Annotated in this window: 100 protein-coding genes (1 of these 100 running past the window's edge); 66 read left to right on the top strand and 34 right to left on the bottom strand. The window is 59.0% G+C overall.

Annotated elements, in window-relative coordinates; all coding sequences use genetic code 11:
* From KUV39_RS13185 to KUV39_RS13160, 6 genes are all read left to right on the top strand, one after another.
* Positions 1-1,121: the 3' portion of a CCA tRNA nucleotidyltransferase gene (locus KUV39_RS13185; protein WP_222459983.1), read on the top strand. It extends 31 nt beyond the left edge of the window; the window shows 1,121 of its 1,152 coding nt (coding positions 32-1,152); its start codon lies off the left edge, out of view; it ends in the stop codon at positions 1,119-1,121.
* Positions 1,122-1,341: 220 nt separating this feature from the next.
* Positions 1,342-3,180: an ABC transporter ATP-binding protein gene (locus KUV39_RS13180; RefSeq protein ID WP_222459982.1), complete on the top strand. Its 1,839-nt coding sequence runs from the start codon at positions 1,342-1,344 to the stop codon at positions 3,178-3,180.
* Positions 3,177-5,033, top strand: a complete 1,857-nt coding sequence (locus KUV39_RS13175) for an ABC transporter ATP-binding protein (protein WP_222459981.1) — start codon at positions 3,177-3,179, stop codon at positions 5,031-5,033. The genes KUV39_RS13180 and KUV39_RS13175 overlap by 4 nt, the downstream gene beginning before the upstream one ends.
* Positions 5,034-5,111: 78 nt before the next feature.
* Entirely contained in the window at positions 5,112-6,359 is a 1,248-nt protein-coding gene (locus KUV39_RS13170) for a class I SAM-dependent RNA methyltransferase (RefSeq protein ID WP_222459980.1), read from the top strand.
* Positions 6,349-7,173: an ion transporter gene (locus tag KUV39_RS13165; RefSeq protein ID WP_173644439.1), complete on the top strand. Its 825-nt coding sequence runs from the start codon at positions 6,349-6,351 to the stop codon at positions 7,171-7,173. The genes KUV39_RS13170 and KUV39_RS13165 overlap by 11 nt, the downstream gene beginning before the upstream one ends.
* Positions 7,174-7,238: 65 nt before the next feature.
* Entirely contained in the window at positions 7,239-7,766 is a 528-nt protein-coding gene (locus KUV39_RS13160; RefSeq protein ID WP_008561128.1) for a L,D-transpeptidase family protein, read from the top strand.
* A 96-nt stretch (positions 7,767-7,862) separates the two neighbouring features.
* On the opposite strand, the gene dalA is transcribed toward KUV39_RS13160, so the two are convergent.
* Positions 7,863-8,357, bottom strand: coding sequence for a divisome-associated lipoprotein DalA (dalA, locus tag KUV39_RS13155; RefSeq protein ID WP_008563206.1), 495 nt, complete (start codon positions 8,355-8,357; stop codon positions 7,863-7,865).
* Between the two features lie 167 nt (positions 8,358-8,524).
* Between dalA and KUV39_RS13150 the strand changes: the two genes are divergently transcribed.
* Together KUV39_RS13150 and KUV39_RS13145 are read left to right on the top strand one after the other, a co-directional pair.
* Entirely contained in the window at positions 8,525-9,154 is a 630-nt protein-coding gene (locus KUV39_RS13150; RefSeq protein WP_008561186.1) for a L,D-transpeptidase, read from the top strand.
* Positions 9,155-9,294: 140 nt separating this feature from the next.
* Complete coding sequence (locus KUV39_RS13145; RefSeq protein ID WP_008562038.1) at positions 9,295-9,477, top strand: hypothetical protein; 183 nt, start codon at positions 9,295-9,297, stop codon at positions 9,475-9,477.
* 129 nt (positions 9,478-9,606) lie between these two features.
* On the opposite strand, the gene KUV39_RS13140 is transcribed toward KUV39_RS13145, so the two are convergent.
* The 3 genes from KUV39_RS13140 to KUV39_RS13130 form a co-directional block, all read right to left on the bottom strand.
* Entirely contained in the window at positions 9,607-12,621 is a 3,015-nt protein-coding gene (locus KUV39_RS13140; RefSeq protein WP_222459979.1) for an aminotransferase class III-fold pyridoxal phosphate-dependent enzyme, read from the bottom strand.
* A gap of 68 nt (positions 12,622-12,689) precedes the next feature.
* Positions 12,690-13,751, bottom strand: a complete 1,062-nt coding sequence (hemH, locus tag KUV39_RS13135) for a ferrochelatase (RefSeq protein ID WP_222459978.1) — start codon at positions 13,749-13,751, stop codon at positions 12,690-12,692.
* A gap of 128 nt (positions 13,752-13,879) precedes the next feature.
* Positions 13,880-14,710, bottom strand: coding sequence for a methyltransferase domain-containing protein (locus KUV39_RS13130; protein ID WP_222459977.1), 831 nt, complete (start codon positions 14,708-14,710; stop codon positions 13,880-13,882).
* A 14-nt stretch (positions 14,711-14,724) separates the two neighbouring features.
* On the opposite strand from KUV39_RS13130, the gene KUV39_RS13125 reads away from it, so the two are divergent.
* From KUV39_RS13125 to KUV39_RS13110, 4 genes are all read left to right on the top strand, one after another.
* A complete protein-coding gene (locus KUV39_RS13125; RefSeq protein ID WP_222459976.1) occupies positions 14,725-15,453 on the top strand; it encodes a double zinc ribbon domain-containing protein in 729 nt (242 codons plus the stop codon).
* 85 nt (positions 15,454-15,538) lie between these two features.
* Positions 15,539-15,796 (top strand): glutaredoxin 3, encoded by a 258-nt coding sequence (gene grxC / locus KUV39_RS13120; protein WP_008562263.1) that lies wholly within the window; start codon positions 15,539-15,541, stop codon positions 15,794-15,796.
* 67 nt (positions 15,797-15,863) lie between these two features.
* Complete coding sequence (locus KUV39_RS13115) at positions 15,864-16,694, top strand: carbon-nitrogen hydrolase family protein (RefSeq protein ID WP_222459975.1); 831 nt, start codon at positions 15,864-15,866, stop codon at positions 16,692-16,694.
* Complete coding sequence (locus tag KUV39_RS13110; protein WP_008559576.1) at positions 16,694-17,137, top strand: MarR family winged helix-turn-helix transcriptional regulator; 444 nt, start codon at positions 16,694-16,696, stop codon at positions 17,135-17,137. The genes KUV39_RS13115 and KUV39_RS13110 overlap by 1 nt, the downstream gene beginning before the upstream one ends.
* A gap of 271 nt (positions 17,138-17,408) precedes the next feature.
* On the opposite strand, the gene ubiG is transcribed toward KUV39_RS13110, so the two are convergent.
* Positions 17,409-18,155 carry a bifunctional 2-polyprenyl-6-hydroxyphenol methylase/3-demethylubiquinol 3-O-methyltransferase UbiG gene (ubiG, locus tag KUV39_RS13105; RefSeq protein ID WP_222459974.1) on the bottom strand — a complete coding sequence of 249 codons (747 nt, stop codon included), beginning with the start codon at positions 18,153-18,155 and terminating at the stop codon, positions 17,409-17,411.
* Between the two features lie 49 nt (positions 18,156-18,204).
* On the opposite strand from ubiG, the gene pip reads away from it, so the two are divergent.
* The 6 genes from pip (at position 18,205) to infB (ending at position 25,558) form a co-directional block, all read left to right on the top strand.
* On the top strand, positions 18,205-19,185 hold the full coding sequence (pip, locus tag KUV39_RS13100; RefSeq protein WP_008560198.1) for a prolyl aminopeptidase: 981 nt from the start codon (positions 18,205-18,207) through the stop codon (positions 19,183-19,185).
* A complete protein-coding gene (locus KUV39_RS13095; protein ID WP_222459973.1) occupies positions 19,182-20,027 on the top strand; it encodes an ABC transporter substrate-binding protein in 846 nt (281 codons plus the stop codon). Before pip ends, KUV39_RS13095 begins: the two co-directional genes overlap by 4 nt.
* A gap of 179 nt (positions 20,028-20,206) precedes the next feature.
* Entirely contained in the window at positions 20,207-20,797 is a 591-nt protein-coding gene (rimP, locus tag KUV39_RS13090; protein WP_008560455.1) for a ribosome maturation factor RimP, read from the top strand.
* Positions 20,797-22,422, top strand: a complete 1,626-nt coding sequence (nusA, locus tag KUV39_RS13085) for a transcription termination factor NusA (protein ID WP_008559924.1) — start codon at positions 20,797-20,799, stop codon at positions 22,420-22,422. Before rimP ends, nusA begins: the two co-directional genes overlap by 1 nt.
* A gap of 26 nt (positions 22,423-22,448) precedes the next feature.
* Positions 22,449-23,069: an RNA-binding protein gene (locus KUV39_RS13080; RefSeq protein ID WP_008560928.1), complete on the top strand. Its 621-nt coding sequence runs from the start codon at positions 22,449-22,451 to the stop codon at positions 23,067-23,069.
* Positions 23,070-23,077: 8 nt separating this feature from the next.
* Positions 23,078-25,558, top strand: coding sequence for a translation initiation factor IF-2 (gene infB, locus KUV39_RS13075; protein ID WP_008562159.1), 2,481 nt, complete (start codon positions 23,078-23,080; stop codon positions 25,556-25,558).
* Positions 25,559-25,970: 412 nt separating this feature from the next.
* Here infB and mutT read toward each other — a convergent pair whose 3' ends face one another.
* The 3 genes from mutT to KUV39_RS13060 are packed head-to-tail and all read right to left on the bottom strand — an operon-like array spanning position 25,971 to position 28,453.
* Positions 25,971-26,369, bottom strand: a complete 399-nt coding sequence (mutT, locus tag KUV39_RS13070; protein ID WP_008559295.1) for an 8-oxo-dGTP diphosphatase MutT — start codon at positions 26,367-26,369, stop codon at positions 25,971-25,973.
* Entirely contained in the window at positions 26,366-27,598 is a 1,233-nt protein-coding gene (gene argJ, locus KUV39_RS13065) for a bifunctional glutamate N-acetyltransferase/amino-acid acetyltransferase ArgJ (RefSeq protein WP_222459972.1), read from the bottom strand. The genes mutT and argJ overlap by 4 nt, the downstream gene beginning before the upstream one ends.
* Before the next feature lie 3 nt (positions 27,599-27,601).
* Positions 27,602-28,453, bottom strand: a complete 852-nt coding sequence (locus KUV39_RS13060) for a foldase protein PrsA (RefSeq protein WP_008561890.1) — start codon at positions 28,451-28,453, stop codon at positions 27,602-27,604.
* A 176-nt stretch (positions 28,454-28,629) separates the two neighbouring features.
* On the opposite strand from KUV39_RS13060, the gene secA reads away from it, so the two are divergent.
* From secA to KUV39_RS13045, 3 genes are all read left to right on the top strand, one after another.
* Positions 28,630-31,329: a preprotein translocase subunit SecA gene (gene secA / locus KUV39_RS13055; protein WP_046211485.1), complete on the top strand. Its 2,700-nt coding sequence runs from the start codon at positions 28,630-28,632 to the stop codon at positions 31,327-31,329.
* 138 nt (positions 31,330-31,467) lie between these two features.
* The gene (locus tag KUV39_RS13050) at positions 31,468-32,355 is read left to right on the top strand and encodes a hypothetical protein (protein WP_168577897.1); all 888 of its coding nucleotides are present in this window, start codon (positions 31,468-31,470) and stop codon (positions 32,353-32,355) included.
* 24 nt (positions 32,356-32,379) lie between these two features.
* A complete protein-coding gene (locus KUV39_RS13045) occupies positions 32,380-33,936 on the top strand; it encodes a substrate-binding domain-containing protein (RefSeq protein WP_222459971.1) in 1,557 nt (518 codons plus the stop codon).
* Position 33,937: 1 nt separating this feature from the next.
* Here KUV39_RS13045 and radC read toward each other — a convergent pair whose 3' ends face one another.
* The 3 genes from radC to dnaK form a co-directional block, all read right to left on the bottom strand.
* The gene (gene radC / locus KUV39_RS13040; protein WP_222459970.1) at positions 33,938-34,693 is read right to left on the bottom strand and encodes a RadC family protein; all 756 of its coding nucleotides are present in this window, start codon (positions 34,691-34,693) and stop codon (positions 33,938-33,940) included.
* A gap of 130 nt (positions 34,694-34,823) precedes the next feature.
* Entirely contained in the window at positions 34,824-35,981 is a 1,158-nt protein-coding gene (gene dnaJ, locus KUV39_RS13035) for a molecular chaperone DnaJ (RefSeq protein ID WP_008561697.1), read from the bottom strand.
* A gap of 75 nt (positions 35,982-36,056) precedes the next feature.
* The gene (gene dnaK / locus KUV39_RS13030) at positions 36,057-37,976 is read right to left on the bottom strand and encodes a molecular chaperone DnaK (RefSeq protein WP_008563286.1); all 1,920 of its coding nucleotides are present in this window, start codon (positions 37,974-37,976) and stop codon (positions 36,057-36,059) included.
* Between the two features lie 211 nt (positions 37,977-38,187).
* Between dnaK and KUV39_RS13025 the strand changes: the two genes are divergently transcribed.
* Positions 38,188-38,790, top strand: a complete 603-nt coding sequence (locus KUV39_RS13025) for an alpha-ketoglutarate-dependent dioxygenase AlkB family protein (RefSeq protein ID WP_008561028.1) — start codon at positions 38,188-38,190, stop codon at positions 38,788-38,790.
* Positions 38,791-38,800: 10 nt separating this feature from the next.
* On the opposite strand, the gene KUV39_RS13020 is transcribed toward KUV39_RS13025, so the two are convergent.
* Positions 38,801-39,622: an ABC transporter permease gene (locus KUV39_RS13020; RefSeq protein WP_222459969.1), complete on the bottom strand. Its 822-nt coding sequence runs from the start codon at positions 39,620-39,622 to the stop codon at positions 38,801-38,803.
* A gap of 145 nt (positions 39,623-39,767) precedes the next feature.
* On the opposite strand from KUV39_RS13020, the gene cysQ reads away from it, so the two are divergent.
* The 5 genes from cysQ to KUV39_RS12995 all read left to right on the top strand — a co-directional run bounded on the left by cysQ (position 39,768) and on the right by KUV39_RS12995 (position 44,579).
* Entirely contained in the window at positions 39,768-40,565 is a 798-nt protein-coding gene (gene cysQ, locus KUV39_RS13015; RefSeq protein WP_222459968.1) for a 3'(2'),5'-bisphosphate nucleotidase CysQ, read from the top strand.
* Entirely contained in the window at positions 40,565-41,365 is an 801-nt protein-coding gene (locus KUV39_RS13010; RefSeq protein ID WP_050674320.1) for a 3-deoxy-manno-octulosonate cytidylyltransferase family protein, read from the top strand. The genes cysQ and KUV39_RS13010 overlap by 1 nt, the downstream gene beginning before the upstream one ends.
* Positions 41,366-41,550: 185 nt before the next feature.
* Positions 41,551-42,444, top strand: a complete 894-nt coding sequence (galU, locus tag KUV39_RS13005; protein ID WP_046211492.1) for a UTP--glucose-1-phosphate uridylyltransferase GalU — start codon at positions 41,551-41,553, stop codon at positions 42,442-42,444.
* 91 nt (positions 42,445-42,535) lie between these two features.
* The gene (galE, locus tag KUV39_RS13000) at positions 42,536-43,519 is read left to right on the top strand and encodes a UDP-glucose 4-epimerase GalE (RefSeq protein WP_050674321.1); all 984 of its coding nucleotides are present in this window, start codon (positions 42,536-42,538) and stop codon (positions 43,517-43,519) included.
* A 1-nt stretch (position 43,520) separates the two neighbouring features.
* Positions 43,521-44,579 carry a glycosyltransferase family 2 protein gene (locus KUV39_RS12995; protein WP_222459967.1) on the top strand — a complete coding sequence of 353 codons (1,059 nt, stop codon included), beginning with the start codon at positions 43,521-43,523 and terminating at the stop codon, positions 44,577-44,579.
* 45 nt (positions 44,580-44,624) lie between these two features.
* On the opposite strand, the gene KUV39_RS12990 is transcribed toward KUV39_RS12995, so the two are convergent.
* The 4 genes from KUV39_RS12990 to KUV39_RS12975 form a co-directional block, all read right to left on the bottom strand.
* On the bottom strand, positions 44,625-45,440 hold the full coding sequence (locus tag KUV39_RS12990) for an ABC transporter permease (RefSeq protein WP_168577891.1): 816 nt from the start codon (positions 45,438-45,440) through the stop codon (positions 44,625-44,627).
* Positions 45,437-46,318 (bottom strand): ABC transporter permease subunit, encoded by an 882-nt coding sequence (locus KUV39_RS12985; RefSeq protein WP_008559599.1) that lies wholly within the window; start codon positions 46,316-46,318, stop codon positions 45,437-45,439. The genes KUV39_RS12990 and KUV39_RS12985 overlap by 4 nt, the downstream gene beginning before the upstream one ends.
* The gene (locus KUV39_RS12980; RefSeq protein ID WP_046211496.1) at positions 46,318-47,445 is read right to left on the bottom strand and encodes an ABC transporter ATP-binding protein; all 1,128 of its coding nucleotides are present in this window, start codon (positions 47,443-47,445) and stop codon (positions 46,318-46,320) included. Before KUV39_RS12980 ends, KUV39_RS12985 begins: the two co-directional genes overlap by 1 nt.
* A 129-nt stretch (positions 47,446-47,574) precedes the next feature.
* Positions 47,575-48,660 (bottom strand): polyamine ABC transporter substrate-binding protein, encoded by a 1,086-nt coding sequence (locus tag KUV39_RS12975; RefSeq protein WP_222459966.1) that lies wholly within the window; start codon positions 48,658-48,660, stop codon positions 47,575-47,577.
* Between the two features lie 141 nt (positions 48,661-48,801).
* Between KUV39_RS12975 and KUV39_RS12970 the strand changes: the two genes are divergently transcribed.
* From KUV39_RS12970 to KUV39_RS12945, 6 genes are all read left to right on the top strand, one after another.
* On the top strand, positions 48,802-49,488 hold the full coding sequence (locus KUV39_RS12970) for a GntR family transcriptional regulator (RefSeq protein ID WP_222459965.1): 687 nt from the start codon (positions 48,802-48,804) through the stop codon (positions 49,486-49,488).
* A 63-nt stretch (positions 49,489-49,551) separates the two neighbouring features.
* The gene (locus KUV39_RS12965) at positions 49,552-50,946 is read left to right on the top strand and encodes an aspartate aminotransferase family protein (RefSeq protein WP_008563194.1); all 1,395 of its coding nucleotides are present in this window, start codon (positions 49,552-49,554) and stop codon (positions 50,944-50,946) included.
* Positions 50,947-51,293: 347 nt separating this feature from the next.
* Complete coding sequence (locus KUV39_RS12960) at positions 51,294-52,394, top strand: ABC transporter ATP-binding protein (RefSeq protein ID WP_037302628.1); 1,101 nt, start codon at positions 51,294-51,296, stop codon at positions 52,392-52,394.
* A gap of 101 nt (positions 52,395-52,495) precedes the next feature.
* Entirely contained in the window at positions 52,496-53,602 is a 1,107-nt protein-coding gene (locus KUV39_RS12955) for an extracellular solute-binding protein (protein WP_008562528.1), read from the top strand.
* A 102-nt stretch (positions 53,603-53,704) separates the two neighbouring features.
* Entirely contained in the window at positions 53,705-55,330 is a 1,626-nt protein-coding gene (locus KUV39_RS12950) for an ABC transporter permease (RefSeq protein ID WP_222459964.1), read from the top strand.
* Between the two features lie 5 nt (positions 55,331-55,335).
* Complete coding sequence (locus tag KUV39_RS12945) at positions 55,336-56,511, top strand: ABC transporter permease (protein ID WP_008561900.1); 1,176 nt, start codon at positions 55,336-55,338, stop codon at positions 56,509-56,511.
* Positions 56,512-56,578: 67 nt separating this feature from the next.
* On the opposite strand, the gene KUV39_RS12940 is transcribed toward KUV39_RS12945, so the two are convergent.
* On the bottom strand, positions 56,579-57,754 hold the full coding sequence (locus KUV39_RS12940; RefSeq protein WP_046211500.1) for an acetyl-CoA C-acyltransferase family protein: 1,176 nt from the start codon (positions 57,752-57,754) through the stop codon (positions 56,579-56,581).
* Between the two features lie 128 nt (positions 57,755-57,882).
* Here KUV39_RS12940 and KUV39_RS12935 point away from each other — a divergent pair, with 128 nt between their 5' ends.
* The 3 genes from KUV39_RS12935 to tdh all read left to right on the top strand — a co-directional run bounded on the left by KUV39_RS12935 (position 57,883) and on the right by tdh (position 60,801).
* Entirely contained in the window at positions 57,883-58,449 is a 567-nt protein-coding gene (locus tag KUV39_RS12935; protein ID WP_008562074.1) for a helix-turn-helix domain-containing protein, read from the top strand.
* Between the two features lie 121 nt (positions 58,450-58,570).
* Positions 58,571-59,758, top strand: a complete 1,188-nt coding sequence (locus KUV39_RS12930; RefSeq protein ID WP_222459963.1) for a glycine C-acetyltransferase — start codon at positions 58,571-58,573, stop codon at positions 59,756-59,758.
* A gap of 14 nt (positions 59,759-59,772) precedes the next feature.
* Complete coding sequence (gene tdh, locus KUV39_RS12925; protein WP_037303025.1) at positions 59,773-60,801, top strand: L-threonine 3-dehydrogenase; 1,029 nt, start codon at positions 59,773-59,775, stop codon at positions 60,799-60,801.
* A 133-nt stretch (positions 60,802-60,934) separates the two neighbouring features.
* Here the strand turns inward: tdh and KUV39_RS12920 are convergent, their stop codons facing one another.
* From KUV39_RS12920 to KUV39_RS12910, 3 genes are all read right to left on the bottom strand, one after another.
* Positions 60,935-61,663 (bottom strand): metallophosphoesterase family protein, encoded by a 729-nt coding sequence (locus KUV39_RS12920; RefSeq protein WP_222459962.1) that lies wholly within the window; start codon positions 61,661-61,663, stop codon positions 60,935-60,937.
* Positions 61,664-61,762: 99 nt separating this feature from the next.
* Complete coding sequence (serA, locus tag KUV39_RS12915; protein WP_008563274.1) at positions 61,763-63,358, bottom strand: phosphoglycerate dehydrogenase; 1,596 nt, start codon at positions 63,356-63,358, stop codon at positions 61,763-61,765.
* A 104-nt stretch (positions 63,359-63,462) separates the two neighbouring features.
* Positions 63,463-64,608 carry a phosphoserine transaminase gene (locus KUV39_RS12910; protein WP_222459961.1) on the bottom strand — a complete coding sequence of 382 codons (1,146 nt, stop codon included), beginning with the start codon at positions 64,606-64,608 and terminating at the stop codon, positions 63,463-63,465.
* A 303-nt stretch (positions 64,609-64,911) separates the two neighbouring features.
* Here KUV39_RS12910 and serB point away from each other — a divergent pair, with 303 nt between their 5' ends.
* The 3 genes from serB (at position 64,912) to KUV39_RS12895 (ending at position 66,956) form a co-directional block, all read left to right on the top strand.
* Positions 64,912-65,787, top strand: a complete 876-nt coding sequence (gene serB, locus KUV39_RS12905; RefSeq protein ID WP_050674374.1) for a phosphoserine phosphatase SerB — start codon at positions 64,912-64,914, stop codon at positions 65,785-65,787.
* 4 nt (positions 65,788-65,791) lie between these two features.
* On the top strand, positions 65,792-66,550 hold the full coding sequence (locus tag KUV39_RS12900) for a TSUP family transporter (RefSeq protein ID WP_008560642.1): 759 nt from the start codon (positions 65,792-65,794) through the stop codon (positions 66,548-66,550).
* Between the two features lie 91 nt (positions 66,551-66,641).
* Positions 66,642-66,956 carry a YciI family protein gene (locus tag KUV39_RS12895; RefSeq protein WP_008558850.1) on the top strand — a complete coding sequence of 105 codons (315 nt, stop codon included), beginning with the start codon at positions 66,642-66,644 and terminating at the stop codon, positions 66,954-66,956.
* 90 nt (positions 66,957-67,046) lie between these two features.
* Here the strand turns inward: KUV39_RS12895 and KUV39_RS12890 are convergent, their stop codons facing one another.
* Positions 67,047-68,045, bottom strand: coding sequence for an asparaginase (locus KUV39_RS12890; RefSeq protein ID WP_222459960.1), 999 nt, complete (start codon positions 68,043-68,045; stop codon positions 67,047-67,049).
* 170 nt (positions 68,046-68,215) lie between these two features.
* On the opposite strand from KUV39_RS12890, the gene KUV39_RS12885 reads away from it, so the two are divergent.
* Together KUV39_RS12885 and rlmN are read left to right on the top strand one after the other, a co-directional pair.
* Entirely contained in the window at positions 68,216-68,746 is a 531-nt protein-coding gene (locus KUV39_RS12885; protein ID WP_008559150.1) for an invasion associated locus B family protein, read from the top strand.
* Between the two features lie 190 nt (positions 68,747-68,936).
* Positions 68,937-70,127 (top strand): dual-specificity RNA methyltransferase RlmN, encoded by a 1,191-nt coding sequence (rlmN, locus tag KUV39_RS12880; RefSeq protein WP_046211507.1) that lies wholly within the window; start codon positions 68,937-68,939, stop codon positions 70,125-70,127.
* A gap of 33 nt (positions 70,128-70,160) precedes the next feature.
* On the opposite strand, the gene KUV39_RS12875 is transcribed toward rlmN, so the two are convergent.
* Positions 70,161-71,399, bottom strand: a complete 1,239-nt coding sequence (locus KUV39_RS12875; RefSeq protein WP_222459959.1) for a M10 family metallopeptidase C-terminal domain-containing protein — start codon at positions 71,397-71,399, stop codon at positions 70,161-70,163.
* A gap of 390 nt (positions 71,400-71,789) precedes the next feature.
* Here KUV39_RS12875 and KUV39_RS12870 point away from each other — a divergent pair, with 390 nt between their 5' ends.
* Positions 71,790-71,999: a hypothetical protein gene (locus KUV39_RS12870; RefSeq protein ID WP_008561548.1), complete on the top strand. Its 210-nt coding sequence runs from the start codon at positions 71,790-71,792 to the stop codon at positions 71,997-71,999.
* 90 nt (positions 72,000-72,089) lie between these two features.
* Here the strand turns inward: KUV39_RS12870 and KUV39_RS12865 are convergent, their stop codons facing one another.
* Positions 72,090-72,938, bottom strand: coding sequence for an LOG family protein (locus KUV39_RS12865; protein ID WP_008562750.1), 849 nt, complete (start codon positions 72,936-72,938; stop codon positions 72,090-72,092).
* 196 nt (positions 72,939-73,134) lie between these two features.
* On the opposite strand from KUV39_RS12865, the gene KUV39_RS12860 reads away from it, so the two are divergent.
* The 3 genes from KUV39_RS12860 to dapD all read left to right on the top strand — a co-directional run bounded on the left by KUV39_RS12860 (position 73,135) and on the right by dapD (position 75,666).
* Complete coding sequence (locus KUV39_RS12860; protein WP_168577882.1) at positions 73,135-74,073, top strand: threonine/serine dehydratase; 939 nt, start codon at positions 73,135-73,137, stop codon at positions 74,071-74,073.
* A 54-nt stretch (positions 74,074-74,127) separates the two neighbouring features.
* Positions 74,128-74,727: a GntR family transcriptional regulator gene (locus KUV39_RS12855; protein WP_008561154.1), complete on the top strand. Its 600-nt coding sequence runs from the start codon at positions 74,128-74,130 to the stop codon at positions 74,725-74,727.
* Positions 74,728-74,838: 111 nt separating this feature from the next.
* Entirely contained in the window at positions 74,839-75,666 is an 828-nt protein-coding gene (dapD, locus tag KUV39_RS12850; protein ID WP_008562399.1) for a 2,3,4,5-tetrahydropyridine-2,6-dicarboxylate N-succinyltransferase, read from the top strand.
* A 189-nt stretch (positions 75,667-75,855) separates the two neighbouring features.
* On the opposite strand, the gene hutU is transcribed toward dapD, so the two are convergent.
* Genes hutU through hutI form a run of 4 tightly spaced genes read right to left on the bottom strand, consistent with a single transcriptional unit; the run spans position 75,856 to position 81,048 of the window.
* Positions 75,856-77,535, bottom strand: a complete 1,680-nt coding sequence (gene hutU / locus KUV39_RS12845) for a urocanate hydratase (RefSeq protein ID WP_222459958.1) — start codon at positions 77,533-77,535, stop codon at positions 75,856-75,858.
* Positions 77,532-78,317: an N-formylglutamate deformylase gene (hutG, locus tag KUV39_RS12840; protein WP_222459957.1), complete on the bottom strand. Its 786-nt coding sequence runs from the start codon at positions 78,315-78,317 to the stop codon at positions 77,532-77,534. The genes hutU and hutG overlap by 4 nt, the downstream gene beginning before the upstream one ends.
* A complete protein-coding gene (hutH, locus tag KUV39_RS12835; RefSeq protein ID WP_222459956.1) occupies positions 78,314-79,837 on the bottom strand; it encodes a histidine ammonia-lyase in 1,524 nt (507 codons plus the stop codon). The genes hutG and hutH overlap by 4 nt, the downstream gene beginning before the upstream one ends.
* Complete coding sequence (gene hutI, locus KUV39_RS12830) at positions 79,834-81,048, bottom strand: imidazolonepropionase (protein ID WP_222459955.1); 1,215 nt, start codon at positions 81,046-81,048, stop codon at positions 79,834-79,836. The genes hutH and hutI overlap by 4 nt, the downstream gene beginning before the upstream one ends.
* Before the next feature lie 75 nt (positions 81,049-81,123).
* Here hutI and KUV39_RS12825 point away from each other — a divergent pair, with 75 nt between their 5' ends.
* Together KUV39_RS12825 and KUV39_RS12820 are read left to right on the top strand one after the other, a co-directional pair.
* Entirely contained in the window at positions 81,124-82,491 is a 1,368-nt protein-coding gene (locus KUV39_RS12825; protein ID WP_222459954.1) for a formimidoylglutamate deiminase, read from the top strand.
* Positions 82,492-82,535: 44 nt separating this feature from the next.
* Positions 82,536-83,237 (top strand): UTRA domain-containing protein, encoded by a 702-nt coding sequence (locus KUV39_RS12820; RefSeq protein ID WP_222459953.1) that lies wholly within the window; start codon positions 82,536-82,538, stop codon positions 83,235-83,237.
* A 21-nt stretch (positions 83,238-83,258) separates the two neighbouring features.
* Here the strand turns inward: KUV39_RS12820 and KUV39_RS12815 are convergent, their stop codons facing one another.
* Complete coding sequence (locus tag KUV39_RS12815) at positions 83,259-84,833, bottom strand: choice-of-anchor L domain-containing protein (protein WP_222459952.1); 1,575 nt, start codon at positions 84,831-84,833, stop codon at positions 83,259-83,261.
* A gap of 205 nt (positions 84,834-85,038) precedes the next feature.
* Here KUV39_RS12815 and KUV39_RS12810 point away from each other — a divergent pair, with 205 nt between their 5' ends.
* Positions 85,039-85,395 (top strand): hypothetical protein, encoded by a 357-nt coding sequence (locus KUV39_RS12810; protein WP_046211542.1) that lies wholly within the window; start codon positions 85,039-85,041, stop codon positions 85,393-85,395.
* A gap of 29 nt (positions 85,396-85,424) precedes the next feature.
* On the opposite strand, the gene KUV39_RS12805 is transcribed toward KUV39_RS12810, so the two are convergent.
* The 3 genes from KUV39_RS12805 to KUV39_RS12795 all read right to left on the bottom strand — a co-directional run bounded on the left by KUV39_RS12805 (position 85,425) and on the right by KUV39_RS12795 (position 89,263).
* Positions 85,425-86,480 (bottom strand): transporter substrate-binding domain-containing protein, encoded by a 1,056-nt coding sequence (locus tag KUV39_RS12805; RefSeq protein WP_008559462.1) that lies wholly within the window; start codon positions 86,478-86,480, stop codon positions 85,425-85,427.
* A 76-nt stretch (positions 86,481-86,556) separates the two neighbouring features.
* The gene (locus KUV39_RS12800; RefSeq protein ID WP_222459951.1) at positions 86,557-87,678 is read right to left on the bottom strand and encodes a Hint domain-containing protein; all 1,122 of its coding nucleotides are present in this window, start codon (positions 87,676-87,678) and stop codon (positions 86,557-86,559) included.
* 7 nt (positions 87,679-87,685) lie between these two features.
* Entirely contained in the window at positions 87,686-89,263 is a 1,578-nt protein-coding gene (locus KUV39_RS12795) for a Hint domain-containing protein (RefSeq protein WP_046211517.1), read from the bottom strand.
* Between the two features lie 339 nt (positions 89,264-89,602).
* Here KUV39_RS12795 and dapE point away from each other — a divergent pair, with 339 nt between their 5' ends.
* From dapE to KUV39_RS12780, 3 genes are all read left to right on the top strand, one after another.
* On the top strand, positions 89,603-90,772 hold the full coding sequence (gene dapE, locus KUV39_RS12790; RefSeq protein ID WP_222459950.1) for a succinyl-diaminopimelate desuccinylase: 1,170 nt from the start codon (positions 89,603-89,605) through the stop codon (positions 90,770-90,772).
* A 105-nt stretch (positions 90,773-90,877) separates the two neighbouring features.
* On the top strand, positions 90,878-93,145 hold the full coding sequence (gene rnr / locus KUV39_RS12785) for a ribonuclease R (protein ID WP_008558840.1): 2,268 nt from the start codon (positions 90,878-90,880) through the stop codon (positions 93,143-93,145).
* Between the two features lie 177 nt (positions 93,146-93,322).
* Positions 93,323-94,654 (top strand): lytic murein transglycosylase, encoded by a 1,332-nt coding sequence (locus KUV39_RS12780; RefSeq protein WP_244998363.1) that lies wholly within the window; start codon positions 93,323-93,325, stop codon positions 94,652-94,654.
* Positions 94,655-94,660: 6 nt separating this feature from the next.
* Here KUV39_RS12780 and ubiB read toward each other — a convergent pair whose 3' ends face one another.
* On the bottom strand, positions 94,661-96,196 hold the full coding sequence (ubiB, locus tag KUV39_RS12775) for a 2-polyprenylphenol 6-hydroxylase (protein WP_050674342.1): 1,536 nt from the start codon (positions 96,194-96,196) through the stop codon (positions 94,661-94,663).
* 3 nt (positions 96,197-96,199) lie between these two features.
* Entirely contained in the window at positions 96,200-96,952 is a 753-nt protein-coding gene (gene ubiE / locus KUV39_RS12770; protein WP_046211522.1) for a bifunctional demethylmenaquinone methyltransferase/2-methoxy-6-polyprenyl-1,4-benzoquinol methylase UbiE, read from the bottom strand.
* A 106-nt stretch (positions 96,953-97,058) separates the two neighbouring features.
* Between ubiE and mutM the strand changes: the two genes are divergently transcribed.
* The 7 genes from mutM to KUV39_RS12735 all read left to right on the top strand — a co-directional run bounded on the left by mutM (position 97,059) and on the right by KUV39_RS12735 (position 104,587).
* The gene (mutM, locus tag KUV39_RS12765; RefSeq protein WP_008559549.1) at positions 97,059-97,910 is read left to right on the top strand and encodes a bifunctional DNA-formamidopyrimidine glycosylase/DNA-(apurinic or apyrimidinic site) lyase; all 852 of its coding nucleotides are present in this window, start codon (positions 97,059-97,061) and stop codon (positions 97,908-97,910) included.
* A 64-nt stretch (positions 97,911-97,974) separates the two neighbouring features.
* Complete coding sequence (locus KUV39_RS12760; protein WP_008561096.1) at positions 97,975-98,751, top strand: enoyl-CoA hydratase; 777 nt, start codon at positions 97,975-97,977, stop codon at positions 98,749-98,751.
* 293 nt (positions 98,752-99,044) lie between these two features.
* Complete coding sequence (gene rpsT, locus KUV39_RS12755) at positions 99,045-99,308, top strand: 30S ribosomal protein S20 (protein WP_008560069.1); 264 nt, start codon at positions 99,045-99,047, stop codon at positions 99,306-99,308.
* Positions 99,309-99,903: 595 nt separating this feature from the next.
* Positions 99,904-101,322 (top strand): chromosomal replication initiator protein DnaA, encoded by a 1,419-nt coding sequence (gene dnaA, locus KUV39_RS12750; protein ID WP_222459948.1) that lies wholly within the window; start codon positions 99,904-99,906, stop codon positions 101,320-101,322.
* Positions 101,323-101,654: 332 nt separating this feature from the next.
* Positions 101,655-102,776: a DNA polymerase III subunit beta gene (gene dnaN / locus KUV39_RS12745; RefSeq protein WP_222459947.1), complete on the top strand. Its 1,122-nt coding sequence runs from the start codon at positions 101,655-101,657 to the stop codon at positions 102,774-102,776.
* A gap of 96 nt (positions 102,777-102,872) precedes the next feature.
* A complete protein-coding gene (gene recF, locus KUV39_RS12740; RefSeq protein WP_222459946.1) occupies positions 102,873-103,970 on the top strand; it encodes a DNA replication/repair protein RecF in 1,098 nt (365 codons plus the stop codon).
* Positions 103,967-104,587 (top strand): LysE family translocator, encoded by a 621-nt coding sequence (locus tag KUV39_RS12735; protein WP_008561648.1) that lies wholly within the window; start codon positions 103,967-103,969, stop codon positions 104,585-104,587. Before recF ends, KUV39_RS12735 begins: the two co-directional genes overlap by 4 nt.
* 6 nt (positions 104,588-104,593) lie before the next feature.
* On the opposite strand, the gene KUV39_RS12730 is transcribed toward KUV39_RS12735, so the two are convergent.
* The gene (locus KUV39_RS12730; protein WP_222459945.1) at positions 104,594-105,190 is read right to left on the bottom strand and encodes a TetR/AcrR family transcriptional regulator; all 597 of its coding nucleotides are present in this window, start codon (positions 105,188-105,190) and stop codon (positions 104,594-104,596) included.
* 100 nt (positions 105,191-105,290) lie between these two features.
* Here KUV39_RS12730 and KUV39_RS12725 point away from each other — a divergent pair, with 100 nt between their 5' ends.
* The 8 genes from KUV39_RS12725 to KUV39_RS12690 all read left to right on the top strand — a co-directional run bounded on the left by KUV39_RS12725 (position 105,291) and on the right by KUV39_RS12690 (position 114,767).
* On the top strand, positions 105,291-105,893 hold the full coding sequence (locus KUV39_RS12725) for an NAD(P)H-dependent oxidoreductase (protein ID WP_046211527.1): 603 nt from the start codon (positions 105,291-105,293) through the stop codon (positions 105,891-105,893).
* Between the two features lie 85 nt (positions 105,894-105,978).
* The gene (gene gyrB / locus KUV39_RS12720) at positions 105,979-108,396 is read left to right on the top strand and encodes a DNA topoisomerase (ATP-hydrolyzing) subunit B (protein ID WP_222459944.1); all 2,418 of its coding nucleotides are present in this window, start codon (positions 105,979-105,981) and stop codon (positions 108,394-108,396) included.
* A gap of 301 nt (positions 108,397-108,697) precedes the next feature.
* A complete protein-coding gene (locus KUV39_RS12715) occupies positions 108,698-110,074 on the top strand; it encodes an NAD-dependent succinate-semialdehyde dehydrogenase (RefSeq protein ID WP_222459943.1) in 1,377 nt (458 codons plus the stop codon).
* Positions 110,071-110,685, top strand: coding sequence for a glutathione S-transferase family protein (locus tag KUV39_RS12710; RefSeq protein WP_222459942.1), 615 nt, complete (start codon positions 110,071-110,073; stop codon positions 110,683-110,685). The genes KUV39_RS12715 and KUV39_RS12710 overlap by 4 nt, the downstream gene beginning before the upstream one ends.
* Before the next feature lie 20 nt (positions 110,686-110,705).
* Positions 110,706-111,308, top strand: coding sequence for an SDR family oxidoreductase (locus KUV39_RS12705; protein WP_222459941.1), 603 nt, complete (start codon positions 110,706-110,708; stop codon positions 111,306-111,308).
* A gap of 396 nt (positions 111,309-111,704) precedes the next feature.
* On the top strand, positions 111,705-112,502 hold the full coding sequence (locus KUV39_RS12700) for a hypothetical protein (protein WP_222459940.1): 798 nt from the start codon (positions 111,705-111,707) through the stop codon (positions 112,500-112,502).
* A gap of 150 nt (positions 112,503-112,652) precedes the next feature.
* Positions 112,653-113,732 (top strand): transporter substrate-binding domain-containing protein, encoded by a 1,080-nt coding sequence (locus KUV39_RS12695; RefSeq protein ID WP_046211532.1) that lies wholly within the window; start codon positions 112,653-112,655, stop codon positions 113,730-113,732.
* A gap of 9 nt (positions 113,733-113,741) precedes the next feature.
* Entirely contained in the window at positions 113,742-114,767 is a 1,026-nt protein-coding gene (locus KUV39_RS12690; RefSeq protein WP_222459939.1) for a LysM peptidoglycan-binding domain-containing protein, read from the top strand.
* Positions 114,768-115,343: the final 576 nt, after the last annotated feature.

The following is a 115,343-nucleotide window of genomic DNA, read 5'->3' as shown; positions in this document are numbered from 1 at the left end:
ATCCGGACACGCAGCACGTCTGCAAGGTGCTGAAAGACGGCGGCGCGGATGTGTATTTCGTTGGCGGCTGTGTGCGAAACGCGCTGTTGGGGGCGGGGGCCTCCGACCTCGACTTGTGTACCAACATGCGGCCAGAGCAGGTGATTGATCTGGCAGAGGCCGCAGGTATCCGGGCCATTCCGACTGGCATTGATCATGGCACTGTGACGCTCGTGCATAAATCAGTGCCCTATGAAATCACGACCTTTCGGCGGGATGTCGCAACGGATGGTCGCCGGGCGGTCGTTGCCTTTTCCGATTGCATCAAGGAAGACGCCGCGCGCCGGGATTTCACCATGAATGCGCTCTATGCGCGCCCAGATGGCGAGGTGGTTGACCCTCTCGACGGGTTGCCGGACCTCATGGCGCGCCGGGTCAGATTTATTGGCACTGCGGAAAATCGGATCCGTGAGGATTACTTGCGTTCGCTTCGGTATTTCCGGTTTCATGCCTGGTACGGCAATGCTGATCTGGGGTTTGACCCTGATGCCCTGTCGGCGATTGCGGGCAACCTTGACGGTATTCCGTCCCTTTCTCGAGAGCGGGTAGGCCAGGAATTGGTCAAACTCCTTGCCGCGCCGGATCCAGCGCCTGCGATTGCCGTGATGCGGCAGATTGGGTTGCTGTCCGTGATTCTGCCGGGAAGTGATGACCGGGCGCTTGCACCGCTCATCCATCTTGAGGCAGGGATGCCCTCGGAGCCGATGCGCAGGCTGGCGGCACTGGGTGGCGAAGATCCGCGCGATGCGCTGAGGCTAAGCAAGGCGCAGGCCAATATGGTCCAGTTGCTGCGGACAGAGGCGACAGGACCGACCGCACCGGCAGCGCTTGCCTATATGTATGATCAGTCAGTTGCCCGTAATGCCATGCTGCTGCGGTCGGCTTTGTTAGAGATGCCGCTTTCCCCCATGTTAGAGACTGAACTGAACGCGGGCGCGCAGGCGGTTTTTCCGCTGACAGCACAGGATCTGATGCCCGATCTGCGGGGCCCCGCGTTGGGGGTGGCGCTGAAACGGCTGAAATCCGATTGGATCGCTTCGGGCTTTTCTCTGGACAAAGACACCCTTCTCAAACGCCTTTAATCCTCTGCCGGGCGTGTGGTGTTCAACCTTGGGGGAATTTAATCCGTGACATGCGGAGCAATCTTTCCTACCTCTATGGGACCAACACGGGAGGAATACTCATGTATCACGGGATCTGGCACGGCTGACGTCCACCCCTGTCCGACGCAGTCGGTAGGCCATTTCGATGGCCTAGTTTTGCATGACTATTCCAAAGGCTCAGTTTTATTGGAGCACCCGTATGTTTCGCTTTTTCGAAAACCTCGTTGACCCCTATTGTGACTACCCGGAGACCAACGTTCCCCCACGGCGTCTTTGGCCGTTCCTGAAGGACTATGCGCAGCCCTTCAAAAAGGTCTTTGTCGTGACGGCAATCCTGTCCTTGATTGTTGCTGCGATCGAGATTGGCCTGATCCACTACATGGGGCGTGTGGTTGATCTTTTGTCGGGGGAACCGGCGCAAGTCTGGCAGGTTCATGGGACAGAGCTGATATTGCTCGCCGTTTTCATCCTGACCCTGCGCCCGCTTATTCAGCTGCTGGACGTATTGTTGCTGAACAATACGATTTTGCCGAATTTCGGCACGTTGATCCGCTGGCGGTCGCACAAACATGTGTTGCGCCAATCGGTCGGGTGGTTTGAAAATGATTTTGCCGGACGCATTGCCAATCGCATCATGCAGACCCCGCCGGCAGCAGGGGAAGTGGTATTTCAGGTGTTCGACGCGATCACCTTTGCACTGGCCTACATCATCGGAGCCGCAATCCTGCTGTGGTACGCTGACCCGCTGCTGATGCTGCCGCTGGTGATCTGGTTCGCGCTTTACGCGCTTTTGATCCGTTGGACGGTTCGCCGCGTCGGCCCTGCCAGTCAGGCCGCGTCGGATGCACGGTCGACCGTGACAGGGCGCGTGGTCGACAGTTATTCGAATATTCATTCGGTCAAGATGTTTGCCCACCATGATACCGAATTGACCTACGCCCGAGAGGCCATCGAGAAAACCCGCCGCACCTTTCAGACAGAGATGCGGATCTACACCATCATGGATGCCACCTTGGTGAGCCTGAACGGGCTGCTGATTGTTAGCACCGTGGGGTGGGGTATTTTTCTTTGGATGCAGGGCCTTGCCTCTGTTGGGGTGATTGCGGCTGCGTCTGCTTTGACGTTGCGGCTGAACGGGATGAGCGGTTGGATCATGTGGGCGCTGACCACCTTCTTTCGGCAGTTGGGCGTTGTTGCCGAAGGGATGGAAACCATCGCGCAGCCGATCGATCTCGTCGATGACCCCGATGCCACCGATCTGCAGCTTAGCAAGGGGAGCCTGGAGCTGCGGGAGCTGTCGCATCACTATGGGCGCGGCAGTGGTGGTTTGGACCAGATCAACCTGACCATCCAACCGGGTGAGAAGATCGGCCTGATCGGCCGCTCTGGCGCGGGAAAGTCGACCTTGGTCAAGCTGCTGCTGCGGTTCTACGATCCTGAGCGCGGCCAGATCCTGATCGATGGTCAGGATATCGCTCATGTCACGCAGGACAGTCTGCGGCGGCACATCGGGATGGTGCAGCAAGAGAGCTCTTTGTTGCATCGCTCCGTGCGGGACAACCTCCTGTATGGGCGCCCCGATGCCAGCGAGGCAGAGATGGTCGAGGCCGCGCAGAAGGCCCGTGCGCATGACTTTATTCTCGATCTGCAGGATCCGCAGGGGCGCACTGGCTATGACGCGCACGTCGGTGAGCGTGGGGTGAAATTGTCGGGGGGGCAGCGTCAGCGTGTTACCCTCGCGCGGGTGATCCTGAAGGACGCCCCCATCCTTATTCTGGACGAGGCGACCTCTGCCCTGGATTCCGAGGTGGAGGCCGAAATTCAAGAGACTCTATATGGCATGATGCAGGGCAAGACGGTGATCGCGATTGCGCACCGGCTGTCCACGATTGCCCAAATGGACCGTATTCTGGTGTTGGATCAGGGACGGATTGTCGAAGAGGGAACCCATGACGTGCTTTTGCGGTCAGAGGGCCTATATGCCCAATTCTGGGCGCGCCAATCCGGTGGGTTCCTGAATGTCGAGGCAGCAGAATGAAATTTGGCAATCTAATTGATGCGTTCCAACCGGCCAAGGGCCCCCCGCCGGATCGGCTGGGGGGCTTTTTGCGGTGGTGTCTGTCCGGGGCTTGGCCAATGCTTGCCCTTGCTGCACTGTTTTCCGCGCTAGCGGGCGCGATGGAGGCAGGCACAGCTTATATTCTGGGTATGGTGATCGACACAGCGATTGCCAGCGGACCTGACAGCTTCTTTTCGACGGCCAACCTGCTGGCGATTGTCGGCGCACTGGGCTTTTTTCTGGTCCTGCGGCCAATCCTTTTCGGCCTGTCGGCTGCGTCCAACGCAATCATCGTCCAGCCCAATGTGAACCCCCTTGTTCTGTCGCGGCTCAATCGCTGGACCATGGGGCAGTCGGTGCGCTTTTTCGATGACGATTTTGCAGGTCGCATTGCCCAAAAACAGATGCAAACCGCCAATGCCGTGACCTCTGTTTCTGTCGAAGTCATCAATGTCGTCGCGTTTGCTCTTGCTTCCTTGGCGGGGGCGCTTGCCCTTTTGGGTGCAATTGACTGGCGCATCACGGTATTGTTCGCGGGCTGGCTCGTCGGGTATTTCGCGACGATCCGTTGGTTTCTGCCGCGGGTGCGTGAACGTTCGGCCAAGCGAGCCGGGGCACGGGCCATGGTGTCAGGGCAGGTTGTCGATACCATCACCAATATCAAGACTGTGAAGCTCTTTGCTCATGCCGAGTTCGAGGAAAGCACAGCCCAGGATGCGATGGCTGATTTCCGCGAGAAGGCGCTGCACTTTGGCTATCTGTCTGCCAGCTTTCGGTTCTGCCTGATGACCCTTGCTGGCCTGCTGCCTGTGCTGCTCATCGGTGCGACACTGTTTTTGTGGCGCGACGGGCTCGCAAGCGAGGGCGATATCGTTGCAGCTGGTGCTGTTTCGATCCGGATTGCGCAGATGACTGGCTGGGTGAGCTTTACCCTGATGGCGATCTACTCAAATGTCGGAGAGATCGAAAACGGCATGAAAACCCTGACCCGACCCGATCGGGTTGAGGATGAAACCGAAGCAACCGAGCTGAATGTCACCGACGGCGCGATTGAGTTTCGCAACGTGGGCTTTGCCTACGGGCGCGATGTGGGAGGGGTTCAGAATGTCACCCTGTCGATCAAAGCTGGCGAAAAGCTGGGTATTGTCGGGGCGTCTGGCGCTGGTAAATCGACCCTCGTTTCGCTCTTGCTGCGGCTCTATGACGGGGAAAATGGTCAAATTCTGATTGATGGGCAGGACATTTCTGGCGTGACACAGAATTCCCTGCGCAGCCAAATCGGCATGGTCACGCAGGAAACGGCGATGTTCAATCGTTCTGCCCGCGACAACATCCTGTACGGTCGCCCGGATGCGAGCGAAGCGGACATGATTGCAGCTGCGCAAAAAGCCGAGGCGCATGATTTCATTCAGGATCTGCAGGACGGGCAGGAGCGCACGGGCTATGACGCCTACCTGGGAGAGCGCGGTGTCAAACTGTCTGGTGGGCAGCGTCAAAGGATCGCTTTGGCACGGGCAATCCTAAAAGACGCGCCGATCCTCGTTCTGGACGAGGCGACTTCGGCATTGGATTCCGAGGTCGAGGCCTCGATTCAGACGGCTCTTGAACGGGTGATGGAGGGTAAAACCGTCCTTGCGATTGCGCACCGCCTGTCGACGCTGAGCGAAATGGACCGGATCATCGTGATGGAGCATGGCAGGATCGTTGAGATGGGTAGCCACGAGGCGCTGCTGGCGCAAGGTGGGCTTTATGCGCAGTTCTGGTCGCGCCAGTCAGGTGGATTTATCCGCACCGATGGAGAGAGCCGAGCCGCACAGGATGCCGCAGAATAGGCGCAGCCCTGCGGTGATGTGATCGCCAGCCTGCGCATTTTCCTTTTGCCTGACACGGTGGCGGGGTATTCAGCGCCCATGACACATGAAGCCAGACTTACAGCCACAATTCAGCGTCTCGGGCACCAGGGCGACGGGATCGCCGATGGGCCCCTCTTTGCCCCGCGGACCCTGCCGGGAGAGACCGTCAGCGGTATCCGTGACGGCAACCAGCTGACAGATATCCGGATCGAAACCCCGTCAGAGGCGCGGGTTCAGGCGCCGTGCAGACACTACAAATCCTGTGGCGGCTGTCAGTTGCAACATGCGGCAGATGATTTTGTGGCCAATTGGAAGGTTGGTATCGTTCAATCCGCCTTGTCCGCGCAGGGGCTGACGGCTGATTTCCGGCCAATCCACACCTCGCCCCCTCAGTCCCGGCGCCGGGCGACCCTGTCGGTGCGGCGGACGAAAAAGGGCGCGATGGCAGGCTTTCATGGTCGCGCCTCTGACGTGATCACCCAGATCCCTGACTGCCAGCTCCTGTCTCCAGAGCTGATCGCCGCTATTCCAGTGGCAGAGGAACTGGCAATGGTCGGTGCAAGCCGCAAGACGCCATTGTCCGTGACCGTCACCCTGTCTGAGGTCGGACTGGATGTTCTGGTGGCAAATGGTAAACCGCTTGATGGTCAGTTGCGGATCGATCTGGCCCGGATCGTTGATGCCCACGGTCTGGCGCGGCTCAGCTGGGAAGATGAGCTGATCGGAATGGAGCAGCCACCAACCCAACCCTTCGGTCCTGCCCATGTCTGCCCACCGCCGGGGGCGTTTCTTCAGGCCACCCGCGACGGTGAGGCAGCCCTGTTGGCTGCGGTCGAAGAAGCCGTGGGACGGGCAAAGCGCGTTGTCGATTTGTTTGCTGGCTGCGGCACCTTCAGCCTGCCTTTGGCCCGCAATGCAGAAGTCCACGCCGTCGAGGGAGAGCGCCCGATGCTGGCGGCGCTGGATCTTGGATGGCGACAGGCGAAAGGGCTGAAAAAGGTCACGACCGAAACACGGGATCTGTTTCGCAATCCCCTGCTGCCGGTCGATTTGAACCCCTTTGGGGAAGAGTATGACGCGGCTGTCATTGACCCGCCACGGGCAGGGGCAGAAGCACAATCTGATCAGCTGGTGGCTGCAAAAACACCAAGCATTGCCTATGTGTCCTGCAATCCTGTGACCTTTGCCCGCGATGCCAAGATTTTGGTGGATGGCGGATATCAACTGAATTGGGTTCAGGTTGTCGATCAATTCCGCTGGTCTTCGCACACCGAGCTTGCGGCCAGCTTTACTTATGTGGGGTGAACCCGTGACGAGCGTAACAAAACTCAGCCTGATTGAACGGCTGGGCCAAATTCTGGCCAGCGACCGATTCGGAAATTTCATCACCACAGTGATCCTGATTAATGCGGTGACGCTTGGGATGGAAACATCCGAGGCCGTCATGTCGCGTGCCGGATCCGTTGTGCTGCTCATTGATCAGCTGTGTCTGGCTATTTTTGTCGTAGAGCTTTTGGCAAAGCTTTTGGTTCAGCGGCATCGCTTCTTTCTGCGCGGCTGGAACGTCTTTGACTTTGTGATCGTCAGTATCGCTTTCCTGCCAGGCGCACAGGGCGTGTCTGTCCTGCGGGCGCTGCGCATTCTGCGGGTTTTGCGCGTGATCTCGGTCGCGCCACGCCTGCGCCGAGTGGTCGAGGGCTTTATCACGGCCCTGCCGGGGATGGGGTCTGTGTTCCTGCTGATGGCGATCATCTTCTACATCGGCTCGGTCATCGCAACGAAGCTGTTCGCCGCGAGCTTCCCTGAGTGGTTCGGAAATCTGGCGCTCAGCGCGTATTCCCTGTTCCAGATCATGACGCTGGAAAGCTGGTCGATGGGCATCGTTCGCCCGGTGATGGAGGTGTATCCCTACGCCTGGGCCTTTTTTGTGCCGTTCATCATGGTGACCACCTTTGCGGTGGTGAACCTGTTGGTGGGTCTTATCGTGAACTCGATGCAGGACGCCCACAGCGAGGAAGAGGGCGAGCGTACAGATGCCTATCGGGATCAGGTTCTGGCCCGTCTTGAGGCTATTGAGCAGCAGATCTCCCGCCTTGAGCCCCCACACGAGAAGAAGTGATTTTGATTGACGGGCCAACCGTTGTAATCGGGATATGAGGCAAAACAGGCAGAGACCGAACAAAAATGGACAGAAGAGCATTCGGCCTGGGCATCGCCGCGACCCTGGGGGTTGCTGGCTGTAGCTCCAGCACCGGGCCAGTAAACAAGTTTCTCGCGTACAATGGTCCCGAGGTCACATCGATCGTGGTCAACAAAGGGGCGCGCAAGGTTTATCTGATGCACGATCAGGACATCCTGCGCGAATACAAGATGGATCTGGGCTTTGCTCCCGCTGGCCACAAGGCTGTGGAAGGCGACGGTAAAACCCCGGAAGGCACGTATTTCATCGACCGGCGCAACCCCAATAGCGCCTACCACCTGTCTATCGGCATCTCGTATCCGAATGCCGAGGACCGGGCAAAGGCCGCCGCGATGGGCAAGAAACCTGGTGGAGAGATCTTCATTCACGGTGAACCGAACAGCGCCAAGGCCCGCAAGCGTGCAGCGCGCGTCGATGATTGGACGGCCGGCTGTATCGCAGTCAAGAACCACGAGATCGAAGAGATCTATGCCATGGTTGCGGATGGGACACCGATTTTCCTTTATCCATAATTCCGGATGCAGGATCGTCGCATTCCGCAAATGTGCAAAACAAAGGCCCGGTCACATGCTGTGATCGGGCCTTTGTCTTTTGAATATCAGCTGGGTTTAGCTGCCCATGATGAGCGTCCACCAGATTTTCCCATTGGGTTCCTGAAACCAGGAAAAGCCCATGTTGGCGGCTTTCGGGTCCAGAATGACTGCGCGGGTGGATGGGTCTTCCATCCAGGCGGTCAGCGTCTGCAGTTCGGATTCATAGGTCTCCGAAATGGTCTCGCCGATCACGTCACCCACAAAACCGGCACGAGCAACACGGTCGAGCGGCGAGGAGCCGTCAGAGCCGAAATGCCAGGGACGGTTCTGGACAGACATATCGCGCGAATGGGTCGCTGCAGCGGCGGTAAGTTGGGCGTTCAGCTGCACCTGCTGGGTGCCGGCAGCCTGACGCAGCGCATTGACGGAATCGAGCATACGCAGCTGTACCTTGTCCGCATTGCGGATCCGGTAAACCTGGCCGGCGCTGGTGTTGCCATCCGGAGCAGGCGCACAAGCCGCGACAAAGGACATAAGCCCGGCAACGAGGATCAGAAATACACGCGTCATATTACACCTTGCTTCATTGACTGCTGGCTCCCTTAGCGCGCCTGTGACATTGGCGCAAACCCGTCGAGGTGGAATCAGCGGTTCAGGACGGGTTTGATTTGCGACTGAGGCATTCGCGCCATAAGATACGGGTCTACGAATGAATATCTCCGCAGTTTGGAAAAGTCATGACCCGCAGTCCTTTTAGTTCCTTTACAAGACGGCAGTTTCTTGCCGGTTCTGCCTCCCTCGCGGGGGCAGGTGTTACCTCTGCGGCCTGGGCCCAGGAAGTTGACGAGGTAGCCGACGAGGCATACGACCCCCTGCGTCCGCCGCCTGAGCCAGAACCACCGGTTAAACGCAATATCTCGGCATTTCGTTCCAAGAAATGGCAGCCTTATTTCGACAATTTGCGCAAGGGCGCGATTCTTGTCGACATCGACAGCCGCGCGCTTCACTACTGGTCCGAAGATGGGAATGATTACCGACTTTTCCCCTCTTCCGTTCCGCTGTCCGACGATCTGACCCGGCGTGGTCGAACACAGATCATCCGCAAGGTCGACGGGCCCGGCTGGGCGCCGACGCCCAACATGCTCAAGCGCAACCCGGAATGGCCCGCTTACATTCCGCCCGGACCGGATAACCCCTTGGGAACACACGCTTTGTACCTAAGCTGGAAGTACTATCGCATTCATGGAACCCACGATACGCGCAAGATTGGCCGCAAGTCTTCCAACGGATGTATCGGTCTTTACAACGAGCATATTGCCGAGTTGTTTGCGTTAACAAAAGTGGGCACTCAGGTGTTGCTAATTTGACGACATGACGGCGCAGCCGGAGGCAGAACATCCACAAGTAATTGCAATCTCGGTTTTTTGCTGCTTAGACAATACCACGAGGTAAGTCTTGGGCGCGTGGTTCAGGTGGACTGATCCGCGCAACTTTTTTGGAGGTTAACATGAAAAAACTCGTTATCGCTGCTGCTCTGACTGCTGCTGCTTCCACCGCAACCGCGGGCAACCTGTCTGAGCCGGTTGTTGAGCCGGTTGTTGTTGTTGAGCAGGCAGAAAGCTCCTCCAGCGGCATCCTGCTGCCGCTGCTGCTGCTGGTTGTTGTCGGCGCGGCTGTTGCAAGCAACTAATTGCTCGCATCAGAAAGCAAAGAAAGGCGGTGGATTTCCACCGCCTTTTTTCGTGTTCAGGGCATCCACCAGGACGCACTGTGAGGATTGAAAATACCCCGGACGTTTCCATCCGGGGCTGTCATCTGCCTAGTCGCAGTGAACCTCTGCCAGAATGCTGTCCATCGTCTCGAGGATCATCTGAATATCCTCTGCATCAATCGTCAGGGGCGGGCGAATTTTGAGGATGTTGTCCTTTGGTCCCTCGCTGCCGATCAGGATGCGGTGGTCGCGCATCCGATTCTTGAGATAAGAACAGATCGCTGTTGCCTCGGAGCCATCCGGGTTGATCAGTTCCACGCCGATAAACAACCCCATCCCTCTGACGTCACCAATCGAGGGATAGCGGCCTTGCAGATTCTTCAGACCTCTCAACAGTTCGTTGCCGCGCAGGCGCGCGTTTTCCTGCAGGCCTTCGTCGTCAACAATGTTCAGAACTTCTGTGCCGATCCGGCAGGACAGATTTGATCCGCCAAAAGTCGAAAAGAACTCTGGCCCATGGGCAAAACTCTCAGCGATGTCGCGCGTTGTGACCAGCACACCCAGGGGGTGGCCGTTGCCGATGGGTTTGCCCATCACAACAATGTCCGGAGAGGCCTCTTGGTGTTCAAATCCAAAGTAGTAGTCCCCGAGACGTCCGAGACCTGTCTGGACCTCATCCGCAATGCAGACCCCACCGGCCTTGCGGATTTTTTCATAAACGGCGGCCAGATACCCCTTTGGCGGAATGATCTGCCCACCCACGGAGGGGAATGTCTCGGCGATGAAACCAGCAATCCCGTGGCCTGCCTGACGGAGCTTTGCGATCGCGGCGTCTACAAGATTTGCATAGTTCTGGGCCCGTTCAGGATCATCACGGCCGAAGCTGCCGCGATAGTCATCTGCGACCTCGACCAGCTCAACCCAGTCTGACGGCCCCACACCCCCCTTGGCGTTGAACTTATAGGCAGAGACATCGATCACGCCCGTGGTGTTGCCATGATAGCCGTGGTCTGGCGTTACCATCCCCTTGGCGCCGGTATGGGCGCGCGCCAGTCTCAGCGCCAGCTCGTTCGCTTCGGTTCCTGAGTTCACGAAAAAGCAGACTTCCAGATGCTCGGGCATTTTTGAAAGGACTTTTTCGGCAAAGGCAGTTTGCGCCGGATGCAGGTAGCGGGTGTTGGAGTTCATGCGCTTCAGCTGATCCGCAGCAACGGCCTGAATGCGCGGATGGGCGTGTCCGACATGAGGGACGTTATTGTAGGCATCCAGATAGGGCCGCCCCCATTCGTCGAACAGGTGATGTTTCCACCCCCGCAAGAGCATAACCGGGTCTTGGTATGTGAGGCTGAGGTTGCCCCCAAAATGTGCCTTGCGCGCGGCCAGAACTGTCGTTTTGTCTGTCGGTTGGTAGCCGGTTTTCTCTGCTGACAGGTTCAGCAGCGGCGCCGGATTTGGGCATAGGGCATTCCAAAGAACCAGATCATCAGGATCTGCGACCCCTGGCCAGTCCGCTTCGATCCCGTCGGTGGACAGGGCGATCTGGAAATGGACATGCGGAGCCCAGCCACCGTTCTGATAGGCATTTCCCAGCTGGCAAAATGCCTGTCCCCGCGCGATCTTGTCCCCTGCCGTGAGCCGCGTGACACATTCCGGATCAAGGTGGCCGTACAGGGTGTAGAATGGATCGCCGTCATCTGTGAGGTGTTTGAGGATGATAACACCCCCGTAATCGAGATGATTGGCGCGGTCTTCGACAATCAGCACCTCGCCATCCAGCGGCGCATGGAGCGCCTGACCGGCGGGCGCAAACACATCTACCGCGAGGTGTACGGTCCGCCGGTCACTGGCCTTGTATGCGCCTTTGCGAAAGGCGGGCGCGGTATAGATCAGGCGGGGCTCGTTATAGTAGCCGAGCCACCACTCAGATCCGTCTTTCCCCGCAAACTCTGCGCCGACCTGCGCGGCTTCTTCCAGCGGCATGTCGAACGGGTTCTGTGGCCAAGTGGAGTTTTCCACTGACAAGGAACCCATCGGCACGTCGCTCAGGTCGCGGTTCATGATGGGGGCAAAACTGCCGGAATGCTTCTCTAAATAGGCCAATACACGGTCAGCGCCATCGACCACAGGCAGTCCGCAGGTTGCCCGCAGTCGGCCCGCAATCAGGGCAGGATGCTCTGCCGGCTGGTCAAGAAAACGCCAAGCCGGTGCTTGCGAGATCGTGACGTAAGGATCGTCAGGATTATCTGCAGCCATCAGGGTTGAGTTCACAACGCTGACCGCAAGACGCATCCGCAAGAGCGGCCATAGCAGGTCCAGCTCTGCCGCGGTGAGCGGATTGACGGCATGGTAGCCGGCCACCAACGACGTTAGGGCCTGTTGTGGTTTTGGGTGATCCAGAACCATATAGGCCGCCGCAATTGCCAGATCGCAGATCCGCGGCGCGGCGCACATGTCGCCAAAGTCGATCAGCCCGCTGATATGTTGCGGCGCGCCCAGCTCTCCTGCCACGAGGATGTTGTAGTCGTTGGCATCGTTGTGAATCGCTTGGCGGGGCAGGGCCTCCAGCTTTGGCTTGAGCCTGGCAAAATCGGCGCAGATGTCCTCAACCAGCTGCCGGCGGGTAGGGTCGCTGATGCAACCGCTTTCGGCCGCAACCCAATCTGCAGCCATCAGGTCCCATTTGAAATCACGGTGCAGTGCCGGGTGGTCGAAATCTTTCAAGGCTCGGGTCACGCCGGCCAGCACGGCGCCCACCTCGGTAACAAGGGCGGCGGTCTTGGGGTGACTCTTGGCATAGCACCGCCCAGGAAGCCCGGTCTGGAGCCATACCAGTCGGTCATTGCCTGCTTCGGCAGCAAGGCTCAGGCAGGATGCGCCGTTTTGGGCCGGTATGACACGGGGCAGTGGCAGATCAGGAGCCGATCGTGCGATCTGGGCAAGGGCGCCAATCTGCACATCAACCAGATCATAATCGCAACCAGGGCGCATGGCCTTGAGGACATAGATCTGCCCATCTTCTGCCTGTGCCAGGAAATTCAGATCGTATTCGCCATCCAGACGGGTCAGCGCCGCCTTGATGCCCCATGTGTCCAAAAGGGCCTTGGCCCAATGCGCAGTGCTCATCAAATTCTCCCCGGTTCCGGCTTAGTCCGGCTTCCAATATTGGATCCTATTTGGACCGGGGAGGAATTTTAGTCCAGCCACCCTTTCAAATTGCGCTCGATGACACCGGCAAGTGCGTCGATATGTTCGGGATCGTCGTTGAGGCAGGGGATGTAGAGGAATTCCTCACCGCCCGCCTCTTCAAAGCTCTCGCGGATCTCTTCGTTGATCTCTTCCAGCGTTTCGATGCAATCCGCGGAAAACGCAGGTGCGATGACCGCAATGCTCTTTTTGCCTTCGTGGGCAAGGGTTGCAACGTGATCGACAGTATAGGGCTTCAGCCATTCTTCGGGGCCGAAAACGGACTGGAAGGTGGTGGTGATTTCGGTATCCGCCCAACCCAGACGCTCCTTCAGAAGGCGCGTCGTTTTCTGACACTGGCAGTGATACGGATCGCCCTGCATCAGGTAGCGTTTCGGCATTCCGTGATAGGAGACAACCAGGATGTCAGGTTTCTTTTCCGCCGCTGCATAAGCTTTCTCCACGGATCGGGCGAGTGCGTCGATATAGGCGGGATCGTCAAAATAGGGGGCGACGGTGCGGGATGCGGGTTGCCATGGCTCGTCCATCAGTGCCCGAAAGAACTGATCGTTGGCAGTGGCCGAGGTCGCGCCGGCATATTGTGGATAAAGCGGCAGAAACAGGATCTTCTGACATCCTGCGTCAATCATTGCCCGAACCTTGGATTTGGTGGATGGGTTGCCGTAGCGCATGCAGAAATCAACCATCACCTCGCCGCCATAGCGGGCTTGCAGTTTCTCTGCCATGGCCGCTGTCTGGTCTTTCGTGATCGTCATCAGGGGGCTTTCGCCCTTGTCGTGGTTCCAGATCGATTTGTAGGCCGCACCGGATGTAAAGGGCCGCTTGGTGAGAATGATCAGCTGCAGCAGTGGCTGCCATTTCCAGGATGCGTAGTCGATCACACGCTTGTCTGACAGAAACTCGTTCAGATAGCGGCGCATGGGCCAATAGCTGTAGTCATCGGGCGTGCCGAGATTGGCCAGCAGCACGCCGACCTTGGCCGGAGCGATCTTGGGGTGATCGGCCGGGGCATGGGCGGGGCAAGTGGCGGGGGCAGTGGCATCCAGCATCTATCAGGTCCTGTACGATAATCGGTCAGCGGGTCATCAGATCCGCACTAGCAATAAGCCTTTACGACGGGCTTGGCCAATCGGATCATTTCACCAGAACCATAGGATAGTCCTATGGCGTGGTGCGTCTACTTGGGCAGCTTGGTTTCCGGAACTTTTAGCGCATCTGCCAGACGGGCCTTGGCAGATCCGGGACGCAGGGGTTTTTGCTGGGAGTCGGAGGGCGACCACCCGGTTAGGCAGATCAGCTCGAAGGTCGCAGGAAGGCGACCATCCGGATCGACAAAAGTGTCGCGATAGATCGTCTCGGCTTCCTGAAAAAGACGACGCGGTGCAAGGGTTCTGCGTCTCTGGGCCATGGCGTTGGTTTCACCCATCCCCCGCAGTTCGCGCATCAGATGCGGCAGATCGCGGTACTTGGCAGTCAGCGGCACGACATCGGCCACCGGCAGCGCAAATCCCGCTCGCTGCAACAATGCGCCCAGGTCGCGCACCTCTCCCATGGGGGCGATACGGGGCGACAGGCCGCCGCTGATCCGGGTTTCCGCCGTGGCGAGGGCGCTGCGCAGTTCGTGCAGTGTCTGACCTCCGAACATCAACACCAGAAGCAACCCGTCTTCGCTCAGGGCGCGGTGGCACTGAATCAGCTGGCCAACCGGGTCATTGGCCCAATGCAGACACATGGCATGGACGACCAGATCATGGGCCCCCACCTCCAGATCCAGAACATCTGTATCTGGGATGTGCTTTGCGTTTGGCAGACAGCTGTCCCAGACCTCCGCAAAAGGCGCAACAACAGCGGGTCGGGTAAAGGATCTGTTAACCAAGGAAAGCCGATCCTCGATTTCGTCCCGGGCAATTTCATGCAGGAACAGGGAATCGGGCGTCAGGCGGGAACGTTGGGCCGCAAGGGCGCGACGGTCAAACAGCTGCGGGCGGGGCGTCTGGGCTTGGGTCATGAGGGCTATTTAGGATGTTGGCGGGGGGGATACAAACAGCAGTTTCGCTGATCTACCCGCCCAGATGCCTGGCATGTGGCGATTGGGTCGAAAGCGATTTTGGTCTCTGTGGTCCTTGTTGGCGGGATACGCCTTTTGTCGGCGGGTTATGCTGTGATGGTTGCGGACTTCCAATGATGGGAGAGGACGATGGGTTCGCGATGGCCTGTGATGACTGTCTGGCCCATCCACGCCCTTGGGTGCAGGGGCGGGCTGCCCTCCTTTATGAAGGCACGGCGCGAAGGCTGATCCTGGGCCTGAAACATGGCGACCGGACGGATATCGTTGCGCCTGCTGCTGGCTGGCTTGCCAAGGCGACAGCGGTATTGGCTGTTGATGAGCCAATCATTGCGCCAGTCCCGTTGCATTGGAGCCGCTATTTGCGGCGGCGCTACAATCAGTCCGCCTTGCTGGCGCAGGCGTTGGCGGCACGACTGGGGCGGCGTTGTTGCCCTGATCTTCTGCTGCGGTCGCGCAGGACGCCTTCGTTGGAAGGCAAGAGCAGAGCCCAACGCCAGGCCATCCTCGACGGCAGCATTCGGGTCAATCCGAAACACTGCCCGCTGATCCAAAATCGGTCTGTGGTGGTTGTTGATGACGTGATGACCAGCGGTGCGACACTGGCTGCCTGTACCATGGCCTGCCTTGCGGCAGGGGCAGATGTGGTTCGGGTTGCGGTGCTGGCTCGTGTCACGCGGACGTGATTGCGATGAAACCGGGCTGGCAATTTGTCGCAAGACTACCCAAGTTCAGGGCTGAAACGCATTTCAGACCTTATGGAGACCCCGAATGAAACCCGTAGAAATCTACACATCGCCGCTTTGCGGCTTTTGCCACGCCGCCAAACGCCTTCTGAAACAGAAGGGGGTTGAGTTTTCCGAGGTGGACGTTCTGGCCAATCCTGGCCGTAAGGCAGAGATGATCGAGCGGGCGAATGGCGGGCGCACCGTTCCGCAGATCTTTATCGGGGACACCCATGTCGGTGGTTGCGACGATCTTTACGCATTGGATCGTTCGGGCAAGCTGGATCCGCTTCTGGCGGCCTGATAGGGTTCGCCAAGACCCGACTGGTCGGGGCGTTGTGCCCCGATCCAGCAGCCAAAGGACCATTCTCATGCGCGCGGCTTTGCTCCAAATCACCTCCACTGATCAGCCGCCGGAAAACCTGCGCATAGTGACCAGGATGATTGAAGAGGCGGTCGCGGGAGGCGCAGGTTTTGTCCTGACCCCAGAAGTGACGAACTGCCTTTCTTCCAGTCGCAAACATCAACATGCCGTTCTGCATCACGAGGACGAAGACCCGACACTTGCCGCCCTGCGCGAGGAGGCGGCGCGCCATGGTATCTGGCTTCTGATCGGATCACTTGGTGTCAAAACCCATGACGAGGACGAGCGGTTTGCCAATCGCCAGATCCTGATTGATCCGCAGGGAGAGATCGTCGCGCGCTACGACAAGATCCACATGTTCGACGTGGATGTCACGCCAGAAGAAACATATAGAGAATCTGATGGTTATCGGCCGGGCACCCGCGCGGTGGTGGCGGATACGCCATTCGCCAAAATCGGTATGACCATATGTTATGACGTGCGCTTTCCCTATCTGCATCGCAGGCTTGCCAAGGCAGGCGCGCAGGTTCTGGTCGCGCCAGCAGCGTTTTCGCATGTGACCGGCGCCGCGCATTGGCACGCTCTGCTGCAGGCCCGCGCGATCGAAACGGGGTGCTATGTTCTTGCGCCGGCCCAAACCGGGGTTCATCCGGCATCCGTTGGCAAATCGCGGCAGACCTACGGCCATAGTCTGGTTGTCGCGCCCTGGGGCGAGATCCTGTCCGATGCTGGTACCGATGTCGGGGTAAGCTACGTTGATCTTGACTTTGAAAAAGTGTCACAAGCGCGCAGGCAGGTTCCCTCCCTGTCCCACGACCGAGAATTCGACGGCCCCTGATGGATGAAAACAACTCTCTTGCGGTTTCGCTGTTCAGCGAGATCCTAATGGCAGACCAGCTGGCACGGACCCGGCTTGGTCAGGCGTTGCCAAAGGGGATGGAACTGTCTCATTTTTCGGTTCTCAATCATCTGGCGCGCACCGGGACTGAACGCACGCCAGCCCAGCTGGCCAAGGCGTTTCACGTGACACGTGGTGCGATGACAAACACGCTAAGCAAGCTGGAGACCGCAGGGTATGTGCATATTCGCCCTGACTGGGATGATGCGCGCCGCAAGATGGTAGCGATCAGCCCTGCTGGGCGACAGGCGCGGGATGCGGCATTGGCGAGCATTGTGCCGATGATTTCCGAAGTGGTGAACGAATTGGGCGCTGATCGGGTCAAATCCGCGCTCCCCATCCTGCGGGAGTTCCGCATCAAACTGGGCAGCAACGACACCTGATCGGGGTCCCTCGCAGAAACACTCTCTGAAAATGGAAAGGACGCCTGCAAGCAGACGTCCTTTAGCCCCCCGTCAGGCTGGTCCGTGAGTGGTACTCTTACCGACAGGCAGACCCGGAACAAGGGCCTTGTGCATTCACTCGGTGACAGATCAAATAGCTTGACCTTGATACAGACTTAACACGCCACCCGAACCATCCCAACGGTGCAGAAGGATGAACTCCTATCCTTTCGTATAGGGCAGAGAGATTCGAACAGGTTTATCGGTGGTATCAAGCCGGTTTTGTGCTTGCAGTGACGTAATTTACGCTGAGATCACGATCAGAGAGAGACCAGCTCCAGAAAATCGGGTTGAACACAAATCCCTTGCGGTCGACGGGGGACAGGCCCGCCTTGGACAAAAGGTCGAACAACTCGTCCGGCGTGATGAACTTGGACCATTCATGGGTGCCGCGCGGCAGCCAGCGCATCACAACCTCAGCGCCAAAGATCGCCATTGCGTAGCTTTTGGGATTCCGGTTGATGGTCGAGCAGATCTGCAACCCGCCTGGTTTCAGCAACTGCTGTGTCGCGGTCAGATAGCTGAGCGGATCAGCGACATGCTCAACCACTTCCATGTTCAGAACGACGTCAAATTGCTCTCCTGCTTCGGCAAGAGCCTCTGCAGTTGTGTGGCGATAATCGATGCTCAGGCCGGATTGTTCCGCGTGGATCTGTGCGACCGGGATGTTGCCCGCCGCCGCATCCGCGCCAACGACATCCGCGCCGAGCCGGGCCATAGGCTCGCTCAGCAGGCCGCCGCCACATCCGATGTCCAGCAAGCGCAGACCCGCAAATGGGGCGTCTGAAGACAGGTCGCGGTCGAACTCCCCCGCAATTTGCTGCGTGATGTAGTCAAGGCGACAGGGGTTCAGCATATGCAGCGGCTTGAACTTTCCGGTCGGATCCCACCATTCCGCGGCCATGGCTTCGAATTTTGCGATCTCGGACGGATCTACCGTGGATTGAGGCGCTTGCATTCCTGTCTCCGTGTGTTCTTTTATCAGTCAGGACTAAGTTAGGTCAGTAATGGACAAATACCCGTATCAAAAGCGCGCAGTGCAGTATTTGTACCCGCCCATCGAACCATTCGATCAGCGTATGATCGATGTCGGGCAGGGGCACCATATCTATATGGAGCAAAGCGGCAATCCCGATGGCATTCCCGTGGTGGTTTGTCACGGCGGGCCGGGCGGTGGGTCCAGCCCGGCGATGCGGCGATACTTTGATCCACAGTTCTACCGGATCATCCTGTTTGATCAGCGCGGTTGTGGCCGGTCACGGCCCCATGCCTCCTGCGAGGACAACACAACCTGGCACCTGATCGCGGATATGGAGATGATCCGCAGGCTTCTTGGTATTTCCAGCTGGATGGTTTTTGGCGGCAGTTGGGGGGCAACCCTGTCTCTATTGTATGCACAGGCCCATCCGGATCGGGTGCAGCACCTGATCCTGCGTGGCGTGTTCCTGATGACCAAGGCTGAACTTGACTGGTTCTACGGCGGGGGTGCTGGGCGGTTCTGGCCAGAGACATGGGCCCGGTTCGTGTCGCTGATCCCGGATGGTGAGCGAGGTGATCTGATCGCCGCCTACAACAAACGCCTGTTTTCTGGCGATATGGCCGAAGAAATCCGGTTTGGACGGGCCTGGTCTGCGTGGGAAAATGCGCTGGCCTCCATTCATTCCAACGGGATGTCCGGTGAAAGCCCGGGGGACTATGCACGCGCATTTGCGCGGCTCGAAAACCACTATTTCATCAACAATGGCTTTCTCGACTACGATGGCCAGATCTTTGCCAATATGGGACGTATCTCTCATATCCCGGGGGTTATCGTGCAGGGCCGCTACGATATGATTTGCCCACCAACTTCTGCCTGGCGGCTAAAGGAGCTTTGGCCGAATGCGGAGTTGAAGATGGTGCGCAATGCGGGTCATGCTCTGTCAGAGCCGGGAATCAGTGCGGAACTTGTCCGTGCAATGGACCTGATCGTTGAGGAGCATGCCACATGACGCGGATCGACAGACGCGCGCTGTTTACATCGGGTGCTGCCGCAGCTTTGCTGGCGGCGACCGGTGCAGCGATTGCAGACACGCCGCGGCAGGGTGGCATCCTGCGCCTTGCGGTTCCCCGCGACGGAGATCTGATGGATCAGGTCGCCCGCGGGGCAGTGTTTGATACGCTGACAGAAATTGGCCCGGATGGTTTGCTTCGTGGGGAACTCGCCCGTCAATGGAGCAGCAGTCAGGACGCGCGCCGTTGGCTGTTTGATCTGCGCGATGACGTGCAGTTCCACAACGGTCAGGCGCTGGGCGTCGGCGATGTGGTCACAGCTCTTGAGGCGATGGTGATGCCGCAAGGCGGAACATCCCTGATAGAGGCGACATCGGACACTCAGGTTCAGATCGAGTTGCGCGCATCCAATCCACACCTCCCTTATTTGCTGGCTGATCCGGCCTTTGCCATCGCGCTGGGTGGTGATGTTACCAAAGATCTGACGACAGCCATCGGCACCGGTTGCTATCGGGTGGAACGCGCGCGCACCGGGCGGGATTTTCGCGCAACGCGGGTCATGGATCACTACAAAAACGGCCAGGCGGGATGGGTCGATGTGGTGGAGCTGATCGTGATCCCGGATGCCGCAGTTCGAGCCGAGGCGCTGCGCGACGGATATGTGGATGTTGCTGCATTGCCTGCACCGGATGGCCTGACAGCGCGGGGCAGTTTCCACTATCACCCGTCAGCGACGGACATGGCGCTTGCGGCCCGGCTGGATGTGGGCATGCCGCGTACGATTGGCAGCCGCTCTCCCTTGGATGATGGGCGCATTGCGGAACGTTGGTGGCGGACCTGAATTTCAGGGTTGATGCGCCGTCAGGCCGCACGCCTGCCAACAACGCTTGCAGTTTGGGCCGATCCGGCGTATAGCCTTGGCCAACAGCGGCGCGTCGGGCCTGGCCCCAAGCTCCACCGGAAAGTTCAACGGGCCGCGCGCCCGTTTTTTTGTGTTCGAATCACAGATGTGGAATTCGTATGACCAATGACCTGATAGCCAAGGCAGCCATCGATCGCAGGCTCGCCGAGATCATCACCCCGGTGATTGAAGATCTCGGCTTTGAGCTGGTGCGCATTCGGCTGATGTCTGGCAAGACAACCACCCTGCAGATCATGGCTGACAAGCCGGACGGCGGGATTGAGGTTGATGATTGCGCCGAAATCTCCAATGCCGTGAGCGCGACACTGGACGTTGAGGACCCGATTCTTGATGCCTATGCGCTGGAGGTGTCCAGCCCCGGTATTGACCGACCTCTGACCCGGCTGAAAGATTTCGACATGTTCGAAGGCTATGAGGCCAAGATCGAGACGACCGAACTGATCGACGGTCGCCGCCGCTTTAAGGGCGAGCTGGCAGGCGTCGAAGAAGATGAGGTTCTGATCAACATCGAAGAACACGGAGAGACCGTCACCATCGGGCTCAAGTTCGATTGGCTGAGCGATGCAAAGCTCGTTCTGACCGATGATCTCATCAAGGAAATGCTCCGTCAGCGAAAAGCTGCTGGCACTCTTAACGAAGACGAATTCGACGAAATCGAGGCCGAAGGGTCCGAAGAGGAGAAAAAGTAATGGCTATCACATCAGCAAACCAGCTGGAGCTGCTGCAGACCGCAGAAGCCGTGGCGCGCGAAAAGATGATCGACCCGTCGTTGGTCGTCGATGCGATGGAAGAAAGCCTGGCCCGTGCCGCCAAGAGCCGCTACGGCAGCGAGATGGACATCCGCGTGTCCATCGACCGCAAGACCGGCCGTGCGACCTTTACCCGCGTGCGCACCGTGGTCGAAGATGATGCGCTGGAAAACTACCAGGCGGAAATGACCGTAGAGCAGGCCAAGCAATATATGGCCGATCCCTCTGTTGGTGATGTTTTCGTAGAGGAAGTCCCGCCGGTCGAGATGGGCCGTATCGCTGCCCAGTCCGCCAAGCAGGTGATCCTGCAGAAGGTGCGCGAAGCTGAGCGTGACCGCCAGTACGAAGAGTTCAAGGACCGTGCCGGCACCATCATCAATGGTCTGGTCAAGCGCGAAGAATATGGCAACGTGATCGTTGATGTGGGCGCTGGCGAAGCGATCCTGCGCCGCAACGAGAAAATCGGCCGCGAAAGCTATCGCCCGAATGATCGTATCCGCTGCTTTATCAAGGACGTACGTCGCGAACCGCGTGGCCCGCAGATCTTCCTGTCGCGCACAGCGCCTGAGTTCATGGCCGAGCTCTTCAAAATGGAAGTTCCCGAAATCTATGACGGCGTGATTGAAATCAAAGCCGTCGCCCGTGATCCCGGCTCGCGCGCCAAAATCGCTGTTATCAGCTATGATGGTTCCATCGATCCGGTTGGCGCCTGTGTTGGTATGCGCGGTTCGCGCGTGCAGGCCGTCGTCAACGAACTGCAGGGTGAAAAGATCGACATCATCCCGTGGAACGAAGATCAGCCGACCTTCCTTGTGAACGCCCTTCAGCCTGCCGAAGTGTCCAAAGTTGTTCTGGACGAAGAAGCGGGCAAGATCGAAGTTGTGGTTCCCGAAGAGCAGCTGTCGCTGGCGATCGGTCGTCGTGGTCAGAACGTCCGCCTGGCATCGCAGCTCACCAACCTCGACATCGATATCATGACCGAGGAAGAAGAATCCGCACGCCGCCAGAAGGAATTCGAGGCCCGCACCCAGCTGTTCATGGAAACACTGGATCTGGACGAGTTCTTTGCGCAGCTGCTGGTTTCCGAAGGCTTCACCAACCTCGAAGAGGTTGCCTATGTCGAGCTGGACGAACTTCTGGTCATCGATGGTGTTGACGAAGGCACCGCACAAGAGCTGCAGGCGCGCGCTGCTGACTACCTCGAAGCGCAGGCCAAAGCGGCGATTGACGCGGCTCGCGCACTGGGAGTTGAGGACAGCCTGATTGACTTTGACGGTCTGACACCCCAAATGATTGAGGCGTTGGCCAAGGATGGCATCAAGACGCTGGAAGATTTCGCAACCTGCGCTGACTGGGAACTGGCCGGTGGCTGGACGTCCAACAAAGGCGAGCGCGTCAAGGACGACGGTATCCTGGAGCCCTTTGACGTGTCTTTGGAAGATGCGCAGAACCTCGTTATGACCGCACGCGTCCTGCTGGGCTGGGTCGACCCCGCTGAGCTGGAAGCAGAGGCCGAAGACGACGCCGACATCGAAGATAACGGCGAAGCGGAGGCCGAGGCCTGATTTCAGGCCTCGCGGAGAGGACGACAATGGCACGCGGTGGCATCGACAAAGACCGGTCTGACGGGCCGGAGAGAAAATGTCTGGCAACAGGCGAGGTTCAGCCCAAACAGGGGCTGATCCGTTTTGTCGTTGGACCCGATGGTCAGGTTGTCCCTGACGTCTTGGGGAAACTTCCCGGACGCGGCGTATATGTGACCGCGTCCCGCTCTGCGATTGCAACGGCGGTGAAGAAAAAGCTCTTCGCTCGCGGTTTCAAGGCGCAGGTGTCCGTGCCGGAAGGCATGGAAGACGAAATCGAAGGTCAGGTGCTGCGGCGCCTGGTCGAGCTGATCAGCCTGGCGCGCAAGTCAGGCGATGCAGTGGCCGGTTATGAAAAGGTCAAGGACTGGCTGGCCAAAGAACACGCCCGTGTGCTGATCCAGGCGATAGATGGATCGGGGCGCGGTAAATCAAAACTGAGCACGCCGCACCGTGGGAAATTCATCGGATGCCTCACTGCGGATGAGCTGGGCATGGCATTTGGACGCCAAACTGTGATACATGCGGCGCTGGCCTCTGGTGGACTCGGCAAACGTGTTGTAGAGGAAGCGCAACGACTACAAGGTTTGCGCGAAATGGTGGGCGGCAAGGGCCGCACGGAAGGATAAAGAGCTTTATGAGCGATAGTGACGGCAAAAAGACGTTGGGTCTTCGTGGTGGGTCCCGGCCCGGGAATGTGAAACAGAGCTTCAGCCACGGTCGGACCAAGAATGTCGTGGTGGAAACCAAGCGCAAGCGCGTTGTGGTCCCCAAGCCGACTGCGGCCAAGGGGGGCTCCGGTGCGACGCCGTCCGGGGACGCATCGCGTCGGCCGGCTGGTATCAGTGATGCGGAAATGGCGCGCCGCCTGAAGGCGCTGCAGGCCGCCAAGGCACGCGAGGCCGAAGAGGCCGCACAGCGCGAAGCCGAGGAAAAGGCCCGCGCCGAAGAGCGTGAGCGCCGCCGCGCGGAACAGGAAGCCAAGGAACGCGAACAGCGCGAAGCTGAAGAACGCGCCCGTCAGAAGGCTGAAGACGAAGAGCGCAAGCGCGTTGAAGCAGAAGCCGCAGCCAAACGTGCTGCAGCAGATGCCGAAAAGAAAAAGACCGAAGCCGCGTCCCGTCCGTCGGCTGCACCGACTTCGCAGGCACGTAAGGGCGACCGCGACCGCGATGATCGCCAGAACCGTGGCGGCAAGGGCCGCAACGACGGTGGCGGCCGCCGCTCCGGCAAGCTGACTCTCGGCCAGGCAACTGGTGGTGAAGGTGGTCGTCAGCGGTCCATGGCGTCCATGAAGCGCAAGCAGGAACGTGCCCGTCAGAAAGCAATGGGTGGTTCTGTCGAGCGTGAAAAGGTCATTCGTGACGTTCAGCTGCCCGAAGCCATTCTGGTTTCTGAACTTGCCAACCGTATGGCAGAGCGCGTTTCCGACGTTGTGAAATCGCTGATGCAGATGGGCATGATGGTCACGCAGAACCAGACCATTGACGCTGACACTGCTGAGCTGATCATCGAAGAATTCGGCCACAAGGTCACTCGTGTTTCCGACTCTGACGTCGAAGACGTGATCAAGGAAGTCGAAGACAAGGACGAAGATCTGCAGCCGCGTCCGCCGGTCATTACCATCATGGGTCACGTCGACCACGGTAAGACCTCTATTCTGGATGCGATCCGCAACGCCCGCGTTGTGGCAGGTGAAGCCGGTGGCATCACCCAGCACATCGGTGCGTATCAGGTGAAAACCGAAAGCGGCACTGTCTTGAGCTTCCTGGATACTCCGGGTCACGCGGCCTTTACCTCCATGCGTTCGCGTGGTGCACAGGTCACGGACATCGTTGTTCTGGTTGTCGCGGCAGATGATGCGGTGATGCCGCAGACCGTTGAAGCGATCAACCACGCCAAGGCTGCCAACGTTCCGATGATCGTTGCGATCAACAAGATGGACAAACCGGCTGCCGATCCGATGAAGGTGCGCACCGACCTGCTGCAGCACGAAGTCATCGTGGAAGCCATGTCTGGTGAAGTTCAGGACGTCGAAGTTTCTGCACACACCGGTCAAGGTCTGGAAGAACTGCTGGAAGCCATCGCGCTGCAGGCCGAAATTCTGGAACTGAAAGCAAACCCTGATCGCGCCGCACAAGGTGCTGTGATCGAGGCTCAGCTGGATGTGGGTCGTGGCCCGGTTGCGACGGTTCTGGTTCAGAACGGTACTCTGCGTCAGGGCGATATCTTTGTTGTGGGTGAGCAGTACGGTAAGGTCCGTGCGCTGATCAACGACAAGGGCGAGCGCGTCAAGGAAGCCGGTCCGTCCGTTCCTGTCGAGGTTCTGGGCCTCAACGGCACACCCGAAGCGGGCGACGTTCTGAACGTGACCGAGACCGAAGCGCAGGCGCGCGAGATTGCGGAATACCGTGAGCAAGCCGCCAAGGACAAGCGCGCCGCGGCTGGTGCTGCCACCACGCTGGAACAGCTGATGCAGAAGGCCAAGGAAGACGAAAACGTCTCCGAGCTGCCGATCCTGGTCAAAGCTGACGTGCAGGGTTCTGCCGAGGCGATCGTTCAGGCGATGGAAAAGATCGGCAACAACGAAGTGCGCGTTCGCGTTCTGCACTCTGGCGTTGGTGCGATCACCGAGACCGATATTGGTCTGGCCGAAGCGTCTGGTGCGCCGGTCATGGGCTTCAACGTCCGTGCCAACACATCTGCGCGTAACTCTGCCAACCAGAAGGGTGTGGAGATCCGCTACTACTCGGTCATCTATGACCTGGTTGACGACGTGAAAGCAGCGGCCTCCGGTCTGCTGTCCGCCGAGATCCGCGAGAACTTCATCGGCTACGCTGAAATCAAGGACGTCTTCAAAGTGTCCAACGTTGGCAAGGTTGCGGGCTGTCTCGTTACCGAAGGTGTGGCACGCCGCTCTGCCGGTGTTCGCCTGCTGCGCGACAACGTCGTGATCCACGAAGGTACGCTGAAGACCCTCAAGCGCTTCAAGGACGAAGTGGCAGAGGTTCAGTCCGGTCAGGAATGCGGTATGGCGTTCGAGAACTACGATGATGTCCGCAAGGGCGACGTGATCGAGATCTTTGAGCGTGAGGAAGTCACCCGCACCCTCGACTGATCACTGTGATCCCATGATACAGAAAAACCCCGGTCCGCGCGGCCGGGGTTTTTTCTTTGGGCTGGGCTCATTTATGGGGCCGTCTTTTCCTGTGTCAGGTCAGGCCGCCTGTTGGGCGCCTGTGCTGACCGGTGTGCCCAGATGAATTTTCTGACCCACGCGAACGGCGACCCGGCCATCTGGAAGAGTGCGAACATATGTCCCTTGGATCAGGATGAACGCGCCTTGTCTGATCGTGCATAGCTTCATCGTTACCATCTCTCGTTACTTCACAGCCGGTGGTGTTGACGCCGATTGTGGTTCAGAATTCAGGGAATTGGTTAATGAAGTGTATATGGTGCAACTTTGGCACCAGACAAGCCACCCCGCCGCACCGTTACAGCGGGCGGAGTGGAATGGAGAGCTGACGAGATTACAGCCAGTCGCGCAGGATCGGAATCAGGGGAATATCAGCTGCGGGCATAGGGTAATCCCGCAGATCCTGCGCCCGGACCCATTTCAAGGTTTGACCTTCGCGGGCTTGCGGAATGCCTTCCCATTTGCGGCATGCAAACATCGGCATCAGCAGGTGAAAATCTTCATAGCTGTGGCTCGCAAATGTCAGCGGCGCGAGGCAGGATTCCCAGGTGTTAATGCCGAGCTCTTCTTCCAGCTCGCGGATCAGGGCCGCCTCTGGCGTTTCACCCGGTTCAACCTTGCCGCCCGGAAACTCCCACAAACCGGCCATCGACTTGCCTTCCGGACGCTGCGCCAACAGCACGCGTCCTTCGACATCGATCAGGGCGACAGCTGAAACAAGCACCATCTTCATGACCGGTAGTCCGCGTTGATGGTGATGTACTGATGGGTCAGATCGCAGGTCCAGACAGTTGCCGTGCCGTCGCCAAGGCCAAGATCGACCTTGATGGTGATCTCTTGCTTCTTCATCTCTGCTGCGCCGAGCTCTTCCTTGTAGGAAGGGGCAACCCAGCCCTTTTCGGCGACCAAAACATCGCCGAAGGAAATCGACAGGAGATCGCGATCAGCAGCGGCACCAGATTTTCCGATGGCCATCACGACGCGGCCCCAATTTGGATCTTCGCCCGCGATGGCGGTCTTGACCAGCGGAGAGTTTGCGATGGCTAGGCCGTGCACCTTGGCGTCGGTGTCGCTTGCTGCGCCGGATATTTGGATTTCGACAAATTTGGTCGCGCCTTCACCGTCCCGGACAACTTGGTGAGACAGATCCAGCATGACCTCCTCCAGCGCCGCGGCAAAGGCCGTGTTGCCGGTTGCGTCCACACCTGATGCCCCCGTTGCACAGAGCATCAGACTGTCAGAGGTCGAGGTGTCGCTATCCACCGTGATGCAGTTGAACGTCCGGTCGCAGATCTCGGACAGCATTTCCTGCAAGTTCGATCGTGCCACTTTTGCATCGGTGAAAATGTAGACCAGCATGGTCGCCATATCAGGCGCAACCATTCCAGACCCCTTTGCAATGCCCGCAATAGAGACTGTTTTGCCGTCGATCTCGACCTCTGCCTTGGCCCCCTTGGGGAAGGTGTCGGTGGTCATGATCGCTTCTGCCGCGCCGGCGATTGCGTCCGCGCTCAGCCCGCTGTTCAGAGCGTCGATCTTTGCGATGATGCGGTCGTGGGGTAGGGGTTCACCAATCACACCGGTAGAGGCGGTAAACACCCGATCTGCGGTGATCCCTGTCGCCGCTGCTACGGCGCTGGTGATTTCAGCGACAGAGGTTTGGCCGTGATGCCCGGTAAAGGCATTGGAATTGCCCGAGTTCACGAGGATTGCCGCACCAGTGTCCGAGGCTGCATCTGTCGCCGCGGCGAGCTTGTCCTGGCAATCCCGCACAGGGGCCGAACGGGTGGCAGAGCGGGTAAACACACCGGCAATGGTGGTGCCGGGATCCATCACCGCCAGCATCACGTCGGTCCGGTCTTTGTACTTCACGCCAGCAGCAGCCGAAGCAAAGCGCAGACCGTCAATCTGCGGCAGTTGCGGGAATTCGGCTGGGGCGAGAGGGGAACGAGGAAGCGCCATGAGTTAGTTCCTTACCAGATCGAGATCTTTCAGGATCGCAGGATCCAGATCTTCGATTTCGGGGCGTTCAATTTCTGCTTCGGTGGTGAGGGTGCGCACGCTTTCTTCGACCGCTTCCTCGCGGATTTGGGCGGCCAGTTGGTCACGGATTTCTGCAAACTCCGGTGCGGCAGACTTGCGGCGTTCATTGAGCTTGATCACGTGCCATCCAAATTGGGTCTGCACAGGAGCCGAGATTTCGCCTGCGCTCAGCGCGATGACGGCTTCCTCGAACTCGGGCACCATACGGCCCTTGGTGAACCAGCCGAGTTCGCCACCGTTCGGGCCGGACGGGCCAGTGGAGCGTTCACGTGCGGTTGTCGCGAAATCGGCGCCTTCTTCCAGCTCAGCGCGGATTTCTTCGGCGTCTTCTTCGCTCTCCACGAGAATGTGAGATGCGTTGAACTCATCCCCGCCATTGCCGTCGGAATATTGTTCCTCATAGGCGGCACGGACCTCTTCCTCTGTTGCTGCGTTTTCCATGACCTTTTCGATCACATCAGCCGCCAGAAGAGAGCGGCTTTCGTTCTCCAGGGAAAGCTCAACGTATTTGGGGACCTCACCGTTCAGCTGTTGTTTCAACGCTGTTTGCTGGATCAGCTGGTCCAGAATGGCATCAAACAGCACATCGTCGGGCAACTGCTGATACTGCTGGGGCAGGGTGGCGCGGGCGATGATCATGTGACCGATGGTGATTTCTTCACCATTTACGGTTGCAACGATCGTGTCGGCATGAGGGGCTGCAGTTGCCTGCAGAGGCAGTGTCAAAGCAGTGGCCAGAGCCAGCCCCGACAAAAAAGTGAGACCTTTGCGCATTGAATTCTTCCTATTAGCTGGCCGCAGGAGGGCGCGGCGTTGACACTGTATTTGCGGGCCCTTACATCCCATGAGGCCTTTGGCAGGACCGCTGTTCCATCATTGTTTATGGGTTGCGGGCGGGGCGGGCAAGCCTGCCGACGCCAGGGGCCAGTGATAGGACGGTTGGAGAAGACATGCTGGGTATCGGAACACTCGCCAAAAAGGTTTTCGGCACGCCGAATGACCGCAAGATCAAGGCGACACGGCCGCTGATCGCACAGATCAACGCGCTGGAGCCCGAGTTCGAGAAGCTCAGCGATGAAGGGCTGATTGAAAAGACCGAGGAGCTGCGCAAGCGCGCCCTTGACGGCACCAGTCTTGACGACCTCCTGCCAGAAGCCTTTGCCAACGTGCGCGAAGCCGCCAAACGGGCGCTGGGTCTGCGGGCGTTCGACACCCAGTTGATGGGCGGCGTTTTCCTGCATCAGGGCAATATCTCAGAGATGAAGACCGGTGAGGGCAAGACCCTTGTTGCGACCTTCCCGGCGTATCTCAACGCGCTGACGGGCAAAGGTGTGCACGTGGTGACGGTGAACGAATACCTGGCCAAGCGCGACAGCGAGTGGATGGGCAAGGTGTTTGCGCAGCTGGGGATGACCACCGGTGTCATTTGGTCCGGTCAGCCGGATGCAGAAAAGATGGCCGCTTATCAGAGCGACGTCACCTATGCGACGAACAACGAACTGGGCTTTGACTATCTGCGCGACAACATGAAGCCGTCGTTGGACCAGGTGTTCCAGAAGCAGCACAACTTTGCGATCGTGGATGAGGTCGACTCTATCCTGATCGACGAGGCGCGTACGCCGCTGATCATTTCTGGCCCTGCCGAAGACCGGTCCGATCTCTATGTGACCATCGACAAACTGATCCCGTCGCTGAGCGAAGAACACTACGAGATCGATGAAAAGACCCGCGGTGTGACCTTCACCGAAGAGGGCAACGAATTCCTTGAACAGCAACTGATCGCTCATGATCTTCTGGAAGAGGGCGCATCCCTTTACGATCCGGAAAGCACCACAGTCGTTCACCACGTGAACCAGGCGCTGCGGGCGCACAAGCTGTTCCAGCGCGACAAAGATTATATCGTCCGCGATGGCGACGTTGTGCTGATCGACGAATTTACCGGCCGTATGATGGCGGGCCGTCGTTTGTCCGAAGGCCTGCATCAGGCGATCGAAGCCAAGGAAGAGGTAAAGATCCAGCCGGAAAACACCACGCTGGCTTCGGTGACCTTCCAGAACTACTTCCGCCTTTATGACAAGCTGTCGGGCATGACCGGCACCGCGATGACCGAAGCAGAGGAATTTGCTGAAATCTACGGTCTTGGCGTTGTCGAAGTTCCGACAAACCGCCCCATCGCCCGGAAAGACGAGGACGATCAGGTCTATCGTACCGCGATGGAAAAATACCAGGCGATGATCAATGAGACCAAGAAGGCTCATGAAAAGGGTCAGCCGGTTCTCCTTGGCACCACCTCGATCGAGAAATCCGAACTCCTGAGCCAGCTTCTTGAGAAGGAAGGCATCAAGCACAATGTGCTGAACGCCCGCCATCACGAGCAGGAAGCACAGATCGTTGCAGATGCCGGGCGTCTTGGCGCAGTCACCATCGCAACCAACATGGCGGGCCGTGGCACCGACATCAAACTGGGCGGCAACGTTGAGTTCAAAGTGCTCGAAGCGATCGCTCAGGAACCTGATGGCGACCACGCAGCCATCCGGGCCCGCATCGAAGAGGCGCATGCCGCTGACGAAGAAGCCGTGAAACAGGCAGGTGGTCTGTTCGTCATGGCGTCTGAGCGGCACGAAAGCCGTCGCATCGACAACCAGCTGCGCGGTCGTTCCGGTCGTCAGGGTGATCCGGGCCGCACCGTTTTCTACCTCAGCCTTGAGGATGATCTGATGCGGATCTTCGGCTCTGAGCGGCTCGACAAACTGCTGTCGACCCTTGGCATGAAGGAAGGCGAGGCGATCATCCACCCCTGGGTGAACAAGTCGCTGGAACGTGCACAGGCGAAGGTCGAAGGTCGAAACTTTGACATGCGCAAGAACGTGCTGAAGTTCGACGATGTGATGAATGACCAGCGCAAGGTGATCTTTAATCAGCGCCGCGAAATCATGGCGGCTGAAGATCTGTCCGAAATCGTCGCTGACATGCGTCACGAGGTGATCGACGATTTGCTTGATGTCCACATGCCTGCAAAGACCTATGCAGATCAGTGGGACAGCGAAGGTCTGCAACAGCAGGTTCGCGAGAAATTGGGAATGGACTTGCCTGTTGTCGAATGGACCGCCGAGGAAGGTGTCGACGACGAACAGATCCGCGAGCGGCTGGTCGATGCCTCTGATGCGATGATGGCAGAAAAGGCCGAGGCCTTTGGCCCCGAAACCATGCGCAACATCGAAAAGCAGGTGCTGCTGCAAACCATCGACAGCAAATGGCGCGAGCATCTTCTGACACTGGAACATCTGCGTTCGGTCGTGGGGTTCCGTGGGTACGCGCAGCGTGACCCGTTGAACGAATACAAAAACGAGAGCTTCCAGCTGTTTGAAAACATGCTCGACTCGCTGCGCGAGACAGTGACTCAGCAGCTCGCTCTGGTGCGTCCGATCAGCGAGGAAGAGCAGCGCCAAATGCTGATGCAGATGGCTGCGCAGCAGGCGGAGATGCAGAAAGCTGCGGCTGGTGCAACTGCTGCTGCCGCACCTGTCGAGGAACCTGCTCCCGGCTTTGTGGAGGACGATCCATCGACCTGGGGGAACCCGTCGCGCAACGACAAATGCCCCTGCGGTTCTGGCAAAAAGTTCAAGCATTGCCACGGAAGCCACGCATAAGCTGCGGATTTCATAGATGAGCCTGACCAAAACGGTGAAAAATGCACGGTTTTGCCAGATTCTCAGCAAGGGGCGGCCATCAATTGGCCGCCTTTTTGCGTCAGGTTTCATTAACCTTTTCTGGGTGAGGAGCCTGAGATGATCAACAAACGCACGGCAATGATGGGCGCAGCTACCCTGTGCAGCGCGCTTGCGATTGGTCTTTTCATGCAAAAGACCGCAGAGCACCCCCAGCGCGGCGCATCTGCGTCAGCCGCTGTTTCTGTGGCAGCTGATGATGCCCCCCTGGAGATCGAAGCGATCAGCCTGACGGCCGCAACGCCGGATACAACCGTTCCCGAGCCCGCGCGCCAGGATCCGGCTGCGCCCTGCGATATGTCCGTCGAAGCGATCGCAACGCCAATGGCGGAAGTGCGGTTGACGGTCCTGTCACTGTGCCGCCCCGAAGAGCGGCTGACGATTCACCACAACGGAATGATGTTCTCCACCCGGCTTGATGCGACGGGCGCGCTGACAGTGCAGGTTCCTGCGTTGTCTGAAACAGCGGTCTTTATCGTCGAGCCGCAAAATGGACGAGGGGCGGTTGCCACAGCGTCGGTGCCTGACTTGGATCTGGTGAACCGCGTCGTATTGCAGTGGGGCGGCAACAGCGGATTTGAGCTGCACGCACGCGAATTTGGTGCCGCTTACGGGTCGGCAGGCCACGTTTGGCGCGGGTCTGATCTCACGTCGGGGCGTGGGTCAGTTGTGCAGCTTGGGGATGAAAATCAACTCGCCCCGCGACTTGCCGAGGTCTACAGCGTGCCGCGGCTCGGTGGTTCCAAGACGGGTGCAATTGATCTGACGGTTGAGACCGAAGTGACGGCGATCAATTGTGGGCGTGATATCTCGGCGCAGACGCTTGAGCTGCGTGATGGGACGTTGCGAACCCGTGACCTGACGCTGGCGATGCCGGATTGTGCGGCGACTGGCGATTTTCTTGTGTTGAATAATCTGCTGGAAACCCTGAAAATCGCGGGAAATTAATCTGCGGCTTTTTCAGGACTAATCATGGCTTTGTTTCGTGTGGCGATCTGCGCCGCACTTCTTCTTGTCACCGGAACCTTGGCGCTCCGGGCGCAGGATGTGACACTCTCCTCTCCCGATGGCACTGTCGAAATCACCGGAAATATCCTGGGGTTTGACGGGGAGTACTACCGTGTCGATACCAAGTTCGGAGAGCTGACTGTCGACGGGTCTGGCGTGACTTGTGAGGGGCCGGGATGCCCGAGTCTGTCCGACTACGTGGCAGAGGTGGCTTTGTCCGGCTCTTCAACAATGGCCGAGGTTCTGTTGCCGGCCCTGATCGAAGGCTTTGCCTTGCGCAATGGGTTCCAGACCCGTCGTGATTCTCTGCCGGACGAGAACTTTGATTACGTTCTGCTGCGCGAGAACGGCCGGACCGCCGCACGTTTCAGCTTTTTCGTGAGCAATACGGATGAGGGTTTTGCCGATCTTCTCGCAAATGAGGCCGATATCGTCATGGCCCTGCGAGAAATACGCCCCGAAGAGCGCGCTCGTGCGCGGGACGCGGGCATGGGGGATATGACAGGCCCGCAACGAAGCCGTGTTCTGGCGCTGGATGCCCTTGTTCCAGTCGTTGCGCCCTCCAACCCTGTTCAATCGATTTCGGTTCAGGATTTGGCGCAGGTCCTGACCGGAGAGTTGGACAATTGGACCAGTCTTGGTGGGCCGGATGCGCCGATCTCGTTGCATTTGCCTGTGGCCGGATCAGGGTTGGCGCAGGCGATTGACGATGGGCTTGCTGAACCCGATGTTGAACGTCTGGGCAACCGTCTTCGCCGCCACGACCGCGGCAGCACGTTGGTGCGTGTTGTCGCCACTGATCCCTTTGCCATTGGATTGGCCAGCTTTGCAGAGACATCGACAGCGCGTGTCCTGACGCTTCAGGGGGCTTGCGGGTTTTCCCTGCGCGCCAATCGCCGCTCAATCAAGACGGAAGACTATCCGCTGACTGCGCCGATGTTTCTTTACCTGCCATCGCGCCGTCTGCCAAAAGTGGCGCGGGATTTCCTGTCTTATGTCCGCGGGCCCGGGGCGCAGATCGTGATTCGCAGGGCGGGTTTTGTCGATCAGGCGCCAGAGCGGATTTCGATGAATGCACAAGGTGACCGTCTGGCCAATGCGATTGCAGCAGCGGGAACCGAGGTTCCGCTGGAAGAGCTGCAACGCTTGGTCAACCGATTGGCAGGGCTGCAACGCCTGACCACCTCTTTCCGGTTTGAACCGGGATCCACCCGTCCCGACGCACAGTCTCGCAGCAATATCCAGCAGTTGGCGCGTGCGTTGGAGGCTGGTGCCTATGATGCGAGAGAGCTTTTGTTCGTGGGGTTTTCCGACGGGGATGGTGGTGCCGCAGCCAATCAAAGCATCGCCATGAAGCGGGCAGAAGCCGTGCGCGATGCTGTAATTGCGGCGGCGGAGACTGCCAATATCGACCGGACAGAGATCGCAGTTGAAGCTTTTGGAGAAGCTCTGCCGATGGCCTGTGATGATCAGCGCTGGGGCCGACAGGTTAATCGCCGGGTCGAGGTCTGGGTCCGCTAGCTCAGAGGTATCCGGAAGAGCGAAAGCTCAGCTCGCTGGATTTCCCGATGATGAGATGATCATGCAGCGTGATCCCCAAGGCATCCAGCGCCTGCAGGATACGGTCGGTCATTGCAATGTCGCTTGCCGAGGGGCTTGGATCTCCTGATGGATGGTTGTGCACCAGAATGAGCGCGGAAGCGTTGAGCTCCAGCGCCCGTTTCGCGATCTCGCGGGGGTAGACAGGCACGTGGTCGACCGTCCCCTTTGCCTGTTCTTCATCCGCGATGAGGCAGTTTTTGCGGTCCAGAAACAAAACCCGAAACTGTTCGGTCTCGCGATGAGCCATCACCGTATGGCAATAGTCCAGCAAGGCGTCCCAAGATGACAGAACATGGCGTTGCATCACCTTGGCACGGGCCATCCGATGGGCGGCGGCCTCCAGCACCTTGAGATCGGTAATGACCGCCTCTCCGATACCAGGAATTTGCGCCAGCCGCTCTGGTGGGGCGGTGATGACCCTGTTGAAGTCACCGAACCGATCCAACAATATCCGGGCAATGGGTTTGACGTCCCGGCGCGGGATGGAGCGGAACAGGATCAGTTCCAAGAGTTCATAGTCCGGAACCGCAGTTGCCCCACCATCCATGAAGCGTTGCCGGAGACGGGCGCGATGATCGCGGATGTAAGAGGGTTGTTTTCCCCGCTCACCTGCCTTCGCTGAGCTTTGGGAGAACAGCGGCAGCGAAATCTCCTCAAATGCGGGACCTTTTGCCATGATCCATGCTCCGCCATCATGGTTGACAGAAAATTAATCGACGCGCGGCTCTGCTTGTTCAGCGCGTAAAACCCACAAAAAAAGCGCCCCGATCTGGGGCGCTTTCTCGTTTCTGTCGATCTGTGCAGGATCAGCCTTTCATCCCGTCCCAGAAGCTTTTGACCGAAGAAAAGAAGCTTCGACTTTCCGGGTTGGTGTTGTCCTCTGACAGCTCCTCGAATTCGCGCAAGATTTCTTTCTGGCGCGATGTAAGGTTGACGGGCGTCTCTACGGCCAGCTCGATGAACATGTCGCCGGTTGCGCCGCCGCGCAGGGCTGGCATGCCCTTGCCACGCAGACGCATCTGGCGGCCTGACTGGCTGCCCTCGGGGATTTGAACGCGACCGCGCCCACCGTCGATTGTCGGCACCTCGATGGCTCCGCCCAGTGCAGCTTTGGCCATCGACACAGGCACACGGCAGTAGAGGTTGTTGCCGTCACGCTCAAACAGGTCGTGCGCCGCCACTTCCACAAAGATGTAGAGATCACCCGGAGGACCGCCGCGCATGCCTGCTTCGCCTTCGCCTGCGAGACGAATGCGGGTGCCGGTTTCCACACCTGCCGGGATGTTCACAGAAAGAGACCGCTCTTTCTCAACGCGGCCGTGGCCCTGGCAGGATTTACATGGGTTCTTGATGATCTGGCCGAGACCAGAACACGTCGGACAGGTGCGTTCGACGGTAAAGAAGCCCTGCTGCGCGCGCACCTTGCCCATGCCAGAGCAGGTAGGGCAGGTCGTCGGCTCTACGCCACCCTCTGCACCGGTGCCCTCACAGGAGCCACAGGCCACTGCGGTGGGCACGTTGATGGTTTTGTGGAGGCCCGAGAATGCCTCTTCCAGGTTGATCCGCAGGTTGTATCGCAGATCAGACCCGCGCGCGGCGCGTTGACGGCCACCAGCCCCGCCGCGACCGCCCATGAAGTCGCCGAACAGGTCGTCGAATACATCGGAGAAGGCCGAGGAGAAATCTCCACCGCCAAAGCCCTGACCGCCACCCGGACGTTGCCCCCCGCCCATGCCGTTTTCAAACGCGGCATGACCGTAGCGGTCGTAGGCTGCTTTCTTCTCTGGGTCTTTCAGGACGTCGTAGGCCTCATTGGCCTCTTTAAACTGCGCCTCTGCGTCCGGATTGTCGGAGTTCCGGTCGGGGTGCAGTTCTTTGGCCTTCTTGCGAAAGCCCTTTTTGATTTCGTCGGCGGACGCCCCTTTGGCCACCCCGAGAATGTCGTAATAATCACGTTTGGACATCGGAATACCCCTCTTGCCGCAACGAAAGCGGGCCGGCCCGGAGTACGGACCGGCCCGCTTTGGCCAAATCAGACCTTAACGCTTGTTGTCGTCCAGGTCTTCGAATTCGGCATCGACAATGTCATCGTCACCGGGGCCCGCCGAGTCGTCAGCAGCAGCAGGTTCATCTGCGGCTTCTTCCTGGCTTGCCTTGTAGATCGCCTCACCCAGCTTCATGGCTGCTTCGGTCACGTTCTGAACACCGGCTTTGATCTTCTCGGCGTTGGACTTCTCGTTTTCGAGATCGTCTTTCAGCGCTGCGATCGCCAGTTCGATTGCCTCGATGGTGGTCGGGTCAACCTTGTCGCCATGCTCTTCCATCGATTTCTCGGTGGAGTGGATCAGGCTTTCGGCCTGGTTCTTGGCTTCGATCAGCTCGCGACGTTCCTTGTCCGCCTCGGCGTTGTCCTCGGCGTCCTTGACCATCTTTTCGATGTCCTCGTCGGACAGACCGCCAGATGCCTGGATGGTGATGTTCTGTTCTTTGCCAGTCGCCTTGTCCTTGGCGCCAACGGACACGATGCCGTTTGCGTCAATGTCGAAGGTCACTTCGATCTGCGGCATGCCGCGCGGTGCGGGCGGGATGTCTTCAAGGTTGAACTGGCCGAGCATCTTGTTGTCTGCGGCCATCTCACGCTCGCCCTGGAACACACGAATGGTCACGGCGTTCTGGTTGTCTTCCGCGGTCGAGAACACCTGCGACTTCTTGGTCGGGATGGTGGTGTTGCGGTCGATCAGACGGGTGAAGACACCGCCCAGAGTTTCGATGCCGAGGGACAGCGGGGTAACGTCCAGAAGAACCACGTCCTTCACGTCGCCCTGCAGAACGCCGGCCTGAATGGCCGCGCCCATGGCAACAACCTCATCCGGGTTCACACCCTTGTGCGGCTCTTTACCGAAGAATTTGGTGACCTCTTCGATGACTTTCGGCATGCGGGTCATACCGCCAACCAGAACGACTTCGTCCACGTCGGATGCGGAGAGGCCAGCGTCTTTCAGAGCGGCAGCGCAAGGCTTCAGCGAGTTCTTGATCAGATCACCCACCAGGCTTTCCAGCTTGGCACGGGTCAGTTTCATGACCATGTGCAGCGGCTGGCCAGAGGACGGGTCCATCGAGATGAACGGCTGGTTGATCTCGGTCTGGCTGGAGGAGGACAGCTCGATCTTGGCTTTCTCGGCAGCTTCTTTCAGACGCTGCAGGGCCATCTTGTCTTTGGTCAGATCGACGCCGTGCTCTTTTTTGAACTCGTCCGCCAGGTAGGAGACGATGCGCATGTCAAAGTCTTCGCCACCCAGGAAGGTGTCACCGTTGGTGGATTTCACCTCAAACAGGCCATCGTCGATTTCCAGAATGGTCACGTCGAAGGTACCGCCGCCAAGGTCATAGACCGCGATGGTTTGGGTGTTTTCCTTGTCCAGACCGTAGGCCAGAGCAGCCGCGGTCGGTTCGTTGATGATGCGTAGCACTTCCAGACCGGCGATTTTACCGGCGTCTTTGGTCGCCTGACGCTGAGCGTCGTTGAAGTAGGCAGGCACGGTGATAACGGCCTGGGTTACTTCTTCGCCGAGATAGGATTCGGCGGTCTCTTTCATTTTGCCCAGGATGAACGCGGAGATCTGCGACGGGGAGTACTTCTCACCCTTCGCTTCGACCCATGCGTCACCATTGCCGCCATTCACCACGGCGAAGGGCAGGTTTTTCTTGTCTTTGGCCAGGTCCGCGTCGTCGAACCGGCGGCCGATCAGGCGCTTTACACCGAAGACGGTGTTGTCGGGGTTGGTGACAGCCTGGCGTTTTGCCGGCTGACCTACCAGACGCTCTTCGTCGGTGAAGGCCACGATGGAGGGGGTGGTACGTGCGCCCTCGGCGTTTTCGATAACGCGGGGCTGCGAGCCGTCCATGATGGCAACACAGGAGTTTGTGGTGCCGAGGTCGATGCCGATAACTTTGCTCATTTTCGATCCCTTATTTTCTATCAAGGCGATTACCCGAGGCCTGAACCCATTTTGGCATTCGGGCCCCGATTCATTTGCGGTTCGGTCTGCACTTCACCGCTTCCCGGCGTATATAGGGAGCAGAAAAGGCCCCTGCAACCGCCTGATCGCGTCCTGTTTCGCGAATTGCTGCGCTTTTTGGCAGGGGATTGGTTAAGAACGGACTAAAGCCATGACCAAGCTGCGGTTGCGCGGGTTTGAACTGCAAAAGCCCTATCTGGACGGCGCTGCACAGCAACAGCTGATTGAATGCCTGCGTCCGGTTCTGCGCGCTGCGCCATTGTTCTCGCCTGAAGTGCCGGGGGGTGGAAAGATGTCGGTCCGGATGACCTCCGCAGGGGCGTTTGGCTGGATCAGTGACCAAGACGGCTACCGCTACGAAGACCGTCACCCTTCAGGAAGGACCTGGCCCGAGATCCCGCAGGAGATCCTGAAAATCTGGTCTGACGTGACCGGACTGGAGCGTGAACCGGATTGCTGTCTCATCAACTATTACGGAGAAGGCGCACGGATGGGGCTGCATCAGGACAAAGATGAAGCCGATTTTTCCTTTCCGGTTGTGTCGATCTCTCTTGGTGATGACGGGCTATTGCGGATCGGTAATCAAAGCCGGGGTGGCAAGACCGATACGGTTTGGCTCAACTCAGGTGACGTGGTGCTGATGGGCGGTGAGGCGCGGCTCACCTACCATGGGGTCGATCGGATCCGGTTCAAATCTTCCCGGCTGTTGCCGAAAGGGGGACGCATCAATCTGACCTTGCGGGTGGTCACGTGAAGGCAGGCTATCAGCGTTTTGCATTCCAGCTGATCGAGGCACGGCGACGGGTGTAGAATTCACCCATCAGGCCAAGCATGATAAGCACCAGGGCAACCCATGCGGCATATTCCCAGTTGCTGTAGTGGGGGTTGTAGTTGATGAACACGAACCCCCGTGCCTGATCGATGCAGTGAAACAGGGGATTCCAGTCAAACATGGCCAGCATGAAGCTGGGCAATGTATTGGCCAGAAACATCTTGCCCGATGCGATCATGTTGGCGCGCTGGTAGATCGTCGAGATGATGCCGACAACGCCGGGTGCCCAGGGTTTCATCACCAGCAGCACAAGGCCCACGGCAGCGCCCGTGATCCAGGACAACAGCACCATGCCAAAGGCCGCGATAGGTTGTTCTATCTCGATCGGGGTAAAGGCCACATGGTAAACAAACAGGATAATCACGAGCGACATGATCTGAATGTAAAGCGATCCAAGCGCCGCAGAGAGAATCGCCACGATGGTATTCATCGGCGCATGTTGCATCATCGGGCTGCTTGGCCCCTCGGCGCCGGCGACGGCGCCCACCGCCTTGGCGTGGGTGAGGAACAAGAAAATGCCAGACATCACGTAGAGCAGAAAATCACCCCGGATGGCCGAGCCGCGCATGCCGAGAATCGCAAACATCGCATAGAAAACCAGCACGAACATCACAGCCTGCATCAGGTTCAGACCCAAGGCGATAAAGGCGTTGTTGTGTTTTGATCGCACGCTGCGCCCAACCGAATGGTAGACGACCTCGCTCATCGCGAGAAAGCCGCCGAACCGGGATCTGTGAAGGCGCTGTTGGAACATGTTTGCTGCTTTGCCGGGCCTGCTTCGGTGAAACTCTGCTTACTGATCTTATCGTTATCACGGAAATCTTGCTGTTCCGTTGTCGCCCGATCATAAGGGGGGCAACAGCTGTAATCAACTAAACCCATATGGGGGGAGATCTTTCGTGACCTATGATGACCTTATTCCGGTGATGCGCCGCCTGGCGATCGAAGCCGGTGCCAAGATCATGGAGATCTACAACTCGGACGAGTTCGAGGTTAAGGTCAAATCCGACGAAAGCCCCGTCACAGAAGCCGATGAGGCCGCAGACGCCCTGATCTCTGCAGGTCTGCGCGCGGCATTTCCCGATGTCATGCTGGTGACCGAAGAGCAGGCTGACTCTCACAGCACGTCTGGGGACACTTTCCTGATTGTTGACCCGCTGGACGGCACCAAGGAATTCATCCACCGTCGGGGCGATTTTACCGTCAATATCGCGCTGGTGGAAAAAGGTGTGCCGACCCGTGGGGTGGTCTATGCACCTGCGCGCGAGCGGATGTTCTTTACCCTCGCGGATGGCTCGGCGGTTGAGGAAACAGGCGCGTTTGATCCGGATACCATTGGCGAGACCAAGGCGATCCGCGTGGCAGACAGCGACAACAGCGCCCTGATGGTGGTTGCGTCAAAGTCCCATCGGGATCAGGCAACGGATGATTACATCAACAAATATGCCGTGAAAGACAGCAAGAGCGCGGGATCGTCGCTCAAGTTCTGTCTGGTCGCCACCGGTGAGGCAGATCTCTACCCACGGGTTGGCCGCACGATGGAGTGGGACACAGCTGCCGGTCATGCCGTTCTTGGCGGTGCAGGCGGCAAAGTCGTGCGTTTTGACGACCACAGCCCGCTCAGCTATGGCAAAGACGGCTATGCCAACCCGTTCTTCATCGCCTATGCCCCCGGTGTGGAGTTGAAAAAAGCCTGATGTCTGTCCTGATCGTTATTCCCGCCCGCTACGCTTCGACCCGGTATCCAGGCAAACCGCTTGTTTCGCTGACCGGCGCTGATGGTGACAGTCTGACGCTGATCGAACGATCCTGGCGTGCGGCGATGGCTGTCACTGGTGTCGACCGTGTTGTCGTTGCGACGGATGACGACCGGATCCGCACCGCAGCGGAAGGGTTCGGCGCTGAGGTGGTCATGACCTCTGAAAGCTGCGCGAACGGTACAGAACGCTGTGCAGAGGCCCTGGCGAACCTGGGGGGCGGCTATGATATCGTGGTCAACCTGCAGGGGGATGCCCCGTTGACGCCGCATTGGTTTGTCGAAGATCTGGTCAGTGGTCTGCGAGGCGCCCCGGACAAGGGGCTGGCCACGCCGGTTCTGCGCTGTGAGGGCGCGATGCTGAACAGCCTTCTTGCTGACCGCAAAGCAGGCCGGGTTGGGGGAACGACGGCAGTCTTTGGTCGCGACAACAATGCGCTGTATTTTTCCAAGGAGGTGGTTCCATTCACCTCAGCGACGTATGGCGATGACGAGCCGACACCTGTGTTTCACCATGTGGGCGTCTATGCCTATCGCCCTGACGCGCTGGCAGCTTATCCCGGCTGGCCGGTTGGCCCATTGGAAACGCTGGAAGGTCTGGAGCAGCTTCGTTTCCTGGAAAACGGCCGCAAGATTCTCTGCGTGGAAGTCGAAGCGAAAGGGCGGGAGTTCTGGGAGCTGAACAACCCCGAAGATGTCCCGGTGATTGAGGCGATGATGCGGAAGATGGGCCACAAATAAGCCAAAAGCCGCAATTAATATACAAAAGAGCAGCGTTAGAACCAAACGAACCATGTCCGAGGCGTTGACGACACGCGGGTATATTCGGTTGACTGATCTCAACACAGATTTGTCACGGTAGTTGGTTCTAAAGGGCGGCGGTTTCGATCGCGCAGCCTAAAAACAGATAAAGAGAGTGGTGCACTATGCGTAGAAAAGTAACGAAGGCGATTTTTCCTGTAGCGGGCCTTGGCACGCGGTTTCTCCCCGCGACGAAATCGGTCCCCAAGGAAATCATGACGCTGGTTGACCGTCCGCTGGTGCAATACGCGATCGACGAGGCCCGCGAGGCCGGTATCAAGGAGTTCATCTTTGTCACGTCCCGTGGCAAGGGTGCGCTGGAGGATTACTTTGACCACTCGCCGATCCTGGAGCAGGAGCTGCGTCGCAAAGGCAAGGATGATCTGCTTGAGATCCTGAAAGGCACGAACATGGATTCGGGCGCGATTGCCTATATCCGTCAGCATCAGGCGCTTGGTCTGGGGCACGCTGTCTGGTGTGCGCGACGCCTGATCGCAAACGAGCCCTTCGCCGTGATCCTGCCGGATGACGTCATTGCGGCTGAAACGCCCTGCCTGAAACAGATGGTCGAAGCCTACGAGGAAACGGGTGGCAACATGGTCGCCGCGATGGAAGTCCCACCCGAGAAGACGTCCTCTTATGGTGTGCTTGATGTCAAAGAGGACATGGGTTCTGTGGTTTCCGTGAACGGTATGGTCGAAAAGCCCAATGCGGACGAGGCGCCCTCCAATCTGGCTGTTATCGGTCGCTACATTCTGGCGCCATCGGTGCTGCGCAATCTGAACAAGAAAAAGCAGGGCGCGGGTGGAGAGATCCAGCTGACGGATGCAATTGCCGAGGACATCGCTGCGGATGTGCCGGTTTACGGTTACCGTTTCCGCGGTCAGCGGTTTGACTGTGGCTCCAAGGCTGGCTTCCTTCAGGCGACGGTTGCCTTTGCCCTTGCACGGGACGAGCTGCGGGACGATCTGATGAACTACATCACGGAGATCGCGCAGGTTAGCAAAGCCGCGCAGTAATCAGGTCTTCGCGCTGCGGCGCTGCTGATGTAGAAACGTGATGAACAGGCCGGGCAGATGTGTCCGGCCTTTTGAGCAGGAAGAGATAGTTTTGACACATATTTTGGTAACTGGCGGTGCGGGTTATATCGGCTCCCATGCCTGCAAGGCTCTGCGCGCGGCTGGCTTTGTCCCGGTCACATACGACAACCTCGTCACCGGTTGGGAGGATGCGGTCAAATTCGGCCCCTTCGAGAAGGGCGATTTGAATGATCGTGCGCGTCTGGACGAAGTTTTTGCGACTTACCAACCAGTTGCCGTCATGCATTTTGCTGCGCTCAGTCAGGTGGGCGAGGCAATGAGCGAGCCGGGTCGTTACTGGTCGAACAACGTCGGTGGATCCCTGACACTGATCGAAGCCGCAGTCGCGGCGGGCTGCCTTGATTTCGTGTTCTCTTCGACCTGCGCGACCTACGGTGAACATGACAATGTCGTGCTGGATGAAAGCACACCGCAACACCCGCTGAACGCATATGGCGCGTCCAAGCGCGCGGTTGAGGATATCCTGCGCGATTTTGGGGCCTCTCACGGGCTGCGTTCGGTGATCTTCCGCTATTTCAACGTTGCGGGCGCCGATCCTGAAGCAGAGGTTGGCGAGTTCCACCGCCCTGAAACCCACCTTGTTCCGTTGGTGCTGGATGCAATTGATGGAAAACGCGATGCGCTGACGATCTTTGGCACGGACTATGATACGCCGGACGGTACATGTGTGCGGGACTATGTACATGTCTGTGATCTGGTTGATGCGCATGTTCTGGGGCTCAAGTGGTTGCAGGACGGCAAAGACAGTCAAGTGTTCAATCTGGGGACGGGCACAGGGTTTTCCGTGCGCGAAGTGATGGACAAGGCCGCAGAAGTGACCGGCAAGCCTGTTCCTCATACCGTTGGCCCACGCCGTGGCGGGGATTGCACCAAACTGGTTTCCGGTTCTGTTCGTGCGGCGACAATCCTTGGCTGGACACCTTCGCGTTCCGATCTGGAGACCATGATTGCGGACGCATGGCGCTGGCATAAGGCCGGCAACTACGAGCGCTAGGATGGTCGGGCCGTCGCCTGTACGGTCTCATGTCTCTGGTCTGCCGCCGATTTCCTTGGTGGCGGCCTACCGGCTGCGCTGGCAGCGGCGGCGGTTGCTGTGGGGGTCATTTCGTGCGCGGCGCGACTTGCGGCAGGTCGTTGACAGAACCCACGACCTGCAGCCCGAGGCGATCCTTGCAATCACCGTGTTGCGCAACGAAATCACCCGGCTGCCCCATTTCTTGTCTTTCTACCGCGCGTTGGGGATCGATCATTTCCTGATGGTCGACAACAACAGCGATGATGGCAGCGCCGAGTTCTTGGCTGCGCAGTCTGATGTCTCTCTCTGGCAGACCGGGGCGAGCTATCGCGCGTCACGGTTCGGGCTGGATTGGGCGGGCTGGCTACAGATACGCTTTGGTCATGGCCGCTGGTGTCTCAGTGTTGATGCTGACGAACTTCTGGTGTTTCCCGGAGACACAGAGCATGGGCTGCGTGGATTGACCCGCCTTCTTGATCAGCAGGGCAAGCAGGGGTTTGGCGCATTGATGCTGGATCTATTTCCCAAAGGGGCGCTCGCGGGCGTCGCCCATGACCCGGCTGATGACCCGCGCCATACATTGCCATGGTTCGATCCCGGCCCCTATCGAGCAAAGCGGCAGAGGCCACGCGGGAATCTCTGGGTTCAGGGTGGGATACGTGAGCGGGTGTTTTTTGCCCAAGATCCGCGCCGGTCGCCCACGCTGAACAAGGTGCCATTGATCAAGTGGAACCGGCGGTTTGCCTACACCAACTCGACCCATGCGGCGCTGCCACGACGCCTGAACAGCCTGTATGACGGGCCGGGTGGGGCAATGGCATCCGGGGCTCTTCTGCACACAAAATTCCTGCCCGAAGTGGTGCATAAATCCCGGATTGAAAAACTGCGCCGCGAGCATTTTCACCAGCCTGAGCTGTTTGATGAATACTATGACAAGATCGTCACCTCTCCGGTTCTCTGGCACGAAGGGGCGGTTCGCTATGACGGGCCGGAGCAGCTGGAGCGTTTGGGCCTGATACGATCACCTGAGTGGATATGAAAAGGAGCGCCTGATCAGGCGCTCCTTTGGCTCGAATTCACTGTGCTACGAACGTTCAGCGTTCTGTTCATCCCGGCGTTGACGCACCATTTGGCGCTTTGTCACCAAGGAGGCTGTCACGACCCCAACAGTCACGATCGCGATCATAATTGTCGAAAGTGCGTTGATCTCGGGGCTGACGCCCAGACGTACTGCCGAAAAGATCTTGATCGGGAGAGTGGTCGCCGATGGGCCGGCGGTAAACGATGCAATCACGAGATCGTCCAAAGACAGGGTAAAGGCCAAAAGCCAGCCCGATATTACTGCCGGGGCAATGATTGGGAGGGTCACAAGGCGAAACGCTTCTGCCTGCGAACAGCCAAGATCAAGCGCGGCCTCCTCCAGGGAGCGATCAAATGTAATCAGTCGGGAGGAAACAACCACTGAGACATAACACATCGCAAATGTGGTATGCGCTAGCACAATGGTCATCACGCCACGATCCAGTCCGATGCCGATGAACAACAAGAGCAGCGACAGGCCGGTGATCACCTCGGGCATCACCAGCGGTGCGTAGATCATGCCGGAAAACAGGGTGCGGCCCAGGAAACGGCCGCCGCGAACCAGAACATAGGCCGCCATGGTGCCAAGGACGGTGGCGAGGGTAGAGGACAGCACCGCCACCTTCAGTGTGACCCATGCAGCCTGCAAAAAGGACTCGTTCTGAAGAAGCTCGCCATACCATTTGGCAGAAAAGCCACCCCAGACCGTGACCAACTTGCTTTCGTTGAAGCTGAAGATGATCAGGATCACCATGGGGATATAGAGGAACGCAAAGCCCAGCGTCAGTGATACGGTGTTGAACCAGCTCAATCTGTTCATTGTTCCGCCTCCTGCTGCTTTTGCTGGTTCCGCTGGAACAGAACGATGGGGACGATCAACAGCAGCAGCAGGACCACCGCCACCGCAGAGGCCACCGGCCAGTCACGGTTGGAGAAGAACTCTTCCCACAGCACTTTGCCGATCATCAGCGTGTCAGAGCCGCCAAGCAGTGAAGGAATGACAAATTCACCCAATGTCGGAATGAAGACGAGGAAACACCCTGCGATGATCCCCGCGCGCGACAGCGGGATGGTAACCAGCCAAAAGGCTTGCAGCCGCGAACATCCCAGATCTTCTGCCGCTTCGATCAGCGAGCCATCCAACCGTTCCAGCGCCGAATAGATAGGCAGGATCATAAATGGCAAATAGGTGTAGACGATGCCGATATAGACTGCCGTATTCGTATTCAGAATGGTCAGTGGGCTGTCGATCAGGCCGGTCCAGATCAGGAACTGGTTCAGCAGCCCCTCGTTCGACAGGATACCCATCCAGGCGTAGACGCGGATCAGGAAGGATGTCCAAAACGGCAGGATCACCAGCATCATTAGCGTTGGGCGCCATTCCTCAGGCGCACGCGCCATGCCGTAGGCCATCGGATAGCCAACCAAGAGCGTCAGGAACGTGGAAATGACGGCGATCCGCAGAGAGCTGAGATAGGCTTTCCAGTATAGATCATCCTCTGTCAGCCAGACGAAGTTCTCAAAGTCGAGCTCTGCCAGAAATGCGCCGATCCCTTCGACCCAGTCAAACTGAGGGAAGTAGGGAGGACGGGCAATTGCCGCGTCCGACAGCGCGATTTTGAACACGATGGCAAATGGCACCAAAAACAGCGCCAACAGCCAAAGATAGGGAATTGCGATAAGGACGAAGCGGCGCATCATTCAGCCAGCAGAACACCGGCGGTGGCTGTCCAAGACAGCCAGACCGGGTCTTCCCAGGTAAAGGCGCGGCGGGCGATACGACGGGTGTTTGCGGTCTGCGCTTTGATCACCGCACCGGTAGGCAACTCTACGTGATAGGTAGAGATGTTGCCCAGATACGCGATGTCCAGAACGCGCCCCTGCACCGCATTGTCGGCATCAGCGGGTTTGTCTGCGCTGATGGTGACTTTCTCGGGGCGGATTGCCAGATGACAGGTCTGTCCGTCAGAAAAGCTGTTCTGGCTTTTGACATTCAGCGGCTCGGCGCCCTCTTTCCAGGCGATGTCGTATTGATCGGGGCCGGTCGGTTTTGCCGTACCTTCTATGATGTTCACGTCACCGATGAAATCCGCCACATATACTGAGTTCGGGTTTTCATAGATCCGATCCGGGGTCGCGACCTGGACCAGTTTGCCGTTGTCCATCACCGCAACACGCGAGGCGACGGTCATCGCCTCTTCCTGGTCGTGGGTTACGATCACAAAGGTCGTTCCGGTCTTTTCTTGGATGTCCATCAGCTCAAACTGGGTATCCTGACGCAGCTTCTTGTCGAGCGCGCCAAGGGGTTCATCCAGGAGCAGGAGTTTTGGTGCTTTAGCCAGTGATCTGGCAAGTGCGACACGCTGGCGTTGCCCACCTGAAATCTGGTGCGGTTTGCGGCGGGCGAATTTCTCAAGCCGTGTCAGGCGCAGCATTTCCTGCACCCGTTCTTCGATGTCATGTTTCGGTTTGTTTTCCCGCTTGAGACCAAAGGCAATATTGTCCCAGATGCTAAGGTGGGGAAACAGCGCGTAGGACTGGAACATCATGTTGACCAGCCGCTTGTTCGGCGGGACGGGGGCGATGTCCTGACCTGAGAGATAGATCTTTCCGTCGGTTGGGGTCTCGAACCCCGCCAACATCCGCATCATGGTGGTTTTGCCACAGCCAGACGGGCCCAGAAGCGCAAAGAACTCCCGTTCGTAAATGCCGAGAGTGAGATCATCAATCGCGGTGAATTCACCAAAGCGCTTGGTCACATTCTGGAATTGGATCAGAGGCTTGGCCTCTGGATCGTTCCAGGGTTCGAATACGGGAATGGTCAAGATTGGCCCCCACGTCTGGTCTTGTGGTTGGGAGGAAACGGGCACAGTGCGTCAGCCGGGTGCCGCGCTCCCGCAAAGCGGAGGATGGGGCAGTCTGCAAGACCGCCCCAAACTATCTGCTGATCCGGATCAGGTGCCGGATTTCACCTTGGTCCACATCCGGGTTGCCTTGCGCTGTACCTTCGGCGGGTAGGCTTCCTTGATATAGAGGTTCTGCAGGGTCTCTTCGTTCGGGTAGATCGCCGGATCGCCGATCACATCCTCTTCGAGGAACTCCTGGCTCGCCTTGTTTCCGTTGGCGTAATAGACGTAGTTCGATGCCGCCGCCATGTTCTGCGCTTCCATGATGAAGTTCAGGAACTTATGAGCCGCTTCAGGGTTCGGGGCGTCCACAGGGATCGCCATCTGGTCAAACCACATCAACGCGCCTTCTTTGGGGGCGTTGTAGACGATTTCAACGCCATTGTCGGCTTCGGCGGCGCGGTCACGGGCCTGCAGGATGTCGCCGGACCAGCCAAAGGCCACACAGATGTCGCCGTTTGCCAATGCGTTGATGTACTCGGACGAGTGGAATTTCTTCACGTGCGGGCGCACGGCGGTCAGCACTGGCTCGGCCTTTGCCACCACGTCTGCGTCCATGCTGTTGGGGTCTTCGCCGATGTATTTCAGCGCCGCCGGAATCATCTCATCCGGGGCGTCCAGGAAATAGACACCACATTCTGCCAACTTGGCCATGTTGTCCGGGTTGAATACCAGATCAAGAGAGTCGATCGGGGCGTCGTCCCCCAACACTTCCTTGACCTTGGCGAGGTTGGCGCCGATGCCCGTGGTGCCCCACATGTAGTTGATGGAATAGACGTTGTCCGGGTCATAGCGGGCGGTGCGGTCTTCGATCACGTCCCACATGTTGGCTGCGTTGCTCAGCTTGGATTTGTCCAGCGGCTGGAATGCGCCTGCCTGGATCTGCCGGGCCAGGAAGGACCCGGTCGGTACAACGACGTCATAGCCGGAGCCACCAGCCAGCATTTTCGTTTCCAGCAGTTCGTTGCTGTCGAACACGTCATAGATCAGCTCGATGCCGGTTTCTTCTTCGAACTTGGTCAGCAGGTCTTCGTCGATGTAGTCGGACCAGTTGTAAACGCGGACCTCTTCTGCGACGGCGGCCGCACTGCTGAGCGCCACGATGGCGGTCAATGTCATCGTCTTCAGTGTCATAAATGTCTCCCTGTGCGTGCCGGTTTCCGTGCCCGGCTGATAAGGATTTGATCAAGTTTTGCCTCATTCGGCAATACTGTTTATGTTTTCACCTAGGGAAACTTGGTGCAAGCTGCCCAAAATTTAGGAGGATTTCCGAAGGTGAACCCGACCCAGACAGACGCATCCAGCGACGCTCAGCCCGGTGCGAAATTGCCGGCGCATGAAACCGTCTACCAGACCTTGCGCGGCCAAATTCTATTTGGCGAACTGGCGCCGGGTCAGGCCGTTACGATCCAGGGGCTGGTGGAGTCGCTGGGCGCGGGCATGACACCTGTCCGCGAGGCAATCCGCAGATTGATCTCTGATGGGGCATTGGTGTTCCAGGGAAATCGCCGCGTTTCGGTTCCGCTGTTGCGGGACAGCGATCTGGATGAGCTGATTTATGCAAGAAAAACAATCGAATGTCAGCTTGCCCGCCTTGCAACAAGCAAGGTGAGCGCTGAAGATATCGCTGAGTTGGAAGCCATTGATGCCGCGCTGGACAAGGCGATCTCTTCTGGTGACGTGGCAGGCTATCTGGTGCAGAACTATCGGTTCCACACCCGCCTCTATTCCCATGCTGATGCCCCTATCCTCAGCGACCTTGCTGATCGGCTATGGTTGCGGTTCGGTCCCTCCTTGCGCGTGGTGTGCGGACGCCTTGGCACACAGAGCTTCCCTGACCGCCACAAGGACATCATCGAAGCGCTGACTCGCAAGGACGCGGAATTGGCGGCGCTCGCGATGGAGCGAGACGTGGCTCAGGGCATGGAACAGGTCAGTCAGGGGTTGGATCAGGGAAGCTGATTCGATTGACATGGTGAAATTTGATCATATTCTGGGCGCAATCTGTTTCTCAGGAGTCGTCACATGACTGCGATCACCAATCACCTGCCCACGGCAGAGCTTCAGGCCCTCGACGCGGCCCACCACATGCATCCGTTCACTGCCAATGGTGAACTGGCTGAAAAGGGCGCGCGCGTCATCACACGGGCCAGCGGCGTCACCCTTACTGACAGCGAGGGCCATGAAATTCTGGATGCGATGGCGGGCCTTTGGTGCGTCAACATCGGCTATGGTCGCGATGAGCTGGCAGATGTCGCCGCGCGCCAGATGCGGGAGCTGCCTTATTACAATACGTTCTTCCAGACGACCCACGCACCGGCAATCGCCTTGGCGGCAAAGATTGCCGAACTGGCGCCTGAAGGGTTGAACCATGTTTTCTTTGCGGGCTCCGGTTCGGAAGCGAATGATACCAACATTCGAATGGTTCGGCATTACTGGGCCTTGAAGGACAAGCCATCCAAATCGATTATCATCAGCCGCAAGAACGCCTATCACGGCTCCTCCGTCGGCAGCGGCAGCCTTGGTGGTATGAGTGCGATGCACGAACAGGGCGGAATGCCGATCCCGGATATCCACCATATCAATCAGCCAAACTGGTGGGCTGAAGCCGGCGATATGAGCCCGGAAGATTTTGGTCTGGCGCGTGCACAGGAGCTGGAACAGGCAATTCTGGAGCTGGGCGAAGACCGTGTCGCGGCCTTTATCGCAGAGCCGGTCCAGGGGGCAGGGGGCGTTATTGTGCCGCCGACGACCTACTGGCCTGAGATCCAGCGTATCTGTGACAAGTATGAGATCCTCCTGATCGCGGACGAAGTGATCTGTGGGTTTGGCCGGACCGGCAACTGGTTCGGCAGCCAGACCATGGGGATCCGTCCGGATATCATGACCATCGCCAAGGGTCTGTCGTCGGGCTATGCCCCGATCGGCGGTTCTATTGTCAGCGACGAAGTTGCTGCGGTGATCGGCTCGGGTGAATTCAACCACGGCTATACCTACTCCGGTCATCCGGTGGCCTCTGCCGTGGCGCTGGAAAACCTGCGTATTCTGGAGGAAGAGAATATCGTCGGTCACGTCCGTGATGTCGCTGCGCCCTATCTCAAGGAAAAATGGGAGGCGCTGACAGATCACCCCCTGGTTGGTGAAGCAAAGATTGTTGGAATGATGGGATCGATTGCCCTGACCCCCAACAAAGCCGCACGCGCGGCCTTTGCATCTGATGCAGGTACGGTCGGCTATATCTGCCGTGAGCGGTGCTTTGCGAACAACCTGGTCATGCGCCACGTCGGTGATCGGATGATCATCTCTCCTCCGCTGGTCATCACGCCTGACGAGATCGACACTCTTATTGAGCGCGCCCGCAAGTCGCTTGATGAGTGTTATGAGATCCTCAAGGAAAAGGACATGCTGCAAAGCGCCTGATTCTCAGGACACCAGTTTCCATAAAACGCTAGCCTATCGGGCTGGCGTTTCTCGTTCGGCGGGGCAGTGGGATGTGGCGCCCCAGGAATGCAGCTGCAGCGTTTCCGATAACATTCGGCTGATTTCTTAAATGGCCATTTTAGATAAAAAATTGATCTGAAAAGTAGCGTAATTTAAGTCGCTTTCTTTCGGCCTCATGTCGCAATTTGGCCCGTTGGCGGGTTTTTCGGCCCTAAGGTAAATCCAACAAGGATCTGGACGATCCGGTTGCACATCACTTGTCGGGTGTGCTTACATCAAAGCAGAAGTGCAGAGCTAATCTGCCGAAGCAAACCAGGGAGCCTCCATTGGCTGATGCGTCAAATACGAACGCGTTCGTTGAATTCGAACGCGTGCAGAAGAGCTACGATGGCGAGAATCTCGTTGTCAAAGATCTCAACCTCACCATGCCGAAAGGCGAATTTCTGACAATGTTGGGCCCGTCCGGTTCGGGCAAAACAACCTGCCTCATGATGCTGGCCGGTTTTGAGACAGCCACCCACGGTGACATCCGGCTTGATGGCGTCTCGATCAACAACATCCCTCCTCACAAGCGCGGCATCGGGATGGTTTTCCAGAATTACGCGCTGTTCCCCCACATGACCATTGCAGAGAACCTCAGCTTCCCGCTGGAAGTTCGCAACATGGGCAAATCCGAACGCGAGCAGAAAGTGAAGCGCGCGTTGGATATGGTAGAGATGGGTGCATTCGGTGGCCGTCGCCCTGCGCAATTGTCTGGTGGTCAGCAACAGCGTGTCGCCTTGGCGCGTGCTCTCGTGTTTGAACCGGAACTGGTTCTCATGGATGAACCTCTTGGCGCGCTGGACAAGCAGCTGCGTGAAAAGATGCAGTTTGAAATCACCCGCCTTGCGCACGATCTGGGGATCACCACGGTTTACGTGACCCACGACCAGACCGAAGCCCTGACGATGTCCGACCGTGTCGCGGTATTTGATGACGGCCGCATCCAACAGCTGGCGCCGCCAGATCAGCTCTATGAAGAGCCCGCAAACAGCTTTGTTGCGCAGTTCATCGGCGAGAACAACACGCTGGAAGGCACTGTCAAAGAGATCAACAATGGCATCGCATTGGTTCAGCTGGATGATGGCGAGCTGATCGACTGCAAGCCGATCAACGTTTCCAAACCCGGTGAGCGTACCCGTGTTTCGATCCGTCCAGAGCGTGTCGAATATAACAAAGAACGCATGCAGGAAGGCGCACATACGCTGAAAGCGGAAGTGCTGGAGTTCATCTACATGGGTGACATCTTCCGCACCCGTCTGCGCGTGGCCGGCAATGATGAGTTCATCATCAAGACCCGGAACGCACCAGACCAGACCCGTCTGACACCCGGTCAGCAGATCGAGATCGGCTGGTTGCCTGAAGATTGCCGCGCGCTTGACGCCTGAGGCCTGCTCGGCTGACGCAACGCGCGACGAAACCCCCGGCGCAGAATGACCGGGGGACTACGATCCGAAGAATTACAAATTCAACAAGGAGTAGAGTGTCTATGAAACTCACCAAACTGACTGCTCTGGCAGCCACCACGGCTCTGTGTGCGCCGATGGCAATGGCCGCCGACATGGCAAACGAAATGACTATTGTTTCCTGGGGCGGTGCCTATCAGGAAAGCCAGCTCAAGGCCTATGTTGAGCCCTATCTGGAAATGCACCCCGATCTGAAAGTGATCTGGGACGAGAGCTCGGCTGAAGCGACCGCAAAAATGCGCGCGATGACCGAAGCAGGCAACGTAACCTGGGATCTGGTGGATGCCGTTGCGTCTGACGCAATGCGTATGTGCGATGAAGGTCTGATCGCTGAAATCGACCACGACGAAGTTCTGGCTGCTGCGCCTGATGGCACGTCGGCAAGCGACGACTTCGGCGACCTGCTGGTCAGCGACTGCTTCGTGCCGCAGATCGTTTACTCGACCACCTTTGGTTACCGCATGGATCTGGTTGGCGACACCCCGCCGTCCACAATCTGTGACGTGTTTGACACCGCGAAATATCCGGGCAAGCGCGCGCTGCAGAAGCGTCCGATCGACAACATGGAATGGGCTCTGTACTGCGACGGCGTCGCCAAGGACGAAATCTATGACGTTCTGGGCACCGACGAGGGCGTAGAGCGCGCATTGGCAAAGCTGGACACCATCAAGGATCAGGTTGTCTGGTGGACTGCTGGCGCAGAAACCCCGCAGCTGCTGGCTGACGGCGAAGTTGTGATGGGTTCGACCTTCAACGGTCGTCTGTTCTCTGCAATCGCAGAGCAGAACCAGCCGATCGACATGCTGTGGGACATGCAGTCCTTTGACCTGGACGGTTGGGTTGTTCCGGCTGACCTGCCTGAAGACCGCAAAGCGCGCGTCATGGACTTCCTGAAGTTCGCGACCGACACTCAGCGTCTGGCAGATCAGGCAAAGTTCATCTCCTACGGTCCGGCCCGCGCCTCTTCTGCGCCGCTGGTTGGCAAGCACGCCATCCTGGGCATCGACATGGCACCGCATATGCCGACCGACCCGGCCAACTCTGGCAACGTTCACGTCTATGACTACGAGTGGTGGGCGGACAACCGTGATGATCTGGATGCAAAATTCCAGGCATGGCTGGCCAAGTAATCCGTCCCTGATCTGACGGAACGATAAATGGGAGGGGGCCGACGGCCTGCGCCACGGCCCTCTCTCCACCAACAAAAAAGTATTCCGACGGGGGCTCCTACAATGAGCGATACCACCCACACCGGACCGGTCCTGGCCGCCGATGGCACACCGCTCAAGCGGAGCCTGGCCCGAGCTCTCCGGATGCAGAAGATCCGCGCCCTCATGCTGATCGCGCCCCTTCTGCTCTTTGTTCTCCTGACATTCATTCTCCCGATTGCTGATATGCTGTTCCGCTCGGTCGAGAATAAGATTGTCTCCGATACACTGCCAGAAACCGTGGTTGCGGTGCAGGATTGGGATGCCGACAGCGGCGTTACCCCTCCCGCGCCTGTGTTCGAGGCGCTTGCCTATGACCTCGTCGTGGCGGCCGAACGCAAGGAACACACACGTGTCGGTTCGCGCCTGAACTACGAGAACCCGGGCATTTCGTCCTTGTTCCGCAAGGCCGGCCGCCGCGCCGACGACATCGGCAAGGTCTACATCAAACAGTTCGAAAAGCTGGATCCGGCCTGGAAAGAGCCCGCGACCTTTGTGTCGATCTTTGCTGATCCTGCGTGGGTGTCCTCTCGCAGCGATGATGCAGAGCCGCTTTTCGAGGTATCCGAAACCGCAGCGGCGGCGCTGCCCAAGGCAAGCACCGCCTACACCCGCTGGGCACGGACCATTCAGCAAGAAGACAATGACAGCCCGACCAAGGAAGATCCCTGGGCGCCTGTCTATCTGGCGCTTCACAACGATCTTGCGGCCAACCCTCAGGCTCCTTCGGCCTTTGGTGGTGATGCCCAAGCCGCACTGCAGGCTGTGTCCTCCGCGATTGCAGCGGGCGAGGTCGAAACGACCACGGCCTACGATGACTTTGTCAAGATCGACGAAGATTGGGCCGATCCGGAAGTCTGGCGCACGCTCAAGACCTACTCGGGCGCTTACACGAACGGCTACTTCCTGAATGCGGCCGACTTCCAAAAAGGCTCTGATGGTGCTGAGCTGCGTCCGGAATCCGAACGGATCTATGGCACTCTGTTCCTGCGGACGCTGCTCATGTCGCTGGCCATCACGGTGAGCTGCATTGTGCTCGGCTATCCGGTGGCGTGGATTTTGGCGAACCTGCCGTCACGTACCGCCAACCTCTTGATGATCCTGGTTCTGCTGCCGTTCTGGACGTCGCTTTTGGTGCGGACATCCGCATGGAAGGTCATGCTGCAGCAGCAGGGCGTTATTAACGACACGCTGGTCTGGCTGGGTTTGGTTGCCGATGATGCGCGCCTTGTGATGATCAACAACCAGTTCGGCACCATTGTGGCGATGACCCACATTCTGCTGCCGTTCATGATCCTGCCGATGTATTCGGTGATGCAAACCATCAACCCATCCTATCTGCGTGCTGCCAAATCCCTTGGCGCCACCAACTGGACAGCCTTCTGGCGGGTTTACTTCCCGCAGTCGGTTCCGGGAATTGGTGCGGGTTCGATCCTCGTGTTCATTCTGGCGATTGGCTACTACATCACGCCGGAACTGGTGGGCGGCACCAAAGGTGTCTTCATTTCCAACCGGATCGCGTTCCACATCTCGCAGTCGCTCAACTGGGGTCTCGCTGCGGCACTTGGCAGTATCCTGCTGGTCGTCGTTCTCGCGCTCTACTGGGCCTATGACAAGATTGTCGGCATCGACAACGTGAAACTGGGATAAGACACATGGCTTTGACACCTGTTGAAAACCAAACCCCCGGTTTCGTGGCGCTTGTCACAGCCGCTGCCGGGGCCTTTTTCGGACTTTTCGTCGGTACGGCGCAGGGTTCGGGACTTCTGGGCATCGTGATTGGTGCCGTGCTCGTCGGCGGTCTGGGGTTTGCCCTCGCCGGGATGCGGGATCAGGAGCGGATGCTCCGCTGGGTTCTGACGGCAGCCTTTGCAGTTGCAGGCTTTGTGCTGGGCGGGCTGCCGGCCGCAATCATCGGGCTTTTGTTCGGTGCTTTTGTTGGCTGGTTCATCTTCTGGCTCTCGACATCGCGCTACCGCATGCACCTGGCGCCGTACCTCACACCGGGTCAGGTGCTGTGGCACTATGCGTTCCGTGTGATCTGTGGCGCGGTGTTCGTTTTCCTGATTACGCCGATCCTCGTGGTGATGCCGCTGTCCTTCAACGCGCAGGACTTCTTTACCTTCACTCCGGAGATGTTGCGGTTTGATCCCGAAGGCTACTCGCTGAAGCATTATCGCGACTTCTTCACCAACGACGACTGGCAGCAGGCGATGTGGAACTCCATCAAGATCGCGCCAATGGCGACGCTCTTGTCGGTGGGCTTTGGTACGTTGGCCGCAATCGGTCTCAGCCAGCCGCATGTTCCGTTTCGCCGGGCGATCATGGCGATCCTGATTTCGCCGATGATCGTGCCGCTGATTATCTCAGCCGCTGGCATGTACTTCTTCTACAGCCGTATTGGTCTGCAGGGGACATACATTGGCGTGGTTCTGGCGCACGCAGCCCTTGGTATCCCGTTCGTGATCATCACCGTGACAGCCACGCTGGTTGGTTTCGACCGGTCCCTGACACGAGCCGCTGCAAACATGGGAGCCGGTCCTGTGACCACGTTCTTCCGTGTGCAGATGCCGCTGATCCTGCCTGGGGTCATCTCTGGTGGTTTGTTTGCTTTCATCACCTCCTTTGACGAGGTTGTGGTTGTGCTCTTCGTCGGCTCGGCCGGTCAAAAGACGCTGCCCTGGCAGATGTTTACTGGCCTGCGCGAACAAATTTCGCCAACCATTCTGGCGGTCGCGACCATTCTTGTGGTGGTCTCCATCGGTCTGCTGACAGTGGTGGAAATGCTGCGCCGCAGATCAGAGCGTCTGCGCGGAATGAGCCCCAGCTAACCAGCGGATCACTCACAAAAAAAGGCCCCGGTGAAAACCGGGGCCTTTTGCGTTTCAAGGGGTTGGATCAGAGACGTTCGATGGCAAGGGCAATGCCCTGACCGCCACCGATGCACATGGTGATCAGCCCTTTGGAACCACCAATTCGCTCCAGCTCATACAGGGCCTTGAGCGTGATGATCGCACCGGTCGCACCGACAGGATGGCCAAGGGCGATCGCCCCGCCGTTCGGGTTCACCTTTGCAGGATCCAGCCCCAGTTCTTTGTTCACCGCAAGCGCCTGCGCCGCGAAGGCCTCGTTGGATTCGATCACATCGAAATCGGATACTGACAGCCCGGTTTTCTGCAGCAGGTTCTGAACCGCTGGCACCGGACCAATGCCCATCACCTCGGGGCGCACGCCGGCATGGGCATAACCGAGAACCCGTGCCTTGGGCTTTAGTCCGGCCTTTTCTGCAGCATTCGCTGTCGCGAGCACCAAAGCGGCAGCGCCATCATTGATGCCGCTGGCGTTGCCGGCTGTAACGCGGCCATCCTTTTGGAACACAGGTTTCAGCCCGCTGAGGGTATCCAATGTGCTGGCCTTGGGGTGTTCATCGACTTCAAACGCCACCATGTCGCGCTTTACCTTCACCTCGACCGGGGTGATCTGGCTGGCGAAATATCCGGCCTCGATCGCCGCTGCCGCGCGGGTCTGGCTGGCCAGTGCGAATTCGTCCATCTGCGCGCGGGTGATGTCATGCTCATCCGCGACGTTTTCCGCCGTGACACCCATGTGCCCGGTTCCAAATGGGCAGTTCAGCGCACCCAGCATCATGTCGAGGGCCCGCGCATCGCCCATTTTCTGACCCCAGCGTGCGCTCGGCACGATGAAGGGGCTGCGCGACATGTTCTCGGCGCCACCCGTCAGGGCAAATTCCGCATCGCCCAGCATCAGCGACTGGATGCCCGAGACAATCGCCTGAGCTCCGGACCCGCACAGCCGATTCACGTTCATCGCTGGCGTGCCATTGGGGATGCCGGCCTGCATGGCCGCCACACGGCTCAGATACATGTCGCGGGGTTCCGTGTTGATCACATGGCCAAAGACCACATTGCCGATCTGGTCAGGCTCGACGCCAGACCGCTCCATTGCGGCCTTGGATGCCACGGTTGCCAAGTCAATTGGGGTGGTGCCTGCCAGCGATCCACCAAAGGTGCCGATGGCAGTACGGGCGCCATCCAGGATCACGATATCGGTCATGGTCTCTCTCCTCATAGGTTTGGCGCAGATTATGCAGATGCAGCATCGCCTGTCCTGCGGAACGTACCGTCAAAACAAAACCTCTCCCTTGTTTGACAAACTGTCCGCAAAGGCGCAGTGATTCCGCCATGACGGAAAATGTAGACGATATCCTGACCCTGTTGCCTGCCCGCCTGAAAGAGGCGCGCCGGGCTCAAGGCCTCAGCCTTGAGGCTGTGGCGAACCTCTCCGGCGTGAGCCGGTCCATGGTCAGCCAGATTGAGCGCGGGGAAAGCTCCCCCACGATTGCGACGCTTTGGAACCTCACCCGAGCCCTGCAGGTTGATTTCGCGGGTTTGCTGGACAGCAACGAGGCCCAGGACCGGATCGAAGTGCTGCGCGACAGCGATGTGCCCTCAATCGAAAACATGGGGGAGGGCTGTCTGATCCGAATCCTGTCGCCGCCGGAAGACGCCGGTGGGCATGAGGTCTATGACATTCGCCTCAAAGACGGCGGTGCGTTGAACAGTCAGCCGCATGGGCGCGGGACGGTGGAGCATCTGACCATTCTGGAGGGCTGCGTTTCCCTGTCGTCAGGCGGCGCAAGGGAGCAACTGCAGGCAGGGGATACCGCCCGCTATGCAGCTGATGTTCCGCACGCCATTGAGGCAAAGAGCGGTCCTGCACGGGTGTTTCTGATCGTCAAGAACGCCTGAAGGTCAGATCAAAAGACGAGTTTCCGATTTCACGGATTTATGTCCGTTATCGTGAAATCCCCTATTTCGGAAAATAATCCGTTATGGTAGAACTCCGACTCGAACGAGAAGGAGTTCCCGCATGTCTACCGATTTTCTGACCGACATCTCCAAGACCCTGGAAGAGATCAAAGCCGATGGTCTCTACAAGCGGGAACGAATGATCACCTCCCCGCAGGGGGGTGAGATCCGGGTTGGCGATGCTGAGGTCATCAATCTGTGCGCCAACAATTATCTCGGTTTGGCGGATCATCCCGACCTTATCGCGGCAGCACGCGGTGTCATGGATGACAAGGGTTTTGGCATGGCCTCCGTCCGCTTCATCTGCGGCACCCAGGACATTCACCGCGAGCTGGAGCAGCGGCTGGCGAAGTTCCTGGGCAAGGATGACGCAATCCTGTTCGCCGCCTGTTTCGACGCCAATGGCGGTCTGTTCGAACCGCTGTTGGGGCCGGAGGATGCGATCATCTCTGACAGCCTGAACCATGCGTCGATCATCGATGGCATCCGGCTGTGCAAGGCCAAGCGCTACCGCTACCTGAACAGCGACATGAACGATCTGGAAGCCTGGCTGAAGCAGGCCCGCGAGGACGGCGCGCGGCATATCATGATTGCCACCGACGGTGTCTTCTCGATGGACGGATATCTGGCGAAACTGCCAGAAATCCGGGCGCTGGCCGACAAATACGATGCGGTGGTGATGGTGGATGACTGCCACGCCACCGGTTTCATGGGCGCGACAGGCGCCGGCACGCCAGAGCATTTCGGGGTGGACGTTGATATTGTCACCGGGACATTGGGCAAAGCACTTGGGGGGGGCATCGGCGGTTATATCGCCGGGCCGCAGCCAGTGATCGACCTGCTGCGGCAGCGGGCGCGGCCCTATCTGTTCTCCAATTCGCTGCCGCCATCCATTGTTGCTGCCGGACTGGAGGCGATCCGGTTGGTGGAGGAAGGCGACGGCCTGCGGGCGCAGCTGTTCGAGAATGCGCGCTATTGGCGGGCGGGGCTGGAAAAACTTGGCTTTGACCTCTTGCCGGGAGAGCATCCGATCATCCCGGTGATGCTGGGCGAGGCGCAGCTGGCGCAGGATATGGCGGCACGGCTGTTTGACGAAGGCGTCTATGTCTCCGGCTTCTTCTTCCCCGTCGTGCCGCGCGGCCAGGCGCGCATCCGGACGCAGATGAATGCGGCACTGACGCGGGAGGAACTGGACCGTGCGCTGGCCGCCTTTGGCAAGGTCGGCAAGGAACTGAGGATTGTGTCATGAGCCGACCCAACACGATGAAGGCGCTGGAAAAGAGCCATCCGCAGGAGGGTCTGTGGATGGTGCAGGCGCCGGTGCCGGAGATCGGCCCCGACGAGGTTCTGATCAAGGTGAAGAAGACCGGAATTTGCGGCACCGATATTCACATCTGGAACTGGGACGAATGGGCATCGCACACCGTGCCGGTGCCGATGATCACCGGCCATGAGTTCGCGGGCGAGATTGTCGAAATCGGGCGGGATGTTACAGATCTGGCGGTGGGTCAGCGCTGCTCTGGTGAGGGGCATCTGATCAAGACCGACTCGCGCCAGAGCCGGGCTGGCAAGTTCCACCTGGACCCCGGCACCCGCGGCATCGGGGTGAACGAGCAGGGCGCCTTTGCCCAGTATCTGAAACTGCCGGCCTTCAACGTGGTGCCGCTGCCGGATGACATTCCGGACGAAATCGGCGCCATTCTCGACCCGCTGGGCAATGCGGTGCATACGGCGTTGAGTTTCGACCTGCTGGGGGAGGACGTGCTGATCACCGGTGCAGGCCCGATCGGCATCATGGCGGCAGCGGTGGCGAAACATGCCGGCGCGCGGCATGTGGTGATCACCGATATCAACCCTGACCGATTGGCGCTGGCGGAACATGTGGTGCCGGCGGTGCGCGCGGTGAACGTGGCGCAGGAAGACCTGCAGGACGTGGTGCGCGAGTTGGGCCTGAAACAGGGGTTCGACGTCGGGCTGGAGATGTCCGGATCGCAGGCTGCGCTAGATCAGATGGTGGAGGCACTGGTGATGGGCGGCAAGATTGCCCTGTTGGGCATTCCACCGGGCAAGTCGCCGGTCGACTGGTCGCGCATCGTGTTCAAGGCGATCACCATCAAGGGCGTTTACGGCCGCGAGATGTTTGAAACCTGGTACAAGATGATCGCGATGCTACAGAACGGTCTGGATGTAAGCCGGGTGATCACCCACCGCTTTGGCGTTGATGATTTTGCCGACGGCTTTGCGGCGATGAAATCCGGGTCCAGCGGCAAGGTGGTGCTGGACTGGACGTAAGGCTGCGTTGAGGGGGCTTTGCCCCCTCGCGCCCTTGGCTGGGCTTCGCCCGTTCGGGTCTGAAATGATTCCCCGGATCATTTCCGGGACGCCCCTCACCCCCAGAGTATTTGTTGAAAGATGAAGGTGCCCGTCAGGGGGCCAACCTGCGCCTACCGGTTTCATCAAGGAGCCAGCTTTTGTTTTCGTCAAAGACGGCAACGCTGAGGGGTTTTCCGTAGCCTGCGCCGGTGTCGAGGTTGACCCGATTGCCGTAGTGTGTTGCCCGGTCGACAGGTGTGTGCCCATGCACGATGAGTTTCGGGTGGGGTGCTGCGTGATTGTGAAAGGCCTGACGGATCCAGACCAGATCATTTTCCGATTGCTTTGCAAGGGGCACATCAGGGCGAATGCCTGCATGTACAAACGCGATATCCGCTGTTTCATGCATCGGATCTAGTGCGCGCAGAAAGGCGACATGCTGTTCAGGCACCGCGCCAAGGGCCTCTGCATGCAGATCCTCCAGTCGTGTTTTGTCGGTGAAGGTCAGCCCGTAGCTCTCCAGTGTTTCGCGCCCGCCCAGCCGGTCATGCAGCCAATGATAGCCCACCAGAAGATGCGGGTCATGGCGGGGTGTATCCTCCATGAACCAAGAAAACATGCGGTCATGATTGCCGAGCAAAGTGACCCAGTTGCGCCCCTCCGCCTGACCGCGGATCAGAAGGTCAATCACGGCCCGGCTGTTTGCACCGCGGTCGATGTAGTCGCCAAGAAAAACCACCTTTGCATCCTGTCCGCCGTCTGCGGTGATGTGGTCAAGGGCTTGTTCCAGCATCTCCAGCTGGCCGTGAATGTCACCGATTGCATAGGTTGGGGCGGTCATGGTGGGCTCCTGCAAATGGTAAAATGGAAGGCTGAAATGAAATACGCCGCCCTTATATCGGGGCGGCGTATCTGAGGGAACGTTTATCAGACTTTCAGATCAGACCACGTCAAACGCCAAGGGTTTGATCTGGGTGAAGAGACCGGTCTCTGCGAGTTTGGCCCGTGCCTCTGCCGGGACAGGTTCATCTACGTAGAGAAGCGCGATTGCTTCGCCACCGGCGTCAGAGCGTCCAAGGGTAAAGTTCGCGATATTCACGTCGTTGTCGCCCATTGTCTTACCCAGAGCGCCAATGATCCCCGGCACGTCTTCGTTTGTGGTGTAGAGCATGTGCGCACCTACTTCGGCATCGATGTTGATGCCCTTGATCTGGATAAAGCGCGGCTTGCCGTCAGAGAAAACGGTCCCCGCGACAGAACGTTCGCGCTTGGCGGTGACGACAGTCACCTTGATATAGCCATCAAAGGTGCCGGATTTGTCCTGGTTTGTGGTCGAGATCTGGATGCCACGTTCTTTGGCCACCACGGGCGCAGAGACCATGTTCACATCCGGGTTCACGTTTTTCATGATGCCCGCGATCACCGCGCAGTTCAGGGCGTCCAGGTTCATGCCGGACACGACACCGTCATAAAGCACATTGATGGCGACGATCGGCTCGTCCGACATCTGACCAGCAAAAGAGCCAAGATGATCAGCCAGCTTGATCCACGGTCCCATGACCTTGGCCTCTTCGGCGGTGACGGACGGCATGTTCAATGCGTTTTCAACCGCGCCATCGAGCAGGTAGTTCGACATTTGCTCGGCCACCTGCAGAGCGACATTTTCCTGTGCTTCGGTTGTTGCCGCGCCAAGATGCGGTGTGCAGACGACGTTGGGCAGGCCGAACAGCGGGTTTTCCTTGGCAGGTTCAACCGAGAACACGTCAAAGGCGGCACCTGCAACATGGCCGGAAGTCAGCAGTTCTGCCAGGGCGGCCTCATCCACCAGACCACCGCGGGCACAGTTGATGATGCGCACGCCCTTCTTGGTTTTTTCCAGGTTTTCCTTGGACAGGATGTTGCGGGTCTGGTCGGTCAGCGGCACATGCAGCGTGATGAAATCCGCCCGCGCGAGCAGCTCTTCCAGCTCAACCTTTTCGACGCCCATCTTGTCGGCTTTTTCGGTGCTGAGGAAGGGATCATAGGCGACAACCTTCATCTTGAGACCACGGGCCCGGTCGCAGACGATGCCACCGATGTTGCCGGCACCGATAACGCCGAGCGTCTTGTTGGTCAGCTCAACCCCCATGAACTTGGATTTTTCCCATTTGCCTGCATGAGTGGAGACCGAGGCCTCTGGCAGCTGTCGGGCAACCGCGAACATCATGGCGATCGCGTGTTCGGCGGTGGTGATCATGTTGCCGAAGGGTGTGTTCATGACGATCACACCTTTTTTGGAGGCCGCTTCCTTGTCGACATTGTCGGTGCCGATGCCGGCACGACCCACCACCTTGAGGTTGGTGGCGGCTTCGAGGATCTTTTCGGTTACCTTGGTGGCAGAGCGAATGGCAAGGCCATCATATTGGCCGATGATCTCTGCCAGCTTGTCCTTGTCTTTGCCCACGTCGGGAAGGAAATCCACATCGATGCCGCGGTCGCGGAAAATCTGGACGGCGGTTTCCGAGAGTTTGTCGGAGACGAGTACTTTGGGAGCCATTGGTTTGGTCCTTTATCTGCGGGGGCCGCTTGCGGCCTGAATTCGGAGAGAGCAGCCCGACCCAAGGCGGGCTACTGGTCTGTCAGATGTCGGCGGCGCGGGGGTCAGGCTTGTGCCGCGATTTCGGCCTCAAAGGCCCATTCGAGCCAGGGCAGCATTACCTCGATATCCGAGGTTTCAACCGTGCCGCCGCACCAGACGCGCAGCCCTGCGGGGGCGTCACGATAGGCGCCGATGTCCAGAGCGATCTCTTCCGCTTCCAGGCGCTTGGCGACCGCCTTGGCAAAGGCCGCCCCATCTTGAATACGCTCGTCGGTGAATTTCAGGCAGACGGACGTATTGGAGCGGGTTGCAGGATCCTGCGCCAGATTGACAATCCACGGACGGTTGGCGCAGAAATTGAAAATCGCCTGCGCATTTGCGTCAGCGCGTGCTTTCAGCCCGTCAAGCCCACCAACAGACCGGGCCCAATCCAGCGCCAGCAAATAGTCTTCGACTGCCAGCATGGACGGTGTGTTGATTGTTGCACCTTTGAAGATGCCATCAATCAGCTTGCCACCCTTGGTCAGGCGAAAAATCTTGGGCAGGGGCCATGCAGGTGTGTAGCTTTCCAGTCGTTCCACGGCGCGCGGCGACAGGATGATCATGCCGTGTGCGGCCTCGCCTCCCAGAACCTTCTGCCAGGAGAAGGTGGTCACATCCAGCTTGTCCCAAGGCAGGTCCTGAGCAAATGCAGCGGATGTCGCATCGCAGATGGTGAGCCCCGCCCGGTCGTCAGCGATCCAATCGCCGTTTGGCACCCGCACCCCGGAAGTGGTGCCGTTCCAGGTGAAGACAACATCGTTGTGGAAATCGACCGAAGCCAGATCGACCAGCTCTCCGTAGTCGGCGGTTTTCACAACCGCGTCGATCTTTAGCTGTTTGACCACATCGGTGACCCAGCCTGCGCCAAAACTTTCCCAGGCGAGCATCTCGGTGCCGCGCGCTCCAAGCAGGTTCCACATCGCCATTTCAACAGCGCCGGTGTCAGAGGCGGGCACGATCCCGATTTTGTAATCTGCCGGAACGCCTAGGATCTCACGGGTGCCTTCAATCGCGGCAAGCAGTTTTTCCTTGCCGACAGCGGCACGGTGGCTGCGACCCAAGGGGGCGCCTGCGAGTTTGGTCAGATCATATGCGGGGGGTTTGGCGCAGGGGCCAGAAGAAAAACGCGGGTTGGCCGGCCGCGTTGCCGGTTGTTCAATAGCCATGAATGCTACCCTTCCAGATAAGCGCCTCTCGTTGGGGAGAGGTGTCCCACAGACAGGGCTACTGGCTGAACTCGCGTCGAACAATATGAAAAATGGCAGATTGCGGCCATTCTTCCATCAATAGCGACGCATTTTGACGCCTTTCGGAAACAGATGCCTTCTGCGGGTGCAGCATGGCGCAATTGGCGGACCAGTGGCTGGGCCATTCGGCGGTTTCGGGCGAGGAGAGATGAATCAGGGGCTTGGCGGGGTCGGGGAGAGGGGCGTATGACTGGCGCAACCCATATGACCGGAGCCTCTTTCATGTTTGTTGCTACGCTGCTGTGCGATCCGACCTCTCCGACCCTTGCGCCTGCTTTGGTCGAATCCCTGCGCAATGCCTGGGGTGGGGGTGATGCGCAGTGGCTTGCACCGGATGAGGCTGCCGAGTTCACGCTGGAGCATCGCCCGGATAATCAATGGGATGTCTGGGCGGATCTGCAGCAGATGGGGGTCGATCTGATCGTCCAACCCGCCGCCGGGCGCCGTAAAAAGATGCTGTTGGCGGATATGGATAGCACGATGATCCAGCAGGAATGTATTGACGAACTTGCCGAAGAGGCAGGCGTAGGTGCACGGGTCAAGGACATCACCGCCCGCGCCATGAACGGAGAGCTGGATTTCGAAGGTGCGCTGACCGAACGCGTCGCTCTCTTGAAAGGGCTGCCGGAAAGCGTGATCGACGAGGTGCTGGAAAACCGCATCACACTGATGCCAGGGGGCAAGGCACTTCTCGCCACCATGAAGGCAGATGGCGCCTATGCTGCGCTTGTTTCTGGCGGGTTCACGGCCTTCACGGCAAAGGTTGCTGCGGAACTGGGGTTTGATGAGAACCGGGCCAACACTCTCATGGTTGAGGATGGCAAGCTGACCGGAGAGGCCGCGCGCCCGATTCTGGGCCGGGCTGCAAAGGTCGAAGCCCTGGAACAGATTACAGCGCGCCTTGGGTTGTCAGAGGCGGATGTGATGGCGGTTGGTGACGGGGCCAATGATCTGGGCATGTTGGGGCGTGCGGGTGCGGGTGTCGCCCTACACGCCAAACCATCGGTTGCGGCTGAATGTGATATTCGTATCAACCACGGCGACCTGAGCGCGCTTCTGTTTATCCAGGGCTACGCACGGTCCGAATTCAAAGGCTAAATTTATGTTCGAAGTCGGTTTCGACATCCTGCTGCTGTTGATGGCGGCAGGGTTTGCTGCGGGGTTTATCGATGCTGTGGCCGGGGGCGGGGGCTTGATCACTGTCCCGGTTTTGCTGCTGGCAGGTGCCAATCCCATTACCGCGCTTGCAACCAACAAGATCCAAGGTCTGTTCGGGGCTGCCACCGCTGCGCTCAGTTATGCGCGGGGCGGACATGTGAACCTGCGCGAGCAGGCGGGGTCTGCGTTGATTGCTGGGATTGCCTCTGTTGCGGGGGCGTTGCTGGTGTCTGTGCTGCCGACCGATTGGATCCGCCTTATCTTGCCCGTCCTTCTGATCGGGATCGCGGTGTTCTTTGCCACCAAGAAGGGGCTTGATGACAGTGATCGCGCTCGTCGGGTGTCGCCGTTCGTATTTGCTGCGACCATCGTGCCGCTATGCGGGGCCTATGATGGGCTCTTGGGGCCGGGAGCGGGCAGTTTTTACATGCTCGGTTTTGTATCTTTGGCGGGCTATGGTATTCTGCGGGCAACTGCTCACACCAAGTTGCTGAATTTCGCGTCCAATGCGGGCGCGCTATTGGCATTTGCATTCGTCGCTACCCCTTGGTGGGCGGTTGGTTTGGCAATGGGAGTGGCACAGATTGCCGGAGCGCGCGCCGGTGCTGGAATGGCGCAGAAACAGGGTGCGCGACTGATCAAACCACTGCTGGTTCTAACGTCAGTGGTGCTTGCTCTGCGTTTGTTGTGGGACATGCTCTGACAGGCGTTGGCGGGTCACAGCTAGGGGCGTGTGCCGATCTTTCCGGCGTTTGGTTGACCGTGCTGAACCAAATCCCAAGGAGGAAAGACCGATGCCACAGTTCATTTTCGCCTACCATGGCGGCAAGACACCTGAAACCGAAGCAGAGGCCAGCAAGGTCATGGCGGCGTGGTCAAGCTGGATGGAGGGGCTGGGGCAGGCGCTTGTGGTGCCTGGCGCGCCGGTTGGTCTGTCGCGGACGGTCCACCATGGCGGAGTAGACGACAATGGTGGCGCCAATCCCCTGTCAGGCTATTCGATTGTTGAAGCTCCGGACCAGCAGGCCGCATGTGACATGGCCAAGGATTGCCCAATGGTCGTCATGGGCGATGGCAGCGTCGAGGTTGCGGAAATCATAGAAATGTAGGCCCGACAGTCTGAACCGGTTGATCCGAAACAGATGCGCCCTGAACGGAGGCAATCCGTTCAGGGCGGCATTTCAGGTGTTTCACCTAATTCAGAACAGCAGCTCAGCTGCCGGGCGGATTTCTCCGCAGTTGACGTTTCGCCGGTTCATCAGCGGTGCATAGCGATACTTGCGCGTCATTGGGTGTTCTGGATCAAGCACACCAAGACCAACAAGAATGCTTGCGATCGCGCATTCGCTCGCACGGGTTGCACCATCCGTGATTTTCAGTGCCACGCCCAATTTCTGTTCCGGCAGAATCGCAATGAAAACGGCTTCGGCGCCTGTCTTGATCGCGACTTTCCCGCCCATGGCCCGCATCAGATTGGTACAGGCTCGTGTCTCCCCTGCAACCAGCTCGGGGTGAGCGGTCATCGCAGCGACCAGCTGTTGTGCTGCGTCAGCATCGCGATCGGATCGATCCGCAGCAGAGGCAAACCATGCCATTGCGCGGGCCAGACCTTTGACAGTGGTTGCAAAATTCGGGGCAGAGCAGCCATCGATGCCATACCCCGGGCTGGCCTCATCCGTTACCTGTTCAAAGGCAGTGCGGCAGGCCTGCTGCACCGGGTGGTCCATGTCGATATATTCCGGGCCAGCGCCAAGATGCTGGTTTAGCGTCAGAAAGCCTGCATGTTTGCCGGAACAGTTGTTGTGGACCTGACAGGGGCTGCTGTCTGTCTTGATCAGGGCGTTGCGGGCAGGGATATCATCAGGCAGTTGCGGGCCGCAGCGAAAGTCACTGTCACTGAGCGCCAGCTGATCCAGCCATTTGTTCACCCGGCTTGTGTGGATTTCTGCGCCATTGTGCGATGCACAGGCCAGCGCCAGCTGCTCAGAGGTCAGGCCGTATTTTGCTGCCGCACCAGAGGTGATCAGCGGCAGCGCCTGAATCATTTTGGCAGAGCTGCGCGGATAGATCACGGCGTTCGGATCCCCCCAGCTGCGTTCGATCTCGCCCTTCGCGTTGCACACCACGGCGTGTCCGAGATGCAGGCTTTCCAGAAGGGGACCGCGCCAGACTTCGGTCATGGGTACGGGGTTGGTCATCACAAACGCCTTTCCTGTTGGCAATTTCCCGCCAAAACGGGCTTTCACCCGTGGCGATAGTTACGTTAGTGTGTATGAGTACACAAGCGAGGGGAACGGGACCAGACGGCGAATGCAACGCCGCATGACCCTTGCTAGTTTGAGGTAAGACAGTCTTGGAGTCGGGACAAATGACATCAAAACTCGTCCGCAGCATCGCGGGCCTGTGTCTGGCCGCAATGGCCACCAGCGCAACCGCACAGCAGGCAGAAACTGACAATCGCGTCGCCAGCAATGTCGACTGGAGTGTGTTCCAGGGCGAGAGCCCGAAAGAATGCTGGGGTGTTTCTGCCCCCAAGGAAACTGTCAACACGCGTGATGGGCGGGTCAAAGCCGTGCGCCGTGGCAAGATCCAGCTGTTTGTCTTCTTCCGTCCCGACAGCGGCAAGAGTGGCCAGATCACCTTTACCGGTGGCTATCCGTTCGCACCCGGCTCTACCGTGAACATGGCTGTCGGCGATTCCGAATTTGAACTGTTCACCGAAGGTGAATGGGCTTGGCCTGCTACCGCCTCTGATGACGCCAAGATCATTACGGCGATGAAACGTGGCGCCCAGGCTGTTTTGATTGGCCGCTCCGCCCGTGGCACCCAGACGAAGGATACGTTCTCTCTTCTCGGCTTTACAGCTGCCGTTGAAGAGGCCGAGAAGCGCTGCTTCTGATCCAGACCTTTTTGTCCGCTCTCAGAAACCCCGGCTGGTGTCGGGGTTTTTTGTTTTTGCCCCCGACACTCCGCTGGTCCGCGCTGGGCGCGGGGCAGCTATGCGCTGTTTTTTGCAGGATTCCTTTTGATCTCGGGCTAAATTCCTATATAGAGCCGCATCCACCGCCACAGCCACGAGTTTCGTTGCCATGACCGTCAAAGCGCCGATCACCCAGGATGTCATGACCCTGCCCCGCAAACTGCCCGAGGGCGGCAAGATCAATCTTGTCGGTCTGACCCGTGAGCAGATGCGCGATGTGCTGATTGAAAATGGCACTCCTGAAAAGCAGGCAAAGATGCGTGTGGGCCAGATCTGGCAATGGATCTACCAATGGGGCAAACGCGACTTTGAGGAGATGACCAATCTCGCCAAGGGGTATCGTGCACAATTGGCAGAAACCTTCGAAATTGCAGTGCCAGAGGTGGTCAGCAAACAGGTTTCGACGGATGGCACACGTAAATACCTCGTGCGGATCGCGGGCGGCCACGAAGTTGAGGTGGTCTATATCCCGGAGGATGACCGCGGCACGCTGTGTGTGTCATCCCAGGTTGGCTGCACTCTGACATGTTCTTTCTGTCACACCGGCACCCAGAAGCTGGTTCGCAACCTCACACCCGGCGAAATCATCGGGCAGGTTATGATGGCACGTGATGATCTGGAGGAATGGCCCACCCCCGGTGCACCAAAGGACGAGACGCGGCTTTTGTCCAACATCGTCCTGATGGGGATGGGAGAGCCGCTATACAACTTTGAAAACGTCCGAGACGCGATGAAGATTGCGATGGACCCGGAAGGTATCTCTCTGAGCCGCCGCCGGATTACCCTGTCGACCTCTGGCGTTGTGCCGGAAATCGCGCGAACGGCGCAGGAAATCGGATGCCTGCTGGCAATCTCCTTCCATGCGACCACAAATGAGGTGCGCGACGTTCTGGTGCCAATCAACAAACGCTGGAACATCGACGAGCTGCTGCAGGCGCTCGCGGATTATCCCAAGGCATCGAATTCCGAACGGATCACTTTCGAATACGTGATGCTGGATGGTGTGAATGACAGCGATGAGGATGCGCACCGTCTCATCGATCACATCAAGCGGTATAAAATCCCCGCCAAGATCAATTTGATTCCGTTCAATGAATGGCCCGGCAGCCCGTATAAGCGGTCTTCAAACAACCGCATCCGGGCGTTTGCGAACATCATCTACCAGGCGGGTTATGCGTCTCCGATCCGCAAGACGCGAGGTGATGATATCATGGCGGCATGTGGACAGCTGAAATCTGCAACCGAGCGCGCGCGCAAGAGCCGCAAACAAATCGAGGCCGAGGCGGGACTGAACCCCTGACCCCCGGCCTCGCTGGGCAGGTCCCCGGCTGCCTCAACTGAAAATGAAATCCGATCCTGTAAGGGGGTCGGTGTATCCGGCCAGAATCAGCTCAAAGAAGTCCGTGTATTGGATGGTTGTGCTGTTTGCCCCGACCGTGATCGTGAGCTGACTGATATCTGTCAGCCACAGCCCCGACAGGTCTATGACATCCGCACCGCGACCAAAATCGGTGATATGGTCAGTTTCGCCCATATCCGCGTGGTCAAACACAAAGGTGTCGGCGCCAAAACCGCCATTCAGCGTGTCAGCGCCATCGCCACCGACCAGTGTGTCCCTTCCATTGCCCCCGAACAGCCGGTCGCGGCCAGCGCCGCCCTCCAACCGATCGTATCCACGCTGCCCGTACATCGTGTCGTTGTCCGGTCCGCCGGAATGACCATCGTCGGTCAGCCCGCCGATCAAGACGTCATAGCCTTGTCCGCCGATCAGCCGGTCATCTCCGAGCCCGCCAACCAGCGTATCGCGCCCGCCTGAGCCGCGCAGGATGTCGTCTGCTTCTCGTCCCTGAATGTGGTCATGCCCACCGCGGCCGTTAAGTGTGGTGGATTGATCTGTTCCCATCATCTGGTCGCCATCGGCACTGCCGCGAATGATGATCCGGCTGCTTCCGCCGCCGACAATTTCCCAGCCATCAAAGCTGTCGGATGTGCCGTAGAGGTGCTGCATCGCCTGAATGTCAAAGGTTCCCAGTTCGGTCACGTAGTCGGGCCCGTGATTGTATGTCATCACCGTCAGGTCTGGTCGGTCCCAGGTCGGTTCCAGTGTCAGGCTGCCATCATGTGAATGCTGCAAGCCAAGAGCGTGGCCCAGCTCGTGCATCATCACGATATGGCCGTAGGTTCCAGGCGTCAGATCTGTTTCGCCAGATGTCAGCGCACCGGATCCGGTATAGCCGGACCCGGAATAGGCAATGTTGGCATAGCCATCTGCGCTGCCCCCATCAAAGCCGTAGATATTGATCATCGAAGGGCCATCCACCTCGACAAAGCGCACGCCCGCGATGGCTTCGTACTGAGCAAACACAGCCTGTGCCCGCGCTTGTTGGGTCGCATCAAAGGACCAGTAGCCCGTCGCGCCAACCGGATCCTGAGTAACGTCAGGCAGATTTCCCGGAAGGGTAAAGCTGTAGGTGATAACGGCCTGTGTGCCGACCGCGAACGGTGAGTTCCAGCGGAAGTGGTCACCTTCCAAATAATACAGCAGTGCTGTGTAGTCTGTGATTCTGGGCATCGTCCCGCTCCACTCTCGGTTGAGGTATACTCTCGTCAATGAATGTGGCCATGATGGGTCGAATTTTGGGGGATTCTGGGCGCGGCAAGGCAGGGGTCGCAGCCGTGTCGATATTCAGGGCATGAGAATCAAGCGGTTAGAATGGTGACGTCGGTTTCGCAGGTGGATCAAGGCTGTGTCCGATCCAAAGGAGGAGCCGCATCAATCGCCTGTCCAGACCAGATTTCGCACCCCTCAAGCAAGGAATCAGCCTGTGTTGCCCTCTGCTGTTAGGGGGCTGGCTGGTCTGCGGCATTGCGCGCCCAGAAATTTCCTCAATTGCGGTACATTTCTGCCATTCGCGGCCGACAGTTTCCAAATCGTAGACAGTCAGTGAAAGGGAAAAAGACCATGGCACGTCACACTCCGGCCGCTGCGCCGATCGAACCGCAAGTTCTGGATCTTGTGCGCGAAGAACGCATCAAGGCCTTGAGCGCACGGGAATGGAAATTTCGCCTGCGCGGCTATGGCTATGCAATCAAGGACGTAGAGGGCGAGCAGGTTCTGACACGCCTGCCACAGGGCCAGCCGCTTGGGGTGCTTCCACCCGAATTTGCCTGAACGCATCAGGCCTCAGAACGACCAAGGCCCGCCTGATCCGTGATGGAACCAGGCAGGCCCTGAAGATGTCCTGTCAGAACGATGTCTGACTCAGCAGTCGCGGCCAGGCAGCTTGTCACGGGCGGGTGCAGGCTCCCAGTTGTCGATGATATGCAGCGCTTCCTCGGCGGTTTCGACAAAGCGGAACAGATCAAGATCCTCATCCGAGATCGTGCCGGCGTCGGCCAGCGCATCCCAATTGATGATTTTTTCCCAAAAAGCACGACCAAATAGCAGGAAGGGGACACGCTCCATCCGGCCAGTTTGAATCAGGGTCAGGCTTTCAAACATCTCATCCAGTGTCCCGAAGCCGCCCGGAAAGATCGTGATGGCACGGGCGCGCATCAGGAAATGCATTTTGCGGATCGCGAAGTAGTGAAAGTTGAAGCACAGGTCAGGCGTGACATATTCATTCGGCGCCTGCTCATGCGGCAAAACGATATTCAGCCCGATCGAAGCCCCGCCGGCATCAATTGCCCCCCGGTTTCCGGCCTCCATCACACCAGGGCCGCCGCCCGTGACGATCACATCTGTCTTGCCCCCGTTGGCCATTGATTTTTCCGTCATGAGGCGGGCGAATTTGCGGGCCTCGTCGTAGAAATGGGACAGATCACGCAGGGTTTGTGTGCGGGCCTTTTCCTTGTCCGCCGGCGCAGGAATACGGGCGCCTCCAAACATGACGATTGTGCTCTCGATGCCATGCTCATCCAGCATCATCTGCGGCTTCAGCAGCTCCAATTGCAGGCGGACTGGCCGCAGCTCATCCCGGCACAGGAAATCATCGTCAGCAAACGCCAGCCGATAGGCCGGGGCTTCGGTCTGCGGGGTCGAAGGGACGTGCTCTGCGCGGTCGCGGTCGGAATGTGCATCCCGCAAACGGCTGTGGCGATCATCAGTCATGGCAAACCTATTCTTCTGTATAATAAACCGGAAGTTCAGTAGTAGCTGTTCGACAGGCATGGCGCCAGAGCCGATCCCGTGTCACAACCGATGGTGAAGAAACGTCATCAGGCTGATCATTTTTGGGCCGTGACGTCTGCCTTGTACCAATGGGACGGACCATTACGCTTGGCGCGCAGGAAAGAAGGATTTGATTATGCATTGGACACAGGATATCGGCGCCGCAGAGACCCGTATCCGGGGCTATGTGCAGCGCACCCCAGTGCTGGACACAACCGCATTCGGCCTGGAACACCCCATCGCGCTGAAGCTTGAGCACATGCAGCACACCGGTAGTTTCAAGGCGCGTGGAGCTTTCAATACCTTGCTTGGTGGATCTGTTCCTGACGCGGGCATCGTTGCCGCATCAGGGGGCAATCATGGCGCGGCAGTTGCTTTTGCGGCGCAAAAACTGGGGTTTCGGGCGCGCGTCTACGTGCCGGAAATGGCTGGGCCTTCGAAGATCGCGCTCATCCGGGACAGCGGTGCAGATCTAGAGGTCGTGCCAGGTGCCTATGCGAATGCGCTGGAGAAGGCAAAGGCCTACGAGGCAGAAACTGGGGCGATGCAGGTCCATGCGTATGATGCCCCCGCAACCGTGATCGGACAGGGCACGTGTTTTGCCGAATGGGATGCGCAGGGGCTTGAGGCGGATACGATCCTCATCGCCGTCGGTGGCGGCGGACTGATTGCCGGCGCAATGGCCTGGTATGGCGGGTCAAAGAAGATCATCGCAGTCGAACCGCAAACCAGCCGCGCCCTCAATGCGGCTATTGATGCAGGCGGACCCGTCGATGTTGACGTCTCTGGCGTTGCCGCCAATGCCCTGGGGGCGCGTCGGATTGGATCGATCTGTTACGATCTCGCCAGCTCCGGTGCCGTCAATCTGTCTTCGCTCACCGTGAGCGATGCGGCAATCGTGGAGGCGCAGCGCCGTCTATGGCAGGACCGCCGTATTCTGGTTGAACCTGCGGGGGCAACGGCGCTGGCAGCCCTGACAAGTGGGGCTTACGTTCCCGAGCCGGGTGAACATGTCGCGGTTCTGCTCTGTGGCGGCAATATAGCGCCAAATCCTGTGGATGGCGCAGATGGCTGATATCGGACATCAGGTAGCCAGCCCGTTGCTGCGGGTTGGCAACAAGGTCGGCAAATGAACGCGACAATCTCTGATCGGATCTACCACGCTCTGAGCGAGCGGATCGTCAGGGGTGAGCTTCCTGCGGGGGAAAAGCTCCGCCAGGACCATATCGCACGTGAGTTCAACACCAGCCATGTTCCTGTCCGCGAAGCGCTGTTGCGGCTTGAGGCACATGGCCTGGCCCTGTCTATTCCTCGGCGTGGGACCCGTGTCACGGCGCTTGACCCTGCCGAAATCCGCGAAGTGATCGAAATGCGGGTGTCGCTAGAGCTTCTGGCTCTGCAAAATGCCTTTGCCCATTTCACACCCGAGGACATCACGGCGGCTGATACCGCACGTCTGGCCTGTGATGCCGCAACCGACATGACCGATTGGGAGCAGAAAAACCGCGCGTTTCATCGGATCATTCTGACGCCCTGTCAAATGCCACGTCTGCTGGCGACAATTGACGATCTGCACATTGCCTCGGCCCGACATCTGTTTGCCAATTGGAAACAGCGCTGGACCCAGCGGGTGGACACGGATCATGCCCTGGTGGTGCAGGCGATGCGTCGGCGCGATGTCACAACCGCCTGCGATATTCTGCGCCGACACCTGCGCCGCGTCCGATAGGGGCGCTGCTGCCGTGTGGATTGACGCAATACGCACATGACCCCGGCGCAAAATGCGGTTATGTAACCGCGACAAGTTGATCTAGCCACTCTCACCCCGGAGATACCACATATGTCCAACGCTCAGCTGGAAACCGCAATCGAGGCCGCCTGGGAGGCCCGTGATACCATCACCCCCGCCACCACAGGTGAGCAGCGCGACGCCATCGAAGAGACCCTGAACGCCTTGGACTCCGGCAAACTGCGTGTCGCCGAAAAGCTGGAAAGCGGCGATTGGCATGTGAACCAATGGGCCAAGAAGGCCGTGCTGCTGGGCTTCCGCATCAAGGACATGGAAGAACAGTCCGGTGGCCCGCAGGGCTCTGGTTGGTGGGACAAGGTCGACAGCAAATTCAAAGGCTGGGGCGACAGCCAGTGGAAAGATGCCGGTTTCCGCGCGGTGCCGAACTGCGTGGTTCGCAAATCCGCCTATATTGCTCCTGGCGTGGTTCTGATGCCGTCCTTCGTGAACCTTGGCGCCTATGTCGATGAAGGCACCATGGTCGACACCTGGGCCACCGTCGGCTCCTGTGCTCAGATCGGCAAAAACGTGCACCTGTCCGGCGGCGTTGGCATCGGCGGCGTGCTGGAGCCGATGCAGGCAGGCCCGACCATCATCGAGGACAACTGCTTCATCGGTGCGCGTTCTGAAGTGGTCGAAGGCTGCATCGTGCGTGAAGGTTCGGTTCTGGGCATGGGGGTCTTTATCGGCAAGTCCACCAAGATCGTTGATCGTGAAACCGGTGAAGTGATGTACGGCGAAGTGCCGCCCTATTCTGTTGTCGTCGCAGGCTCGATGCCCTCGAAGAATGGCATCAACCTCTACTGCGCGGTCATCGTGAAGCGTGTGGATGAAAAGACCCGCTCGAAAACCGGGATCAACGAGCTGCTGCGCGACTGATTTTCAGAACAAGTCTGCCACAGAAGCGCGCCCTGTCAAAACGGGGCGCGTTTTCTTTTAACGACCGGGGCTTTGCCCCGGACCCCAGAGTATTTTTGGAAAGATGACAGGCGATCCGCCTATCACGTTTCCCCAAGTACTCCGGGGTGAGGCCGTGAGGCCGAGGGGCAGAGCCCCTATGCCCCTTGCCTAGAGAATACCGGGCAGGTTCAGCCCGTGCTCGCGCGCGCAATCCTTGGCGATGTCGTACCCCGCATCCGCGTGGCGCATGACGCCGGTGGCCGGGTCGTTCCACAGCACGCGGCCGATGCGGCGGTCGGCGTCCTCGGTACCGTCGCAGCAGATCACCACGCCGGAATGCTGCGAGAAGCCCATGCCAACGCCGCCGCCGTGGTGCAGCGACACCCAGGTCGCGCCGGAGGCGGTGTTCAGCAGCGCGTTCAGCAGCGGCCAGTCGGAGACAGCGTCAGAGCCGTCCATCATCGCCTCAGTCTCGCGGTTGGGGGACGCCACTGAGCCCGAGTCCAGATGGTCACGGCCAATCACCACTGGTGCGGACAATTCGCCATTACGGACCATCTCGTTGAACGCGAGGCCCGCCTTGTGGCGGTCACCCAGGCCGATCCAGCAGATACGTGCGGGCAGGCCCTGAAACGCAATGCGCTCCTGCGCCATGTCCAGCCAGCGGTGCAGATGCTCATTCTCGGGCAACAGCTCCTTCATCTTGGCGTCTGTTTTGCGGATGTCCTCTGGATCGCCCGAGAGCGCACACCAGCGGAACGGGCCGATGCCCTTGCAGAACAGTGGGCGGATATAGGCGGGCACAAAGCCAGGGAAGTCGAATGCGTTCTCCAGCCCTTCCTCCAGCGCCATCTGGCGGATGTTGTTGCCGTAATCGACGGTGGGAACACCCATCGCGTGGAAGTCGCACATCGCCTTGACCTGCACCTTCATGGAGGCGCGGGCGGCCTTTTCCACCGCTTTAGGATCTGTTTCGCGCATTTCCTTCCACTGCGCCATGCTCCAGCCCTGCGGCAGGTAGCCGTTGACCGGGTCGTGGGCAGAGGTTTGGTCGGTCACGATATCAGGCTTCACGCTGCCCGCCTTGGCGCGTTCAACCAGCTCCGCAAAGATATCCGCTGCATTGCCCAGAAGGCCCACGGACTTCGCCTCACCCGCGGCGGTCCAGCGCGCGATCATCTCCAGCGCCTCGTCCAGAGTTTCGGCCTTCTCGTCCAGGTATTTGGTGCGCAGGCGGAAGTCGATCGAATCCGGGTTGCACTCCACCGCCAGGCAGCAGGCACCGGCAAATACGGCTGCCAGCGGCTGGGCGCCACCCATGCCGCCGAGGCCGCCGGTCAGGATCCACTTACCCTTGAGGTCACCGCCGTAATGCTGGCGGCCGGCCTCGGCAAAGGTCTCATAGGTGCCCTGCACGATGCCCTGCGTGCCGATATAAATCCAGGAGCCGGCCGTCATCTGGCCGTACATCATCAGGCCCTTCTTATCGAGCTCGTTGAAGTGGTCCCAATTGGCCCAATGCGGCACCAGGTTGGAGTTGGCGATCAGCACCCGCGGCGCGTCCTTGTGGGTCTGAAACACGCCGACCGGCTTGCCGGACTGCACCATCAGGGTCTGGTCGTCGTCCAGGTTCTTCAGGGTCTCGACGATCAGGTCGAAATCCTTCCAGGTACGCGCGGCGCGGCCGATACCACCATACACCACCAGCTCATGCGGGTTTTCGGCGACGTCTGGATGCAGGTTGTTCATCATCATCCGCATCGGCGCCTCGGTGACCCAATGCTTGGCGGTGATTTCCGGGCCAGTGGGCGGGAAGATGTCGCGGGTGTTCTTGCGGGGATCGCTCATGCCGAGGGCCTCCAGTTTTTGAGATCAGTCAAGATTTTGGTGAGATGGGCGCGCAGCTGTTCCGCGCGCTCCGGCAGATAGGTCCAGGGGGGGCTTTCCTGGCAGTAAGTGGCCTGCGCCAGCTCCATCTGGATGGCATGCAGGCCGTCTGCGGGCCAGCCATAGTGGCGGGTGGTCCAGCCGCCCTTGAAACGGCCGTTGAGGACTGAGCTATAGCCCTCCGCCGCCTCGCAATGGGCCACGGTCAGGGCCGCAATGGACGGATCGCAGGTTTCGCCCATGTTGGTGCCGACGTTGAAGTCCGGCAGGCGGCCGTCGAACAGGAAGGGGATATCGCCGCGGATCGAGTGGCAGTCATAGAGGATGGCAAAGCCGTGGATCGCCTTCACCCGCTTCAGCTCCGCCGCCAGCGCGGCGTGGTAAGGCGCGTGATAGGCGTCGCGGCGGCGGGTGATTTCGGCCACGTCCGGTTCCTTGCCCTCCTGCCAGATCGGGAGGCCGTCGAAATCGGTCATGGGCACCAAAGTGGTGGTGTTTTGCCCGGGATAGAGACTGATTCCGGCGGGATCGCGGTTCACATCGATAACGTAGCGGTGGATGGGGGTGCGGACCGTTGTGACGTCCTCCACCAGCCCCGCGTAAAGGTCGTGGATATGCCAGTCGGTGTCCGCCAGCGCCCTGCCCGTCTCGTTCAGGCACTCCCAGATTTCCGGGGGCACGTCGGTGCCGGTGTGGGGCAGCCCCAGCACCAGCGGCGAGGTTCCTTGGCTGACTTCGATCATGCGGCCACCTCCACGCCCGCGGCGGCAGCCACGCGGCCCGCGCGGACCATCGCACTGGCGGTTTCAATGTCGGGCGCCAGATAGCGGTCCTCGGCCAGCGAGGGGATTTCCTCGCGCAGCATCGCCAGCACGTCCTGCAAGCGGGCTGAGGTCTTGAGCGGCGCACGCGCCTCCACCCCTTGCGCGGCACAGAGCATCTCGACGCCCAGGATCACCGACAGGTTCGCATTCATCTTGGTGAGCCGCAGCGCGCCGTGTGCGGCCATCGAAACGTGGTCCTCCTGGTTGGCGGACGTGGGCGTCGAGTCGGTTACGCAGGGGTTGGCCAGATGCTTGTTCTCGCTCATCAGCGCGGCGGTGGTCACCTCTGCAATCATGAAGCCGGAGTTGAGACCCGGATCAGGCGTCAGGAACGGCGGCAGGTCGTGGCTGAGCGTGGGATCCACCATCAATGCGATGCGGCGCTGGCCGATGGCGCCAATTTCAGCGATGGCTAGCGCGATCTGATCGGCGGCAAAGCCCACGTATTCAGCGTGAAAATTACCGCCAGAAACGATCTGATTGCGCTCAACCAGCACCAGCGGGTTGTCGGTGACGGCGTTGGCCTCGATCTCCAGCGTTTTGGCGGCCATCCGCAGCACGTCGAGCGCCGCACCCACCACCTGCGGCTGGCAGCGGATGCAATAGGGATCCTGCACCCGGGTGTCGCCCTCGCGGTGGCTCTCGCGGATTTCCGAGCCATCCATGATAGCGCGCATCTCGCGGGCCACGTCGATCTGGCCGGCATGGCCGCGCAGAGAGTGGATATCCGCCACCAGCGGCGCAGTAGATCCCATGATGGCGTCGGTGGTGAGCGAGGCAATCGCCATCGACGCCTCGGCCATGCGCCAGGCGTCAAACAGCCCGGCCAGGGCGCAGGCGGTCGAGAACTGGGTGCCGTTGATCAGCCCCAGCCCTTCCTTGGGGCCCAGGACAATAGGCTCTAGCCCGGCCTTTTTCAGGGCTTCCCCGCTCGACATTCGGGTGCCTTCAAAGGTGGCTTCTCCCGCTCCGATCATCGCCGCTGCCATATGCGCCAGCGGCGCGAGGTCGCCAGAGGCCCCAACCGAGCCCTGCGACGGGATCACCGGAATGACGCCACGCTCCAGCATCTGCTCGATCTGCTCGATCACCAGCCAGCGGACCCCTGATGCGCCGCGACCCATCGACAGCAGTTTCAGCGTCATCATCAGTCGGGTCTTGTCCTCCGGCAGCGCTTCACCCACGCCGCAGCAATGGCTGAGGATCAGGTTGCGCTGCAGGGTGGCGGTGTCTTCCGGTGCGATTTTGGTCGACGCGAGTTTGCCGAACCCGGTGTTGATGCCGTAAACGGCTGCCTCACCAGCGGCGGCCTCGGCCACCATCCGGGCTGCGGCCTCTACCGGTTCGCGGGCAGATGCGTCCAGTTTGGCCGGGGTCAGGTTGCGGTAGATATCTTCCAGCGTAGCAAGCGTTACTGTGCCGGGGATCATCTTGATCATTGGTTGCCCTCATAGATACGGGTGTAAAGCGGGTTAAAGCCGATGCGGTAGGCCAGTTCGCCGGGCGTTTCGACATCCCAGACCGCCAGATCGGCGCGCATGCCGGCGGCGATCTGGCCACGGTCTGCCAGCCCCAGTGCGCGGGCGGCGTTGTTTGTGACGCCTGCCAGAGCCTCCTCCGGCGTCATGCGGAACAGGGTGCAGCCCATGTTCATCGTCAGCAGCAGCGAAGTCATTGGAGAGGAGCCGGGGTTGCAGTCGGTCGCCAACGCCATCGGCACGCCGTGCGCGCGGAAATGTCCAATCGGCGGCATCTGGGTTTCGCGGATTGTGTAGAATGCACCGGGCAGGATCACGGCAACGGAGCCTGCCGCAGCCATCGCCTTGGCGTCGTCCTCTGTCGCATATTCCACGTGATCGACTGACAATGCACCGTACTGCGCCGCCAATGCGGTGCCGCCCTGGTGGCTCAACTGTTCGGCGTGCAGTTTCACCGGCAGGCCCAATTCCTGCGCCACCTTGAAGACACGTTCGATCTGGGCAGGCGCAAAGGCGATGTTTTCGCAAAAACCGTCGACCGCATCCACCAGCCCCTCCGCATGGGCGGCGCGCAGGGCGGGGATGCAGACCTGATCGATATAATCATCATCGCGGCCCTTGTATTCGGCTGGTGTGGCATGGGCACCGAGGAAGGTGGTTTTCACCGTCACCGGGCGCAGTTTGCCCAGACGGCGGGCAGCGCGCAGCATGTTGAGTTCGGTGTCCAGATCCAGCCCGTAACCCGATTTGACCTCTACCACTGTGGTGCCCTCGGCGATCAGTGCATCCAGCCGCGGCAGCGCGCCCTGCACCAGATCCTCCAGCGATGCGGTGCGGGTGGCCGAAACGGTTGAGACGATGCCGCCCCCTGCGCGGGCCACTTCCTCATAAGACGCCCCATTCAGGCGCATCTCGAACTCCATCGCGCGGTTGCCGCCAAAGACGATATGTGTGTGGCAGTCGATCAGGCCCGGGGTGATCAGGCGGTTTTGCATCGGCTGTCTTTGCCAATCGGCATAGTGATCCGGCACCTCGTTGGCCTGTCCCACCCATGCAATCCTACCGTCTCGCACGGCAATCGCAGCATCGCGCAACAGCCCGTAGGCCGTGTTACCTGGAACCATGGTGGCGAGTGTGGCGTCGGTTATCAGATAGGGGGAGCTGTTGCTCATGAGGGCCTCGCAAAAGAGCTTGTCCGCCAGAATGTATGCGCCTAATATTATTATGTCTATACATAAGAGGATATCATGCAGGCTATTTTCGCACGCCGGGCGCGACTGGAGCAGGGGTGGGTGAGCGATCTGAGGCTCACGGTTGCGGAGGGTCGCATTGCGTCGCTGCAGTCAGGCGCGGCTGCCAAGGACGGTGACACCTGCGTGGATACGCTTGTGCCTGCCCTGGCCAATCTGCATTCCCATAGTTTTCAACGCGCAATGGCGGGCATGACAGAGGCGCGGATATCCGGGCGTGACAGCTTTTGGTCCTGGCGCACGCTGATGTATCGCTTTGTCGATCACCTGACGCCGGATCAGATCGAGGCAATTGCCGGGGTGGTCTTTCTGGAAATGCTCGAGGCGGGCTATGCGTCTGTGGGGGAATTTCACTACGTGCATCACCAACCTGGCGGGCAGGCCTATGACGCGCCAGAAGAATTGAGCACCCGTATCTTTGCCGCTGCCGCACAGACGGGCATTGGTCTGACGCATCTGCCGGTTCTGTATTCCTATGGTGGGGCCGGAGAGCAGCCGCTTGCTGGTGGGCAGATGCGGTTTGGGAATGACGTTGATCGCTTTGGCACCTTGGTCGAGGCGGCGCGCGCGGCTGCAAGGACGGCTCTGCCTTTTGATGCACGGGTTGGTATTGCACCGCATTCGCTTCGTGCGAGCTCGCCTGCCGATCTGGCAGATGTTTTGCAGCTGCAGGCAGATTTGCCCGTCCACATTCATATCGCCGAGCAGCCAAAGGAAGTGGAAGAAGTCGAGGCCTGGCTGGGCGCGCGCCCGGTTGAGTGGCTGCTGAACAATGCACAGGTGGATGCAAAATGGTGCCTCATCCATGCAACGCATATGACCGATGCCGAGACATGTGCGATGGCCGAAACCGGTGCTGTGGCAGGGCTATGTCCGATCACTGAGGCAAACCTTGGTGATGGGCCGTTCAACGGGCCCGTTTATCTGGCGGCCGGTGGGCGCTTTGGTGTGGGGTCTGATTCCAATGTTCGGATCGCATTGGCGGAGGAACTGCGGACGTTGGAATATTCCCAGCGGCTGCGGGATCTTGCGCGCAACGTGTTTATCAATGGCGAAGGTTCGGTTGGGACCGCGCTTTATCTTGGTGCGGCACGCGGAGGGGCCCAGGCCCTTGGCCGTGACGCTGGCCGCATCGAGGTTGGTGCGCTCGCAGATCTCATGAGTTTCGACAGTTCAGACCCGGCACTTTGCGCCCTGCGGGATGATCAGTTGCTCGACGGGCTATGCTTTGCCGCCGGAGGGCAGGTGGTGCGCGATGTCTGGTCTGCTGGCCGACATGTTGTTGCAGACGGACGCCATGCCCAACGCACGCAGATCATCAGTCGTTACCGTTCGGCTGTTGCCGCACTCCTGAGTGCACTTTAACAGGGAAAGACCCATGGCGCGGTAGCACAGGAGCGATTGAGCAGGTGACAGAGCGAGCCAAGATCGGTTTTCAGGATGTGCGGGACGTGGTGCTGGAGCGGATTCAGAACCGCGTCTGGTCTCAGGGGGATCTGTTGCCAACAGAACAGGAGTTGGCAGAGGAGTTCGGCTGTGCGCGCGCAACCGTCAACCGTGCCCTGCGGGAGCTGGCGGATCGCGGCATTATCGATCGCAAGCGTAAAAGCGGGACCCGGGTAGCAGTGTCACCCGTGAAACAAGCCAAGCTGGAAATTGTTCTGACCCGGCAACTTGTCGAGGATCGCAATGCAAATTACCGCTATGCGCTGGTCGAACGAAAAGAAGAGACCGCGCCAGGGTGGCTGGCCTCGCAGTTGGATTTGCCGATGGGCGCCACGGTTCTTCATCTGCGGGCGATGCATTATGCCGATAATCAGCCGTTTCAGTACGAGGACCGCTGGATCAATATCGCGGCGGTGCCAAAGGTGGTGGATGCTGATTTCACCACCGTCGGCCCGAACGAGTGGCTGCTGGGAGAGGTGCCGTTTTCAAACGCAGAGCTGACCTTTGCCGCCGTACCTGCGGATGATGAACTGTCTGATTACCTGGCCTGTGCAAAGGCAACGCCCCTGTTCCAGATGGAACGCACAACCTGGTTCCGGTCTCAACCCGTGACATTTGTCAGGATGAGCTTTCACCCCGGTTACCAGATGCGCAGCCAATACTGACTGGGCGTTTGCCTTTCTGCCTTACTGGGTAATCGCGCCTAGCAGGTCACGTTCGTGCGCTTTGACTGTCACGCGAGCGCTTGGCCCGTAGGGGTCTTGCATGTCCGCGATCAGTTCCAGCACTTCGGCTCTTGTTTCGGGATCAAAGCTCTCGAGTGTCTGGTCGCCAGGGTGATAGCTTTCGCTTTCCAGTCCGTCACCGCGAATGATCTCGTGCCGATCAAACAGCAGGTGTACATAGATCGTGTCCTGACCGTCAGCGCGCGGACGGATCGTGGTGTCGTTGATCAGATCCTTGGCTTTTACCAGAACTTCATTCTGGCCAAACAGCATTTCGGCAGAGGCGGATCGCACCAGAACCCGGTGATTGGGGGACAGAGCCGTTTCGCCGTGATCGCCAAGCGCATTTTTGGCAAAGACAACGGGCGCATCTGCCCCTTTTGCCTTGCGTATTGTGCGACCGATCCAGCGCAGGGGCTGTGGACCGTGATCGCGGGTCTGAACCATGCAGCCAGGTCTAAGATCCTCTACCGGACGGGGCCCGTCGATGGTGTCAATCATGGTCCCTGCAACGAAACAGGGCGTGGTTGTCAATTTGACAAAACCGGTGTCAGTGTTTCCTTCGGTGTCAGCGACGGTGTAGGAAAATGCGGTTGATTCATTGACGTCGACATCATCCTGGCCTGCGACGGTGAAGGTGCCGTCCTCGTTCAGGGTGATCATTTCCCCACCCGCAAGAGTGACGGTGCTGCCCGCGACCACCGGTTGCCCGTTGATATGGGTGATGGTCAGCGCGGCATTGTTGACCTGCGTGTCGTTGGCCAGAACGTCGAGGTCGGTGGTTGTCCCTTCTCGAACCGCGATGGTGTCGTCGAATGCGATCAGCTCTGTCTGAACCGAGTCACCCGCAATCAGAAGGTTTGAATCGTAGGCCGAGTCACCTGCATCGGCGATGCCGATCTTGATGGTGTTGACCTCCCCCACATTCACCGGCGCCTTGAGCGTCAGGGTGATGGTGAAGCCATCCATCTCGGTGTTGAAGGTGTCAGCCGTCGCGGCGTTGTCGATATAGAGGTTTTCGTTGCTGGTTGTGTTGATGTTGTCGATTGAAATATCGCCCGACCCAAGGCTGAGCTCTGCCTGAACCCCGTTTACCCACACACCGATGGAGTCATTGAAACCTGAGTTGACGTATTCCAGGTACTCTTCCGAAGAAAAGACAAACTGCATGGTCAGTGTATCAGCGTTTGGGATGAACTCAGCCTCGAACACCGCCGCGTCGTAGGTGGTCTGTCCTGAAATTGCGGACAGATCTGCATCCCCCGCGGTCTGGTTGTTGGTGGAGGTTCCGGCGTTTGTGTTCACGTCACCGCTGCTGTTGGTGATGGAGGTCGCATTCCCGGTCGAAAGGATGACCCCTGTATCGGATGGTGTAACGCCGGGGGCGACAGTGTCACCATTGGTGTAAATCCCGGATGCGACCTGAGCACCGGTATAGGTGGCACTGACAATAGTGACACCGTTGCCGAACATGGTTTCGGCCATGTCGGTGGCAGTCGCTGTGGTATTGATAGGAAGTTCAGAGGCTGTGGGCATTGGAAACCTGTTAAGCGAACCAGAAACAACAATTGCGTGTATTTAACAGTGTCGGATTTAGGAAAGGTTTAATCTGGTGCGTCGGTTTGGCGTGCCCCAGCGTCATCCTCTTTGACCGGCAGATGTCAGTATTGCTCAGCAGGCAAACCTGCTGTGTGCTTGGTTCATATTGACCAAACCCATGTGGCAGAGATATGGCGGCAGCATGGAAAAGAAGAAAATCTCCCGCCAGCAGGTCTACACCCTCCTTGTCCAGATTGGTCGCAAGGATGGCGATGGTCTGCCAAAAGGCGCAACAGGTGCTGCGCTGATGATCTATGCCTCAGGCGTGGACGAGGCCGAAGCCGTACGTGAAACGGTTGCGATCCTGAAGCAGGCGGACACCGCCCCTCTGGACGTGACCGGATATGGCACACTGGAAGAGCGCGAGGCCGAGGGACACGAGATTTCGGATGAAGAGCGAGAGCTGATGCAGCGCGCCCTGGATGAGAACGCGGTTATCGTTGCCCAGATGACGCCGTTCTTTGACGACGGAGAGAGTGCCGCAGATCTGCTGCACTGAACCTATCCGGTGGTTGGGTCCCGTTCGGCCTATGGGGCCTTGCCAAACCACTTGCGGTAAATGTCGTCGTATTCGCCATTTTCGCGCATGGCCAAAAGGGCGCGATTGATCTCTTCCAGGTGGTCAGAGCCATCAGGCAGCAATAGACCGTAGTCTTCCCGCAGGAACACCTGTCCCACCGGATGGCCCACTTTGCGCCCGTCGCTTTCCATGTAGTGATCCAGCACCGGCGCATCAAAGACCACTACCCGGGTCAGGCCCTGATCGAAATCACGCAGCAGAGTCGCCAGATCACTGTAGCCCCGGTAGGAAATATCACGGCGCTCCAGGAAACGTGCGGCGGTTGACTCTGAAATGGTGGCGACGTCCTTGTCATACAGATCGTTGACAGAGTTGATCGAGCCGCTGATCGCCTCGACCGTCATGACCGCCGTGATCTTTGCGACAAAAAGCGAAACCACGAACAGGGACGAAACGACCAGAACAACGCCAAACACCCGCCCAATCGGTGTACGGGGAACCCGTTCTTCAAAGCCGCCGTTGACCACAAGATTCAGCGCCCACCAGAAGGATGGGAACCATGCTTCCTTGAGCGGGCGATCAAAATAGGGCTGGGCCCGGCGCTCCAGCCCCCACATCATCATGCCCCCGCCCATCAACAGAACCACAGCAACGGCAATGGCAATCATCAAGTCGGCAGAAAACAGAACCCGCATCAGGGATGGGGCACGTACATCGTCAGCTGCCACCATGATCCGCAGCCCGCTTTCAAAAATCGGATGACTGAAATCCATCTCTGTTTCACGTGCAGCAGTGATGGAGATATTGGCCGCTGCCATGTCGACCTGGCCCGTGCGCACCAGATCCAGCATTTCGCCAAAGGTTTCAGTGCGGACCAGCTCATAGCGCCAGCCGAGCCTGTCGGTCAGGCTGCGCACCAGATCAATCGAAAACCCGGTGTCGCGATCCATCTCTTGCATGGAAAACGGCGGACGGGTGACCGTGCTGACGGTCAAGGTCTCCGCCGCAACAAAAGTGCCCCACAGCACAAAGATCAGTGAAAAGGGTGCAAAAAGACGGCGCAACGTGCTGACAGACCCTGTTGGTGTGAACGTTCCAGATTCCTTAGAAGGTCAGTCTGCACCGATCAAGCACCCATGGTCATGCGATGCGACGTTCTGCCAGAACTGCGGCATCAAAGCTGCGCAAAATGGGTGTCGGATCGGTGGCATGTTCCGGGAGATCACTGCGTGGGATATGCGCCACCGCGCTGGCGCTCAGACCGACAGTATCGCGCCGCAGACGGCCCAGAAACAGGCTCTCCACCGGGGTTCCTGCCGCAAGAAAGCGTTCGTTGCGCGGCAATACGAGCTGGGTAAAAACCGCCTGTTCGGTCAGATCGGCCGAAACCGGGGTTGCGATGGTGGTCCCTTTCAGTGCGATCGCGGGGACACGCACCTGCGGGCGGCCGAACAAATAATCGACATCGCTGCCCGTCACCACCAGCTGCTGATATGGCGCGACGGTGATGTCTTCGTCGAGCCCGAGAAAAGGGGCCCGAAGCCGAACGGGGGTGTCATGGCCGACTGGCGGGCGCTGCCGCATGAGTTTATGCAGAACCGGGATGTAGTCGCCTGTTTCAGACAGGATGAGATCGCCACGCTTGAGTTGGGAAATCTGGGTGGGCCCGCTAGGTGTCGCAACCAGTGTCTCTGGCGCAAGGCCCGCGAAAGGCGCCAGCGGCAAGATGCGGTTGCTGAGGCTGACCGACAAGAGACCCTGCTGCCTGGCGTCGGGTGGAATGTCGCGCAAAAGTCGGCGCAAATCACTCAGCCGCAGCGGCGGCGGTGCGTTCACGTCTGCGACCGAAATGGTGTGGCCTGTATGACCAAGCAGTGCAAGACGCCCCCAGCGGGCAGGACCGTGCCAGGCGTAAACCAAACGTGCAGGCCCGGTTGGCGGCGTGGGTAAGCCCACTTCTGACGGAGCGTTCGGCTGGCTGGCCGACCGTGGCGCGACCTCTCGCGAGATGGAGATACCCGGTTGTTGGATTTTTAGCCGAAAACCGCCGCTGGCTGTGCGGGACAGGCAGATATCAAGCGGCCAGTCACCGCCTCGGCACAGGCGCAGCAAGGGGGCCGGGCTATGGCTTTCGTCATTGAGGATATCAATGCAAAGGCTGCCACTGACCAAAAGATCATCGCCCTGAGCCGCATCAAGGCCACCTGTGTCATGGTAGACGACAAGCGTATCACAGGTGCTGCGTGTGGCCAGCCAGCTCATGATGCCCTCAACGCCCAGCCAAGGTTGCACAGAGCAGCTGTGCCTCAAAACTGCGCAGGCTTGGTCGGGCCGATGGACCGTAGCCCGTGCCGGTGGTCGGATCCAGTTGCGGAAACAGGGTTTGCAGTTCTTCCAGCACATCTTGATCAAAGTGCTTGCTGGTCTGCGGGCCCGGCAGGAAGCTCTCGGTCACCAACCCTTCGCTGGTGACAAGTTGATGGTCGTCAAACATCAGGTGGAAATAGGTGACTGAGCCACCGGGGCGGCGCGTGATCGAGTGGTCGTTCGTCAGATCCTTTGCCGCGACCAGCACCTCGTGATCGCCAAACAGGATCTCGGCCATCGCGTCGCTCAGAAGGACGCGGTGCTGGGGCGAGACCCAGAGCTCTTCGTGATCGCCGAGCGCATTTTTGGCAATGCAGATCGGTGCCAGCCGACCCTGTGCAGCAACACTGCGGGATCCGATCCAGCGAATGGGCTGTAGGCCTGCATCGCGGGTCAACACCAGATCGCCAACGCGCAACTCCTCGACCGGGATCTGCCCCCGGTCCGTTAGAATGCGGCTACCGGCGACAAAACAGGGGATTGTGCTTGCCTCGACGTAGCCAACGTCGCTGTTGGTGCCGTTGCTTGCCGTGTAGCTGAAAGTAAAGTCCTCGGCGTCGCCATCGCCTATCAAGGTGAGGGTGCCATCAGCATTCAACTGCACTTGCTGGCCCGTCCCAAGGGTGACGGTGTCCCCGGCCACAACGGCGACGCCGTTGATATGGGTGACGGTCAATGTGCTGTTGGACGAATTGGTGTCATTGGCCAGAACGTCGATCACCTTGGTTTCGTTCGGCGCAACATGGGCGATATCGGTGTTGGCGATGACACTTGTTTGTGCGGAATCGGCGGCGATCAGCAGGTTACTGTCGTAGCTGCCGTCCGACACATCTGCGATGCCGATCCGAATCGTATTTTCGACACCCGGATCGACCTGCATGGTCAGTGTCATGGTGACGGTCAGACCGTCCATCTCTGTGTTGTAATCGCTGTTTGAGTTGTCGAGATAGAGGTTGGAGTTGTTGCCGGAGTTCACGTTTCCGGGGTCTGTGTCCCCGTTGCCGAACTCCAGATCGACCATCTGGCCGTTGACCCAGACACCCACGAAATCCTGAAAGACTGAGTCCTGATATTCCGGGTATTCCTCAGACGCGAAGACAAACTGCAGCGTCATGGTGTCGGAATCAGGGACAAACGTCACATCCAGATAGGATGCGTCATAGGTCTGCACGCCACCTGCTGCAGCGTTGAATGTCGGGTCGCCGTTTGGACCATTGCTGGCAGTTGTTGTGTTGCTGGATTGGTTTGCCTGACCACTGGAGTTGGTAAAGGCGCTGGCCTGCCCCGTGGACAGGATAATGCCGGTATCCGCAGGTGTGGCCCCCGGTGCGATGGCATCCCCGTTTGAGTAGATGGCAGAGGCGCGGGTGTCGCCGGTGTAGGTGGCATTGACGACCTGTACGCCATCTCCAAAGATGGTTTCAGCCATCTGCACCGCAGTGGCGTTTATGTCATATGTCAGCTCGGATGCCGCAACCATGCGTCTGCCCCATCTCAGTCACGAGAGGCGTCTGCGATCAGATGAACAGGGATAGAACGGCCCAGCTGCCGAAACAGCGGTGGTGCCGGTTGGAACTGCCTGTCTCCGCGCCCCGCTTTTTGCGGTGGTCTTGCGGACTCTGATGCTCTGCCTCGAGTTATTGTTAAGACCTAGTTAACATTTTCCGTAGCTTTCTGTCCGTCTTTGGGTCGGTTTGCGGCAAATTAATGCCTGCAGCCGCGGTATTTGCGCCACAAACTCCGTAACAGCTTGCGGAGCCGCGGGTTTGCACCGCGCTTCAAACCGCGTTAGCCAAGGGCCAGACAACCGGAGAGCCCAATGACCAATTCCACCGACTTTCAGCCGCTCGACCCGCAACAGCTCACTGCTGATTTGATCCGCTGTGCCTCAGTCACCCCGGAGGAAGGCGGCGCATTGGTTCTGTTGGAGAAACTTCTGTCAGAGGCCGGATTCGAATGCAGCCGCGCGGATCGCGGCGAGGTCAGCAATCTCATTGCACGGTGGGGCGACAAGGCGCATCCCAAAACCATGGGCTTCAATGGCCATACGGATGTGGTGCCAATCGGTGATGCCGCAGCCTGGACCGTGGATCCTTTCGGGGCCGAGGAAAAGGATGGCTTCATGTATGGGCGGGGTGCAACCGACATGAAATCGGGCGTTGCGGCCTTTGTCGCCGCCGCGGTGGATTATGTCCGCACGACCCCTCCCGAGGGCGCCGTTCTCATCACAATCACCGGGGATGAAGAGGGGGACGCCATCGACGGCACCACCGCGATTCTCGACCAGATGGAGGAAGAGGGCGAACGGATGTCTGTCTGCCTGGTGGGAGAGCCGACCTGCCCGAATGAGATGGGTGAAATGATCAAGATCGGCCGCCGCGGGTCGTTGTCTGCCTGGTTTACGGTAACCGGTGTTCAGGGGCACTCTGCCTATCCGCATCGCGCCAATAACCCGCTCAACGCGATGGCCCGTCTCATGGACCGGTTGGCGAGTCACGAACTGGATCAGGGGACAGAGCATTTTGATGCGTCGACCCTGGCCGTCGTCACCATCGATACCGGCAATCCCGCGACAAATGTGATTCCCGCGCAGGCGCGCTCGACCGTGAATATCCGATTCAACGATGCTCACACTGGTGCGGATCTGAGCGCGTGGCTGCGAGCAGAGGCGGATAAGGTGGCCGAGGCCTTCGGCGTGACGATCGACATGACGGTCAAGATCTCTGGCGAGAGTTTTATCACCCCGCCCGGCGCGCTGTCCGATCTTGTCGCCGCAGCAGTGAAGGCCGAGACCGGCCGGATGCCCGAACTGTCGACAACCGGTGGAACATCCGATGCGCGGTTCATCAAGTCGCACTGTCCCGTGGTCGAAATCGGTCTGGTCGGAAAAACCATGCATCAGGTGGACGAGCGGGTGGACATAGATCAGATCCATCAGCTCAAGGCGATCTATTCCCGCATCCTGAATGACTATTTCGCCGCCGACTAAGGGGCAGGTTCAGCCCCTGATCATTTTCTGAACAGCGCGCGGTCCGGAGTGGGGTCGCGCGCTTTTCACGATGACCTTCCGCGCTGGGCGTGGTAGCTCAGATCTATGACCCGTATTCCTTCCAAGGCCGAAATCCTCGAATGGATTTCAGCCCATCCGACTCACAATTCCAAACGCGACATTGCCAAAGCTTTCGGCATCAAAGGCTCAGACCGGATCGACCTCAAGCGGATCCTGAAAGAGCTGGAGGCCGAAGGGCATCTGGAGAAGCGCAAGAAGACATATCGCGATCCTGATCGCTTGCCGCCCGTTTCCGTGCTGATGGTGAAAGGGCCGGATGACAATGGCGATCTGTTTGCCCGGCCGCTCGAATGGCACGGAGAGGGCGTGGAACCTGTTGTTCTGGTCCTGCCGCGTGCATCGGACCCGGCCCTGGGCGAAGGGGATCGGATCCTGGCACGTCTGACGCTGGTGCAGGATGCGGACTATCACTACGAAGCCAGGCTGATCCGGCGGGTGGGAACAAACCCGCGGCGGGTGATCGGGATTTTCCGCCGCCATGACGAAGGCGGGCGAATTGTTCCCATCGACAAGGCGGCTTCTACCGAATGGACGGTCGCAGAGAACGCGACCCACGGGGCCCGCGACGGTGAATTGGTTGAAGCCGAACAAGCTGGACCCAAGACCCGCCTTGGCCTGCCGCGGGCACGTGTGGTCGAGCGGTTGGGCGATCCATCTGCGCCAAAGGCCGTTTCGCTGATCGCCATTCATCAGCACGGTATTCCCGACCATTTCCCGGACACGGTGATAGCTGAAGCTGATGCCGCCAAGCCGATGGGGTTGAAAGGGCGTGAGGATCTGCGGGACATGCCGTTGATCACCATTGATCCGGCAGATGCGCGCGACCATGACGATGCCTGCTACGCCCATGCCGATGATGACCCAAAGAACCCCGGTGGTCATGTAATCTGGGTCGCGATTGCCGATGTGGCGGCCTATGTGCGCCCCGGCACCGCGCTCGATCGGGAAGCCCGAAAGCGGGGTAACTCCAGCTATTTCCCCGACCGTGTTGTCCCCATGCTACCCGATCGGCTGTCAGGTGATCTGTGCAGTCTGCACGAGGGCGTGCCACGGGCCTGTGTTGCCGTGCGCATGCAGATCGACGCGGACGGCAACAAAATTGGCCATCGGTTCGTGCGGGGCCTGATGCGGTCTGCTGCTTCTCTGCACTACGGCGAAGTCCAGGACGCAATGGATGGAATGCCAACGGAACGGACAGAGCCTTTCTTAGAGCCTGTTATCAAGCCGCTCTATGCTGCCTATGCCGCGCTGGTCAAAGCGCGTGCCGACAGGCAGCCGCTGGATCTTGATCTGCCGGAACGCAAAATCGTTCTGGATGAAAAAGGCAATGTCGTTTCAGTGAACTTCCGGGACCGGCTGGATGCGCATAAGCTCATCGAAGAGTTCATGATCCTGGCCAATGTGGCTGCAGCGGAAACGCTGATCAAAAAGCGCACCCCGCTGTTGTTTCGTGTTCACGAGGAGCCCGCACCAGAAAAACTGGATGCCCTGCGAGAGACAGCCCGCGCCGCCGGTCTGTCGCTGGCCAAGGGGCAGGTTCTTCAGACCCGGCATCTCAATGCTCTGCTGAATGGAGCAGCCGGAACTGATGATGCAGAGCTCATCAACATTTCGACCCTCCGCTCCATGCAGCAGGCGTATTACAACGTCGAGAATTTCGGTCACTTTGGCCTGGCCCTGCGCAACTACGCACATTTCACCTCGCCGATCCGCCGCTATGCGGATCTGATCGTACACCGAGCTCTGATTTCGTCCCATGGCTGGGGGGAAGACGGGCTTGATCCGCAAGAGATCGAGCGTCTGGAACAGACCGCGACCCATATTTCGGACACCGAACGACGTTCGATGATGGCAGAGCGGGATACGACAGATCGTTACCTTGCCGCCTATCTGGCAGAGCGCGTCGGCAATGAGTTCGAAGGCCGTATCAGTGGCATCGCGCGGTTTGGCTGTTTTGTGAAGCTGGACGAAACCGGGGCAGATGGTCTGGTTCCTGTGCGTTCCATTGGCCGTGAGTTCTTTCACTTTGACGCAGAGGCGGGCACGCTGATGGGGGCGGATACGGGCCTGACGCTTGCCGTCGGTCAGCGCGTCACCGTGCGTCTTGCCCAGGCGACGCCAGTCACAGGTGGTCTGGAGCTTGAACTCCTGGCGATCGGGGACGACCCGATGCCGGTTGGCGGTGGTGCTCGCCGCAGCCCGGCGGGCCGGTCGATGAAACGAAAATCCACAAAGGCAAAAGCCAAACGCAGCAAGATCAAGCGCAAGGTGGAGCGCAAGCGCCGGAAATAGGCTGGGCCAGACTGGCGGCGTCGGCAATGTGCCGCCAGCCTTCTGCATGGTGCTTTGTGTCGGATCTGTTCGGAAGTAGACTTCTGCAGAGCAGATAAAAACATGAGGTTTAAGATGCCTTTGCGCCTTGGCCCGCCCCGATTGCTGTCGCTGGTCCTTTGTTTGGGAGGTTTGGGAATGGTTTCATTCCCGAGCCATGCCAGCCAATCCGGTGCGGGGGCGATTCCCTTGCAGGTGGCTGTTGCACCACAGGTTTCCCTTCGCCCGGCTGCCCGGCCGGGTCATGCCTTGGCGCGCAATACGCCAGATCTTGTTCCGACCTCTCTGCGGCCGCAGTCCCGCCCGTCGGAACGCACACAGCCTGATGGCGAAGCCGTTGACGCCGAAACCGCGCGCGCCTTTGAGGCGTGGTTGACGGCGTTCCGGGGCAGGGCGCAGGAAGCGGGCATTTCTCGTGCAACACTCGATAGTGCGCTGGCCGGTATTCGCTTTGACCCCGACATCGTGAAACGCGATGGCAATCAGTCAGAGTTCGTCACTCCGATCTGGACCTATCTTGAGCGGGCGGTTTCTGACAGCCGCATTGAAAATGGACGCGCCGCGCTGCGCGATCATGCTGACACGCTGGCACGGATTGAGGCCACATATGGTGTCGACAAGGAGGTTGTTGCCGCCGTTTGGGGCATGGAAAGCAACTATGGGAATTTCCGTGGTAGCAGGGATATTGTCCGCTCGCTTGCCACGCTGGCCTTTGACGGACGTCGCGCTGCGTTTTTTGAAAGTCAGCTGATTGCAGCGCTGCGAATCCTGCAGTCCGGTGATGTCAGTGCGCGCGCCATGACTGGCAGTTGGGCGGGTGCGATGGGTCACACGCAGTTCATGCCGACATCCTATCTGGAATACGCTGTTGATTTCACCGGAGATGGCAAGCGCGATATCTGGTCGGATGACCCTACCGATGCCTTGGCGTCTACCGCGGCCTACTTGAAACGCTTTGGATGGGTGAAGGGGCAGCCATGGGGAATCGAGGTGCAGCTTCCGGCCGTGTTTGACTACGCTCAGGCGGACCGCAAGATCACCAAACCGGCGCGGGATTGGCAGCGCCTTGGTGTACGCACAGTTGAAGGCGGCGCCTTGCCGGATCATGGCGAGGCCGCAGTTCTATTGCCTGCAGGGGCGCAGGGCGCGGCGTTTCTCGTCTACCGCAACTTTTCAGTGATCGAGCGCTACAATGCAGCTGATGCCTATGTCATCGGTGTTGGCCATCTGAGCGACCGGCTGAAGGGGCGCGCGCCAATACAGGCAGACTGGCCGCGAGATAGCCGTCCGCTGACGCGGCAGGAGCGACGGGAACTGCAGGAACGGCTGTCGCGCTCAGGCTATGACACGGGCGGTGTTGATGGTCGGATCGGGCCACGTACGCGAGCGGCACTCCGAGCCTATCAAATGGCCGCCGGGCTGACACCCGACGGCTATCCGTCTCTGTCGGTTCTGAACCGTCTGCGCTGACAGAGGTCAGCCAATCGCCACGGCCGCAAAAGCCACGACAAGTCCGACAGCCAATCCGCACAAGCCAGGCACCACCCAGCTGCGTGCGGATTTGCGGTTGGCTGCTTCGTCTGACAGGTGGCTCTGTGCGATCAGGGCTTGTTCCACCAGCGCCGGCAAGCGGGGGCCGAAACGGGCCATGACCTTTGCTGTTTCCAGCAGGTCGCTGACCACAGCACGGGGACCGATGGATTTCTTGATGTAATCCTCGACCACCGGGCGGGCGGTTTCCCAGATGTTGATGTGCGGATCCAGCGACCTGGCAACCCCTTCGACAACCACCATGGTGCGCTGCAGCAAAATCAGCTCGGTCCGGGTTTCCATGCCAAAGCGTTCTGTCACCTCAAACAGGTAGTTCAGCAGACGTCCCATCGAAATATGAGAGGCGTCCATGCCAAAGATAGGTTCGCCTACGGCTCGCAGGGCGCGGGCGAACTCATCGACATCACGGTCCGCAGGCACGTAACCTGCTTCAAAATGGACCTCGGCAACGCGTTTGTAGTCCCGTTTGATAAAGCCAAAGAGAATCTCGGCATAGACCCGGCGGGTGTATTCGTCGATGTGGCCCATGATTCCGAAGTCATAGGCAATGATGTCGCCATTGGCCGCGACCTTCATGTTGCCTTGGTGCATATCGGCGTGGAAATAGCCGTCCCGCAGCGCATGGCGCAGAAACAGCGACAGCACCCGACGGGCCAGATCGGCCCGATCATGCCCTGCCGCGTCCAGGGCTGCATTATCGCCGATCGGCAGCCCGTCTGCCCAGCCCAGTGTCATGACCCGCCGTGCGGAGTAGTTCCACAGGATCTCCGGCAGTTGAAAACCTTCGTCGCCTTTGGTGTTCGCCGCAAACTCGGAGGCAGCAGCGCTTTCCAGGCGCAGGTCCAGTTCGCCCTGAACAACACCGTCAAAATGCTCGATCACATCCATCGGTTTCAGACGGCGGGCGCCAGGGGCAAACAGATCGGCAATCCGCGCCGCAAAGTAGAAGGCGTCAACGTCCTTGTTAAAGGCCCGCTCAATCCCCGGTCGCAGGACTTTCACCGCTACCTCACGGCCACTGTCGACCAGACGCGCCCGGTGTACCTGCGCAATCGATGCCGCCGCGATGGGTTCGCTGAACTCGGAATAGATCTGCGATACCGGCTGGCCAAGTTCGCGCTCGACCTGCGCGATTGCTTCATCGCGGGAAAACGGTGGCAGCTGGTCCTGCAGGACACGCAGTTGTTGGGCCATGTCCTGACCCACCACATCCGGGCGGGTCGAGAGGACCTGACCGAACTTGATATAGGCAGGCCCCAAAGCCGTCAGCGCACGGGTCGCCGGGGGCATGGACGGATCCCCCTTGTAGCCCAGCCATTTGAACGGCCAGCCCAGGGTGCGGGCCAGGATTCGCAGAGGTTTGGGAGCCTCAAACGCATCGAGCACCACCTGCATGGCACCTGTGCGCTCGAATGTGGCGCCTGTCCGGATCAGGCGAACGATATTGTGGGGACCGCGCATCTATCAGATCTTCCAACCCGAATGCAGTGCAGCAATGCCCATCGACAGATTGCGATACTTGGCATTGGCAAAGCCGGCCTGCTTTACCATCGACAGGAATGTGTCCTGATCCGGGAAGTTGCGGATTGATTCGACCAGATACTGATAGCTGTCATAATCGTCCGCAATGACCTGACCCATGCGCGGAATCACGTTGAAGGAATAGAGGTCATAAGCCTTCTGCATCGCAGGGTTGGGCAGTTGGCTGAATTCCAGAACCATCAGGCGACCACCCGGTTTCAGCACACGATAGGCCTCGTTCAGGGCCTCTTGGGGGCGGGTCACATTCCGGATCCCGAAGGAGATGGTATAGACGTCAAAGGTGTTGTCTTTGAACGGCAGCGCCATGGCGTCGCCGGTTACCCAGTTCAGACTGTCCGCCATTTGTTCGGCTTCGGCGCGCTTGCGGCCTTCCTCGAGCATCGGTGCTGTCAGATCCAGAACAGTGGAATGCCCGTGACCTGCGCGCTTGAGAAAGCGGAACGAGATATCGCCGGTGCCGCCCGCCACATCCAGCAGCCGCTGGCCGGGCCGCGGTGCGAGCCAATCCATCATCGCGTCTTTCCAGATGCGGTGGATGCCCATGCTCATGACATCGTTCATCACGTCATATTTCGACGCGACGGAGTTGAACACGCCCTGCACGCGCCCCGCCTTTTCCGACTCGGGCACGGTTTCAAAACCGAAATGGGTGGTGTTTTCAGATCTCTGGGTCATGCGGCTTGCCGTTTGTTGTGTGTCGCCCCAGTTATAGGGCGCTGAGAGGGCGGTACAATGCGGCCCTTCGTGCCGGCATGTGCGCTCAAGTGTCAGGAGGGATGTAATGCCAGAATTGCCCGAGGTCGAGACGGTGCGCCGCGGATTGTCACCCGCGATGGAAGGGGCCGTCATAACAAAGGCAACAGTGAACCGCCCGGATCTGCGCTGGCCGTTCCCCGATCGCATGGCCGAACGGCTCAGCGGGCGGCGTGTCAATGCGCTGCGGCGGCGGTCGAAATACATCCTAGCGGATCTGGACAGCGGCGAGACGCTGCTCATTCATCTTGGCATGTCCGGACGCATGACCGTGTCGGGTGATCCGCTGGGTCAGTTTGTGCACGACCACCCTCAGGCACAGAAACATGACCATGTTGTCTTTGACATGGACAATGGGGCCCGCGTCACCTTCAACGATCCGCGCCGATTTGGAGCAATGGACCTGCTGGAAACAGCCACCGCAGAGCAGCACAAGCTGCTGGCGGTTCTGGGGCCAGAGCCCCTGGGCAACGGCTTTCATGATGACCACCTCATCGCGGCCTTCAAAGGACGCAACACGCCCGTGAAATCGGCATTGTTGGATCAGGGAATCATCGCAGGTCTCGGCAATATCTACGTGTGCGAGGCGTTGTTCCGTGCGGGAATTTCGCCGAAAAGAAAGGCAGGTCAAATCGCCGCGCCGCGTGTCGCGAGCCTGGTGCCGATCATCAAGGACGTGCTGAGCGACGCCATCAAGGCGGGGGGATCTTCGCTCAAGGATTTCCGCCAAGCCGATGGAGAACTTGGATATTTTCAGCATAGCTTTGATGTTTATGGTCGCGAGGGGGAACCGTGCCGACGCGAGGGATGCGATGGCACGATCGCACGTGTGACCCAATCTGGACGCTCGTCATTCTACTGCGCCAAATGCCAAAGATAGCTTGATCGCGATGTGTCCCGTGATAATGACTCTTCCCTGAACGGAACAATCGAAAGCGAAAATCATGGCCTATGAGACGATCAACGTCGAAGTGCAGGACCACGTTTGCCTCATTAAACTGAACCGGCCCGAAGCGTTGAACGCGCTCAACTCAGAGCTTTTGACTGAACTCTGCGCCGCCCTCGAAGAGGCGGACGCCAGCGACAAGGTGCGCTGCATCATTCTGACCGGTTCTGAAAAGGCCTTTGCCGCGGGTGCCGACATCAAGGAGATGTCGGAGATGAGCTTTGTGGATGTTTTCACCAACAACCTGTTTGCTGATACCAACGATCGCATCGCCGCAATCCGCAAGCCGATCATCGCGGCTGTGGCGGGTTATGCCCTTGGCGGCGGCTGTGAAGTTGCGATGATGTGTGATTTCATCATTGCGGCCGACACTGCAAAATTTGGTCAGCCTGAGATCAACCTGGGTGTCATCGCGGGTATGGGCGGTAGCCAGCGTCTGACGCGGTTCGTCGGTAAATCCAAATCTATGGATATGAACCTCACTGGTCGTTTCATGAACGCTGAAGAGGCCGAGCGCGCTGGTCTGGTTTCGCGCGTGGTTCCGGCCAAGAAGCTTTTGGATGAGGCCACAGCCGCCGCACAGAAGATCGCAGAGAAATCCCTGCTGACCGCAATGGCGGCGAAGGAAGCCGTGAACCGCAGCTATGAGCTGCCGTTGAGCGAAGGCATGTTGTTTGAGCGTCGGGTGTTCCACTCGATGTTTGCCACAGAAGACCAGAAGGAAGGCATGGCTGCGTTCCTCGAAAAACGTGAGGCGCAATTCCGCGACAAGTAAGCGGGTGCTTCTACAAGACTGGAAAGGGCAGGCCTGGCGCCTGCCTTTTTCTTTGCGGCCCATCCGGAAAGGAGCAGGGCGGTTCCCCGTTGGCGGGGGGTTTGGCAGATACACAGGTGGTACGCCTATCGGGTTTGCCACGATGGCTTGCAATCTTGCGCTTTTGCCGCTAGTACCCGCTGCCATACATGCGCGTGCAGCCCGCTCAGGCTAGAATCACACCGGTGACAGGATCCGGGTTCGGCTGGCATTGCGCCTATTGAAAACACGAAACCAAAGTTAGGTCCTACACCATGGCTAATTCGCCCCAGGCAAAAAAGCGCGCCCGTCAGAACGAAAAGCGCTTTGCCATCAACAAAGCCCGTCGTTCGCGCATCCGTACCTTCCTGCGTAAAGCTGAAGAAGCCATCGCATCCGGCGATAAAGAAGCAGCAGCCGCAGCTGTGCGCGCTGCTCAGCCTGAACTGATGCGTGGCGTTTCCAAGGGCGTTTACCACAAGAACACTGCTTCTCGTAAGATCTCCCGCCTGACCGCACGGGTCAAAGCACTGGGCTAAAACGAGTCTTTCGAAGGCGCCTGCTGATTCCATCGCACCCGCGTTCAGGGGCCCTTCGACAAGCCGTAAAAAACACAAAGGCGTCGCGTTCTGCGGCGCCTTTTGCATTTTGGTCACAGCCTGTGCGGGCTCAGCGGGCTAGGGAGATTCTTTATCCCCAATACCTGAGTCAACATCATAGTTTCGTTGATGGGACCCCCGCCGAATTGCTACCACTAATACAGCGATTCACTCGCTGGGGGGACAGGCTGCTCGCGGTATCCTTGATGGGACTCAAGGGTGCTCTTTGCTCTGGTGACGTTGGTTTTCATGATCAACCGACACCGAGCTCCTGCTGTTTTCTGAACGTAGTTCGGACGGCAGGCCTGTCTCAATTGTGTACGTATTTGGTTCGTCTTGTGACCGTTGCAGTTTTCCTTGCCGGTCACAGTAAACGCGATCCTGCTCGATGCCTGAAACTAGGCAGTGCTGACTTTCTGCGAGTCAGTACACACTCCCGCTGTGCGTGAACGTTGTCTGGACCTGGGGCCGGGCTGGGGATGAAACAATAGGCCAAATAATGGCCGCTACTACTTTGGGATGCGTGAGGCGCAGCATGATGGAAGAGAACTGGGGACGGTTGAGACAGCGTTTGTTGAAGACCGTGGGGCAAAACAATTTCACGACGTGGATTGAACCTTTGGAATTTACACGCGTCGACGATGGCGTCGCGTTTTTCAACGTTCCGACCAACTTTATGGGGAACTATGTCAGCCAGAACTTTGCTGACCTGATCCTGCATGAATTCAACCTGTCCGGCGAGCCGGTACAGCGTCTGGCCTTCAAGGTCGCCGCGAATGAAGCCGCCCGTCCTGCTGCACGGCGGTCTGACGCCGCTGACGTGGTTGAATCGCCAATGGACGCTGCTGATGACATGGCGCCGCGCGCACGGTCTGCAGCTCCTTCTGCTGCGGCCAAAGATCTGGCTGATACGCTGCAGGCAGCGCCGCTTGATCCGCGTTTTACCTTTGACAGCTTTGTTGTGGGCAAGCCCAACGAACTGGCTCATGCCGCTGCGCGCCGCGTCGCAGAAGGTGGACCCGTCACCTTCAACCCGCTGGTTCTTTATGGCGGTGTCGGTCTTGGTAAGACCCACCTGATGCACGCGATCGCCTGGGAGCTGAAGGACCGCAATCCGGAACTGAACGTGCTGTACCTGTCGGCAGAACAGTTCATGTACCGCTTTGTGCAGGCCCTGCGCGAACGCAAGATGATGGACTTCAAGCACCTGTTCCGCTCGGTTGACGTTCTGATGGTCGATGACGTTCAGTTCATCGCTGGCAAGGACAGCACCCAGGAAGAGTTCTTCCACACGTTCAACGCGCTGGTTGACCAGAACAAGCAGATCATCATCTCTGCTGATCGTGCGCCGGGCGAGATCAAGGATCTGGAGGATCGCGTTCGTTCGCGGCTGCAATGTGGTCTTGTTGTCGACCTGCACCCGACCGACTACGAACTGCGTCTTGGAATCCTGCAGTCCAAAGTGGCTCAGCAGATGCAGACTTATCCGGATCTGCGGATTGCCGATGGCGTGCTGGAGTTCCTGGCGCACCGCATTTCCACCAACGTTCGTGTTCTCGAAGGCGCGCTGACCCGCCTGTTTGCCTTTGCGTCTCTTGTGGGTCGCGAGATCGACATGGAGCTGACCCAGGACTGCCTGGCGGATGTTCTGCGCGCATCAGAGCGCAAGATCACCGTCGAAGAGATCCAGCGCAAAGTGTCCGAGTACTACAACATCCGCATGTCCGACATCATCGGTCCCAAGCGTCTGCGCTCTTATGCGCGTCCGCGTCAGGTGGCGATGTATCTGTGCAAGCAACTGACCAGCCGCAGCCTGCCGGAAATCGGCCGTCGCTTTGGCGGACGGGACCACACCACCGTGATGCACGGTGTGCGTCGCATCGAAGAGCTGAAGACAATCGACGGCCAGATCGCCGAAGATGTCGAAATGCTGCGTCGCGCGCTCGAAGCCTGACGCCCCTGCAACGCCTTTGATCTTCCCCAGAGATCTCTGGCGCCAAGTTCATACCACCTTGCCCAGGGTGGCCTCAGACATCCCGCTCAGACCCCGGCCTTTGCCGGGGTCTTTTGCCCTCCGCTGTCGGTGAGACGGCAACGAGGCAGAAGATGTGGGATTCGGTTCAGACCCATGCGGCAGAGACACGCAATTTCGGGATATGCACGCCAAGGGGGCATCGACCCTTGACGCTGCGCGCAATCCCTTGGACAAATCCATAAAAAGCCTTGTGCCGAAGGGGTAAAGCGTTACGTTGCTTCTCCCGGCCAGACGTTAGAGGACTTAGGGACATGAAGATCAGCATCGAACGCGGCACCCTGTTGAAGGCTGTGGCTCAGGCTCAGTCGGTAGTTGAACGCCGCAACACCATTCCGATCCTGGCGAACGTGCTGATCGAGGCCGAAGGCGATACAGCTCAGTTTCGCGCCACTGACCTCGACATCGAGGTGGTCGACAAGGCCCCCGCCCAGGTGGAGCGTGCCGGTGCCACAACGGTTGCCGCCACCACCCTGCATGAAATTGTCCGCAAGCTGCCAGATGGTGCGCTGGTCACCCTGACCGCAGACGCCGCAAGCGGCCGCCTGACCGTCGAAGCGGGCCGGTCGAACTTTTCGCTCGCAACGCTGCCGCGCGAAGATTTTCCGGTCATGGCCTCATCCGAGTATCATTCGAACTTCACTGCAAACGCGGCCATCCTGCGCCGTCTGTTCGACAAGTCGAAGTTTGCGATTTCCACGGAAGAAACCCGCTACTACCTGAACGGCGTCTATATGCACGTTGCCGATGCCGTCGAGGGCGGCAAAGCGCTGCGTTGTGTGGCGACAGACGGTCACCGCCTGGCCCGCATTGATGCCAATCTGCCGATCGGCGCAGAGGATATGCCGGGGGTTATCGTGCCGCGTAAAACCGTGGGCGAACTGCGCAAGTTGCTGGACGATGACGAAATGGACATCGCCGTGTCCGTATCGGAAACCAAAGTGCGCTTTGCGACGCCGAACATCACCCTGACCTCCAAGGTCATTGATGGCACCTTCCCGGACTACACCCGCGTCATTCCGGCAGGCAACACCCGCCGACTGGAAGTGGATGCCGCAGAGTTCGCCCGCGCGGTTGATCGTGTGGCAACTGTTTCTTCCGAACGTTCGCGCGCGGTCAAACTGCAGCTTGACGATGACCGGCTGATCCTGTCGGTGAACGCACCGGACAGCGGCGCGGCCGAAGAAGAACTGGCCGTTGCCTACAGCGATGAACGTCTTGAGATCGGCTTTAACGCCAAATATCTTCTTGAGATCGCCAATCAGGTCGACCGTGAAAACGCTGTCTTCCTGTTCAACTCCTCCGGTGACCCGACCCTGATGCGCGAAGGCAATGACGAAAGCGCGGTCTATGTCGTGATGCCGATGCGCGTGTAACATGGCTGAGGCCATGACCTTTGTCCCGGCGGCCTGATCGCCTGCCGGGATGGAGGATTTGAGTATTTATGGAAAGATGACATCGGACCCCGCCCCATGCTGGCGCTGACCGCCCTGACCCTGTCCCACTTCCGCTCGCATCTGCGGGCGGATTTGCATTTGGACGGCCGTCCCGTGGCCATTCATGGGGCCAACGGCGCAGGCAAAACCAATATCCTTGAGGCGGTATCGTTGTTCTCGCCGGGGCGCGGTCTGCGACGGGCCAGTGCCGCCGACATGGCGCGCCGCCCTGAGGAGCTGGGCTGGAAACTGCGGGCAGAACTGCGGGCAGGGCGCCAGACCTACGAGGTTGAGACCTGGTCAGAGGCAGGCAAGGCGCGGCAAGTCAAGATCGACAACAAATCGGCCAGCCAGATTGATCTTGGGGAGATCTGCCGGGTGGTTTGGCTCATTCCTGCGATGGACCGGTTGTGGATCGAAGGGGCCGAGGGCCGCCGCCGGTTTCTGGACCGCATCGTGCTGAGTTTCGATCCCGGGCATGCAGAGGCAACTCTTGCCTATGAAAAGGCCATGCGCGAACGCAATCGCTTGCTGAAGGAACAGGTGCGGGATGCCGCCTGGTACCGGGTTCTGGAAAGCCAGATGGCGCAAGCGGGTCATCGGATACATGCGGCGCGCACCGCTGCGGTTGACCGGCTGCGTCTGGCGCAGGAGGCGGCAGAGACCGCCTTTCCCGCGGCTGAACTGGAGTTGATCCAGTCCGACGGTGGCCTGCCTGACAACGCCGCCGATTTGCAGGAATCATTTGCCGAAGGGCGTTTTCGTGATCTCGCCGCGGGGCGCACCCTGCTTGGCCCCCATCGTACGGATTTGCTCGGAACTTATGCGGCCAAGGGGCTGCCTGCCAAAGACTGCTCAACCGGTGAGCAGAAAGCGCTTTTGGTCTCGCTTATTCTGGCGAATGCGCGTGCGCTGATTGCGGCGGGCGGGGCTGCGCCTATTCTCCTCCTTGATGAGGTCTCGGCCCATCTGGACGTCAATCGCCGGGCTGCGCTGTATCAGGAGATCTTGGGTCTTGGCGCGCAGGCGTGGATGACAGGCACCGGGCCGGAACAATTTGCGGAATTCGACGGCCAGGCGCAGATGCTCAGTGTGCAGGACGGTGTCGACGGATCAGAGGTGGTATCGGGATGAGCGTCTCAGGGTGGGATCTGCTGCTTTATGCCGGTGGCTTGTTCGTTCTGTTTCTGACGCCGGGGCCGGTTTGGCTGGCCGTGCTCGCGCGGGCCATGTCCGGTGGCTTTCACGCAGCCTGGCCGCTGGCGTTGGGTGTCGCCTGCGGTGATATCCTGTGGCCGCTGATCGCGGTTGCGGGCATGTCCTGGATCGTGTCCGAAATCAGCGGCCTGATGGACATCCTGCGCTGGGTGGCCAGTGGCATGTTTCTGATCATGGGGGGGATGCTGCTGCGACATGCGGATGCACGGATCGAGGCGAACAGCGCCCTGACCCGTCCGGGTGTGTGGGCCGGATTTGCAGCCGGCATCGCGGTCATTCTCGGAAACCCTAAGGCGATCCTGTTCTACATGGGCGTTCTGCCCGGCTTTTTTGACCTGACCGTGGTCAACCGGCTGGATATCGCTGCGATCGTCGTCCTGTCTTTCATGGTGCCGCTTGTTGGCAACCTCTGCCTTGCGGGTCTTGTTCACCGCGTGCGTTGGCACATCACGTCGCCAGCCGTATTGCGGCGGATCAACATCGTTTCAGGCGTGCTGCTGATGGTGGTTGGGGTGGTCATTCCCTTCACCTGAGCAGGATCAACCGGCCTGAGGGGCCAGCCAGGCGGTCAGATATCCTCCCAGTTCCTTGCGGAAATCCGCAGGTGTCCCGTGTGCGGCGCAAAAGGACAGCGCCAGCACATGGTTGAGAAAGGCCTGCATCCCTTCGGCCAGATGTTCGGCAGGTTGATCCCGGCGGATCTCGCCGATGGCTTGCAGCGCAGACACCCAACCCGCCCACAAAGCAATCTGGCGAAAGAAGCTCTGTGTGATGACTTCGTCGGTTTGGGTTCCGGTGGTTCCGGAGTAGCGCAGCAGCAGATCGAAGATCACCCGATCTTCGGCCACAAATGTCACCACAGGCAACAGACGATCCACCAGATCAGTCACTGTCTGAGGGGCTGGGCTGGCTTCGGTGTCATCCAAAATCGCCATCATCCGCGCACCAATCAGGACCGCAAGCAAGCCGTCCTTGTCCCCGAAATGGGAAAACAGCGTTCCCTTGGCGACACCGGCCTCGGCCACGACATCCTCAACCCGCAGGCCGCTATAGCCCACACTGGCGATCTGAGCGTCGGCCACCTCTAACAGGCGGGCGCGGGTTTCCAGGCGACGTTTCTGAGGGGGGCGGGACATGTGGACCTCACATAAATATGACCGTGGTCAAATTTAATATTGACCGCGGTCATTTTTTGACTAAATTGACCTCAGTCAGTTTTAGTTTCAGGAGCACGTCATGTCCACCACATCGCCGCGTAAAATCATCATTCTCAATGGCCATCCTGCGCCCAGCTCTCTGTCAAAGTCGCTGTGTGATGCCTACCGCACTGCGGCCGAGGCGCAGGGCCATGAGGTCCGTTATCACGATCTGTCGCAGATGCAGTTCGATATGGATTACGGTCAGACGGGGTATAAAAACCCAAAACCGCTTGAGCCGGATCTGGCCCGTTTTCTGGACGATCTGGAATGGAGCGAACATGTGGTCATGGCCACTCCGATGTGGTGGGGCGCGGTTCCGGCCAAGTTGAAAGGTGTCTTTGATCGCGCGCTTCTGCCGGGGCGGACCTTTGATACCCGCAACATTAATTTCCTTGGTCTGCCTGCGCCGATGCTCACCGGCAAGACGGCGCGTGTCCTGCTGACTTCGGACACCCCGGCAATCTGGCTGCGCCTGATCTACGGCAATGCCATCAAGCGGTTCATCAGCAGTCAGGTGCTGGGATTTGTCGGCATCAAACCGACCCGGTTTACCTCTTTTGCGCCTGCAACGGACGCGGCCCCCGCCAAGGTCGAAAGCTGGCTGCGGCAGGTTGCCGGTCTTGGGGCCAAGGCAGCCTGAATCCGCTGTAAAAAAAGGGGGCTTGCGCGTGACATTCCGCCCCGGACTTCGTATAAATTCCTGAAGCAAAGACAGGAAGATGCGAATGTCCGGAAACGAGCAGGCTCCCGCAGAATATGGCGCGGATTCCATCAAGGTTCTCAAAGGCTTGGAGGCGGTTCGAAAGCGCCCTGGCATGTATATCGGGGACACCGATGATGGCTCGGGCCTGCACCATATGGTGTATGAAGTTGTCGACAATGGCATCGACGAAGCGTTGGCAGGTCACGCAGACCGGGTTGTGGTGAAAATTCACGCCGATTCCAGCGTTTCGGTCAGCGACAACGGGCGCGGCATTCCTGTCGATATCCACCCCGAAGAAGGTGTCTCTGCGGCCGAGGTCATCATGACCCAGCTTCACGCAGGCGGCAAATTCGACTCCAACTCCTATAAGGTGTCTGGCGGTCTGCACGGTGTGGGTGTGTCGGTTGTGAACGCGCTGTCCGACTGGCTGGAATTGCGCATCTGGCGCAATGGCAAGGAACATGTTGCCCGCTTTGAGCGCGGTGATACGGCCAAACACCTGACTGTTGTCGGCGATTGCGGAGATCAGACCGGAACAGAAGTGCGGTTTCTGGCATCGACCGACACGTTCTCGAACCTGGAATATTCGTTCGAGACCCTGGAAAAACGACTGCGCGAGCTGGCGTTTCTGAACTCGGGTGTGCGGATCATTCTGGAGGACGAGCGCCCGGCAGAAAAGCTCACGGCAGAGCTGTTCTACGAGGGGGGCGTCAAAGAATTCGTCAAATATCTCGACCGTTCCAAGACGCCGGTCATGGACGCGCCAGTCTACATCACTGGCGAAAAGGACGATATCGGCGTTGAGGTCGCGATGTGGTGGAATGACAGCTATCACGAAACGGTGCTGCCCTTCACCAACAACATCCCACAGCGCGATGGCGGCACCCATGTCGCGGGTTTCCGGGGCGCGCTGACGCGGACAATCAACAATTATGCGCAGTCCTCCGGCATCGCCAAAAAGGAAAAGGTCTCCTTTACCGGCGACGATGCGCGCGAAGGTCTGACCTGCGTTCTGTCGGTGAAAGTGCCGGATCCGAAATTCTCCAGCCAGACGAAAGATAAGCTGGTCTCCTCCGAGGTGCGCCCGGTGGTCGAAAGCCTGGTCGGTGAAAAGCTGGCCGAATGGTTCGAGGAAAATCCGAACGAAGCAAAGCAGATCGTTGGCAAGATCATCGAGGCCGCACTGGCCCGAGAGGCAGCCCGCAAGGCCCGCGAACTGACCCGCCGCAAGACGGCGATGGATGTGAACTATCTTGCTGGCAAGCTGAAAGACTGCTCCGAGAAAGACCCCTCCAAGACCGAAGTCTTCCTCGTGGAGGGTGACTCGGCTGGTGGTTCCGCTCAAACGGGTCGGGACCGGATGACACAGGCGATCCTGCCCCTGCGTGGTAAAATCCTGAACGTCGAGCGCGCGCGCTTTGACCGGATGCTTGGCAGTCAGGAAATTGGCAACCTGGTCATGGCGCTTGGAACCGGTATTGGTCGCGATGAATTCAACATCGAGAAGTTGCGGTACCACAAGATCGTCATCATGACCGACGCGGACGTCGACGGTGCCCACATCCGGACGCTGCTGCTGACCTTCTTCTATCGCCAGATGCCTGAGCTGATCGAAGGTGGTTATCTCTACATCGCGCAGCCGCCGCTCTATAAGGTGTCGCGTGGCAAATCCGAGGTGTACCTCAAGGATCAGGCTGCGCTTGATGAATATCTGATCAATCAGGGCGTCGAAGGCGCTGTACTGAAGCTTGGCAGCGGCGAAGAGCTGGTCGGGCAGGATCTGACCCGCGTGGTTGACGAGGCGCGCCAGCTGAAGCGTGTTCTTGATGCTTTCCCGACCCACTATCCGCGCCACATTCTGGAGCAGGCTGCCATCGCCGGTGCATTTGTGCCCGGGGCAGTTGATTCCAATCTGCAAGGTGTTGCGGATCAGGTCGCTGCGCGGCTTGATGCGATCGCGCTGGAATATGAACGGGGCTGGAGCGGCCGCATTACCCAGGATCACGGCATTCGTCTGTCGCGTATTTTGCGTGGGGTGGAAGAATTGCGCACCCTTGATGGCCCGATGCTGCGCTCTGGTGAAGCGCGGAAAACTGGTAGCTTTACCAACAGCCTGCAGGAAATCTACGGCACCACGGCGACGCTGGTCCGCCGTGACCGGGCGCAGACAATTCATGGCCCACTTGGCCTGTTGCAAGCCATCCTCGAAGAGGGCGAAAAAGGTCTTACCCTGCAGCGCTATAAGGGTCTGGGCGAGATGAACCCCGATCAGCTGTGGGAAACCACGCTTGACCCCGATGCGCGCACCCTGCTGCAGGTCCGCGTGGAGGATATGGTCGAGGCCGATGATCTGTTCACGAAACTGATGGGTGACGTGGTGGAGCCACGCCGCGAGTTCATCCAGAAAAACGCATTGAGCGTGGAAAACCTCGACTTCTGATTTTTCAGACCGTCGAAAAACAGACAAGCGGCGTGCAGTTTTCTGCGCGCCGTTTTGCGTTTCTCGGGTCGTGTTTCGCGTGTCAGGTCAAAGGTCAGGTGCCAATCGTCTAATGCGCTGTATCTAAGCGATATTTCCTGAACGACATGCGGATCGTGGCACGGTTTCTGCGATGGTCCTTCGGCGTCTTTTTCGTCTGATCTGTGTGCAGACAGGCACAGGTGCCGATTGCCGTTGGGGCAGGCTCACGGAACTTTTGCATCCTCCTTCCGTTGACTCAGCGACCATCGAAGGAGCTATCATGTCAACGATTACCACGACGAATCCGGCGACAGGCGAAGCCATCGAGACCTATGCGCTGATGAGCGAGGCGGAAGCGGTGCACAAGGTCGAGGCCGCCCACGCCGCATTTCTGAACTGGCGCCAGCTGTCCCATGCGGATCGTGCGCCCTATCTGACAGCAATTGCCGAGAAACTCCGCGGCGCTGCCGATGAACTGGCAGAGCTGATGACCCGCGAAACCGGAAAGCTTTTCAAGGACGGCAAGCGCGAGATCGACATCTGCGCGGCCATCTTTGAATATACTGCAAAAAACGGCCCCGACGTTCTTGCGGACGAAGAGCGGACCCACGGCAAGGATGGCGCACGCGGGATCGTCACCTATCAGCCCATCGGCGTTATCTATTCGATCCAGCCTTGGAATTTCCCGCTTTACCAGCCGGTGAGGGTTCTGGCGGCAAACCTGATGGCAGGCAACGCCTGTGTCCTGAAACACGCGAGCATCTGTACAGGTTCAGGTCTGCGTCTGCGTGAACTCTGCCTCGACGCGGGTCTGCCCGAAGACCTGTTTCAGGTGGTCCTGATCGATCACGACATCAGCGACAAACTGATCGAGCATTCCCTGATCCGCGGTGTTACGTTGACTGGCAGCGACGGTGCAGGTCGCCATGTGGGCAGCGCAGCCTCCAAGGCGCTTAAGAAAACCGTGTTGGAGCTGGGGTCCAACGACGCCTATCTCGTTCTTGAAAATGCCGACATTGAGACGGCTGTGAAATATTCGGTCATGGGGCGTCTCTACAACAATGGCGAGACCTGTGTTTCTGCCAAACGCTTTGTCGTGACGGACAAGGTCTATGATGCGTTCGTCTCTGCTTTTGTAGAGCAGATGAAGGCCATCAAGATGGGGGATCCAATGGACGAGGATACCCAGCTCGGCCCGCTTTCCAGCGAAGATCAGTTCGAGACCGTCAAGGAACAGGTGGAAAAGAGCGTTGCAAAAGGGGCCAAGGTCCTTTGCGGCGGCACTGTTCCCGACCGGACGGGTGCCTATTACCCTGCAACGGTTTTGGCTGACGTAAAGCCGGGCATGCCCGCCTACGACGATGAAATCTTTGGGCCCGTCGCTGCTGTGATCCGCGCCAAGGACGATGAGGATGCGATGCGCATCGCCAACGATAGTCGCTATGGCCTTGGCGGGGGGATTTTCTGCGAAGACGAAGAGCACGCGATCAAACTGGCGCGCGATCACTTTGACACCGGGATGGTCCGCATCAACTCTTACGGGGCGGCCGATCCCAACATGCCCTTCGGCGGGGTCAAGGATTCCGGTTACGGGCGCGAACATGGGGGCTTTGGCATGAAGGAATTCACCAACGCCAAAGCGATCTTTCTGCCATGATTACTCTACACGCTCTGAAATACTCGCGCGCCACCCGCGTACTGTGGTTGTTGGCTGATCTCGGCAAGCCCTGCAATCGGGTTGACTACGATCGAACCGACGCTTTCCGCGCACCAAAGGAATTGGCGGGGGTTCATCCCCTCGGCAAGTCCCCCGTGCTCGAAGATGGGGAAGAGGTCATCGCGGAATCCGCAACGATCCTGCGATATCTGGTCGCCAAATATGGAGACGACAGCCACACGCCTCCGCGTGGGACCGCAGCTTACTGGCAGCATGAGGCATTGTTCGACTACGTCGAGGCTTCCTTGGCAGAGGTCGCCCTGCCGGTGATCCTGCCCGCATTTCGCGGTGAAACACCCCCGGAGGACGCGCTGGCTACGCTGAAAACGCATTTGGATTACGTGTCTCAGTCCATCGGTGCCGGCCCACTTCTCTTCGGCAAGACCGCGATGCTGGCGGACATCCAACTGTCTTACATCGTTGCGCTTCTCGCTCGGTTCGACCTGCTGGAAGGTCACCCCAAGATCGCCGCCTACTGGCAGGCGCTGCAACAGCAGCCAGGCTATGTCGCGGCAACTCAGGCCGCAGGCCCCATGGTCCCTCCCGCCTGACTTCATCAAAAGGAAAACTCATGACAAAAACTATTCTTATTGCCGGTGCCACTGGCAAAACCGGACAGATTCTCACCCGTGACCTGCAGAACCAGGGCCATAACGTTGTGGCGCTTGTCCGCGAAGAGTCTGACACGAGCGTGTTGCCCGCGCAGACCGCGTTGCGCACAGGCGACCTGACGAATCTTGCCGCCGATGCCTGCGACGGCGCGGATGTGGTGATCTTTGCAGCTGGTTCTGGCGGTTCCACCGGTCCCGAGATGACGGACAAGGTGGACCGTGACGGTGCCATGCGACTGGTTGATCTTGCCAAGCGTGCCGGGGTAAAGCGTTTCGTCATGCTCAGTTCAATCGGTGCAGATCAGGAGGATCCGTCCGGCGATCTCGCGCATTACCTCAAGGCCAAGCACGAGGCCGACGAACACCTCAAGGCGTCGGGCATGCCCTACGCGATCCTGCGGCCGGTTGCCCTGACGGATGGGGCGTGCAGCGATCAGGTCATATTGGGTGATCAGGTCGATGCCTCTGCTGAGGCGCGTCGCGCGGATGTGGCCGCCGTGCTGGCCGAGGCCGCAATCACAGGAAGACTGGACGGACAGGCGACCAATATGCAGTCTGCCTGACCAGCCGAGCGCCGGGGCCCCTGATCGGCCCCGGTTTCCGCATCCTGCCCATACATCACATCTGATGGTGGGGTACGCGTATTCTCTCAGGGGTTGTTTGTCCTGATCGTTCAGCAGCGCTTGCCTCATGGTGGTGGTCTGCTGGGTTTGAGAGGGGGCGCCATACGTCGGTGTCGCCATGCCGGGATCTTCAGGCGCTGATCCCACTGTCACCTCAATCCCTGCGCCAAAATCGTTGCATGGCCTATTGGTTCCACGCATCCACGGTTCGATCCAGATCCTGTGGCCGTTTACCTATCTGCATCAGAATGTTGACGCAGAATCAGACCCCCGTTAAGAATTCGTTAACATTTGGCCGTCGGCTGAATGCGGGGGATAGTGAGGGGTGGACCGGCAATGGTGAATGCAAAACGCAGCAGGCTGCACGCGGTGGCGCCTGCGCAGACAGAGGACCGGCCCACAGGTTCCGGCCCTGCTGGATCCGCCCGGTCACTGCGCATTGACGGTGTCGTATCCACCGACGCAGGGTCAGGCCACTCTCCCAACGCGGGAAATCAGCCTGCGCGATCCTCCTCTGAGCCGGTTCCTTTTCAAGGGCGCGGAACTGCGACCCACGCCGAAGGTCCGAAAAAATCCTTCCTCGGTTTGCCACCGCTTACACCCATCATGAAATTGGGAGGTGCGGCAGCGGCCCTTGGCGTCGTGGCCGTCGTTCTGATGGTGATGCAATTTGGCCCGGATGAGACCTCAGTCGACAGCGCGCAGAAACCGAAGGTGGCGGAGCTGCTCACTCCGCAGGCGCTTGCGGGTTTGGAGCCCTCTGCCACCCCGGCGGAACGCACCGCAGCCGCACAGCTGCTGACGGCCGCTGCCGAAACTGCGGCGCCTCTTGCTGCAGAGGACGCGCTGGTCGCACAGATGACTGCCGGAACACTTGCAGCACTGCGCAGCGGAGGCAGCAAATCCACATCGACCACTGTGCAAACCACAGCGCCCGCGTCGGCCAGCCAGACCCATACGGCGCTCTATGGTATGGTGCTGCGTGCGGTGGGGCAGGGGCAGTCTCCTGCATATATCGACCAAATGGTGAACGAAGCCTACCGCACCCAGGCCATCACGGTGCCGCCTACTCTGATCGACGCAGAAGGGCGCGTGGACACCGCGACGATCCTCGCGCTGTTTGTCGGCCAATAGGCCGACGCCGCGCCAATCACCCACGATAAATACCCAAAGGTGATGCCACCCTGCCTTGCAGGGGCACCCCGCGGGACGACTCCATGAAAAGAGACGGCACCAGACAGAGCTCTCGCAGCCGTCCAAGCCATACCCAAAAAGGGGGGACAGATGAAGAAACACCTGATGGCGGCGCTGATTGGTGTCAGCGCTTTCTTTGCGACATCGGCCGCGGCTGACACATGTGGCGGAACATACACGGTCCGCTCTGGCGACAGCCTGTCGTTGATCGCCGATCGCCTGTACAAGGATGTGGGAAAGTGGAGCGCGATCCACAGCCGTAATATCGATGTGATCGGCCCCCGCCCTGACGCCATCCGCGTCGGTATGCAGCTTTCGATGGCCTGCCTGAATGGTCTGCCCACTGGCCTGCCGGGCGGCAAGACAATCGCCGCGGCCCGCCCCGTTGCCGCCGCCCCCGTCCAGATCCAGCCAGGTACCGCTGCAGTGCGCAGCAAGATCAATCTGCTGACCGGGGATGATTATGCGCCCTTCACCTCCAAGGTTTCTCACAATGGCGGTCTGATCACCGAAGTGGTGAATGCAGCGATGACCAATGCCAACCCCGATCAGGGCTTTGCCATCCATTGGGTGAATGACTGGGCCTCTCACTTTGATCCGCTGCTGTCCAACGCACTGCTCGACCTGGGCTTTCCCTGGTATCGCCCGGATTGCGACACGATGCCGGACAGCTACCGCTGTGTGAATTTCCACTTCTCGGACCCGATGTTTGAAACGCTGATGTTGCTGTTCGTGGACAAATCCCGGCCATTTGTCTTTGACACCGACGCAGATATTGAGGGCAAGACCCTCTGCAGACCCTCCGGCTACCTGACGTTTGATCTGGACGGCTACGGGCGTCGCTGGCTTGAGGACAAGAAGATCACTCTAAAACAGCCGCATAAGGTGGCAGACTGTTTTGATATGGTCGCCCGTGGCGAAGCCGATGCGGTGGCCATCAACGAATTCACCGGTCGCAGTGTGATGAAGGAAAACGGTCTCCTCGATCAGTTCGACGTGCTCCCCCTGCCGCTGTCCGTCCTTGGCATCCATGTGGTTGTCCATAAGACCCACCCGCAGGCAGAGCAGATGCTGACCCTTATCAATACGGGTCTGCGCAATATCCGTGCGGATGGCTCTTATCAGGCCATCATCGAGGATCACATGGCACGCATCTGGGCCGGGTTCTGAGGGCGCGCCATGCTGAAACATCTCCAACCCCTTGCCCTTTGGGGGCTCCTGGCTGCGGTGCTCGCGCCAGGTGCTGCGCACGCCATCTGTGATGTGGACTACAGGGTCCAGCCGGGGGACACGCTCTTTTCCATTGCCGAGACACATTACAACGACCGCAGCCGCTGGACGCTCATCTACTATAGCAATCAGCATGTCCTGGCAGGCCCCAGCGTCATTCCTGGCAAAACGCTCCATATTCCCTGCGCCGGTCAGGCCTCTGCCCCCGACCCAACACCGCTGCGCAAGGATGACGCCGAGATGAAACTTCTGACCGGCGGTGGCTTTGCGCCCTTTACCGATCAGGCCCTGCCGGGGCAGGGAATGATCACCGAGCTGGTGAACGCCGCAATGGAGCTCACACCCTCGCCAGTCTCCTATTCCATCACCTGGGAAGAAGACTGGTCGCGTCACCTCTTCCCGATGCTGGATGAGAAACAGTTTGATATGGGCTTTCCCTGGCTCAAGCCCGACTGTGCCGCCACGCCCGACAATGAGCGCTGCGTGAATTTTCATTTCTCTGAACCGCTGATCACGATCCCGATCATGGTATTTGTGCGCGCCGATGATCCGTTTCGCTTTGACAGTGATGCCGACATGATCGGCAAAACCCTCTGTCGCCCCGATGGATACTACAGTCATGATCTCGACCGATCAGACCGCCGCTGGCTGAGCGAGGGGCAGGTCACACTCGCCCGCGCCAAAACGCCTGCGGCCTGTTTTCAGCGCCTGATGGCCGGAGAGGTGGATGCGGTATCACTCAACCTGTTTCTGGGGGCCGATACGCTCATCGCCGAAGGCCTGCGTGACAAGGTGATCCCGCTGGAGCGCCCGATCTCAGAAGAGGGCCTGCATGTGGTGATCTCCAAACGTCACTGGCGTGGAACCGCGCATCTCTACCGGATCAACGCGGGTCTCAAGGCATTAAAGGCAGAAGGCCGGTTCCAGGACATCGTGTCCCGCCACCTCGAGCTGTTCTGGGCGCAACTCCAATAAACGGCAGGCAGGGCCAATAAATGGCAGACAGGGGAGGGGGGGGCAGACCCTCCCGCCCAAAGCCCACCTCCGGCTCCCTTTGGTTGGGCCAGGCGCCGCACCCTTTCAGGGCGCGGCGTTTTCCGTTTCCCCCAGAGTGCGTCACCCAGGTCGTTGAGTGACTGGTTTTTGGTGGTTCGGGGGTTGTGATTTGGGTGACTCGGGTGATTTGGCTGTGGGTAAGTCGGGGTGTGCTGTGGGTAAGTGGTCGGGCGGCGGCCTTTGGGGGGATTTTGGCGGAAAATCGGGTCAGGTTTGCTGACTTTATTGCCGTGTAACCAGTTGTTTTTATTGTATTTTGAATTTTTCTTGACGGAAGGCCGCATTTTCCTACATTTTCGGGTTGCGGGTGTTTGTTGTTTTACTTAGAACCCCCTTCACCGGCGGCGCTGAGGCGCTGACGGGGCGCTGGACGGAGCGGCGGGACGGACCTTGAGGTCGGAACTGCGGTGAAGCGAGGTTGATATTTGAGGGAATGATCGGCGGGTTGCACCGGGAAGTTAGGGTGCACCGGTTGGTTTTTGTCTCTGGGTCTTT

Origin of the sequence: Phaeobacter italicus (genome assembly GCF_019801785.1) — a bacterium.
Lineage (GTDB): Bacteria > Pseudomonadota > Alphaproteobacteria > Rhodobacterales > Rhodobacteraceae > Phaeobacter > Phaeobacter italicus.
Note: the sequence above shows the minus strand (reverse complement) of the source record. Positions and strands in the feature narration are given on the sequence as shown.

Coding starts and splice junctions, on each gene's coding strand:
- rnr (WP_008558840.1), top strand. CDS start 90,878: ATGACCCGTATTCCTTCCAAGGCCGAAATCCTCGAATGGATTTCAGCC.
- pip (WP_008560198.1), top strand. CDS start 18,205: ATGGACAAATACCCGTATCAAAAGCGCGCAGTGCAGTATTTGTACCCG.
- gyrB (WP_222459944.1), top strand. CDS start 105,979: ATGTCCGGAAACGAGCAGGCTCCCGCAGAATATGGCGCGGATTCCATC.
- KUV39_RS12695 (WP_046211532.1), top strand. CDS start 112,653: ATGAAGAAACACCTGATGGCGGCGCTGATTGGTGTCAGCGCTTTCTTT.
- KUV39_RS13060 (WP_008561890.1), bottom strand. CDS start 28,453: ATGCGCAAAGGTCTCACTTTTTTGTCGGGGCTGGCTCTGGCCACTGCT.
- serA (WP_008563274.1), bottom strand. CDS start 63,358: ATGGCTCCCAAAGTACTCGTCTCCGACAAACTCTCGGAAACCGCCGTC.
- dnaN (WP_222459947.1), top strand. CDS start 101,655: ATGAAGATCAGCATCGAACGCGGCACCCTGTTGAAGGCTGTGGCTCAG.
- KUV39_RS12760 (WP_008561096.1), top strand. CDS start 97,975: ATGGCCTATGAGACGATCAACGTCGAAGTGCAGGACCACGTTTGCCTC.
- grxC (WP_008562263.1), top strand. CDS start 15,539: ATGAAACCCGTAGAAATCTACACATCGCCGCTTTGCGGCTTTTGCCAC.
- KUV39_RS12950 (WP_222459964.1), top strand. CDS start 53,705: ATGAGCGATACCACCCACACCGGACCGGTCCTGGCCGCCGATGGCACA.
- radC (WP_222459970.1), bottom strand. CDS start 34,693: ATGGCAAAAGGTCCCGCATTTGAGGAGATTTCGCTGCCGCTGTTCTCC.
- KUV39_RS12935 (WP_008562074.1), top strand. CDS start 57,883: ATGACGGAAAATGTAGACGATATCCTGACCCTGTTGCCTGCCCGCCTG.
- mutT (WP_008559295.1), bottom strand. CDS start 26,369: ATGAAGATGGTGCTTGTTTCAGCTGTCGCCCTGATCGATGTCGAAGGA.
- KUV39_RS12910 (WP_222459961.1), bottom strand. CDS start 64,608: ATGGCTATTGAACAACCGGCAACGCGGCCGGCCAACCCGCGTTTTTCT.
- KUV39_RS12975 (WP_222459966.1), bottom strand. CDS start 48,660: ATGACACTGAAGACGATGACATTGACCGCCATCGTGGCGCTCAGCAGT.
- KUV39_RS12900 (WP_008560642.1), top strand. CDS start 65,792: ATGTTCGAAGTCGGTTTCGACATCCTGCTGCTGTTGATGGCGGCAGGG.
- KUV39_RS13080 (WP_008560928.1), top strand. CDS start 22,449: ATGGCACGCGGTGGCATCGACAAAGACCGGTCTGACGGGCCGGAGAGA.
- dalA (WP_008563206.1), bottom strand. CDS start 8,357: ATGACGCGTGTATTTCTGATCCTCGTTGCCGGGCTTATGTCCTTTGTC.
- KUV39_RS13180 (WP_222459982.1), top strand. CDS start 1,342: ATGTTTCGCTTTTTCGAAAACCTCGTTGACCCCTATTGTGACTACCCG.
- hemH (WP_222459978.1), bottom strand. CDS start 13,751: ATGCTGGATGCCACTGCCCCCGCCACTTGCCCCGCCCATGCCCCGGCC.
- argJ (WP_222459972.1), bottom strand. CDS start 27,598: ATGGCGCTTCCTCGTTCCCCTCTCGCCCCAGCCGAATTCCCGCAACTG.
- KUV39_RS13020 (WP_222459969.1), bottom strand. CDS start 39,622: ATGTTCCAACAGCGCCTTCACAGATCCCGGTTCGGCGGCTTTCTCGCG.
- KUV39_RS12855 (WP_008561154.1), top strand. CDS start 74,128: ATGAACGCGACAATCTCTGATCGGATCTACCACGCTCTGAGCGAGCGG.
- hutU (WP_222459958.1), bottom strand. CDS start 77,535: ATGAGCGATCCCCGCAAGAACACCCGCGACATCTTCCCGCCCACTGGC.
- ubiE (WP_046211522.1), bottom strand. CDS start 96,952: ATGACCCAGAGATCTGAAAACACCACCCATTTCGGTTTTGAAACCGTG.
- KUV39_RS13025 (WP_008561028.1), top strand. CDS start 38,188: ATGACCAAGCTGCGGTTGCGCGGGTTTGAACTGCAAAAGCCCTATCTG.
- KUV39_RS13150 (WP_008561186.1), top strand. CDS start 8,525: ATGACCCGCAGTCCTTTTAGTTCCTTTACAAGACGGCAGTTTCTTGCC.
- KUV39_RS12795 (WP_046211517.1), bottom strand. CDS start 89,263: ATGGTTGCGGCATCCGAGCTGACATATGACATAAACGCCACTGCGGTG.
- dapE (WP_222459950.1), top strand. CDS start 89,603: ATGACCAATTCCACCGACTTTCAGCCGCTCGACCCGCAACAGCTCACT.
- KUV39_RS12940 (WP_046211500.1), bottom strand. CDS start 57,754: ATGACCGATATCGTGATCCTGGATGGCGCCCGTACTGCCATCGGCACC.
- dapD (WP_008562399.1), top strand. CDS start 74,839: ATGTCCAACGCTCAGCTGGAAACCGCAATCGAGGCCGCCTGGGAGGCC.
- dnaK (WP_008563286.1), bottom strand. CDS start 37,976: ATGAGCAAAGTTATCGGCATCGACCTCGGCACCACAAACTCCTGTGTT.
- KUV39_RS12895 (WP_008558850.1), top strand. CDS start 66,642: ATGCCACAGTTCATTTTCGCCTACCATGGCGGCAAGACACCTGAAACC.
- rpsT (WP_008560069.1), top strand. CDS start 99,045: ATGGCTAATTCGCCCCAGGCAAAAAAGCGCGCCCGTCAGAACGAAAAG.
- KUV39_RS12780 (WP_244998363.1), top strand. CDS start 93,323: ATGGTTTCATTCCCGAGCCATGCCAGCCAATCCGGTGCGGGGGCGATT.
- ubiG (WP_222459974.1), bottom strand. CDS start 18,155: ATGCAAGCGCCTCAATCCACGGTAGATCCGTCCGAGATCGCAAAATTC.
- KUV39_RS13050 (WP_168577897.1), top strand. CDS start 31,468: ATGATCAACAAACGCACGGCAATGATGGGCGCAGCTACCCTGTGCAGC.
- KUV39_RS13160 (WP_008561128.1), top strand. CDS start 7,239: ATGGACAGAAGAGCATTCGGCCTGGGCATCGCCGCGACCCTGGGGGTT.
- rlmN (WP_046211507.1), top strand. CDS start 68,937: ATGACCGTCAAAGCGCCGATCACCCAGGATGTCATGACCCTGCCCCGC.
- KUV39_RS13110 (WP_008559576.1), top strand. CDS start 16,694: ATGGATGAAAACAACTCTCTTGCGGTTTCGCTGTTCAGCGAGATCCTA.
- KUV39_RS12825 (WP_222459954.1), top strand. CDS start 81,124: ATGCAGGCTATTTTCGCACGCCGGGCGCGACTGGAGCAGGGGTGGGTG.
- KUV39_RS12700 (WP_222459940.1), top strand. CDS start 111,705: ATGGTGAATGCAAAACGCAGCAGGCTGCACGCGGTGGCGCCTGCGCAG.
- KUV39_RS13140 (WP_222459979.1), bottom strand. CDS start 12,621: ATGAGCACTGCGCATTGGGCCAAGGCCCTTTTGGACACATGGGGCATC.
- infB (WP_008562159.1), top strand. CDS start 23,078: ATGAGCGATAGTGACGGCAAAAAGACGTTGGGTCTTCGTGGTGGGTCC.
- recF (WP_222459946.1), top strand. CDS start 102,873: ATGCTGGCGCTGACCGCCCTGACCCTGTCCCACTTCCGCTCGCATCTG.
- KUV39_RS12715 (WP_222459943.1), top strand. CDS start 108,698: ATGTCAACGATTACCACGACGAATCCGGCGACAGGCGAAGCCATCGAG.
- KUV39_RS12860 (WP_168577882.1), top strand. CDS start 73,135: ATGCATTGGACACAGGATATCGGCGCCGCAGAGACCCGTATCCGGGGC.
- KUV39_RS12730 (WP_222459945.1), bottom strand. CDS start 105,190: ATGTCCCGCCCCCCTCAGAAACGTCGCCTGGAAACCCGCGCCCGCCTG.
- KUV39_RS13170 (WP_222459980.1), top strand. CDS start 5,112: ATGACACATGAAGCCAGACTTACAGCCACAATTCAGCGTCTCGGGCAC.
- KUV39_RS13130 (WP_222459977.1), bottom strand. CDS start 14,710: ATGACCCAAGCCCAGACGCCCCGCCCGCAGCTGTTTGACCGTCGCGCC.
- KUV39_RS13125 (WP_222459976.1), top strand. CDS start 14,725: ATGTTGGCGGGGGGGATACAAACAGCAGTTTCGCTGATCTACCCGCCC.
- KUV39_RS12865 (WP_008562750.1), bottom strand. CDS start 72,938: ATGACTGATGATCGCCACAGCCGTTTGCGGGATGCACATTCCGACCGC.
- KUV39_RS12875 (WP_222459959.1), bottom strand. CDS start 71,399: ATGCCCAGAATCACAGACTACACAGCACTGCTGTATTATTTGGAAGGT.
- KUV39_RS12955 (WP_008562528.1), top strand. CDS start 52,496: ATGAAACTCACCAAACTGACTGCTCTGGCAGCCACCACGGCTCTGTGT.
- KUV39_RS12705 (WP_222459941.1), top strand. CDS start 110,706: ATGACAAAAACTATTCTTATTGCCGGTGCCACTGGCAAAACCGGACAG.
- rimP (WP_008560455.1), top strand. CDS start 20,207: ATGACCAATGACCTGATAGCCAAGGCAGCCATCGATCGCAGGCTCGCC.
- secA (WP_046211485.1), top strand. CDS start 28,630: ATGCTGGGTATCGGAACACTCGCCAAAAAGGTTTTCGGCACGCCGAAT.
- serB (WP_050674374.1), top strand. CDS start 64,912: ATGTTTGTTGCTACGCTGCTGTGCGATCCGACCTCTCCGACCCTTGCG.
- tdh (WP_037303025.1), top strand. CDS start 59,773: ATGAAGGCGCTGGAAAAGAGCCATCCGCAGGAGGGTCTGTGGATGGTG.
- KUV39_RS12725 (WP_046211527.1), top strand. CDS start 105,291: ATGTCCACCACATCGCCGCGTAAAATCATCATTCTCAATGGCCATCCT.
- KUV39_RS12920 (WP_222459962.1), bottom strand. CDS start 61,663: ATGACCGCCCCAACCTATGCAATCGGTGACATTCACGGCCAGCTGGAG.
- KUV39_RS12690 (WP_222459939.1), top strand. CDS start 113,742: ATGCTGAAACATCTCCAACCCCTTGCCCTTTGGGGGCTCCTGGCTGCG.
- KUV39_RS13095 (WP_222459973.1), top strand. CDS start 19,182: ATGACGCGGATCGACAGACGCGCGCTGTTTACATCGGGTGCTGCCGCA.
- KUV39_RS12990 (WP_168577891.1), bottom strand. CDS start 45,440: ATGAACAGATTGAGCTGGTTCAACACCGTATCACTGACGCTGGGCTTT.
- galU (WP_046211492.1), top strand. CDS start 41,551: ATGCGTAGAAAAGTAACGAAGGCGATTTTTCCTGTAGCGGGCCTTGGC.
- hutH (WP_222459956.1), bottom strand. CDS start 79,837: ATGATCAAGATGATCCCCGGCACAGTAACGCTTGCTACGCTGGAAGAT.
- KUV39_RS12945 (WP_008561900.1), top strand. CDS start 55,336: ATGGCTTTGACACCTGTTGAAAACCAAACCCCCGGTTTCGTGGCGCTT.
- dnaA (WP_222459948.1), top strand. CDS start 99,904: ATGATGGAAGAGAACTGGGGACGGTTGAGACAGCGTTTGTTGAAGACC.
- KUV39_RS13145 (WP_008562038.1), top strand. CDS start 9,295: ATGAAAAAACTCGTTATCGCTGCTGCTCTGACTGCTGCTGCTTCCACC.
- mutM (WP_008559549.1), top strand. CDS start 97,059: ATGCCAGAATTGCCCGAGGTCGAGACGGTGCGCCGCGGATTGTCACCC.
- KUV39_RS13010 (WP_050674320.1), top strand. CDS start 40,565: ATGTCTGTCCTGATCGTTATTCCCGCCCGCTACGCTTCGACCCGGTAT.
- nusA (WP_008559924.1), top strand. CDS start 20,797: ATGGCTATCACATCAGCAAACCAGCTGGAGCTGCTGCAGACCGCAGAA.
- KUV39_RS13045 (WP_222459971.1), top strand. CDS start 32,380: ATGGCTTTGTTTCGTGTGGCGATCTGCGCCGCACTTCTTCTTGTCACC.
- KUV39_RS12810 (WP_046211542.1), top strand. CDS start 85,039: ATGGAAAAGAAGAAAATCTCCCGCCAGCAGGTCTACACCCTCCTTGTC.
- KUV39_RS12735 (WP_008561648.1), top strand. CDS start 103,967: ATGAGCGTCTCAGGGTGGGATCTGCTGCTTTATGCCGGTGGCTTGTTC.
- hutG (WP_222459957.1), bottom strand. CDS start 78,317: ATGATCGAAGTCAGCCAAGGAACCTCGCCGCTGGTGCTGGGGCTGCCC.
- KUV39_RS12815 (WP_222459952.1), bottom strand. CDS start 84,833: ATGCCCACAGCCTCTGAACTTCCTATCAATACCACAGCGACTGCCACC.
- ubiB (WP_050674342.1), bottom strand. CDS start 96,196: ATGCGCGGTCCCCACAATATCGTTCGCCTGATCCGGACAGGCGCCACA.
- KUV39_RS13115 (WP_222459975.1), top strand. CDS start 15,864: ATGCGCGCGGCTTTGCTCCAAATCACCTCCACTGATCAGCCGCCGGAA.
- hutI (WP_222459955.1), bottom strand. CDS start 81,048: ATGAGCAACAGCTCCCCCTATCTGATAACCGACGCCACACTCGCCACC.
- KUV39_RS12985 (WP_008559599.1), bottom strand. CDS start 46,318: ATGCGCCGCTTCGTCCTTATCGCAATTCCCTATCTTTGGCTGTTGGCG.
- KUV39_RS12930 (WP_222459963.1), top strand. CDS start 58,571: ATGTCTACCGATTTTCTGACCGACATCTCCAAGACCCTGGAAGAGATC.
- KUV39_RS12965 (WP_008563194.1), top strand. CDS start 49,552: ATGACTGCGATCACCAATCACCTGCCCACGGCAGAGCTTCAGGCCCTC.
- KUV39_RS12890 (WP_222459960.1), bottom strand. CDS start 68,045: ATGACCAACCCCGTACCCATGACCGAAGTCTGGCGCGGTCCCCTTCTG.
- KUV39_RS13175 (WP_222459981.1), top strand. CDS start 3,177: ATGAAATTTGGCAATCTAATTGATGCGTTCCAACCGGCCAAGGGCCCC.
- KUV39_RS12710 (WP_222459942.1), top strand. CDS start 110,071: ATGATTACTCTACACGCTCTGAAATACTCGCGCGCCACCCGCGTACTG.
- dnaJ (WP_008561697.1), bottom strand. CDS start 35,981: ATGTCCAAACGTGATTATTACGACATTCTCGGGGTGGCCAAAGGGGCG.
- KUV39_RS12885 (WP_008559150.1), top strand. CDS start 68,216: ATGACATCAAAACTCGTCCGCAGCATCGCGGGCCTGTGTCTGGCCGCA.
- KUV39_RS12800 (WP_222459951.1), bottom strand. CDS start 87,678: ATGAGCTGGCTGGCCACACGCAGCACCTGTGATACGCTTGTCGTCTAC.
- KUV39_RS13165 (WP_173644439.1), top strand. CDS start 6,349: ATGTGGGGTGAACCCGTGACGAGCGTAACAAAACTCAGCCTGATTGAA.
- KUV39_RS12995 (WP_222459967.1), top strand. CDS start 43,521: ATGGTCGGGCCGTCGCCTGTACGGTCTCATGTCTCTGGTCTGCCGCCG.
- KUV39_RS12870 (WP_008561548.1), top strand. CDS start 71,790: ATGGCACGTCACACTCCGGCCGCTGCGCCGATCGAACCGCAAGTTCTG.